Source organism: Streptomyces sp. NPDC127068, assembly GCF_042724695.1.
In the GTDB taxonomy this organism is placed as follows: Bacteria; Actinomycetota; Actinomycetes; order Streptomycetales; family Streptomycetaceae; genus Streptomyces.
On sequence record NZ_JBHXEN010000007.1, the window covers coordinates 1 to 113182 of the forward strand.

Below are 113182 nucleotides of genomic sequence, written 5' to 3' on the forward strand. Positions count from 1 at the left end.
CACGCTGTTGAGTTCTCAAGGAACGGACGCTTCCTTTGTACTCACTCCAGCCATTCGGCTGAGGCTTTCCTCCGGGCGCTTCCCTTCGGTGTTTCAAACTCTATCAGGTCTTTTTCTTCGCCCTGACCAGCTTCTCGCAGGCATGCGAAATTCTGATCTCAAGATGAGAGAAGAGGACTTGATGGAGACTGCCCGACTCCACAACACTCTCGCGTTGCTCGCGGGCAGGGTTACGACTGTACAGCGGGCTTGACAGCGGGGGCAAATCGAGGGTGCACCCCTGCCTCCGCCACCCGGCTCCGCCCGCACGGAACTCGGACTTTTTATGACTTACGCTGCTGAACAGTGCGCTGTGCCCGGGTAGACGGGTGACGGCGCCGTCGGACTCCGAGCCTTGGGAGGCTTGCCCATGACCCGTGTGACATCCCCTGTCTCCGGCCGTGCCATCGGACTGACCGCGGTGCCGGATCCCGTCTTCTCCGGTGCCATGGTGGGCCCCGGAACCGCGGTCGATCCCGAGCGGACGCCCGCGGAGGCGGTGGCTCCCGTCTCCGGAGTGATCGTCTCCCTCCATCCGCACGCGTTCGTGGTGGTCGACGACGAGGGGCACGGCGTGCTCACCCATCTGGGCATCGACACCGTGCAGCTCAACGGTCAGGGCTTCGAGCTGCTGGTGAACAAGGGGGACAACGTGCAGCGCGGTCAGGCCGTCGTGCGCTGGAACCCCGCCGAGGTCGAAGCGGCCGGCAAGTCTCCGGTGTGCCCGGTGGTGGCGTTGGAGGCCATGGTGGACTCCCTGTCGTCGGTGAACGAGAGCAGTGACGTGAAGGTGGGCGACACGCTCTTCGACTGGCAGTAACGGCGACAGGCAGACAACCATCGCGGCGGCGGGCCCGTCGCTTGTACGCGGAGACGGTGAGATGGAAACAACGCTGCGGGGCGTCGGCGTGAGCCACGGTGTGGCGATCGGCGAGGTACGGCACATGGGCACGGCGGTCCTCGAACCGCCCGCGAAGCAGATCCCCACCGAGGACGCCGAGCGGGAGCAGGGGCGCGCCCGCCAGGCGGTGGACGCCGTGGCGGCCGATCTGAACGCGCGGGGCAACCTCGCGGGTGGCGAGGCCCAAGCCGTGCTCGAAGCGCAGGCCCTCATGGCCCAGGACCCGGAGCTGATCGTCGACGTCGAGCGACGGATCGCGGTGGGCAGCACGGCCGAGCGCGCCGTGTACGACGCCTTCGCCTCGTACCGGGCGCTGCTGGCGGGGGCCGGCGAGTACCTCGCGGGGCGGGTGGCCGACCTCGATGACGTGCGCAACCGCATCGTCGCCCGGTTGCTGGGCGTGCCCATGCCGGGTGTGCCGGACAGTGACGAGCCGTACGTGCTGATCGCGCGGGACCTGGCGCCGGCCGACACGGCGCTGCTGGATCCGTCGTTGGTCCTGGGCTTCGTGACCGAGGAGGGCGGGCCGACGAGTCACAGCGCGATCCTGGCGCGGGCGCTCGGGGTGCCCGCCGTGGTGGCGCTGCCGGGCGCCGGGGAGCTGGCCGAAGGCGCGGTGGTCGCCGTGGACGGCAGTACCGGGGAGGTGTTCGTGGAGCCGAGCGCCGAGAAGCGGGCCGCGCTGGCGGCGATCGCGGAGGAACGCAAGGCGGCGCTGGCTTCCTCGACCGGTCCCGGCGCGACGTCCGACGGGCACAAGGTTCCGTTGCTGGCCAATGTGGGCGGGCCGGCGGACGTGCCGGCGGCGGTGGAGGCCGGTGCCGAGGGGGTCGGGCTGTTCCGCACCGAGTTCCTGTTCCTGGACGACAGCGCGAAGGCGCCGTCCGAGGAGAAGCAGGTGACCGCGTACCGGCAGGTGTTGGAGGCGTTCCCGGAGGGCCGGGTCGTCGTCCGGGTCCTGGACGCGGGAGCGGACAAGCCCTTGGACTTCCTCACCCCGGCGGACGAGCCGAATCCGGCGTTGGGGGTGCGGGGGTTGCGGTCCCTCTTGGACCACCCCGACGTGCTGCGCACCCAGCTGACCGCGCTGGCCAGGGCAGCCGAGGGACTTCCGGTGTATCTGGAGGTGATGGCGCCGATGGTGGCGGACCGGACGGATGCGAAGGCGTTCGCGGACGCCTGTCGTGCGGCGGGGTTGCGCGCGAAGTTCGGTGCCATGGTGGAGATCCCCTCGGCGGCGCTGCGGGCGCGTTCGATCCTCCAGGAGGTCGAGTTCCTGTCGCTGGGCACCAATGACCTCGCGCAGTACACGTTCGCCGCGGACCGGCAGGTGGGTGCGGTGTCGCGGTTGCAGGACCCGTGGCAGCCGGCGCTGCTGGACCTGGTGGCGCTGTCGGCGGAGGCGGCGAAGGCCGAGGGCAAGAGTTGCGGGGTGTGCGGTGAGGCTGCGGCCGATCCGCTGCTGGCGTGCGTGTTGACGGGGCTGGGCGTGACCTCCCTGTCGATGGGCTCGGCGTCGATCCCGTACGTACGGGCGGCGCTGGCCAAGTACACGCTGGCGCAGTGCGAGCGCGCGGCGGCGGCGGCCCGGGCCGCGGACACCGCCGAGGACGCGCGGAACGCGGCGCAGGCGGTGCTCTCCGGGGAGTAGTCGGTGCCGGGGCGCTCCGCCGTGCGGGCGCCCCGGTGACGGGGCCGGGTGTCAGTGGTGGGTGTGGCCGCTCGCGCCCGGGCCGATGCCGTCGATGTCGGGCGGTGCGCAGTAGTCCACGCCGGATTCCGGGGAGACGGGTTCGCCGGAGACGGCGTCGGTGCAGTAGGCGTCGAACACCTGCGCCGCGGTGAGGGGGGCGAGTCCGTCGTCGACGAGGCGCCAGCCCTGGACGCGGTCGTCGTGCCCCGGGGTGGTGGTGCGCATGACGAGGCCGCCGGGGCTCCGGGTCGCGAAGCCCGTGGCGAGCACGGTGGCGAGTTCGACCGCGGCGGCTTCGTCGGCTTCGGTGAGGCCCGTCGCGTCGCTGCGGGCCCGGAAGACGCCGAGGAGGTTTTCCGCGGGGGTGGTGACGCTGCCGACGAGGTGGTGCGCGCCGGGGCGGGCGGAGCGCAGGATGCGCAGCAGGAGGTCGGAGGCGCGGGCGAAGGCGGCCCGGCCGATGTCCTCGCCGCAGGTGGCGCACTCCCCCGCACGGGCGAGTAGGTGGGTGGCGTACTCCCAGGTGGCCTGGCGTGCGGTCTCGTCGAGGAGGTCGGGGAGCAGTTCGGCGAGGGGGCGGCCGTCGTAGGGGACGGTGGGGCCGGTGGCGGCGAGTTCGGCGGTGAAGCGGGTGCGGGAGGCGCGGGTGTCGGGGTCGATGCCGGTGCGGGCGCAGTAGGACGCGTAGTGCTCGGGGTCGAAGAGGGCGATGCTGGTGTGTTGGCCCCGGGCGTCGAGGGCGCGGAGGACGGCTTCGGTGTGGCGCAGGTAGGTGTGGTGGTCGTCGAAGGTGAAGCTGCGGTAGCGGCGCATGGCCGTGAAGTCCGCGGCGTCGGCGAGGAGGCCGAGGGTGCCGGCGATCTCGCGGCGGATCCGTTCGTTCGTGGTGGCGTGGTGGTCGGTCGGTGTCATGGTTCCCCCTGGGCACGGTCGATCGATGCTCACTCACCGTAACCGGAGGGACTGACATCGGTGCTCGGGTCGGGGTCAGGGGCGGCGGGCGGCGAGTTCCACGTAGAAGTCGAGGAGGTCGACGCGGTCGACGGAGCCGGGGTTGACGGCCCGGTCGAGTGGGGTGCCCTGGAGGAGGCGTTTGACCGGTACTTCGAGGCGTTTGCCGGTGAGGGTGTGGGGGACGGCGGGGATTTCGATGATCTCGTCGGGGACGTGGCGGGGGGAGAGGTTCTCGCGGATGGTCCGGGTGACGAGGGCGCGCAGTCGGTCGTCGAGGGCGGTGTCCGGGGCGAGGTGGACGAAGAGCGGCATCCAGTACCCGCCGTCGGCCCGTTCGACGCCGACGACGAGGGATTCCTTGATCTCGGGGAGGCGTTCGACGGCCTCGTAGATGTCGGCGGACCCCATGCGGACGCCCTGGCGGTTGAGGGTGGAGTCGGAGCGGCCGTGGATGACGACGGACCCGTGGGGGGTGAGGGTGATCCAGTCGCCGTGCCGCCAGACTCCGGGGTAGGTGTCGAAGTAGCTGTCGTGGTAGCGGTGGCCGTCGGGGTCGTTCCAGAAGTAGAGCGGCATGGACGGCATGGGCCGGGTGACGACGAGTTCGCCGACCTCGTCGAGGAGGGGTCGCCCCTGCGGGTCCCATGCCTGGAGGTCGGTGCCGAGGCCGGGTGCCTGGAGTTCGCCGATGTGGACGGGGAGGGTGGGCACCGCGCCGGCGAAGCAGGAGCAGACGTCGGTGCCGCCGCTGACGGAGGCGATCCACAGGCCGCCGTCGCGGTCGGCGAACTCGTCGTGCAGCCAGCGGAAGCCGTCGGGGGGCAGCGGGGAGCCGGTGGTGGCGACGCAGCGGACGCGGCTGAGGTCGTGGTCGCGGGCCGGGTGCACGTCGGCCTTGCGGCAGGCCATCACGTAGGCGGCGGAGGTGCCGAAGAAGGTGGCGGCGGTCTGTTCGGCGATGCGCCACTGGGCACCGGTGTCGGGGTGTCCGGGGCTGCCGTCGTACAGGACGATCGTGGTGCCGGTGAGGAGCCCGGAGACGAGGAAGTTCCACATCATCCAGCCGGTGGACGTGTACCAGAAGAAGCGGTCGTCGGGGCCGAGGTCGCAGTGGAGCCCGAGTTGTTTGTAGTGCTCCAGGAGGATGCCGCCCTGGGACTGGACGATCGCCTTGGGCAGTCCGGTGGTGCCGGAGGAGTACAGCACCCACAGGGGGTGGTCGAAGGGGACCGGGGCGAAGTCCGGTGCGGTGTCGTCGGCGGTGAGGTCCGCCCACTCCAGGGCGCCGTCGGGGGCGGGGGTGCCGAGCAGGGGGACGTGGACGACGGCGCGCAGGGTCGGCAGCTGGGCCCGGAGTTCGGCGACGGTGTCGGTGCGGTCGTGTTCCTTGCCCCCGTAGCGGTAGCCGTCGACGGTGAAGAGGACGACGGGTTCGACCTGTTGGAAGCGGTCGAGGACGCTGCGGGCGCCGAAGTCGGGGGCGCAGGAGGTCCACACGGCGCCCACGGTGGCGGTGGCGAGGAGGGCCACGACGGCCTGCGGGACGTTCGGGAGGTAGCCGCTGACCCGGTCGCCCGGGCGGACCCCGAGGTCGCGCAGCGCGGCGGACAGCGAGCCGACCTGGCGGCGTAGCTCGGCCCAGGTCACCGGGGCGGGGCCGTGGGTCTCGTCGACGTGGAGGAGGGCGGGTTCGGCGGGGCGGTCGGCGGCGGCTCGCAGGGCGTGTTCGGCGTAGTTGAGGGTGGCGCCCGGGAACCAGGTCGCGCCGGGCATCCGGCGGGTGCCGAGCACCTGGGTGGGGGGCGTGGTGAAGCGGACGTCGAACCATTCGGCGACGGCCTGCCAGAAGGTGTCGAGTGCGTCGACGGACCAGCGGTGCAGGGCCGGGTACCCGCCGTGGGCGGGGGCGCCGTGGTGGGCGGCGGCCCAGGTCTGGAAGCGGGTGATCCGGGCGGACTCCACGGTCCGCCGGTCGGGCTGCCAGAGCGGTGGGGTGTTCGCTGAGGACGAGGACATGGTCGGTGCTCCCCTGCCGTGTGCTGGGTGTGGGCGTCCTCGGCGCACGGTGGGTGGTGTGCGCCTCGGCGGCTGAGGGGGACGATGCCATGTGATCGACTCGGGCACCAGGGCGGGACGCGCCGGTGAGGAGTGGTGGTGTCCCGGGTGAACGGGGGCTGAACGCGCCACGTTGCCCGTGGGCGCGGTGGCAGGGTGATCGTCATGGATGGTCGTGGCCTGTTGCGGTCGGTGAAGGCACTTGGTGCGGGGGGACCGTCGCTGGGGCTGCGTGCGGTGCGCGCGGCGCTGCGCCGACGGCGGGTGGACGCGTCCGCCCTGGCGCCGCGGGGGGCGGAGCGGGCGCGGGTGCCGGGAGCGGTGACGGACGTGGCGTCGGGTCCGGGCGGGGGTGTCATCCGGTTCGCCCGTTCGGAACTGCGGCTGCTGGTCACGGTGACGGGGGCGGTGTTCTGGGGCTGGGACGGTGCCGGTCCCGAGCCGTCGTACGCCTTGTGCGGCGCGGCGCCGGAGGCCGATCCGCGCGTCATGTTGGAGCCGGACAAGGACGGTGGGTGGCGGGTGGTGTCGGAGCGGATCACGGTCGCGGTGTCGCGGTACGGGGGGATCGAGGTCCGTACGCCGGGCGGGGTGGTGCTGCGCCGGGTCGAGCCGCCGCGCTGGTGGGAGTCGGCCGGGGGCGGGGTGTCGCGGTGGGTGCAGCGGGCGGAGGTGGCGGCGGACGCGCGGTTCTTCGGGCTCGGGGGGCGGGCGGCGGGGCCGCGGCTGGTGGACGGGACGTACCGGTTGTGGAACACCGATCCGGGGGGTTCGTTCGGGCCGGGTGACGACCCGTTGTCGATCACGATGCCCGTGCAGTGGGTGGTGGCGGACGGCGGGACGCACCTGGTCTTCCACGACACGACGTGGGACGGGTCGGTCTCGCTCCAGGAGGGCGAGGAGGGGGACGGGTCGGGGCACGACCGGCCGGGGACGGTGGAGCTGCGCTGTGACGGGGGGCCGTTGCGGTGTTGGGTGGTGGTGGGCGCGCCGGCCCGGGTGCTGCACACCTGGGTGTCGTTGACGGGGGCGCCCGCGGTGCCGCCCGGGTGGGCGCTCGGGTACCAGCACGCGCGGTGGGGGTTCGGGAGTGCGGCCGAGGTGCGGCGGACGGTCGCCGGGTACCGGGAGCGGGGGTTGCCGTTGGACGCGGTGCACCTGGACATCGACCATCTGGACGGGCACCGGGTGTTCACGGTGGACCGGCGGCGGTTCCCGGAGTTGCCGGAGTTGGCGCGGGAGCTGGCGGCGGACGGGGTGCGGTTGGTGTCGATCGTCGATCCGGCGGTGAAGGCGGAGCCGGGGAACCCGGTGTTCGAGTCGGGGCGGGCCGTGGGGGCGTTCGTGCGGGACGCGACCGGGCGGGAGGTGGTCGGCACGGTCTGGGCGGGTGAGTCGGTGTACCCGGACTTCACGGATCCGGGGGTGCGTGCGTGGTGGGGTGACTGGTACGGGGAGCGGTTGGGTCAGGGGTTCGCGGGGTTCTGGCACGACATGAACGAACCGGTGTCGTTCGCGGCGTTCGGCGAGCGGACGTTGCCCCGGTCGGCGCGGCACGCGTTGGAGGGGCGGGGCGGGGACCACCGGGAGGCGCACAACGTGTACGCCCTGGGGATGGCGCGGGCTGCCTACGAGGGGGTCCGGCGGCTGCGTCCGGCGGAGCGGCCGTTCTTGTTCTCGCGGTCGGGCTGGGCGGGGATGCAGCGGTACGGGGGCACCTGGTCGGGGGACGTGGCGACGGGGTGGCCGGGGTTGCGCGCGTCGTTGGCGTTGGTGCTGGGGTTGGGGTTGTGCGGGGTGCCGTACTCCGGGCCGGACGTGGGGGGCTTCACGGGGAGTCCGTCTCCCGAGTTGTACCTGCGGTGGTTCCAGTTGGGTGCGCACCTCCCGTTGTTCCGTACCCATTCGGCGCTGCGGGCGGGGCGGCGGGAGCCGTGGGCGTTCGGCGAGGAGGTGGTGGAGCACGCGCGGGCGGTGCTGCTCGAACGGCGGCGGTTGGCCCCGTACTTGATGACGTTGGCGCAGTTGGCGGCGCGCACGGGGGCGCCCTACGTGCGTCCGTTGTGGTGGGGTGCTCCGGAGGACCGGGCGTTGCGGGACTGCGGGGACGCGTTCCTGTTGGGTGACGCCCTGTTGGTCGCGCCGGTGGTGGAGCCGGGGGTGGACCGGCGGGCGGTGCAGCTGCCGGCGGGCACCTGGTACGACGCGGTGAGTGGCGTGGCGTTCACGGGGCCGGGGCGGGTGCGGGTGGCGGCGCCGTTGTCGCGGGTGCCGGTCCTGGTGCGGGCGGGTGCGGTGGTGCCGGTGCGCGGGGCTGACGGCGGGGTGGAGTTGGAGGTGTGGCCTCCCATGCGTGGGGGTACGGGAGGCGGTCTGGTGGTGGCGGACGCCGGTGACGGGTGGGGGGCGTCCGAGGTGGAGCGTTTCACCACGCGGTGGCGGGGTGACCGGGTGGTCGTGGAGCGTGAGGGCGGTGGCCCGGTGGGGTATCCGGTCCGGCTGCGGGAGGTGTGAGCCGGACCGGCTCAGCCGTGGCGGCCCTCGAACCACGCCTTGGCGGCCAGGGTGTGGAGGGGGAAGGCGAGTTCCGTGGGGCGGCGCAGCAGGTGCCACCCTTCCGTCTCGTCCGTGGGCACGGAGGGGGGCAGTTCGGACGCGGGTCGTTCGGGGAGGGCTCCGAAGAGGACGAGGTACCCGTCGGGTGCGCTGAGCACGTGGGCAATGCGCACGTCCCTGGCCGCGGCGTCGATGCCGGTCTCTTCCTTGAGCTCCCGGACGAGGGCCTCGCGCCAGTCCTCGTGGTGGTCGATGAACCCGCCGGGCAGGGCTATGCCGCCGAGGGCGGGGGCCACCGTGCGGGTGATGACGACCAGGGCGGTGCCCTGATCGTCGTAGACGGGCTGGAGGGCCACCGCCACGGGCAGGGGGTTGCGGTACGTCGTGGTGCCGCAGGTGGCACACCCCCTGGGCCAGCCGGATGCCTCGGCGGCGAAGGGGGCGCCACAGCTCGAACAGTGGGAGTCCCGTACGGGGTTGGTGGTGTGGTGCTGGGAATCGGACACGCGCGGACTGTATCCGATCGCCCGGGGCGGACGGCGCGCCGTCCCGGGTGCGGGCGGTACGGCCGTCGGACCGTGCGGTGGGGTTGGCCGGAACCACCCCCGTCGGTCCCGGCCAACCCCACCGATAAGACCGGACGCAGTTCGGGGGTGTGCGGTTCTGCCGCCCGGGGCCGAATTTCGTCGTTCGTGCGTCGTTCGCCGACCGTCGTGTGGAGGTGCCCGACGGTCGGTGGCGCCCGGTCCCGTCAGGTGGTGGCGGTCTGGCGCGTCACCTCGCCGACGGTCAGGGCGTGTTCGACGACCTCGATGAGGACTTCCTTTGCGGAATCCCGGTGCCGGACGTCGCACAGGACGACGGGAACGGAGTCGTCGAGGTCGAGTGCTTGGCGCACCGAGTCGGCGGGGTAACGGTCGGCTCCGTCGAAGCAGTTGACGCCGACGATGAAGGGGATGCTGCGCCGTTCGAAGTAGTCGACGGCGGCGAAGCAGTCCTCCAGGCGGCGGGTGTCGGCGAGGACGACGGCGCCGAGCGCCCCGGTGGCCAGTTCGTCCCAGAGGAACCAGAAGCGGTCCTGTCCGGGGGTGCCGAAGAGGTAGAGCACCAGGTCCTGGCGGAGGGTGATGCGGCCGAAGTCCATCGCCACGGTGGTGGTGTTCTTGCCCTCGACGCCGTGGGTGTCGTCGACCGGGCGGCCGGCTTCGCTGAGGGTCTCCTCGGTGCGCAGTGGCTTGATCTCGCTCACCGCGCCGACCAGGGTGGTCTTGCCCACGCCGAAGCCGCCCGCCACCAGGATCTTGAGGGTGACGGGTTCTATGGGGGCCTTGCCCCGCTCAGTACGCCCCAGGACCATCGGATTCGTCTCCTGCCTCAGTGGTGTGGGGCGGCGGGGGACCGTATCCTCCGCCGCCAGGTGTTTCGATGACGAGTACGTCGCCGGGGCGGACGGCGACCGTGTCGCTGCCGTCCAGGTGCAGGACCGTACCGTCCGGGTGTTCGACCCGGTCGGTGCCGCAGGCGCCCGGGGCACCGCCGGCGAGACCGTAGGGCGGGACCCTGCGGTGTTGGGAGAGGGTGGAGACGGTCATGGGCTCCCGGAACGTGATGCGGCGCACGGCTCCGTCGCCGCCGTGCCAGCGACCGGCGCCGCCGCTGCCGTGCCGGACGGAGAACTCCTCCAGGAGGACGGGCAGGCGCCACTCCAGGACCTCCGGGTCGGTGAGCCGGGAGTTGGTCATGTGGGTCTGGACGACGGACGTTCCGTGGAAGCCGTCCCCGGCGCCGGAGCCGGAGGCGATCGTCTCGTAGTACTGGTGGCGGTCGTTGCCGAAGGTGACGTTGTTCATCGTGCCGGAGCCCTCCGCCTGGACGTTCAGGGCGGCGTACAGGGCGCCGGTGATGGCCTGTGAGGTCTCCACGTTGCCCGCGACGACGGCGGCCGGGGGGCGCGGGGCGAGCAGCGAGCCGGGTGGGACGACGATGCGCAGGGGGCGCAGGCTGCCGTCGTTGAGGGGGATGTCCTCGGCGACGAGGGTGCGGAACACGTAGAGCACGGCCGCGACGACCACGGCGGACGGGGCGTTGAAGTTGGTCGTCAGCTGGGGGGACGTGCCGGTGAAGTCGACGGTGGCCGCGCGGGCTGCGCGGTCGACGGTGACCCGTACCCGGATGACGGCGCCCGAGTCGGTCTCGTACGTGTGGGCGCCGTCCCGGAGGGTGTCGATCACCCGGCGGACGGATTCCTCGGCGTTGTCCTGGACGTGGCGCATGTACGCCTGGACGACGTCGAGGCCGAAGTCGTCGATGACGCGGCGGACCTCGTCCACGCCCTTGTGGTTCGCGGCGATCTGGGCGCGCAGGTCGGCGAGGTTGGTGTCGGGGTCGCGGGAGGGGTGGGTCGCCGTGGTGAGCAGGCGGAGGGTTTCCGCCTCGCGGAAGCGGCCGTCCTCGGTGAGCAGCCAGTCGTCGAAGAGGACGCCCTCCTCGGCGAGGGTGCGGCTGTCGGCGGGCATGGAGCCGGGGGCGGTGCCGCCGATCTCGGCGTGGTGTCCGCGCGAGGCCACGAAGAAGAGCGGGGCCCCGGGGGGCTGTGCTCCGGCGTCGGCGTCGGTGGGGCGGGCGAAGACGGGGGTGATGACGGTGACGTCGGGCAGGTGGGTGCCGCCGTGGTAGGGGTCGTTGACCGCGTAGGCGTCGCCGGGGCGCATGGTGCGGCCACGGCGGCGGATGACCTCCTTGACGCTGGTGCCCATCGATCCCAGGTGGACGGGGATGTGCGGGGCGTTGGCCACGAGGTCGCCCTCGGGGTCGAAGAGGGCGCAGGAGAAGTCGAGGCGTTCCTTGATGTTGACGGACTGCGCGGTGGACTCCAGCCGGGCGCCCATCTGTTCCGCGATGGACATGAAGAGGTTGTTGAAGACCTCCAGGAGCACCGGGTCGGCGGTGGTGCCGGCGCGGGAGTCCTCGGGTGCGGTGGTGCGTTCCAGGACCAGGTGGCCCGCCGGGTGCGGGGTGGCCCGCCATCCGTCGTCGACGACGGTGGTCGCGCCGTCCTCGGTGATCAGTGCGGGTCCGGTGACGACGAGGCCCGGTGACAGGCGGGCGCGGCGGTGCAGCGGGGCCCGTCGCCAGGCTCCGCCGGTGTGCAGGGTCGCCTCGGCGGGGGGCTCGGGGGCGGTGACGGGCGGGGCGAGACAGGACAGGTCGGGGGGATCGGTGGGGCCCACGGCCTCCACCGAGACGGACTCGATGACGATCGGGCGGTCCAGGGCGAAGGAGTACACGGCGCGGTGGCGGTCCTCGAAGGCCCGGGCCATCGCGTCCGGTTCCCCGAGGTCGACGGCGAGGGTGGTGTCCGTGCCGTCGTAGCGCAGGTGGGCGCGCCGGGTGACGCGAACGTCCGCGTCGGGGACGCCTTCGGCCAGCAGTTCGGCGCGGGCGGTCGCTTCCAGGGCGTCGGCGGTGTCGCGCACCCGGGGGGTGGTGGCCGGGGCCAGGGGTGCTTCGACGGACTGTTCGCGTAGGGCGGCGAGGTCGGCGAGGCCGATGCCGAGGGCGGACAGCACGCCCGCCAGGGGTGGTACGAGGACGGTGCGGATGCCGAGCGCGTCGGCGACCCGGCAGGCGTGCTGTCCCCCGGCGCCGCCGAAGGTGGTCAGGGCGTAGCGGGTGACGTCGTGGCCCTGTTGGACGGAGATGCGGGTGACGGCGTTGGCGATGTTGGCCACGGCGATGCGCAGGTATCCCTCGGCGACCTGTTCCGGGGTGCGGTCGTCGCCGGTGCGGCGGGTGATCTCGGCGGCGAGCGCGGCGAAGCGGTGGCGGACGAGTGCGCCGTCGAGTGGTTGGTCGCGGTGGGGCCCGAACACCTGGGGGAAGTGGTCGGGCTGGATGCGGCCGAGCATCAGGTTGGCGTCGGTGACGGTGAGCGGTCCCCCGGCGCGGTAGCAGGCGGGGCCGGGGTCGGCGCCGGCGGAGTCGGGGCCGACGCGGTAGCGGCTGCCGTCGAAGTGGAGGACGGAGCCGCCGCCGGCGGCGACGGTGTGGATGTCGAGCATGGGGGCCCGCAGTCGCACTCCGGCGACGGTGTGACTGAGGACGCGTGGGTAGGTGCCGGCGTAGTGGGAGACGTCGGTGGACGTGCCGCCCATGTCGAACCCGATGACGCGGTCGTGGCCGGCGAGTTCGGACATGCGGGCCATGCCGACGATGCCGCCCGCCGGTCCGGACAGGACGGCGTCCTTGCCGCGGAACCGGGTGGCGTCGGTGAGTCCCCCGTTGGACTGCATGAACAGCAGGCGTCCGCGGGGCACGTCCAGTGCCTCGCCCAGGCGCTGGACGTAGCGGCGCAGCACCGGCGAGAGGTAGGCGTCGGCGACGGTGGTGTCGCCGCGGGGGACCAGCTTCATCAGGGGGCTGACCTCGCTGGACAGGGAGATCTGGGGGAAGCCGATGCGGGCGGCGAGTTCACCGACGCGCTGTTCGTGTTCGGGGTACAGGTGGCTGTGGAGCAGGACGACGGCGACGGCGCGGACGCCGTCGGCGCGGGCGGCGCGCAGCGGTCCTTCGAGGGCGTCGAGGTCGGGCTGGCGCAGTACCTGGCCCTGGGCGGTGACGCGTTCGTCGACCTCGATGACGCGCTCGTGGAGCGGGGCCGGCAGGACGATCTCGCGGGCGAAGATGCGGGGCCGGTCCTGGTAGCCGATGCGCAGGGCGTCGCGGAACCCCCGGGTGATGACGAGGGCGGTGCGTTCCCCGGTGCGTTCGAGCAGGGCGTTGGTGGCGACGGTGGTGCCCATGCGCAGGGACGCGATCGTGGGCGCGGCCGGGGCGGGTCCGGGGTGCTGCGGACGCTCTGCGGGTTCCGGGTGCGCTGCTCGTTCCGGGTGCACTGCTGCTTCTGCGTGTGCGGCGAGGAGGAGCCGGATGCCCTCGACGGCGGCGTCGGTGTCGGGGGTCCCGGGGCCGGGGTCGCCGGGGGTCCCTCCGGGTCCCGCGGGGTCGCGGGGCCGTGCGGAGAGGACCTTGCGGGTGACGAGGCTCCCGTCGGGCCTGCGCGCGACGACATCGGTGAAGGTGCCACCGCGGTCGACCCAGAACTGCCAGCCCGTCACGTCGTTCTCCCCGCTGCCGTGCTGCTCAGAGGGCCCTCAGGCCGCTGATCACGTCGCGCAGGATACTCGCGTCCGGCAGCTCGGCGGGTGGCACGGGGCGTGTCACGTGCACGAGTTCGTCTTCGACGAGGTCACCGATCAGGACGCGGACCACGCCGATCGGAAGGTCCAGTTCCGCCGCGAGTTCGGCGACGGACTGCGGCGTGTCGCGGCACAGTTCGATGATGTCGACGTGTTCCGGGGAGAGTGACTGGTCGGCCTCCGGGTTGGCTACGTGGGACTCGGTGAGCACCACCGCGATCAGATCGAGGCGGTGTTGGTTGGCGCTGGTGGTGCGGCCCCGGGTCATCGCGTACGGACGTACCACGGGGCCGGCGTCGTCATCGAACCAGTGGGGGGTTCCCTGACCGTCTGCGCTCATGCAGTCCCACTACCCGCCAGGGGACGGTTCGGTGCGCGGAGCGGCCCCCAAGTGCGCGCCGACCCGCTTCACGAGCAGGGTCATCTCGTAGGCGACCTGACCCACGTCGGAGTCCGCGTCGGACAGGACGGCGAGGCAGCTGCCGTCTCCGGCGGCGGTGACGAAGAGGAACGCCTCGTCGAGTTCCACGACGGTCTGGCGGACGCCGCCCGCGTCGAAGTGGCGGCCCACGCCCTTGGCCAGGCTGTGGAAACCGGAGGCCACCGCTGCGAGGTGCTCGCTGTCCTCCCGGGTCAGTCCCTGCGACACACCGGTCGGCAGGCCGTCACCGGACAGGACGAGCGCCTTCCGGATGCTGGCGACCCGCTGGACGAGTTCGTCGAGCAGCCAGTTGAGGTCGGAGTTCTCCCCAGTCGCGATGTGGCCGTTGGCCTGTGGTGCGGTCATCGACCGTCCCCCTCAGATGTGGTTCCGTGTGCTGTGCCGCCCCGGGCGGTGTCGCCCTCGGCGTTCTCTTCGCGGCCGCGGGCCCACCCTCGTTGGAGCGAGGCCATGCGGCTGCGTACTTCGTCGGCGTCCCGCTCTTCGGGCGCCGGTCGGGTGCGATCGCTGCGCAGGTCCGGTCCCTGTCTGAGCTGGGGCGCGAGATTGGCCTGGCGGACCCGGCGCGGGAGGCCGCCGGTCGGGGGCTCCGCCGTGGGACCGTCCGGGGCGGGGCGCCGTCGGTCCGTGGGGGTGCGGTCCCGTCGGGGCAGGGTGGCTCCGCCGCGTGCGGTGGCGTCGCCGGCCGGGGGTTGGATGCTTCGTACGGCGTCACCGCCGGGCGCGGGGGTGCTCGTGGTGGCCTCCGGGAAGCGGCGTCTGCGCGGGAGGTCCGGCGGGGTGCCGGGGCCGGTGCGTGCGGTGGTCCGCTCCGCGCCGGGTTCGGGGGTGCGGGCTCCGGCTTCGACGACCGGGCGGCCGTGGGAGCTGACGAGCTTGGGGGCGCGGCGGCGCTGGAGGTCCGGTTCGGCTTCGCGGTACTCGTCCGGCGCGCGGTGCCGTCCGGGCGGGGGCGTGTGGTCGTCCGGGGCGCCGAGTCGGCCGGTGAAGACCTCGATGTCGTCGGCGGAGCCGATGGGGGCCGCCACTTCGGCGGGGCCGTCCAGGACGGAGGCGGGCAGTCCGGGGAGCGTTCCGGTGCCCTGGGCCGGGGTTGCGGCACGGCCGCCCGTCCTGGCCTCGGCGAGGACGCGTCCGGCGCGGACCCCGACGCCGTCGGTGTCGCCGTCCGGCGCCGCGTCGGTGAGCAGGACGTCGGGCAGGAACACGACGGCGGTCGTGCCGCCGTACGGCGACGGTTGGAGCGCGACGCGGACGTTCTGGCGCTGGGCGAGTCGGCTGATGACGAACAGACCCAGGCGGTCCGTGTCGGACAGTTCGAACTCCGGGGTCTCGGCGAGCCGGAGGTTGGCGTCGAGCAGCGCCTCGGAGGTCATGCCCAGTCCCCGGTCGTGGATCTCCAGGGTGAAGCCGTTGGCCACGTACTCGCCGTGCACCTGGACCGTGGTGTGCGGCGGGGAGAACACCGTGGCGTTCTCCAGGAGTTCGGCGACCAGGTGGGTGACGTCGGCGACGGCGGGGCCGGTGACGGCGATCCTGGGCAGTCGGCGGACGGCGATGCGCTCGTAGTCCTCGACTTCGGCGACGGAGGCGCGGACGACGTCCATCAGCTGCACGGGCTTGCGCCACTGGCGGGAGGGAGCGGCGCCGGAGAGGATCACCAGACCTTCCGCGTGGCGGCGCATGCGGGTGGTGAGGTGGTCGATGCGGAAGAGGTCGGCGAGTTCGTCGGTGTCCTCGGTGCGACGCTCCATGGCGTCCAGCAGCGTGAGCTGCTTGTGGAGCAGGACCTGGCTGCGGCGGGCGAGGTTGACGAAGACCTCGGAGACGCCGTGGCGCAGTTCGGCCTGTTTCACCGCGGCTTCGACGGCGGCCCGCTGGAGGATGTTCAGGGCGAGTCCGACCTGGCCGATCTCGTCCTTGCCGTACTCGAGGCGCGGGGCTTCGGTGTTGACGTCGATCTTCTCGCCCGAGGCGAGGCGCCGCATGACGCCCGGGAGCCGGACGCCGGACGCCTCGGTGGCCTCCAGTCGCAGCTGGCGCAGGTCGCGGATGAGTCCGCGGCCGATGCGCACGGAGAGGAACACCGAGAACAGCAGGGCGATCAGACCGAGGACGCCCGCGATGACGGCCCGGGCGATGACCCCGACGGCGATGGGGTGGACCCGGTCCTGGTAGCGGTCGTTGGCGGCGGCGTTGCGGTCGGCGAGGTTGTCGAGGACGCCCTCGGTGGCCTCGTTCCACTCGCCCGCGGAGACCATGGTGGGCACGCCGGGGGCGGCGGCGCCGACGGACTGTTCGGCGACCCGGAGCGCGGCGGTCTCGTCCTCGTGCCAGTAGTTGACGTAGCGCTCGCGTTCCGAGGCCGGGAGCAGCGTCAGGTTGACCTCGTACAGCAGTTCCCGCTGGGCGACCAGGTCGGAGATGGTGCGGATCTCGTGGCGGGTGAGGCTGCGGGCGACGAGCGCGGAGCCGAGGAGGGCGTCCTCCCGGGAGAGGAGTTCGCGGGCGCGGGCGATGCCGACGAGGGCGCGGCCCTGCTTGTCCATCTCCGGGTCGTCCAGGCCGTGCACGGTCATCACGAGCGCGTAGCTGGGGTCGATCAACAGGTTGTAGAGGTCGAGGGCGGTGGTCCGGCTGACCGTGCCCTCCTCGACGGCGTGCCGCACCGATTCGATGCCGTCGAGGGCTTCGAGGAGGGCGGTGAGGCGACCGCGGGACTCGGCGTCGAGGTCGTCGGCGACACCGGAGGCCCGGGTGTTCTTGCGGACCTTCGCGACGAGTTCGTCCGTACGTTCCCGGACGCGGTGCAGATCGGTCAGGGCGTCGCTGGAGCTGGCGTCCGCGAGGTAGACCATGGACTGGCGGCGCTCCTCCTGGATGGCCTGGACCATGTCCTCGATCGGATAACCGATCTTGTCGACCACCTCGGCGACCGTCAGCAGTTGGACCGCCTCACGGCTCGTGATCACGGTGGAGAAGCCCCACAGCGCGGTGAGCGAGACCAGCGGCACCAGCAACAATGCCACGATCTTCCGGCGGATCGATCTCCCGCGAAAGCGCATGGCCTCCCCCTACTTCGAACCCCCGTGCCGGGGGTAAACAGGCGCGTCAAGAAACGGCGTGAGCCTACTACTGACGTAGCCACTTCTCGAAGACGTGTCCGGATAATTGTTCCCGACGGGACCCGCGATACATCATCAGTTGTCCACCTATGATGGGAGATTGCCGCCCAGACCGGCGCACACGTCTCCGCCTCCGATCCCTCCGCTCAGCGAGATCAGTTGGCTGGAAACGTACGGTATGCGGGAATCTTCACGTGCACTCGTGCGTCTTCCTTACGGAGGCGGGGCGCGGGGTGACGCCTTCGAAGTGGCCGGTGCGAAGGGGAGCCGGCGTTCATGAGCGGGGTGCGAGCGGGCCGCCGGATCACCGTGTGGTCACAACGGCCCCGCGCCGCCGTCGGGCGGCATAAAACAGAGCAAGACGGGCACGACATGGTTGTCGACGGCTGCGGCACCGGCGGACGGACCCGTGGACGGTGGGGAGTGACGAGGTCATGAAGACGGCAGAGCGGCGGACGCCGACCGGGTGGAAGACCCCGGTGGAGCGTTCGGACGCGGACGGTGGAGTCGGGGCGACCGCCCGGGTCCATCGGGTGGACGACTCGGCGGGGGTCACATCGCCCCGCCCCAAACCCCTGTGGGTCGAGGAACCCGCGCACCGGTACCGGATGGCCGATCCGGTGCGCACGGCGGCCGTGCGGGCCGTACTGATCGTATCGGTCACCCTGATCCAGGCCATGGTGGCGTTCTTCTGCACGCTCGCCGAGTCGTGGCTGGCGTTCCCGATGGTGCTGAGCAGCATCCTGAGCACGGTGGTCGCCACCTGGAGCGTGCTCGACGTCTGGGTGACGCGCCAGGTGTGGAAGCAGCGCCACGGCGTGGTCTCCACGCCCAGCAGCACGGCGCGGGCCCTGCGGCGCGAGCGGCGCCGGGTGGGGAAGCAGGAGCGGCGGGCCGAGCGGGCCCGGGCGCGCCAGGAGCGGCGCGGGGGCCGGCCGGAGCAGCTGTCCCACTCGTAGCCCTGGTGAGGGCCCCGGTGCCCGCGCCGCCCTGCGCGGCGCGGGCACCGGGCGTCAGGCCGTGGGGGCCGGGCGCTTGTACATCCGGGTCGCGGTGATCTCCCCGTGCACGCCCTCGTCCGACGCACTGGCCCGGGGCAGTCCGGGACGCAGGTGCTCCTCGACGCTGATGTACTTCAACCCGGCCCGCAGGTCGGCGTCGTTGCGCAGCCTGATGACCAACGGGAACTCCGCGAGGGCCGTGGTGTCGAAGAGTCCCGTGGTGTACAGGAGCTGGACCCCGAGCGCGTCCGACACCGCGCGCTGGAGCTCCAGCAGATACGTGGCGTTGGCCCGGCCGATGGGGTTGTCGAGGAACAGGGTGCCGGCGTGGCGGTGCTTGTCGTGGCCCCGGTCGTTGGAGCGCAGCGCGGCCATCGTGCAGTAGAGGGCGATCGCCGCGGTCAACAGCTGGCCGCCGGAGAACACGTCGCCCATCTGTCCGACCGGCACCCGCTCCGCGCGCAGGACGGCGTCCGGCTTGAGGATCTCCACCGCGATCCCCCGGGGCTCCAGGGCGGCCCCCACCCCGCGCAGCAGCAGGGACATCCCGTCCCGCCGGAGGTCCGCGTTCTTGCGGACGGCGGCACGGGTCGCCTCGTCGATCACCTCGCCCAGCCGTTCGACCAGGGTGGCCTGGTCGGGCTCCTCGAAGCGGATGCGCAGGAACTCCTGCCCCGACCACTCGCCGAGCCCCTCGGGGAGGCGGGACAGGCGCTGCGCCGAGCGCAGGGTCGCCAGGGCCGACTCCACGAGCCCGCGTAGCCGGTCCACGATCGAGTCGCGGTTGCGCTCCAGTTGGGCCAGTTCGTCGGTGAGCACCCGCAACCGGGGCGCGAACGCGTCGGCCCACTTCTGGGCGTGCTCGGGCAGCGCGGCGGCGGGCAGTTCGCGGATCTGCTGGCGGGCCGGGGTGCGGACCTGCTCGTACCGGGTGGAGTTGGCGTGCCGCACGAGGACGTCGCTGGCCTCGCGCACGGCGCCGTCGGCCGCCGAGAGGTCGGTGGCGCAGCCGCGCAGCGAGCGGCGGGTCTCGGCGGCGGCGGTGCGGGCCTGGTCCAGGCTGCCCGGGTAGGGCTCGGCCTCCTCGGCGGCGGACTCGTCGTCGTGGTGGTCGCGCAGCAGGTCCCGCAGGAGTGCCGCGGTCTCGTCGAAGCCCCCGGCGGCGTCCTGGGCCGTGCGGTGGGCCCGGAGCAGTTCGCCGTGCGCGTCGCGGGCCCGGTGCAGTGCCTCCGTGCGGGCCGCGAGGTCGGCGGTCGCGGCGCGCAGCAGGATCTGGGCGTGGTCGACGCTGGTGGGGGTCTTGGCGTCGGGCAGCTCGGTGTGGGCCTCGGCGTCCTCGGGCGCGAGGCGTTCCGCGTCGCCCCGCAGCCGCCCGAGTTGCTCACTGGCCGCGGATACCCGGTTCTCCAGCAGCTGCACCAGTTCTTCGGCGCGGGCGGCGGCGGCCTGCCGGGAGGGGCCGTCGGCGCCGTCCGGGGACTGGAGGAGTTGTTCGGCCCGGGCGCGGACCTTGTTGGTGAGGCGGTCGAGTTCGGTGAGGGCGGCGCTCTCGTCGCTCTCGGCCCGGGCCTGTTCGGCCCGCAGGTCGGCGCCGACGCCGACCTTCTCGTACACCTGGGAAGCGGCGCGGTACGCCTCCCTGAGCGCGGGCAGCGATGCCTTCGGTGCGGCCGGGGCGCTGTCGTCCTGCTCCTGGGGGTCCTCGGGGGCGCCGGCGATGTCGGTGCGTTCGGCACGCAGGGCGCGGGCCGTGCGGCGGGCGTCGTCGGCGGCCCGCTGGGCGGCGCGGCGGTCCTCGTCGGCGGCGCGGGCGCGGTCGAGGCAGTGCTGGGCCCGGGCCTCCGACTCGACGGCCTCGTCGGAGAGCTCGCGCACCTTCACCTGCCAGGCGGCGCGTTCCCGCAGCCGGAAAGCAAGACCGGCGAGGGCGTCGGCCGCACGGCGGGCGCGCTGGGCCGTCTCCTGGCGCTCCTCGCGGACCCGGGCGGCCTCGGCGGCGGTCTCCTCGGCCTCCGCGCGCTCGGTGCGGGCCTCGGCCAGTTCGGCTTCGGCCTCCTCGGCGAAGGTCCGGGCCTGCTGGGCGGCGTCAGCGAGTTCGGTGAGGCGGCCGGCGGGGCAGCCGGTGCGCCAGGAGGCGAGGCGGGAGGCGAGTTCGCGGTCCTTGCCGAGGCGCGCGGCGAGGGCCCTGATCTCCTCGTCCCGCCGGGTGGCGCGCGTCCGTAGGGCCCGGCGTTCCTCGTCTGCGGCGTGCTCGTCGTGCATGGCCGGGTTCGGCGGGACCAGGAACACCGCGGTGTCGGCGGCGTCCTCGGCGGCGCCGGCCGGCGGGGTGGGGGCGAGCAGGGCCGCGGCGGTGCCCACGGCGACCGTGGAGCGCGGCAACAGGGCGGCGCCGGCGAGCGCCTCGCGGGCGCGGGCGTGGGTGTCGGGGTCGGTGATGACGACCCCGTCGACGAGTTCCGGGCGGGCGGCGAGCACCCGGGCGTGGTCGGCGGGGTCGACGGCCTGGGCGAGGTAGCGCCAGCCGGGGAGGGCGGGGATGCCCTGTTCGCCGAGGAACTCCACGGTGGCGAGGACGTCGGGGCCGGGCGGCAGCAGTCCGCCGTCGCCGAGGGCGCCGAGGATGCGGGAGTCGTCGGCGGCGGCGGTCCGCAGGTCGAAGAGGTGCCGCTCGGCCGCGGTCACGCCCTCGTCCAGGAGGCCGCGCAGATCGTCGGCGACGTGGTCGAGCTGCTCGACCGTGAGCGGGCCCGTCGTGCCGGAGGCGGCGTCCTCGTCCGGGTCCGGGGCGGCGGCACCGCCCGCGCGGCGGCGGGGAGCCTCGCTGCCGACCGGCGCTGAGGGCGCCCGGCGCGGCTGCGGGACGCCCGGGGCGTCCCCGGGGCGGGGCGGGGCGCCGGGCAGGCCGAGGAGTTCGGTGAGGCGTTCCTCGGCGGCGAGTGCCTCGACGGTCAGCTGCTCGGCCTCGTGGTCACGGCGGGCGGCGTGCGCGGCGTCGGCGGCGCGGGCGGCGGTGAGTTCGGCGCGGGACTCCGCGGCGGCGGCCTCGCGGGCGCGTTCGGCGGCCCGGCGGGCGGACTCCCGTGCGGTGTCCCAGGCGGCGACGGCGGACTTCTCCGCATCGCTGGCGGCGAGTGCGGCCCGCGCCGGGTCGGCGTCCGGGGCGGTGTCGTCCAGCCAGCCGGCGCGCACGGCTTCGGCGGTCTCCTGCTCCACCTCGGCGAGGCGCTGGCGCAGGTGGCCCACCTCGCTGCGGGCGCGCTGGGCTTCGGTGGCGGCGGCCGTGGCGTCCCGGTGGGCGGCCTCGCCCGCTTCCTGGAGGGCGGTGGAGCGTTCCTCGCCCTCGTTGGCCAGGGCCTCGGCCTCCTCGGCGGCGGTGTGCAGCACCCGGACGAGGTCGGCTGCGGCCCGGGCGCGGGCGGCCAGCGCGGGGGCGGCGTCGCGTTCGGCTTCGAGGATCGCGGCGGCGACCCTGGCGGAGCGGTCGGCGGCGGCGCGGTGCCGCAGCACGGCTTCCGCGCCCTGCCAGGCGGCGTGCAGGGTACGGGCGTCGGCGACCTCGCGCTTCTGCGCCGCCGTGGCCTTCTCCGCCCGGACCAGCGCCAGGGAGGCGTGCCGGAAGGCGAGTTCGGCGGCGATCAGATCGGTGCGGGCGCGCCCCTGTTCGGCTTCGCTGACGGTCTGCTCGGCTGCGGTGACCCGCTGGGCGAGGTCCGCGGTGCGCAGCCGTTCGGCGGCGGCGCGGGCCGAGAGGCCGCGGAGCAGGGTGCGGGTGCGTCGTTCGGCGGCGCCGTGGACGTCGCGGGCCCGGGCCCGGGTCTCCGCGGCGTCCACGATCCGGCCGAGGAGGTCGACGGAGCCCGCGGTGAAGTCGCGTTCGGCGATGAGTTCGGCACGGCGGCCGAGCTTGTTGCCGAAGCCGCTGACGAGGTCGGCGAGTCCGTCGGTGTCCCGGGTGTCGGTGACCGCGCGCAGCAGCAGGTCGGTGAAGTCGGAGTCCTTCTTGACGGCGAACAGTCCGGCGGCTTCGCCCTCGTCGGCGTTCATCTCGCGCTGGTAGCGGAAGAGTTCGGGGTCGAGGCCCAGTTCGCCGAGGTGTTCCGTCCAGCGTTCGTGGGTCTCCTCCCAGTGCACGTCGAGGTGCGGGTACGCCTTGCCCGCCTCGGTGAGGGCGTCGCGGAACCCCTTCATGGTGCGGCGGCGGCCCCGGGCTCCGGAGACTCCTTCGACGGGCGGGCGGACGGCGGTCGACTCGGCGACGGGCAGGTTGTCCAGGCTGAGGCCGGGGCCGGGGCGCAGGGAGTACCAGGCCTCGGCGAACTTGCGGGGGTCGTTGGAGACCTGCCGGCCGCGCCATTCGCTGACCTTGCCGACGACCACGCACTCGCCGGTCAGGGTGTGCTGCCACTCCAGGGCGACGTGCCCGCAGTCGTCGGCGAGCAGGAACTTGCGCAGCACTCCGGAGCTGGCTCCGCCGAGGGTGTTGCGGTGGCCCGGGAGCATCACCGAGAAGATCAGTTTGAGGAGGACGGACTTGCCGCCCCCGTTCTCCAGGAACAGCACGCCCGCGGGCGCGGGGCGGCGCGGCGGCCCGACCGGCTCCTCCTCGAAGAACTCCGCCTGGGTGGGGGCGGGGTCGGGCACGGGGGCGCCGACTCCGCGCAGGTCGAGCACGGTGTCGGCGTAGCGCGCACCGGCCGGCCCGATCGAGTAGAGGCGGACCCGGGACAGCTCGTACATGGCGGCGGACTCTCGTCGAGAACGTGGACGTGGGGGGCGATCGTGGCGGACCTGCCGCGGGGACGACGGGCTGCCGTCCGGTCAGGTCAGGTCAGGTCAGGTCAGGTCAGGAGTGGAACGGGAGGCCGGCGTCGGCGACGAGTTCCAGGTCGTCGGCCTGGTCGGCGGGCAGCAGGGTGGCGGTGCCGTCGGTGACGGGGACCACGCCGAGGTCGAGCAGTTCGGCCATCGCGGCGCCGCCCGCCAGGTCGCGGACCTGGAGCTGGTAGCGGGCGGTGGTGCGGAAGGTGCCGCCGGCGTCGTCCCCGGTGCGCTGGAGGAAGCCCGAGTCGGTGAGGAAGGCCACCGCCTTGGCGACGATCCCGGTGGTGGACCCGGCGAGTCTGCGGGCGTCCTTGGTGGCGCCGGTGGAGCTGCGGCGCGCCCAGGTCCGCCAAGCGGCCTCCAGGCCGGGCTCGCCGGACGCGGGGTCGGTGTTCTCGCCCTCCTCCGCCGCGCGCTCCTCCAGTCGTCGGCACGCCTGCCGGACGAAGGCGTCGACGCCGTTGACGGTGACCCTGCCGATGTATCCGTCGTCGACGAGGTCCTCGGGCCGGGGGAAGGCCAGTGCGGCGACGGCGAGGTGGGCGAGGCCGTGCAGGAAGCGGTCGGTGGAGTCGGCAGCGGTGCGGCGGGCGTAGTCGCCCATCCGGACCGCGAAGACGGAGTCCTCGGCGGCGGTGACGGCCATGCCCGCGCGGGGGGACACCTCCAGGACGACCAGGCCGAGGCCGGTGGCGACGGCGTCCGCGAGCCGGGCGAACGCGGGGTCCTCGCGGTAGCGGCGCAGCAGTTCGGCGTACTCCTGGTCGCGGGCGGGCTGGAGTTTGGGCTGGAGTCCGAAGGCGACGAGCCGGGCGGCGTCAGCGGTGTCCGCGGGGGTGACGGGGGCGGGGGCCGCGGCGTGCTGCCGGTCCTCCGGCTCGCTCCACGCGGCGGTGTCTGCGTGGTGGTCGCTCACGGCTGGTACTCCTCGATCGGGTGGTTCGTGGTGCCGGTGGGGCGGGTGGAACGGAGGGAGGCACGGTGCGTGCGGGGCCGGCCGGGGGTGCGGTCGCGGCCCGGTGCCCGGGGCGCGGGGGCGGGTCTCACACGGCCTCCGTCCGGTCGGCGGCCATGCCCAGGGCGTCCAGGAGGGCGGTGCCGACGATGAGGTCGGCGCCGCCGAACTCGGGGTCCGCCAGCTCGGTGCCGTCGTCGACGGCGAAGAGCAGTTTCTCCTCGCCCTGGCGGTAGGCGGTGCCCACGGCGGGGCTCGCCGCGTGCACGGCGAGCAGGGCGAGCAGGTAGGGCAGGTCGTGGTCGCCGCCGCGGCGGGCCTCGGCGAGCAGTCCGGACAGCCGCCGGGGAGCGTCGGGGGGCAGGTCGAGCAGCCGCATCGCCTGGGCGAGCTGTTCGTCGCTGAAGCGGCTGTCGTCGGGGGTGGCGATCAGATCGGGTTCGGGCATCTCCGCGCCGAGGTGCTCCCGTTCCAGGGGCGGGGTGAGCAGGATGTCGACCAGGTCGGCCACGCGCACCGACACGGGGGTGCGCAGGCCGGTGCCGTGGGCGAAGAACGCGTCGGTGACCCGGGTGGCGTGCGCGACGGGCAGCGGCAGGGTCGGGGCGACGAGTTGGCCGTACAGGTCGAGGCCCGCGCTCGCGGTGGGCGGGGCGAACGCCTGACGGTCCTGTTCGGCGCGGAACAGGGGGCCCGCTTCGAGCAGCCTGGCCTGGAGCTGGGTGTGACGGCGGATGCAGTCCTTGACGATGTCGACGAGTTCCGCGGCGCGGCGCTTCTGTTCGGGGTCCTCGGACTCGTCGCGGGCCTTGCGGATGTTGGTGAGGATCGCGTTCTCGTGGCGGTAGCGGTCGGCGACGTGGTCGAGCGCTTCGTCGATCATGTCGGGGACGCCGTGGAGCCAGTCGACGGCGCGCACGTTGCGCCGGGTGGCGTCGAGGGCGCGGCGCAGCGTCTCGGAGTACTGCACCGTGCGGTAGCGGGCCTGTTCGGCGGCGAGTTGCGCGTCGGCGAGGCGGCCCCGACGGATCAGGACCTCCAGTTTGACCTCGGCGGCGATCTGCGCGCTGGTGACATCGGTGTCGAGGGCGCCGACGAGGACGTTGACGGCTTCGTCGGTGGTCCGGAGGTAGACCCCGCCGCCGTAGCCGGAGACCTCCTCGATGAGTTTGAAGTCGTAGTCGCGCCGTACGTAGCTGCCGTCCGTCGCGAAGGTGCCGTACACGGCGCGGAAGCCGCGGTCGACGCTGCCGACGTTGATCAGGTTCTCCAGGACCCAGCGGGCGACCCGCTCGTGTTCCTCGGCGGGGCGCCGGGGCGCCTGTGCGGCGATGCGGGGCACGAGCCGGGCCACTATCTGGTCGTGGTCGGCGCCCGTGTCGAAGTCCATGTTCAGCGTGACGAGGTCGATCGCCGACAGCGCGACCTCGGCCATGCCGTAGACCGAGTACTCCCCCGCGAGGTTCGCCTTGCGGGCGTCGAGGTCGTGGAGCGGGGCGGTGCACGCGAGCGCGCGCAGGCGCCGCGCCAGGCCCTCGTCGGCGGCCGGGCCCGGGGCCGGGCGCGGCCCCGCGCTGAGCTGGGGCGGAACGGGTTCCGTCGAGACAGGCGAAGTCACGGGGCACAGCCTAGGTCCTCGATCTGACATCAACCGAAACGACGCAGATGCCCCCGGGCGCGGCGGTCTGCCGTGATGGTGGGCCGGGCCCGGGCACGGGGGCGCTCCGGGGCTCCGGCACGTCACCCGGGGCCGGGCTCGGTGGCCGTCCGCTCCCCGTACGCCTCGACCAGCCGGCGGCGGGAGTCGTCCAGGTAGGTGGCGAAGAGGTGTTCCAGGAGGCGCTCGTGGGTGAGCAGCCGGACGGACTCCCGCAGGGTGGTCCGGGAGATGCCGAGCGCGCCGCCGAGGGAGTCCGCGGAGAGGCGGGTGCCGGGCGGGAAGCACCCGTCGGCGATGCGTCCGCGGAGGACGTCCGCGACCCGTTCGGCGGTGCTGGTCCGGCCGAGGAGCACCCGGTCATCGACCGGGCCGGTCAGTTCTGCCATGCCGGGGATTCCCTCGCAGCCCCCGGAAATCGGGACAACCGCGGGACGACGATCCCCGACGAGAACGAGTCCACACGGGCATGGAGGGATCGTTGAACGATCCTCTACCTTGCTGAAGAGGATAGGGAGGGCACGTGGTCACCATCGACCTCAACGCCGATCTGGGCGAGGGCTTCGGCCGCTGGACGCTCACCGACGACGAACGGCTGCTGTCCGTCGTCACCAGCGCCAACGTGGCCTGCGGGTTCCACGCCGGGGACGCACTGACCATGCGGCGGGTGTGCGCACGGGCGGCGGAACTCGGCGTACGGATCGGGGCGCAGGTCTCGTACCGGGACCTGGCGGGCTTCGGACGGCGCGCCATGGACGTCCCGCCGCAGGAGTTGGCGGCCGAAGTGGCGTACCAGATAGGGGCGCTGGAGGTGTTCGCCCGGGCGGCGGGCGCGGCGGTGGCGTACGTGAAGCCCCACGGCGCGCTCTACAACCGGGTGGTCCACGACGGGGAACAGGCCGCCGCGGTGGTGGAGGGCGTGCTCCTCGCGGGCCGCGCCCTGCCCGTGCTGGGGCTGCCCGGCTCGCGGTTCCTGGCGGTCGCCGAGGCGGCCGGACTACCGGTCGTCACGGAGGCGTTCGGCGACCGCGCCTACACCGACGGGGGCACGCTCGTGCCGCGCGGCACGGACGGCGCGGTGGTCACCGACCCGGACGCCGTCGTGTCGCGTGCGGTGGGCCTCGCCCGTACCGGCTCGGTCCGCGCCCACGGCGGACGGGAGATCTCCGTGGCGGCGCGCTCGCTGTGCCTGCACGGGGACACCCCGGGGGCGGTGGAGCTCGCCCGTCGGGTGCGGGCGGAGTTGGAGCGGGCCGGGGTGCGGGTGGAGGCGTTCGCATGAGGCCGCTGGAGGTGGGGGAACGCGCCCTGCTGGTGGAGGTGGACAGCGGTGCGGCGGCGCAGGCGCTGCACGCGGAACTGGTGCGCCGCCGGGACGCCGGGACGCTGCGGGTGCGCGAGATCGTGCCCGCGGCGCGCACGGTCCTCCTCGACGGCCTGGACGACCCCCGGGGCCTCGCGGCACAGCTTCCGACCTGGACGGTGCCGCCGCCCCGGGCGAACCCGGCGGACACCGTCGAGATCCCGGTGCGCTACGACGGGCCGGACCTGGCGGAGGTCGCCGCGTGGTGGGGGGTGTCCGTCGACGAGGTGCCGGCGATCCACTCCGGTACCGCGTTCCGGGTCGACTTCTGCGGCTTCGCACCCGGCTTCGGCTATCTGACGGGTCTGCCGGACCACTACGACGTGCCGCGCCGGGCAACTCCGCGCACGACGGTGCCCGCGGGTTCGGTGGCGTTGGCCGGACCGTACACGGGGGTGTACCCGCGGGCGTCGCCCGGTGGCTGGCAGCTCATCGGCACGACCGAGGCGGCGCTGTGGGACCCCGGACGGGTGCCCGCCGCACTGCTCTCCCCCGGTGTCCGCGTCCGGTTCGTGACGGAGGAGGGCCGGTGAGCGGTTCGACGGCCCGGGTGGAGGGGTCCTGGTGACCGACCGCGCCGTCGTCCTCGTACGGCCGGGCGCGCTGACCACCGTGCAGGACCGGGGACGCCCCGGGTACGCCCACCTCGGGGTGGGGCGCTCGGGTGCCCTCGACCCGCCGGCCGCCGCGCTCGCCAACCGGCTGGTCGGCAACCCGGAGGGCGCCGCCGTGCTGGAGACCACCGTCACCGGCTGTGCGGTGCGGCCCCGGCACGGCGTCCTGGCGGCGGTGACCGGGGCCCCTTGCCGGGTCACCGTGGACGGGCGTCCGGGCGGGTGGGGCAGTGCCCTGTGGGTGCCGGCCGGGGCGGTCCTGGACCTCGGCCCGGCCACCGCGGGGGTGCGCAGTTACCTGGCGCTCGGCGGCGGCGTGGCCGTGGACCCGGTGTTGGGGAGCCGCTCGACGGACCTCCTGTCCGGGCTCGGGCCACCGCCGCTCGGCGCGGGGGACGTGCTCCCGCTGGGACCGGGACGCCCGCCCGTCGCCCGGGTGGACACCGCACCGCAGCCGGGTCCGCCCGGTGGGCGCCGGGAACTGGTGCTGGGGGTGCGGTTCGGGCCGCGCGCCGACTGGTTCACCGCCGCGGCGCTGCGCACGCTCACCACGCGTGCGTACCGGGTGTCCCCGGCGAGCAACCGGGTGGGGCTGCGCACCGAGGGGCCGGCGCTGCACCGGGCCGTCGGGGGCGAGCTGCCCAGTGAGGGCCTGGTGCTGGGCGCCGTGCAGGTGCCGCCGGACGGACGTCCGGTGGTGTTCCTCGCGGACCATCCGACGACGGGTGGCTATCCGGTGGTCGCCGTCGTCCGGGAGGCCGATCTGCCGGCCGCCGCACAGGCGGCGCCGGGCACGCCCGTGCGGTTCGTGGCGGCACCGGCGGGGCGCCGCCGCGGTCACGGCTGACCGACCGCGTCCGGTACCGCGCGCCGGCGGTGCGGTCGGTCCGGGAACGGGGTGCCCGCGCCCCGTTCCCGGAGGGGTTCAGACGGCCGGGGCGTCGGGGCCGATGCGGCTGCGGACGGCCGTTTGGACCTCGTCCTCCTCCGCCGGGTCCGCGGCGAGCCTGCGCAGCCGCTCCACGACCCGCGCGTCACCGGTCTCCGCGTGCCGCGCGGCGATCTCCCGGGTGCTCTCCTCGCAGTCCCACAGGCATTCGACGGCGAACCCGGCCGGGAAGGACCCGTCGGTCGCGGCGAGGGCGCGGGCCGCGCGCCCCCGCAGATGGGAGGAGGCGGTCTCGCGGTAGACGTGGCGCAGCACCGGGGCCGCGCAGACGATGGCGAGTCGACCCGCGCCGTCCACGAGGGTCCACAGGGTCGCGGCGTCCGGGCCTTCGGACCGCACCGCCTCCCGGAGCGCGCCGAGCACCAGGGTCGCGTCGCGGGCGCCGCCCCGGCAGGCGAGCACGCGTCCGGCGGCGGCCCCCAGGGCGTCGGGCCGTTGGACCCAGGCCCGGGCGCGGTCCACGGCGGCAACGCTGCGCATGCGTTCGAACGACTCGACGGCGGCCTCCACGACGGTCACCGAGGGGGAGGCGACGGCCGCTTCGATCAGGTCGAGGGCGAGGGGGTCGTGGGCGTCGGCGAGGTAGCGCAGGGCGGCCGAGCGGGCGCCGTCGGTGCCGCTCAGTGCGGCTTGCGTGATCTCGGGACGGTCCTGCGGGCCGGCGACGGCCGTGAGGCAGCGGGCGGCGGGCGCGTGCAGGGGGGTGCCGCGTTCGGCGCCCTGGTCGGCCCAGTCGAGGACCGCGCGCACGCTCCAGCCGGGGCGCGGCCCGGTGGAGTCGAGTTGGCGCTGCCAGCGGTCGAAGGAGCCCTGTTCGCCGGCGGCCCGGACCCGGCCGGCCACCGCCTCGCGGGGGTCGTCGGCCCACAGGCGCCAGGGTCGTGGTTCGTAGGCGTCGCGGACTGCGGCGGCGAGCGCGGCCTCGCCCTCGGTATCGCGGGCGAACCGGGCCAGGACGGGGACGGCGAGGGCGCGCAGCCCGGCGTCGTCGTCGCGCAGCGCCAGTTCGTCGAGGGCCCAGGCCCAGTTGGTGCCGTGCGTGGCGTACCGCCGCAGCAGGTCCAGGGCGTCTCGGCGCCCGTAGGAGGCGAGGTGGCCGAGGACAGCCAGTGCGAGCCCGGTCCGGGAGTCGCGGGTGTCGAGGACGTCCTCCGGGTGGAAGAGGTGCACCTCGACGGCGTCCAGTTCGCCGTGCAGGTCGAGGTAGAGCCGCGCGTAGTACAGGGAGCGGTTCTCGATCTGCCAGTCGTGGCGGGGGTCGTGGAGAACGCACTGGTTCAGTGCCGCGAGCGCGTCGGCCCGCGGAGCGGTGAGCGCGTGGAGCGTGCCGTCGCCACGGCCTCTCTGGAGGAGACCTAGCAACGTGCCACTGGGCGCTATACCCGAATCGAACATGGGAAACAGCCTCACATCAAGCGTCGACGCGACCGGAGATTCGCATTTACCAGGTCACGCGACAACACGTCGGGGCGCCCGTCGTCTCTTGCTTGCTGTAGACCATCTTCCTCTGCCTCTCGTCGGTGGCCCGTGCCGGGCCGTTCAGGGCCCGCGCGGTGCGGCAACACCTGCCCATCCGTCGCGTCCATGAATCACGTGGTCATGATGACCCAGGCGTTCACAATGCCGCGACCGATTTCCCGGACCGGCGTTCCGCCTGGTCAGGGGCGGGTGCTCTAGCCGGCGCCGAAGAGTTCCAGGAGCTGGGTCTTGCCGAACATCCGGGCGGTGTCCGTGGCGGACGGGCTGCCGGTGCCGGGGTCCGCGCCGCCCTCGAACAGGACCCTGACGACCTCGTCCTCGCCCTTGAAGACGGCTCCCGCGAGGGGGGTCTGTCCGCGGTCGTTGGGCCGGTTCGGGTCGGCGCCGCGCTCCAGGAGGGCCCGCACCACGTCGGCGTGCCCGTGGTAGGCGGCCAGCATGACGAGGGTGTGGCCGTGGTCGTTGGTGAGGTTCACCGGGACTCCGGCGTCGACGTAGGCGGCCAGCCGGTCGGCGTCCCCCGTGCGGGCCAGCTCGAAGAGCTTCGTCGCGAGTTCCACGACGTCGGCGTCGGGGGTGGCCCCGGGCTCGGGGGCTTCGCTCATCGGACGGTGCCTCTCTCTCGGTGTGTGCAGGTCCTACGGGTGCCGGTGGGCCCTCGGACGGTGTCGAAGAGACCGAAGGAACACAGAGGTCCCCCGGACGGGTGAATCGACAGGGTACTGCCCCTGCGGGTGCCTCAGCGGCGGCGCCCGGGGGTGACGGCGGCTCCCCGTTCGGCGGCCCCGCCGGCTCCGGGCGCCTGCCCGTTCGGGTCACGGGCGTGCCCGTTCGGGTCGCCGCCGGCCCGGTCCCGGTCGCCGGGCCCGTGGACCGTGGGCGGGGGAACCCCTGCCGGACGGGTGAACAGACGTACGCCACTCAGGCGAAACATCGAGCAATTCACCCCATTGCACCTTTTATCGTACGGATACCTGCTGTGAGCCTGGAACAGCTCATGGTGACTGTCCCCACCGACCAGGAGAAACCCCATGATCCTCTCCATCTCAGGCGTCGTGCTGCTCGGAATCATCGTGTTCCTGTTCTTCCGCAAGGACGGCCTCAAGGGCTCGCACGCCGTGGTGTGCGCCCTGTTCGGCTTCTACCTGGCGAGCACGGCGATCGCCCCCAGCATCAAGGCGGGCGGGGCGAGCCTCGCCAGCCTCCTCGGCGGAATCAAGTTCTGACGGTCCGCCGCACTTCCCCGCCCCCCCTCCGCACCCACCCCTCGCACGCACCCCAGGAGACCGACGTGGTCCGGCGCCCCCTCCCCCGTCTGCTGCGCGACGGCAGCGCACCGATCGCCCGGAGCCGGGAGCTGGCCCGGTCGGCGGCCGACAGCGCCACCGACGTCCTCCATCCGCTGATCACGATCGCGCGCGGACTGCGCCGGCTGGCCGCGGCCGGGCGGCGCAAGTGGGCCGCCACGCCCAAGGACGGGCGCGGCGGGCTGCTGTTCCTCGCCGCCTCCCTGGTCCTGGTGGTGGCACTGGTCCCGTACGGACCGGCCCTCGCCGTGGTCACCCTGATGGCGGCGGCGGCCTGGTCCGGCCGGGACCGGACCCCCGCGGCCCCCGCCGGCCCCGACGAGTCCCAGGTGCACCGCCTGACCTCGCTGTACGAGGCGCTGGTGCCGTACTTCTCCGTCCCCGAGGACCCCAGCCCGCTGTACGCGCACGGCGGCGACTGGGAGCAGGCGTTCGGCGCCTTCGAGTTCGACGACGGCCGCCTCTCGCGCCTCCTGGTGCGCTACCCGGCGTACTTCACGGACGGCGAGCCGGCCGCGCGCGCCCGTATCGAACAGGTGCTGCACGGCAAGTCGGGGCGCGGGCGCGAGTACCGCTTCGACTGGGACGAGGAGGGCAACGAGTTGACGGTCACCGCGCTGTCCCCGCTGCCCACCGACATCGTCGCGCAGCGGTTCGTCACGGCGCCCGGCGAACTCGTGCTCGGCCTCACCGACCCCACCGGTGTGCAGCGCACCCTCCCGGTCGTCCACGGCGACGGCGTCCGCGACGAACCGCCCGTCGTCTGGCGCACCGGCCACCGGTCCACCGAGCCGCATCTGCTCGCCGTCGGACGGCCGGGCAGCGGCACGACCAGCCTGTTGCGCTCCCTGGCCCTCCAGGCGCTCCCCCACGGCGACGTCCTGGTGGTGGACGGTGCCGGGACGGGCGAGTTCGCGTGCCTGATCGGCCGTACCGGCGTCCTCGCCGTCGAGACCGGACTCTCCGGCGCGCTCGCGGGGCTGGGGTGGGCGGCGCACGAGACGGAACGGCGGCTCACCGACGCCCACGAGGCCCGTCGCGCGGGCAGCCCGCCGCCCGAGGACGTCCGGCGCCCGCTGTACCTCCTGGTGGACCGGCCGTCGGTACTCGGACACCTGGCCGCGGCGGACGGCACCCGTGATCCGCAGGCCCTGCTCCAGACGGCGCTGCGGCACGGTCGGGCCGCGGGCGTGACGGTGGTGGTCGCGGAACAGTACGACGCGCTCGACGCACTCGCCGAGGCGGTCCTGCGGCACACCCGGGCGCGGGTCACCCTGGGGCCGGTGGTCGAGGGCACCGAAGCGGTCCTGGGCGCGGCACCGCACACCACGCCCGTCAAGGAGGTGCCGCCGGGCCGGGGGTACGCCCGCCTCGGCGACGGACCCGTGCTGCGGTTGCAGGTGCCCGCGACGCCCGATCCGTACGACGGGGCGACCAGCGAGGCGCACCGGCAGGCCGTGCTGGCACTGCTGCCGGAGCGGGCCGCGGCGACCCCTGCCCCGGCCGAGGCCACGTCACCGGGCGAGAACCCGGCCGAGGCAGTTGCGGCGGTCGAGGTCCTTCCGCCCGCCGGGGAGGGGGACGCGTCGGACGCACCCACCCGGGACGTGCCCTCGCGCCGGGCGACCGCGGCCTTGGAGAGCTGACCCGCCCCGGTCAGACCACCCGGGCGGCCCGGTCCGGTCCGGTCAGGCCACGAACGTGCGCGTGGGCTCGGCCCCGTTCGCCCCCGCCGCACCGCTGCGGACCAGTCGCGCCGCCGCCGCGAGCCGGGCCGCCGCCTCGTCGGCGACCGCGCCGCCGACCGTGAACGGCAGCCGGACGTACCCCTCGAACGCCCCGTCCACCCCGAACCGGGGTCCGGACGGGACCCGGATGCCGACCCGTTCCCCCACCTCCGCCAACCGGGAGCCGGAGAGCCCGCCGGTGCGCACCCACAGCGTCAGACCGCCGTCCGGCACCTCGAACTCCCAGTCGGGCAGCTCCCGTCGCACCGCCGCCACCAGGGCGTCCCGGTTCTCCCGGGCCTGGGCGCGGCGCAGCGCGACGGCCTCCTCCCAGCCGCCGCCGCGCAGCAGCCAGTTGACGGCGAGCTGTTCGAGGACGGGGGTGCCGAGGTCGGCGAAGGCACGGGCCGCGACGAGGCTGCGGATCACATCGGGGGAGGCCCGGACCCAGCCGATCCGCATGCCCGCCCAGAACGCCTTGCTGGCGGAGCCGACCGTGATCACCGTGGAGCCCGCGGGGTCGAACCCGCAGACCGGGCGGGGCATCGTCAGGTCCGGTTCCAGAGCCACTTCGCTCATCGTCTCGTCCACGATGAGCACCGTTCCCGCGGCGCGGGCGGCCTCCACCAGAGCGCGCCGCTGGTCCTCCCCGATGAGGGCCCCGGTCGGGTTGTGGAAGTCGGCGACGACGTACGCGAGCCGGGGCGCCGCGTCCCGGAGCACCTGACGCCAGCGGTCCAGGTCCCAACCGCCGAGGCGTTCGGCCATCGCGACCGGGACGAGCCGGGCGCCGGCCTCCCGCATGAGCTGGAGGATGTTGGCGTAGCTGGGCGACTCCACGGCGATCCGCTCGCCGCGCCCGGCGAAGAGGTGACAGATCGCGTCGGTGGCGCCCATCGCCCCGGTGGTGACCATGATCTGCTCCGGCATGGTGGGGATGCCGCGAGCGGTGTAGCGGGCGGCGATCATCTCCCGGAGCGCGGGCAGCCCGGCCGGGTAGTCGCCGTGGGTGTGGGCGTACGGCGGCAGTTCCTCCAGGGCGCCGTGCACCGCCCGGGTGAGCCAGGGCTCGGGGGCCGGCAGCGCGGCGCAGCCCAAGTCGATCATGGATCCCAGGGCCTCCGGGGGCAGCGGTTCGAGGCCGCGCGCGGGGAAGGGGTTCCCGGCCGGCACCGAGGTCCAGCTCCCGGCGCCCCGACGGGACTCCAGGAAGCCCTCGTTGCGCAGCTCCTCGTACGCGGCGGCCACCGTGGTGCGGCTCACGGACAGCGCGAGGGCGAGTTCGCGCTCGGCGGGGAGTCGGGCGCCCACCGGAACCCTGCCCTCCAGCACCAGCAGACGGACTCCGTCGGCGAGCGCCCGGTACGCGGGTGGTCGACGGCTGCCGGGGCCGGCCGGCCGGGTCTGCTGCGAGGTGAGCAGACGGGCGAGCTGGGCCGAGCCCACCGTTGAGGTCCACTGAGCCATGCTCTTCAGTCCACCTTCCTCGAATTGGCCATGGAACGAAGCGATGTCCCCGCCACAGAGTGACACGAGGCAGGCCACTACCACCACTCAGGGGCAGCGCGTGTTCGTGTCGACTTCACCTCCCTCTCCCCCGTCCGGGACGACCGGCGCCGAGCGGAACGTCCCCGCCCCCGAGGCGGCTCCCCCCGATCCGCTCCCTCGCCGACTGCTCCGCTTGTACGGCGGGCTCGCGCTGTACGGGGTGAGCTGCGCCCTGCTCGTGGAGGCCGGGCTCGGCCTCGAACCGTGGGGCGTGCTGCACCAGGGGCTCGCCGGGCTGACGGGCCTGACCATCGGCGCGGTCACGATCGTCGTGGGCGCGCTGGTGCTGCTGCTCTGGATACCCCTGCGCCAGCGTCCGGGGCTCGGCACCGTCTCGAACGTGGTCGTGATCGGCCTCGTGATGGACGCGACCCTGTTCCTGGTGCCGGACGCCCGGGCCCTGGCCGTCCGCATCCCGCTGATGGTCGCGGCGGTGGCGTTGAACGGCGTGGCCACCGGGCTCTACATCGCCGCGCGCTTCGGCCCCGGCCCGCGCGACGGCCTGATGACGGGGCTGCACCGGCGGACCGGGAGGTCGATCCGGCTGGTCCGCACCTGTCTGGAGGTCGCCGTCGTCACCACCGGGTTCCTGCTGGGCGGCACGGTCGGTGCGGGCACGGTCGTGTACGCGCTGGCGATCGGTCCGCTGGCCCAGTTCTTCCTGCGGCTCTTCACCGCCCCGGCGTCCCGGGTTCCCGTCGCCGCAGGAGGCCGGGCGATACTGCGCAAGTGACCCCTCAGCCCCACCACCCCTATCTGGACCACCCCGCTCCGCTCGCGTTCGCCCACCGCGGGGGCGCCGCGGACGGCCTGGAGAACACCGTGACCGCCTTCCGGCGGGCGGTGGAGCTGGGTTACCGCTATCTGGAGACCGACGTCCACGCCACCGCCGACGGCAAGCTCGTCGCCTTCCACGACGCGACCCTGGACCGGGTCACCGACGGTTCCGGGGCGATCACCGCACTGCCCTGGTCCGCCGTGAGCCGGGCACGGGTGGGCGGCACCGAGCCGGTCCCCCTCTTCGAGGAGCTGTTGGCCCGGTTCCCCGAGGCGCGCTGGAACGTCGACGCCAAGTCCGACTCCGCCCTGGTGCCGCTGCTGGACCTGATACGGCGCACCGGGGCCTGGGACCGGGTGTGCGTGAGCTCCTTCGCGGAGGCCCGGGTGGCGAGGGCGCGACGCCTGGGCGGCCCCCGGCTCGCCACCTCGCTGGGCGTGCGGGGCGTGCTGGGGCTGCGGCTGCGCTCGTACGGGGTGCCGGCTCCGGTGCGCGGTTCGGCGGTGTGCGTCCAGGTCCCCGAGGTGCAAGCGGGCGTACGGGTGGTGGACCGGCGCTTCGTCCGGGCCGCGCACGCCCGCGGACTCCCGGTGCACGTGTGGACGGTGAACGACCCCGCACGCATGCACGCGCTCCTGGACCTGGGCGTGGATGGCATCATGACCGATCACATCGACACCCTGCGGTCGGTCCTCGCGGACCGGGGCGCCTGGGTCTGAGCGCACCCCCGCACGGGCCTCCCGCGCCGGGGAGCACGACGGGGAAGCGAGGGGGCCGGTGGGGGCCGAGGCCGTGCGGACGGATCCCGATGACGGCGCCGGGCAGCGGCGGCGCGAACAGCACGGCTGGTACCTCTACGACTGGGCCTGCTCCGTGTACTCGACGACGGTCCTCACCGTCTTCCTCGGCCCGTACCTGACCGAGATCGCCAAGGCGGCGGCCGACGCCGACGGCTACGTGCACCCGCTCGGCGTCCCGGTGCGGGCGGGCTCCTTCTTCGCGTACTCGGTGTCCCTGTCGGTGATCGTCGCGATCCTCGTCATGCCGATCGCGGGAGCCGTCGCCGACCGCACCGGCCGCCGCAAGCCGCTGCTGGCCGCCGCGGCCTACACCGGAGCGTCGGCCACGACCGGCATGTTCCTGTTGGGCGGCGACCGCTATCTGCTCGGCGGCCTCCTGCTCGTCGTCGCCAATGCGTCCCTCGCGGTGTCGATGGTCCTGTACAACTCGTTCCTGCCGCTGATCGCCCGCCCCGAGGAGCGGGACGCGGTGTCCTCGCGCGGCTGGGCCTTCGGCTACACCTCGGGCGCGCTGGTGCTCGTCGCCAACCTCGTCCTGTTCCTGCGGCACGACGACTTCGGCGTCTCGGAGAGCACCGCGGTGCGGATCTGCCTGGCGTCGGCGGGCGTGTGGTGGGGCGCCTTCACGGTGATCCCGCTGCGCCGTCTGCGTGACCGCCGCACGGAGAAGACAGCGGGCGCCCGGGGCGCGGGGGGCGCCGCCGCCGGCTGGCGGCAGCTGGCGGCCACCTTCCGCGAGATGCGCCGGCAGCCGCTGACGCTCGCGTTCCTGCTCGCGTACCTCGTCTACAACGACGGGGTGCAGACCGTGATCTCCCAGGCCTCGCTGTACGGCTCCGAAGAACTGGGGCTCGACCAGTCGACCCTGATCGTGGCGGTCCTGCTGGTCCAGCTCCTCGCGATCGCGGGCGCCCTCGGCATGGGGCGGCTGGCCCGGACCTACGGGGCGCAGCGCACGATCCTCGCCTCGCTGGTCGCCTGGACGCTGATCCTCGGGGCGGGGTACTTCCTCCCGGCCGGGGCTCCCGTCTTCTTCTTCCTGCTGGCCGCCGGGATCGGTCTGGTGCTGGGCGGTACGCAGGCCCTGTCGCGCTCGCTGTTCTCCCACCTGGTGCCGCCGGGCAAGGAGGCGGAGTACTTCTCCGCGTACGAGATGAGCGATCGCGGGATGTCCTGGCTCGGTCCGCTGCTCTTCGGCCTGACGTACCAGGTGACCGGAAGCTATCGGGACGCGATCCTGTCCCTGGTCGCCTTCTTCGTGCTCGGGTTCTTCCTGCTCGCACGGGTTCCGGTACGCCGGGCGGTGCGCGACGCGGGCAATCCGGTGCCGGAACGGATTTAGCGCACGGGGGCAAAGGGCGGTAGTGTACGCCTTTGGCCTGCCAGGCGTACCGTTACTGCGCGCTAAACCAGCCGAAACGTTGGGTTACATCTCTCATCAGATGTGACAAACCGGGCGCGGGTGGGTACTGCATTGGTCAACAAGGCTGCGGCTACGACGGCGACGCAGGAACCCGGAACGGGAATCTTTACCGCCGACCGGACGTTGACCGGATGACGACGACAGCGACACCTGTCCTGTGGGCGACAAGCCCGGGAGGCACGATTCATGAGTGAGCGAGCTCTTCGCGGCACGCGCCTCGTGGTGACCAGCTACGAGACGGACCGCGGCATCGACCTGGCCCCGCGCCAGGCCGTGGAGTACGCATGCGAGAAGGGGCATCGATTCGAGATGCCCTTCTCTGTGGAGGCGGAGATCCCGCCGGAGTGGGAGTGCAAGGTCTGCGGGGCCCAAGCACTCCTCGTGGACGGCGAAGGCCCAGAGGAGAAGAAGGCGAAGCCCGCTCGAACGCATTGGGACATGCTGATGGAGCGGCGCACCCGCGAGGAACTCGAAGAGGTCCTTGAGGAGCGGCTTGCCGTACTCCGCAGCGGCGCGATGAACATCGCCGTTCATCCGCGGGACAGCCGCAAGTCCGCCTGACCCCGTCCGGGGTGCAGGTGGGAAAACAGAACAGCTCCATCGCCTCCGGGCGGGTGCCCCTTCAGGTAGGGCACCCGCCCGCGGCTTTTCCCGTCAGGGGGTGAGGGGCGGGCGCGGCCCGTCCTGCTCGGGAGCGGGTTCCCGGTCCCGGATCACCTCGCCCGGAACGACCTTCCCGTCCGGGCGACGCATCCGGGCCTGCTGGAAGGCATCGCCGAGGAAACCGTCGCCGCCACCCGCCGCGGCCATCCGGCGCTCCAGGGCGCGTTCCGTCCGCCGCCCGATGAGTCCCCGCACCGGTGGGAGCAACAGCAGCAGTCCGACCGCGTCGGAGATCATCCCGGGGACGATCAGGAACAGCCCCGCGAGCATCACGAGACCGCTGCCCTCCCCCGGCCGGGGGCTTTGCGGCAGCGCCCCGTCCTGGGCCTGCTGGACGGCCGCACTGAGGTTCTTGAAGGCGCGCCGACCGGCGGCCTTGATCACGACGCCGCCCAGCACCGCACCGGCGACGAGCAGCAACAGGACGGTGAACCCGCCGGCCGCGTCGGCGACCAGCGTGAGCAGCCAGATCTCCAGCACGAACCAGGCCACGAAGGCCAGCGGGATGATCCTCCGGAGCTTGCCGGGCCGGGAACGGGTGGGGCGTGGCGGGGTCGGTACACCGGTCGTCATGCATCCAGTGTGCCTGGCCGGACATGCGCCCGGCATAAAGCGGGACGGTCAACAATCCTGCGCGGGACCCGCTCAGGGTCCCGCGCGCCGCGGGTCAGCGGTTCTCGTTGCCCGGGGCCCCGGCGCCGCTGCGCTCCGCGGGGGTCGGCTCGACGCTCTTCGGCGTGGTCGCGGAGCCGTGCGACCTCAGCTTGCCGAGTCGTTCCGTGACGCCCCAGGAGGTCACCCGCCACAGCGCCTCGACCAGGATGTCCCGGCTCATCTTGGAATCGCCGTGCACCCGCTCCACGAAGGTGATGGGCACCTCGACGACGTGGAACCCGGCCTTGACGGCGCGCCGTGCCAGATCGACCTGGAAGCAGTAGCCCTGGGAGGCGACCTCGGTCAGACCGAGCCCTTCGAGGGTCTCCCGGCGGAAGGCGCGGTAGCCCCCGGTCACGTCGCGGATCGGTACGTCCAGGAGCAGCCGCGAGTACGTGCTGCCGCCGCGGGAGATGAACTCGCGGGACTTGGGCCAGTTCACGACCCGGCCGCCCGGGACCCAGCGGGATCCGAGGACGAGGTCGGCCCCCTTGAGCGCGGTGAGCAGTCGGGGCAGTTCCTCGGGCTGGTGGGAGCCGTCGGCGTCCATCTCGATGATGACGCCGTACCCCTCGGCGAGGCCCCACCGGAAGCCGGCGAGGTAGGCGGCGCCCAGCCCCTCCTTGCCCTTGCGGTGCAGCACGTGGACGTGCTCGTCCGCGGCGGCGAGCTCGTCGGCGAGCCCGCCCGTGCCGTCCGGGCTGTTGTCATCGGCGACGAGGACGTGCGCGTCGGGAACCGATTCCCTGACGCGACCGACGATCGACTTGATGTTCTCGGCCTCGTTGTAGGTCGGGATGATGACCAAGGCCGTACCCAGTGGGCCGAACCGCCGCTCTTCGGCATCGGCCGAGGAGATCGCGTCGCCGTCGTTCACAGGAGCCCCTTCGTGCATGTCGTACGCAGGTGTCCACCATAGTGGGCGCGACCCGTACACCTGTGCCGCAACCGGCACGGAGGGCCGGACTTCGCCCGGGTGTCGCGCCGTGGGAACGGCGCGGGGCACGGATCGGGCACGGATCGGGGCCCGGCAACCCTTCGGTCCGGCCCGGGACCCGCTGGCTGCGGATCGACCGGGTCCGTTGTCTACTGAGCGGCCGGGCCCCATCGGTCCCACGCGGCCCCGGGCTCCTCGGGGAGCCGGGGGGACCTCCGACCGGCGGAACGTTCCCCCGCCCCCGAGGCGCGGGAACTGGGCCTGGCTCCCAGCGGTGGGACACCGGGCACGGTGCCCCACCCCTGACCCAGCGGCGTTCGACGACTGCGCGGACGTTCGCCGGTCGGACGTCCAGTGGTGGACCCGGCCGAACCTACCCGGCCCCGGCGGCTCCCTGTCAATACCTCCGCGACCTGCATCGTTCCCGGGAACCCGCAGGTCAGCGCCGAGGACCCGCAGGTCGCGCGGTGCGGCACCGCGCCCCCGTCCGGATGCGCGCCACCCCGCCAATCACTCACCCGGCCGTACGTACACCGTCCGTCCGGCGACCACCGTGCGCAGGCACAGGGGCGGCTCGGACCCCGGAGACAGGTCGGGCAGACCGGGGGTGCCGGAGCGCGGGTCGGTGGACCAGCGGGCCACCCGGTCGTCGGGGGCCTGGACCAACAGCGCCCCGGTGCGCCACACGGCGTAGTCGGCCGGCGCTCCGGGCACCAGCACGCCTCCGTCGTCCCGTCCGGTGGCCCGCCAGCCGCCGCGGGTGTGGGCGGCGAAGGCGGCCCGCACGGACACCCGGTGCTCCGGGGTGCGGTGGTGGGCCGCCGCCCGGACGGTGTTCCAGGGGTCGAGCGGGGTGACGGGGCTGTCGGAGCCGAAGGCCAGGGCGACCCCGGCGCGCAGCAGCGCGGCGAAGGGGTTGAGGGAACGGGCGCGTTCGACACCGAGCCGTTCGACGTACATGCCCTCGTCCCCGCCCCACCGGGCGTCGAACGCGGGCTGGACGGAGGCGGTCAGCCCCAGTTCGGCGAAGGCCGCGATCGTTTCGGGGGTGAGCATCTCCGCGTGCTCCACCCGGTGGCGGGCGGCCCGGACACGGGCGAGCCCGACCTTTTCGGCCGCGGCGCGGAAGCCCTCCACGACGGCGCTGACCGCGGCGTCGCCGATCGCGTGGAACCCGGCCTGGAGGCCCGCCTCGGTGCAGGCGACGACGTGGGCGGTCACCTCGGCGGCGTCGAGGTAGGAAGCGCCGCGGTGCGGGGCGTCGGCGTACGGCTCGTGCAGGCAGGCGGTGTGGGAGCCGAGGGAACCGTCGACGAAGAGGTCGCCGGCGGCGCCCACCGCGCCGAGGGAGCGGATGCGTTCGGCGTCCGCGGCGCCCGTGACCCGCTCGCCCCAGTAGCCGACGACCCGGGGCCCGGGCTCCTCGCCGGCCAGCCGCAGCAGCCCGGTCAGGTCGTCCTCGCTGGAGATCTCGGGTCCGCCGCACTCGTGCACCGAGCCGATGCCGAGCGAGGCGGCGTGCCGCAGCGCCGCGCGCTGGGCCCCGGCGCGCTGGGCGGGGGTGACGGCCGCGAACGCGGCGGCGCGCACCGCGTGGTGGGCGTCCCGGGTGAGGGGCGCGTCGACGGCGTAGCCGTGCTTGCCGGTGATGCCGGGGACCAGGTCGAGGAGGGCGGTGCTGACCACGGCCGAGTGGACGTCGACGCGTGAGAGGTAGAGGGGGCGGCCCCCGGTGGCGGCGTCCAGCTCCTCGCGGGTCGGGGGGCGGGTGTCCGGCCAGCGCGCGGCGTCCCAGCCGTGGCCGAGGAGCACCCGGTCGTCGGGGCGGGCCCCGGCGTGGGCCCGGACGCGTTCCAGAGCGGCGTCGCGGGTGGCGGCCGTGGTCAGGTCCAGGCCGGTGAGGGCGAGGCCGGTGGAGGTGGTGTGGACGTGGGCGTCGGTGAAGGCGGGGGTGACGAGCGCGCCCTCCAGGTCGACGGTCGTGTCGGCGGTCGCGGCGAAGGCGTCGGCCGCTCCCTCGGACCCCACCCAGGCCACCTGCCCCCGGGACACCACCATCGCGGTGGCGAAGGGGTCGGCGGGCGAGTGGATCTCTCCCCCGCGTAGCAGGACGGTGCTCGGGTCGGGCGCCCGGTCCGGGGTGGTTGTGCGCTGGCTCATGCGACCAGTGTCCTGGCAGGCCCGCCGCGTCGCGGCGCCGGGTCCGTCGCGACCCGGTCCGGGCGCGCCGAGCGGTGGTCGGCTCAGATCTTGGGCGGCCTCGCCTCGTAGGGGGTCGACAAAACCACGGTCGTGCGGGTGGACACCCCGGCGAGGCCGCGCAGCCGACTCAACAGGTGTTCCAGCGCGCGCGGAGTCGCGACCCGCACCTTGAGGATGTAGTTCTCGTCCCCGGCCACGCTGTGGCACGCCTCGATCTCCGGTACGCCGGCCAGGCGTTCGGCGATGTCGTCGGGAGCACTGGGATCGAACGGTTTCACCGAGATGAACGCGGTGAGCGGCAGGCCGACGGCCTCCGGGTCGACGACCGCGGCGTACCCGCGGATCACCCCGCGCTGCTCCAGCCGCCGCACCCGTTGGTGCACCGCGGACGTGGACAGGCCGGTGGCCTTGCCGAGGTCGGTGTAGCTCATCCGCCCGTCCTTGACGAGCAACTCGACGATCTGACGATCCAGCTCCTCCATGGCGGAAACCTACAGCTCTGATGATCGCCAGGGATACCGTAAGGGCGTTCGGCTCCGTTCCGAGACCAATCGGTGACGCGACGGGCCGTTCGGCCGCCGCTCCACCCCCCGCTCCCCCGCTTGTGTGACGAACACCACAACCCGTTGGTGGTGTCCGGACATCCGACGCGATTATCGCCACGGCCGGACGGGAAATGCTTGCTGTGGCCGAAGCCGAGCGCCCGGCCCGCCCATCGAGGGGGAGAGTTCCCACATGCAGAGTCTGAAGCGCCCCGGTCGTCTGTCCCGGCTGAAGCAGCAGCCGGTCGTCGAGCCCGAGCCGGAGGGCGTCGAACCCGGCGACGACGAGTTCGACTTGTACGACACCATCGAGATCTTCCGGGTGATCTGCCCGGACTGCGCCCGGCCCATCGCCCTGTTGGACGACGAGGACGTCCTCCCGGAGCACGCGACGTGCCCCACCCCCTGGAACCCGTTCGGCCTCCAGGTCTGCGCCGGCACGGGCCGCCCCGCCACCGTGGCCCGGCCCGCGGGCGAGGAGGAGCCGACCCCGGAATCCGACGGCGACACCGCCGTGCTGCTGACGCTCCCCCAGGGACTCAACTGGCGCACCCAGCCGTTCTCCCACGTCGGCGGGCCGGGCTCGCGCCCCATCCGGGTCCCGCAGATGCGGCGCGACGCGGCCTGAGCGCCCCGCGCCCTCCGCGCGACGCACCCCCACCTCACCCACGCACCGTTCCTCCGGCGTCCCCTGTCCGGACGCCGGCCCGGGGGCGCCACGACCGTCTCCCGACGCCGCGGCTTCGCGGACCGCCGGGCCGGAACCGGGTCCCTGACCAGGACCCACCGAGCGGGGTCGCCCGACGCCCCGCGCCCCTGAGCGGTCGGCGGACGTGACGGCGAGTCCCCCGTCCGTGGACACCGTCGTACGCATGCACGACCGCCGTCGGGGGTGACCGCCGTGTTCGCCCGGGCGTTGGCCATGGCATGACCTCGACCCTTCCGAGTTCGGGCAGGATGCGCCGCGTTCTCGTCGCCCCACCTGAAGAATCGATTCCGCGGCCAGCGCTACCGGCCCGCCGCGCCGAGCGACCGCTCCCACGGCGACGCCCTGCGCCCCGGCCGCTGCCGGCGCGTCTCACGGCCGGTGCGCCGCCGGCGGCGCCGGACGCCGATCCGCCGATCTACCAGGCGCTGGTGGCCCGGTGGGCCGCGGGGGGCCGGGTGCTGCCCGGCTCCCCCGACCCGGAGTGGGAACGGCTCGCCGCGCCCCTGGTGCGCCCGGGACAGTTCGGCGGAACGGCCGCGGGGCCGCTCCGCTAGGTGCGCGGGGGCGGCCCGGGGTCAGGAGGACTCCGGGCCGGCCACGTGACGGGCGATGACCATGCGCTGGATCTGGTTGGTGCCCTCGACGATCTGGAGGACCTTGGCCTCCCGCAGGTAGCGCTCCACCGGGAAGTCCGCGGTGTAGCCGTACCCGCCCAGGACCTGCACCGCGTCGGTGGTGACCTTCATCGCCGCGTCGCTGCACAGGAGTTTGGCCATGGCCGCCTCCTTGCCGAACGGGCGGCCCGCGTCCCGCAGCCGGGCCGCCGCGAGGTACAGCGCACGTCCCGCGGCGACCTGGGTGGCCATGTCGGCCAGCAGGAAGCGCACCCCTTGGAAGTCGGCGACGGGACGGCCGAACTGGCGCCGCTCGACGGCGTACCCGACCGCGGCGTCCAGCGCGGCCTGGGCCACCCCGATCGCGCAGGCGGCGATGCCCAGCCGACCGGAGTCGAGCGCCGACAGGGCGATGGCGAAGCCCTGGCCCTCCGCGCCGATGCGCCGCGCGTCGGACACCCGGACCCCGTCGAAGTGGAGCGGGGCGGTGGGCGAGCCCTTCATGCCCATCTTCCGCTCGGGGGCGGCGGCACTCAGCCCGGGCGCGTCACCCGGCACCAGGTACGCCGTGATGCCGCGCGCGCCGGCGCCGCCCGAGCGGGCCAGGACGGTGTAGAAGTCGGCGATCCCCCCGTGGGTGATCCACGCCTTGGTCCCGGTGAGCACCCAGTCGTCGCCGTCCCGGACGGCCTTGGTCCGCAGCGAGGCGGCATCGGAGCCGGACGCGGGCTCGGACAGGCAGTACGCGCCCAGCAGCCCCTCGCCGAGCATCGCGGGCAGGTGTTCGGCCTGTTGCTCCTCCGTGCCGAAACCGGCGAGGGCGTGGCAGGCCAGGGTGTGCACGCTGACCCCGAGCCCGACGGTGAGCCGGGCCGCGGCGAGTTCCTCCAGCACCTGGAGGTACACCTCGTACGGCTGGTCGCCGCCGCCGTGGGCGGAGTCGTAGGGCAGGGCGAGCAGTCCGGACTCGGAGAGCAGGGTGAAGAGTTCGCGGGGGAAGCGACCCGCTTCCTCCTCCTCGGCGGCCGTCGGGGCGATCTCCCGCCGGGCCAGTTCCCGCACGAGCGAGAACAGGTCCCGGGCCTCGTCCGTGGGGGCGATCCGGTCCACGGGCGGTGGGACGTGGTCGGGCATGTGCGGTCCTCCCTGTCGGGCAGTTCGGGGGCGCCCGCCCGGGTGCGGCGAGCGTCTCCGGCAGATCCGCGGCACGGGTTCCACGCCGGTGGCGCAGCCCCGGTCCCCGGAGTTTCGGCACTGCCCCAGCCGAGGGTGGCGCTCCGGTTCGCGGAGCGAAGCCGACCGGTGGCTGTGGCGCGTCGAGTATGCCCGATCGGAGGCAGTTCGTCACTGGTTCTGATCTTCGAACAGCCTGGTGGAACTTGGTACGCACCATTGACCCGACTGGTCTAGTCCTCCTACTGTTCCCCCCGAACACCCCACGTGTTCGCGCCCAGCCGGTGCGTACCCGACGCCCCCCAGCGTCCAGGGACCGGCGCCCGTACGCCCGACTCGGTACGTCAGCAGCACTTCCCCCCACCCTTTCCTCTCCCCCACGAGGTGAGTCGATGTCACATTCGCACCGTCCCCGTGCCCGTTTCCGGGCGCTCCTGTCCGCCGCCTGTTGTGCCGTCCTCGGGGCGGGCCTGCTCGCCGGGGCCAGCACGGCGACCGCGGGCGAGGCCGCTTCGGACGCCCAGCCCCTGTCTCCGCGCACCTCCAAGGTCGTCGGGTACTTCTCCGAATGGGGCGTCTACGGCCGGAACTACCACATCAACAACATCCAGACCTCCGGCTCCGCCGCGAAGCTGACGCACATCAACTACGGCTTCGGCAACGTCCAGAACGGCCAGTGCGGCATGGGCGACTCGTACGCGGCCCTGGAGAAGACCTACCCGGCCGCCCAGTCCGTGGACGGCGTCGCCGACACCTGGGACCAGCCGCTGCGCGGCAACTTCAACCAGATCAAGGAACTCAAGGCGAAGAACCCGCACATCAAGGTGCTGTGGTCGTTCGGCGGGTGGACCTGGTCCAACGGCTTCGCCCAGGCCGCGAAGAACCCCACCGCCTTCGCCGAGTCCTGCTTCAAGCTGGTCAACGACCCGCGCTGGGCCGGGGTGTTCGACGGCATCGACATCGACTGGGAGTACCCGAACGCCTGTGGCGCCGGCTGCGACACCAGCGGTCGGACCGCGTACACCGACCTGATGCGTGCCGTGCGCGCCAAGTTCGGTTCCCAGCTGGTGACGTCCGCGATCCCGGCCGACGCCTCGCCGGGCGGCAAGATCGACGCCGCCGACTACGCGGGCGCCGCGCAGTACGTCGACTGGTACAACCCGATGACGTACGACTTCTTCGGCGCCTGGTCGCGGACCGGCCCCACCGCGCCGCACTCGCCGCTCACCAGCTACCCCGGCATTCCGAAGCCCCACTACTACTCGGACGCCACGATCACCAAGCTGAAGGGCCTCGGCATCCCGTCGTCCAAGCTGCTGCTCGGCGTCGGCTTCTACGGCCGCGGTTGGACCGGCGTCACCCAGTCGACGCCCGGCGGAAGCGCCACCGGCCCGGCCCAGGGCACCTACGAGCAGGGCATCGACGACTACAAGGTGCTCAAGGCCAAGTGCCCGACGACCGGCACGGTCGGTGGCACCGCCTACGCCAAGTGCGGTAACGAGTGGTGGAGTTACGACACCCCCGCCACGCTCGCCACGAAGATGACGTACAAGAACCAGCAGAACCTCGCCGGTACGTTCATCTGGGAGCTGAGCGGTGACACCGCCAACGGTGAGCTGATCAAGGCGCTCAACTAGCCGCCACGGCAACCGTGGAGGGGCGGGACCCGGTCGCGGGTCCCGCCCCTTCGTGGTGTCCGTCAGCCGGTCCGCGCCCCGGGGACGGGAGGCGCGGGTCCGTCCGTCACGGGGGGCGGCGGGGCCGGGCAGGAGGGTTCGAGTTCCTCGATGGTGCGCAGGGTGCTGCCGAGCAGCCGGACCAACAGTTCGCGGACCTCGTCCCGGGACGGGTCGGCGCGGTCGATCCAGTCGAGGGTGACGCCCTCGACGCTCCACTGCCAGCCGAGGAGCGCCAACCGGGCCACCCGCGGAATGTCGCGACGCCCGTACGCGCCCTCGGCGATGGTGTCGACGATCGCCTCCCGCACGCCGCCGAGCAGGGCGTGCACCTCGGAGTCGAACCCGACGCCGCCGCTGATGATCGTGCGGTAGGCGGCCTGGTTGTGCTCGGCGTAGCGCAGGTAGCCGTCGATGGTGCGTTCGAGCCTGGTGCGTCCCGGGAGGTCGGTGTCGCTGCCGGCACGGGCGACGAGACCGGCGACGGCGTCCTCGATGATCGCGAGGTAGTAGCCGCGCTTGGACTCGAAGTAGTAGTAGATCAGGCCCTTCGCGACGTGCGCCTGTCGGGCGATGTCGTCCATCGACAACGCGTCGTAGGACGTGTCGGCGAACAACTTCCGGCCGATGGCGATGAGTTCGGCCCGCCGGGTGAGGGAGCGGTCGGTGCCGCGGGTCCGGGGCCGTGCGGTGTCGGCGACGCGTGGACCGCCGGGTCGCTGCTGCTGGCTGGTATCCAAAGGCGGCCTGTGCCTCCCGGCTGGCGACGGAACACTCGGCAGTATGGCAGAACCGGTGTCCATACCTCGGGGCACCTCCGCGGGCTCCTCGTCGCCCCTCCGGAAGGGACGCGGGTCACCCCGCCACCAGGTGCGCGGCGCGGCGCCCGTCCTCAGAGGAGGCCGAGGCGGGTGACCAGCAGCGCGACCACGACGACCAGGGTCCAGCCGAGCACGTGTTCGAGGACGGCGGGGCCGTCGGTCCGGGGGCCGCCCGTGCGGGTGGCGGCGGTGCTGGCCGTGGCGGAGGTCGCGGTCATGGCGTCTCGCTGTCGTCGTGCGGCGTCGTGCGGTGGGGGCACCCCGACGGGTCCCCTTCACTGTGCCATCCACGACCGCCCGTGCGGTAGAGACGTCGGTCACGCCCTCGCGGTCGTCGGCCGTGCCCCCGCTGATCGTCGCTCGGGGGCGCGCGTGGTGCGCCGGAGGCGTACGAGGCGGATGACCGGAGTGCGCCGGTCGGCCGCGCTCCAACGTGCCGGCCCGCCGTGCAACGCCGTCGCCCCGGCACGTGTCTACCGTGCGAGCGGACCGCGCCGCCCGGCTGACCTCCGTGCGGCGCCGCTCGTCCGAGGCACCGACCGACGGAGGGTTCCCCGTGACACCGATCGCCGCACGGCACGCACACCGGACACGGCGCCGCCACGGGCGGACGACCGTCATCGCCGCCCTGACGGCCCTGACCGGCCTCGCGACCCTGACGGGCCCGACCTCCCTGGCCACGACGTCCGGTCCCGGGGCCCGGGCCGCCACCCCGGGGGCACCGGGGGCGGGCGACCCGCTGTTCCCGCTGGACGGCAACGGCGGCTACCGGGTGAGCCACTACCTCGTCGACCTGGACTGGAAGGCCCCGCGCACCGCGTTCCCGGCCACCGCGACGATCACCGCGCGCAGCACCCAGGACCTGTCCCGCTTCCACCTCGACTTCGCGGGCAACACCCTGCGGTCCGTCACCGTCGACGGGGCACCCGCCCGCGCCGAGCGGGACGGCGACGAACTCGTCGTCACCCCGTCGCGTCCGCTCGCCGAGGGCAGCGCCTTCACCGTCGTGGTCCGGTACACCGCCGATCCGACGCAGACCCGGCACCGCACCGACGCCATCGAGGACTACGGGTGGATCCCCACCCCGGACGGCACGGTCGTGTATCCACAGCCCAACGGCGCCCGGATGCTCTTCCCCGCGGACGACCATCCGAGCCGACGGGCCCGGCTCACCTTCCGGATCACCACCCCGCCCGGGGTCGAAGCCGCCGCGAACGGTCGGCTGACCGGGCGCACCGAGCAGGCCGACGGACGGGCCCGCTGGACGTACGACTCCCCGCAGCCGCTCGCCGTGCAGCTCGCCCAACTCGCCGTCGGCCAGTTCACGTTCGTCGAGGACGAGGGCCCGCGGGGGCTTCCGATCCGGGACGTCGTCCCGGACGCCCTGGTGGAGTCCACCGAGCGCTACCGCGCCTTGACCGCCGCCCATCTGGACTGGCTGGAGGAACGGCTCGGCCCCTACCCCTTCGAGCAGTACGGGGTCCTCGTCGGGGACACCGACCTCGGGGTGGCCCTGGAGACCCAGACGCTGTCGCTGGTGCCCAAGGCCGATCTGCTGGGCGATCGGGTCGCCGCCGAACGGACCCTGGTGCACGAGCTGGCCCACCAGTGGTTCGGCAACAGCAACGGCATCCGCACCTGGTCCGACCTCTGGCTCAGCGAGGGGCACGCGCGCTTCTACGAACGGCTGTACTCGCAGGACCACGGCGGCACCGCCCTGGAGGCCGCGATGAAGACGGCGTACGCACAACACGACCAGTGGCGCAGGGACTTCGGGGCGCCCGCCGAACCGACCGAGCCGAACCTGTTCAAGCGGATGCGCTACGACGGCTCCGCGCTGGTGCTGTACGCACTGCGCCAGCAGGTGGGCGACGCCGCGTTCCGGACGATCGAGCGGGAGTGGGCGCAGCGGTACCGGGGGGAGATCGCCGGAACCCGGGAGTTCATCGCGCTGGCCTCCGAGGTCACGGACGAGGACATGGGGGCGTTCCTGCGGCCGTGGTTGTACGGCGGTCGGACGCCGGCGATGCCGGGGCACCCGGACTGGGTGGTCACCCGCTGATCCGGCGCGGGCGCCGGGTCAGCGGATGCCCACCGCGGCCAGGGCCCGGCGCCGCTCCTCGTCGTCCGCCGGGACGAAGAGGTAGGCGACCCCGCCCGATCCGGTGAGCTCCTTGCCGGTGCTGCCGTACCGCCGGGTCCGCAGCCAGGCGTTCTCCCACTCGCGTCGCCGGTAGACCCGCCGGACCTCCGCGTTCGAGGGGGACGAGGGGTCGTGGGCGATCACCTCGCCGTCGGCGGTGAACCCCACGACGACCATCAGGTGCCCGGGGGTGCCGTAACCCGCGCCGGTCAGTTCCTCGGCCCGGAAGGACAGCGAGGTGATCACCGGAACGCCCGCGGCGATCAGGCCCTCCAGTTCGCCCAGCGAGGTGAGCCGGGCCACCACGGCCGTCATGTCCGGGTAGGAGGCCGCGTAGGCCGCGTTGAAGGACCAGTTCCCGCAGCCTCCGTACGCGTGGTCGTAGGTGGCGCGCGCCGCGTGGCAGATCTGCGGATCGTCGTAGGCCGGGTCGACCCAGGCGAGGTCGCGGGCCGTCGGGCGGCGCCCCCAGTACTCCAGCACCATCTGGGAGGCGGCGGGCGAACACCAGGCCTCGCCCCCGTTGTCGTACTCGGGAAAGCGGCCGGCGTGCACGGTCTGTGCGTAGCGGGGAAGGCGCAGCTCCCGGTGGACTCCGGGGAGGGCGGGTGGCGCCGGCGGCACGGTGAACCGGTCGGGCAGGTCGCTGACCGTCAGCCCGAGGCGCCGCACCAGCGGGCCCGGTCGGCTCCCCGGGGTGCGGTACAGGGTGAGCCTCGCCCGGCAGGCGACCAGCCGGGTGCCGGGGTCGGTGACGGCGAGGGTGTCGGTGTGCACCGCGGTGCGGCCGTCGCGCTGGCCGTTCTTCGAGGTGCGCGTGACGTCCCCGTCGCCGGCGGCCCAGTCGCCCATCAGGTACCACGGGGTCCGGGAGCCGTCGGCGTAGGTGCCGCGCAGTTCCACCCGGAGCCACGTCCCGGGCGGGGTGTGCGCGTTCCAGGAGGGGATCACCTCGCTCGCCGGTACGGCCAGGGCCTGCTCGGGGCCGGTCCACACCGCGTGCTCCCAGGTCGTGGACCGGCCGGTGCGGGGGTCGGTGCGCTCGGTGCGGCCGGTGGGAGCGTCGATCGCCAGATGGGGGTGGACGGCGTCCACGACGCGGGTGCCCCGGGCGGTGCCCTGCGCCCAGTCGGCGCACGAGGTCCAGCTGTGGTGGGCCACCGGCCGTGCGGGGGCCACGGCCCGGGGCGCCGGGTGGGGATCGGCAGCGGCCGTGGTCGCCGTGACGGCGGCGCAGGCGGCGGTCAGCACCGTACGGCGGGAGGTTCCTTCGGGTGCGGTCATGGAAGAGGGAACCCCCGGTCGGTGCCTGGTGCCGTCGGACACGGGCGGCCAGGTCCGCGCCGCCGTCCGACCACTATCGCCCGGGCCACCCGGTCCCGACCAGCGACGACGGGGCCGGCGGGGGCCACCGCGCCCGACCGGAGCAATGCGGCACCGTCGTACCCTGGAGGCGATGACCGTGCCCGTGCCTGCCCCCGGTGCCGCGTCGGCCGCGGTGCGCCGGCTCGCCGCGGACCTGACCCTGCTGCCGCCGTCCTGCGGCCCGGTCCGACTGATCGCGGTCGACGGGCACGCGGGATCGGGCAAGACGACCTTCGCCGCCGTGCTCGCCGAGGCCCTCGACGGCGCCCCCGTGCTGCACCTGGACGACTTCGCCACGCACACCGAACTCTTCGCCTGGACGGACCGGTTGCAGCGGCAGGTCATGACGCCGCTGGGACGGGGGGAGCCCGCCCGGTACGCGCCCTACGACTGGAACGCCCGCGCGTTCGGCACGCCCCGGAGCCTCGCGCCCGCGCCGGTGGTGCTGCTGGAGGGGGTGGGTGCCGGACGACGGGACCTCCGCCCGGAGCTGGCCCGCGTGGTGTGGATGGAGTACGAGCGCGGGGCCGCCTGGCAGCGCGGCCGACGACGGGACGGGCCCGCCCAGCACTCCTTCTGGGAGCGCTGGGTCGCCGCCGAGCAGGAGCACTTCGCGGTGGATCCGACGCTGCCCTTCGCCGATCTCGTGGTGCGCCAGGGAGCGCTGGGGTACGAGGTGAGTGCGGGGCCGGCATCAACTGGTGGGCCCACTGAGGCAGTCGGGACGTCAAGACCGCGTCAATCCGTCACTGAGCGTGAGGCTCAATAGGAGTGCTCGGGGATGCCCGGAAAGCGGTTTTCGTCAGAGCTTCCGCTGCGCTTGACCGGGGGCCGTGCAGGTCTTACGTTCTCTCTGTGCGGCCTTCGGGTCGCCCGTAGTCGCGAAGCCCCCGGTTGTTCCCCCGTGATCGGGGGCTTCGTTCTGCCCGGGAACACCCCCTTCGTTCACATGTTTCCGGGCGCGGACCGATGCCGGACGCTCACCGTCGGTCACCATCGCGTGCGCCCCTCGCACGCCCCCTGCACGGAACCGGCATTGCGGGCACCCTTAGATCCAGCCGCGCCGCGCAGGTACGATGCGTGCGGTGCGACCAACGGACGGCGGCTCACGCACCGGCTCAACTTCCGTCCACGGCACAGCGGTTCCACACGGGTCGACAGGGGAACTTGAACTGTCAATGGCCGGTACCGACCGGCACCGGCGAGAACCGGCACATCATCGGGGGCACGGCTTGTGGGGGACGTGATGGACTTCGGCACCCAGGGCGCTCCGGCCCCGGCGGAACTAGCGTGGCTACGCGGTGTGGACGCCTACACGATGGGGGCGTATCCACAGGCGGAAGAGGAATTCAGGACGGCCGTACGGATGGACCCGGGGTTGGCCGACGGATGGCTGGGTCTGCATGCGCTCCGGGTGGACACCACCACGGCACTGCTGCGCATGTACCAGCACCGCGAGCGCTTCGGCGAGCAGCGTTCCCGACACCGGCGCACCCTGAACTCCTGGTACTGGTTGGGCTGGTGGGTGCAACCGGTGCTCGAACGGCCCCGGGACCTGCTGCTCGCGCACGCCTCGCACTGGCTCGACGGGCGCCACGTGCCCGAGTTGGACCGGGCCCTCGCCGGACTACCGCCGGTCGACGCCGACCCGCAGGTGCGGTTCCTGCACGCCTGCCGCTCCTATCTGGTGAAGGACTGGGAGCGGCTGGTGCGCCACACCGACCCGCTCCTCGACGATCCGCTGCTCGGCATCGAGGCGGGACTGTTCGGCGGGATGGCCCGGGTGCGGCTGGAGATGTTCGGCCAGGCCGAGCCGCTGCTGTCGGCGGCGCTGATGCGGTGCCGCAGCGAGCAGCCGCAGCGCAAGGAGCTGCGGTACTGGCTGGCCAGGGCCCGGGAGGGCACCGGTCGCAGCGCGGCGGCGCTCCCGCTGTACCGGGCCGTGCACCGGGTGGACCCGGCGTTCATGGACACTTCGGCCCGGCTCGCGGCGATCGCCGAGGGGGAGGGCTTCGACGACGTCCTCGACCTCGCGCCCTTCTCGCTGCCGGTGCCCGCTCCGGAGAGCGCCGTGGGGCCCGACCCCCTGTTCGACGCCGAAGGCCGGGACGTGAAGGTGGGCGAACCGCCCTCGGACCCCGCCGTCGGTGGGGCGCCGGGGCTCGGGGACCCCGTCCGGGAGAAGGCCGCGGGGCCCTCCCCGCACCGCCCTTCGACCCCGGCGGCCGATCCCTCGCTCCTCGCGGACGCGCTCGCCGAACTGGAGCGCATGGTGGGCCTCGATCCGGTGAAGCGCCAGGTCAAAGCCCTGTCCGCGCAGCTGAACATGGCACGGCTACGGGCCGGCCAGGGTCTGCCGGTGCAGCCGCCGAAACGGCACTTCGTGTTCTCCGGCCCCTCCGGCACCGGCAAGACCACGGTCGCCCGAATACTGGGCCGCGTCTTCTACGCCCTCGGGCTGCTCGGCGGGGACCACCTGGTGGAGGCGCAGCGCGCCGACCTGGTCGGCGAGTACCTGGGACAGACGGCGGTGAAGGCGAACGAGCTGATCGACTCCGCGATCGGCGGGGTGCTCTTCCTGGACGAGGCGTACGCACTGTCCAACTCCGGGTACGGCAAGGGGGACGCGTACGGGGACGAGGCGCTCCAGGTCCTGCTCAAGCGGGCCGAGGACAACCGCGACCACCTGGTGGTGATCCTCGCGGGCTATCCGGAGGGCATGGACCGGCTGCTCGCCGCCAACCCGGGGCTGTCGTCACGTTTCACCACGCGGGTGGACTTCCCCTCGTACCGTCCCCTGGAACTCACCGCGATCGGTCAGGTGCTCGCGGCCGAGAACGGTGACGCCTGGGACGAGGAAGCGGTGGACGAACTGCGTTCCATCAGCGGCCATGTGGTGGACCAGGGCTGGATCGACGAGTTGGGCAACGGCCGCTTCCTGCGCACGCTGTACGAGAAGAGCTGCGCGTACCGGGACCTCAGATTGTCCGGCTACACGTGCACGCCGAGCCGGGACGATCTCGCGACCCTGCGGCTGCCCGATCTGATGCAGGCGTACGGGGAGGTCCTGTCGGGACGGGGGCCCGGCAAGCCCCTGGCCGGGGCCTGATCCGGGCCGGCGGAACGGCCGGACGGGTCCCCGTCCCGACGGATCAGGCGCGGTGGCCCGTTGCCCGGTCCTGGACGAGGGCCCGCAGGGTGCGGGCGTCGCCGATGGCGCGTTCGCGGGCCATGCCGGGCTGGATGCCCATGGCGGGGAGGCTGGTGCCGTCGCTGAGGTCGAGGAAGACCCAGGGGTCACCGGGGCGCAGGTTCACCTGGATGACCTGGGCCCACTCCAGCCGTCGCGACGAGGCGACGTTGACGACTGTCAGCCCCTGTTCGTCGGCGACGATCTTGGGGCGGCCGAGCAGCGCGAGCACGCCGAAGCAGAGGACACCGGTGAAGACGAAGCTGGTGCGCTCCCCCGGGCTGAGCTGCGGCAGGATGAACGCGATCACCGTGAGGACGGCGAGGATCGCGACGCCCGAGCCCAGCAGGATCACCCGGATCAGGGACGGGCGGAAGGTGACCGGGAGGGCCGGCAGGGCCGGGGCGGCGACCGCTGCGGCCGGGGGCCCGTCCTGGTTCGCCGGGGACGGGGTGCCGGGGGCCGGTGCGGGGGTGTCGGACATGGTCTCGGTCTTCTTCAGAGGCGGCAGGCGTGGATGGCGGTGGTGAGGATGGCCCGCGCACCGAGCTCGTACAGGTCGTCCATGATCCGCTGGGCTTCCTTGGCGGGCACCATGGCGCGGACGGCGACCCAGCCCTCGTTGTGCAGCGGGGAGACGGTCGGGGACTCCAGACCCGGAGTGAGGGCGACGGCCTCCTCCAGGTGCTCGGCGCGGCAGTCGTAGTCCATCATCACGTAGCTCCGGGCGACCAGGACGCCCTGGAGCCGGCGGAGGAACTGCTGTGCCTTGGGCTCTTCGGTGGTGGCGCCGGTGCGACGGATGACGACCGCCTCGGAGGTCATGATCGGCTCGCCGATCACTTCGAGGCCGGCGTTGCGCAGGGAGGTGCCGGTCTCCACGACGTCGGCGATGACCTGGGCCACCCCGAGCTCGATCGCGGTCTCCACGGCACCGTCGAGGTGCACCACCGAGGCGTCGATGCCGTTGTCCGCGAGGTGCTTGGCGACGATGCCCTCGTAGGAGGTGGCGACGGTCAGTCCGCCGAGGTCGGTGACGCCGGCGGCCGTGCCCGGGCGGGTCGCGAACCGGAAGGTGGAGCGGGCGAAGCCGAGCGGCAGGATCTCCTCGGCGTTGGCGCCGGAGTCCACCAGGAGGTCGCGACCGGTGATGCCGATGTCGAGACGACCGGAGGAGACGTAGATCGCGATGTCGCGGGGGCGCAGGTAGAAGAACTCGACCTCGTTGTCCGGGTCGACGATGACGAGTTCCTTGGACTCCCGTCGCTGCTGGTAGCCGGCCTCATGGAGCATCGCCGACGCAGGTCCGGACAGTGAACCCTTGTTGGGGACGGCGATGCGCAGCATGAGGCCAGTTCCTTTACGTGTGGCAGCGGTGGGGTGTGCGTCAGCGGTGCGGGGTGTGCGTCAGGCGCGAGGACGGCGACGGGCCGGAAGGGGTCCGTCGCCCGGGCGCGCGGGGCGGTGGCCGAGCGCGCGCCGGGCGGCGCGCGCTCTACAGATGGGCGTACACGTCGTCGAGGGAGATCCCGCGCGCGACCATCATCACCTGGACGTGGTAGAGCAGCTGCGAGATCTCCTCGGCAGCGGCTTCCTTGCCCTCGTACTCGGCGGCCATCCAGACCTCGGCGGCCTCCTCGACGACCTTCTTGCCGATCGCGTGGACACCCTTGTCGACGAGTTCGGCGGTGCGTGAGGTGGTCGGATCACCGTGGGCGGCCTTGTGTTGGAGCTCCGTGAACAGCTCCTCGAACGTCTTCTTGGACATGGTGCGGACCACTCTACGGGACCCGCCCGGGCTCCCCCTAACGGCCCGTGGACACCGGGGTCAGCGCCAGGGCTCGGCGACCGTGCGCAGGGTCGCCGCGGTCGCGACGGCGGCGGTGACGGCCTCGTGGCCCTTGTCCTCGCGGGAGCCCTCGATCCCCGCCCGGTCGAGTGCCTGTTCCTCCGTGTCGCAGGTCAGGACCCCGAACCCGATCGGGACACCGGAGTCCACCGCGACCTGGGTGAGGCCCTGGGTGACGCCCTGGCACACGTAGTCGAAGTGCGGGGTGCCACCACGGATGACCACCCCGAGGGCCACGATCGCGTCGTAACCGCGGCCGGCGAGCACCTTGGCGACCACGGGCAGTTCGAAGCTGCCCGGGACGCGCAGCAGGGTGGGCTCGTCGATGCCCAGTTCCCGAAGGGCCCGCAAGGCGCCCTCGACCAGTCCGTCCATCACCGTCTCGTGCCACTGGGCCGCGATGACGGCGACCCGCAGGTCGCCGCAGTTCTTCACGCTCAGTTCGGGTGCGCCTTTGCCGCTCACGCGCTGCTCCTGATTCTCGTGGGGCTCGTACTGCTCTGACGTCGTGCGGGTGCTGCGGGTCCTTCAGGGTGTCGGGGCGTGCCCCGGATGTCACTGGTTGGCGCAGGCCCGGGTGACGGGGGCGTCCAGCCAGGGGAGGTCGTGCCCCATGCGGTCCCGCTTGGTGCGCAGGTAGCGCAGATTGTGTTCACCGGCCTGCACGGGCACGGGTTCGCGTCCGTTGACGGCGAGACCGTGCCGCACCAGGGCGTCGGTCTTCTCGGGGTTGTTGGTGAGCAACCGCAGGCTGCGCACGCCGAGGTCCTTGAGGATGCGGGCGCCGGCGCCGTAGTCGCGGGCGTCGGCGGGCAGCCCCAGTTCGAGGTTGGCGTCGAGGGTGTCGTGGCCGCGCTCCTGGAGTTCGTAGGCGCGCAGCTTGGACATCAGGCCGATGCCGCGGCCCTCGTGCCCGCGCAGGTAGACGACGACGCCGCGGCCCTCGGCGGCGACCCGTTCCATCGACGCCTGGAACTGCGGTCCGCAGTCGCAGCGCAGGGACTGGAAGACGTCTCCGGTGAGGCACTCGGAGTGGACCCGTACGAGGACGTCCTCGCCGTCGCCGACCTCCCCGTACACCAGGGCGAGGTGCTCGACGCCGTCGGCGGTCGCGCGGTACCCGTAGGCCGTGAAGTCCCCGTGCGCGGTGGGCAGTCGTACCGCGGCCTCGCGGCGCACGGCGGGTGCTTCGGTGGTCCGGCGGTAGGCGATCAGGTCGGCGATGGAGATGATCGACAGGCCGTGCTTGCGGGCGAACGGGACGAGTTCGGGCAGCCGCAGCATCCGGCCGTCCTCGCCGGCGATCTCCACGATGGCCCCGGCGGGCCGCAGTCCGGCCAGCCGGGCCAGGTCGACGGCGGCCTCGGTGTGACCGTCCCGGGCGAGCACGCCGCCGGGGCGGGCGCGCAGCGGGAAGACGTGGCCGGGCCGGACGAACTCGCCGGGCGCGGAGGTCCCGTCGGCGAGGAGCCGCAGGGTGGTGGCGCGGTCGGCGGCGGAGATCCCGGTGGTGATGCCGTGCGCGGCGCCGGCGTCGACGGAGACGGTGAACGCGGTCCGCATGGACTCGGTGTTCTCGTCGACCATCTGCGGCAGTTGGAGGCGGTCCAGTTCGACGCCCTCCATCGGGGCGCAGATCAGGCCCCGGCACTCGCTCATCATGAAGGCGACGATCTCGGGGGTGGCCTTCTCGGCGGCCAGCACGAGGTCGCCCTCGTTCTCGCGGTCCTCGTCGTCCACCACCACCACGGGGCGGCCCGCGGCGATGTCCGCGATCGCCCGCTCCACCGGATCGAGGGTCAACCGCTCGTCGTCGGGGCCCAGCGCGGTGTCGCTCCCCCCGGTGGCGTCGGCGGGCCAGCCGGGCGGGAGGTGTCGTCCGGGGAGGGTGGTGCCGGATGCCGGGTGGCCGTTCATGCGGGGACTCCTTTCAGAGGGGGCTGCGCAGTCGCTCGGGACCGCAGCCACCAGTCGCGCATGCCCCACAGGGCGAGGGCGAAGTAGACGACGTAGACCAGGCCCGAGAAGGCGAGCCCGCTGGAGAAGGCGAGGGGGACGCCGACGACGTCGACGAGGATCCAGGCGAACCAGAACTCCACCAGGCCCCGGGCCTGGGCGACCATCGCGGCCAGGGTGCCGACGAAGATGTACGCGTCGGGCCACGGGTTCCACGACAGTTCGGGCACGGTGGTGAAGAGCAGGCCGACGGCGAGGGTGCCGAGCGCGGTGCCGCCCAGCAGCAGTCCCCGTTCCTTCCAGGTGGCGAAGCGGACGGCGAGGGAGCCGTCACCGGTCTGCTGCCTGCCGTGCGTCCACTGGCGCCAGCCCCACAGGGCGACCCCGATGACGAGGAGCTGTTTGCCGACGCCACCGGCGAGTTCGGCGTGGGCGTACGCGGCGACGAGGATGACGCCGGAGAGCAGCTGCACGGGCCAGGTCCACAGCGAACGGCGCCAGCCGAGCGCCAGGGCGACCAGTCCGACGGAGTTGCCGATCAGGTCCGACCAGATGACCCGCTGGTCGAAGGCGGTGAACGCGGTGGACTGGAGCCAGCCGAGGCCGCTCATCGTTGTTCTCCGCGGGCCCCGAGCAGCCGCTCGACGTACTTGGCGATCACGTCGACCTCCAGGTTGACCGGGTCGCCGGGGCGCTTGATGCCGAGCGTGGTCAGGTCGAGGGTGGTCGGGATGAGGCTGACGGTGAAGTGCTCGTCGCCCGCTTCCACGACGGTGAGGCTGACGCCGTCGACGGTGATGGAGCCCTTCTCCACGACGTAGCGGGCCAGCTCCCGGGGCAGCGAGATCCGGACGATCTCCCAGTGTTCGGAGGGCTCCCGCGCCAGGACCGTCCCGGTGCCGTCGACGTGGCCCTGCACGATGTGGCCGCCGAGTCGGGCGCCGACCGCGGTGGGCCGTTCCAGGTTGACCCGGGAGCCCACGGCGAGGGCGCCGAGGCTCGACCGCTTCAGGGTCTCGGCCATGACGTCGGCGGTGAACTCGTCACCGGTCAGCTCCACGACGGTCAGGCAGACGCCGTTGACCGCGATCGAGTCGCCGTGCCCCGCGTCCTGGGTGACGACGGCACCGCGCAGACGGAAGCGGGAGGCGTCGCCGAGCTCCTGGACTGCGGTGATCTCGCCGAGTTCTTCGATGATTCCGGTGAACACGGTCAGTGCTCCTTCGTGTGCGCGGGAGGAACGGCGGCTGGGGCGGGCCCGGAAGGGGCGGGGGAAGCGGGCGTCGCGGTGATCCGGAGGTCGGCTCCCACCGGGACGGTCTCGTTCATGTCGAGGCGCAACGCTTCGACGAGGGTGGTGATTCCTGCGCCGTTCAGGACGGCCGGCCCGGCTCCGAGCAGGACCGGGGCGAGATAGCCGATCACCCGGTCCACGGCGCCGGCGGCGACGAACGCTCCGGCGAGTCGCGACCCGCCCTCCAGCAGCACGGACCGCACGCCCCGGGCGTGCAGGTCGGCGAGCAGGGCGGGGACGGACAGGCCCCCTTCGGCGCGGGGGAGCCGGACGACCGCCGGCTGCGTGGCGCCCTCGTTGGTGAACGGCGTCGCGGTGACGTCCTCGGCCACGGCGATCAGGGTGGGCGCCGTGGGGTCCAGGACCCGGGCGCCGGGGCGCACCGCGGTGCCGGAGGTGTCGAGGACGACCCGCAGCGGCTGGCGGGCGCCCGCGATCCCGCGGACGGCGAGATGGGGGTCGTCGGCCCGGGCGGGGCCCGCGCCGACGACGACGGCATCGGACTCGGCACGCAACCGGTGCACGTCGGCCCGGGCCTGCGGCGAGCTGATCCACCGGCTGGTGCCGTCGGCGGCGGCGGTCCGGCCGTCGAGGGTGGCGGCGTACTTCCAGGTGACGTGGGGGCGTCCGTGCCGCACCGAGGTCAGCCAGGCGGCGTTCACCGTCTCGGCCTCGGCGGCGAGGAGCCCCCCTTCCACCTCGACGCCGGCTGCGCGCAGGGTGTCCGCGCCGCCGGTCGCATCGGGGGTGGGGTCGGCCACGGCGTAGACGACCCGGGTCACCCCGGCGGCCAGGAGGGCCCGGGAGCAGGGGCCGGTGCGGCCGGTGTGGTCGCAGGGTTCGAGGGTGACCACGGCGGTGGCGCCGCGGGCCCGGTCGCCGGCCGCGCGCAGGGCGTGCACCTCCGCGTGCGGGCCTCCGGCACGCTGGTGGTGGCCTTCGCCGACCGGTTCGCCGCGGGCGTCGATGAGGACGCACCCGACGACGGGGTTGGGGCTGGTGTGGCCGAGTCCGTGCGCGGCGAGCGCGACGGCGCGCCGCATGGCGGCTGCTTCGGCTGCGGTGGCCACCGGGTCCTCCTGCCTCTTCGGGCACGGACTCCGGGGCTGTCGAGGACGACAGAAGACGGACGTGACACACCGGGGGCACGGGGTCGTGACCGTCCGTGGAAAGGACGGCACCGGACCTCGGCGCACACCTGACGTGCTCGCCCGCGCGCACTGCCTCCCATCCGGACTTTCACCGTCGGTCCAGGAATTTCACCTGGTCAACCGGTCACTGGAGGTGACCGGGTCGCGGACTTTAACCGCCGGCTCGGACTTTCACCGACCCCGGAGTGCGCTGCTGCTGGTACGCAACCAGTCTGCCACGCTCGCCGGCGGGCCATGCGGGCGAGTGGTTGTGGACTGGCTCACAAGGGGGCGCCCGGGCGTTCGCGATGTCCGCCCCCGGCGGCAACTCAATTTCCGGACAGTCGACTTGGGCGATGCGCCCGGCTATTGACGGAGCTGTGGAGGGCTCCCTACTCTCTGCGTCACCCCCAAGGAGGAGCCCTGCCCTCGGACGCGGCCAGCGTTCGACGGAGCGCCCGGCGGCGGAGTCTACGGCCCTTGCCCGCCGCCGGGTCCATGGCGGTCCTGCCTCCGTCGAGCCGCGACGACCCCCGCACACGTCCCCGCTGCACCGTGCCGCCCCGCGCAGGTGCGTCCGCCGATCGGGGGGTGCGTCGGCGTGGATGTCACAGGTGCGGCCCCGGGTCCGTCGTGACTGGTGAGGGCGTTCCGTTCGGGACGTCGACGGCAGCGGAAGGCGGGTGCGCGATGACCACGACGGTGGTGACCGGCGGTACGGGAACGCTCGGCAGGCAGGTGGTGGACCGGCTGCGGGCGGCGGGGCACGAGGTGCGGGTGGTGAGCCGGCGCGCCCGGCCGTACGCGGTGGACCTGGTCAAGGGGACCGGTCCGCTGGACGAGGCGTTGCGCGGGGCGGACGTGGTCGTGCACTGCGCGAGCGGGCAGCGCGGGGACGAGGTCGCCGCCCGCCGCCTGGTCGAAGCCGTCCGGCGGGCGGGGGTGGGGCACCTCGTCTACATCTCGATCGTCGGGGTCGACCGGGTGCCGCTCGGGTACTACCGGACGAAGTGGGCCGTGGAACGGCTGGTCGAGGCGTCCGGTACCGGCTGGACGATCCTGCGGACGACGCAGTTCCACGATCTGGTGCTCACCCTGCTGACGGCCCTGGCCAAGCCGCCGGTGATGTTCGTCCCGGCCGGGGTGGCCGATCAGCCGATCGGGTCCGGCGAGGTCGCGGACCGGTTGGCCGAACTGGCGGACGGGGCACCGGCCGGCCGGGTGCCCGAGCTGGGCGGGCCGCAGGTGCGGGACCTCGGCGCGTTGGCCGAGGCGTACCTGGCGGCGAGCGGGCGGCGCCGGCGCATCGTGCGGGTGCCGCTGCCCGGGAAGGTGGCGCGGGCGCTACGCGCGGGTGGTCATCTGACCCCGGACCGGGCGGTGGGGCGGGAGACGTTCGAGGCGTTCCTGACCAGGGTCCTCGCACCGTCGAAGACGGGCTGAGGGGAGAACAACTCGTCCTGTGCGGCGTCCCGGGCGGTGAACAGGGCGCCGCGCAGGACCGCGGCGCCGCCCAGTTCACCGGGACGGACCTCGGTGCGCAGCGGGGTCAGCGCGGCGATGCGGGCGCCGACCCGGGCGGCCAGGTCCGCTCCCCCGGCGCGGCCCACCTCGCCGCCGAGCACGACGCAGCCGGGGTCGAGCACGGCGGTGACCGCCGCCGTGCCCACGGCGATCCGGGCGGCCAGCGCGTCGAGGAAGGCGTCGGCGCCGCCGGGCAGCGCGGCGGGTCCGGCCGGTGGCGCCCCGGCGACCGCCGCCCGGACCAGGGCGGCGGCGGGCGGCTCGTGGGCGACGGCGGCGGCCGTGATTCCGTACCGGGTCGCGAGGTCGACGACGGCGCCGGACCCGGCGAGGTCGTGGAAGCCGCCGCCGCAGGAGTGGACGGACGGCAGGCCGTCGGTGCCGGGCACGGGGAGGAACCCGATCTCGCCGGCACCGCCGGAGGCGCCCCGGCGCAGGGCTCCGTCCAGGACGATCGCGGCGCCGACCCCGTGGCTGAGCCAGAGCAGGACGAAGGTGTCGCGGTCCCGCGCGGCGCCCTCCCGCTGTTCGGCCAGGGCGGCGAGGTTGGTCTCGTTCTCGACGATCACCCGGGCCCGGAGGCGTTGTTGAAGGGCCGTCATCAGGCCGTGGTGCCAGGTGGGCAGGCCGCTGCCGTTGCGCAGTTCGCCGGTGGACGGGTCGACGAGGCCCGGCGCGCCGACCCCCACGCTGTGCAGCGCGGTGGCCCCGGCCTGCTCGGCGGTCCGCTCCACGAGGGCGACGGCCCGGGCGGCGGCCGTCCGGGGGTCGCCGGTGACGGGGGCCGACGCCTGGGCCACCACCTGGCCGACGAGGTCCGAGACGAGCACGGAGACGCTCTGCTTGCGGACGTCGAGCGCGGCCAGGTGCGCGTAGTCGGCGACGATCCCGTACAGCCGGGCGTTCGGGCCGCGCCGTTGGGCGCCGGACTCGCCGACGACGGTGACCAGGCCGCTGTGCTGGAGCCGCTCGACCAGGTCGGCGACGCTGGGCCGGGACAGGCCGGTGAGCTGCTTGAGCTGCCCGGCCGTCAGGGGGCCCTCGCTCTGGAGGAGGCTCAGCGCGAGCCGGTCGTTGATGGCGCGGGCCGTGCTCGGTGATGCGGGCATGCGGTCGATCCTTCCAGACGCCGGCCGGCGGGTCGCCGGCCGTCCTGTCCTGCCGTTCCGTCGCCGGCCCCGTAGCTGTAGACGACAGCCGCGGACGACACCATCTATTTATCAGGCAAGGTTCCTGATAGTTTACGCCCGGCCGCTCCGAACGGACGGCCACGACGGTCGACCGGCCGTCGACCATGGGGCCGGCCCGCGGGCCGGGCACAGCGGGAGGCAACACCGAATGGCGAGCAAGGGGGCCTCGACGGCCCAGGTCACGACGGCGGTTCGACGCGCCCGGTACGCGGTGGCCGCCGTGTTCTGCGTGCACGGCGCGGTCACCGGATCGTTCGCGACCCGGGTGCCGTGGATCCAGGACCACGCAGGGGTGAGCGCCGGCCAGTTGGGGCTCGCCCTCGCCTTCCCCGCGATCGGCGCGGCCCTCGCGATGCCCCTGGCCGGCCGGATCGGCCACCGGTTCGGCGCACGCGCCGCACTGCGCGGGCTGCTGGCCCTGTGGACGCTGTCGCTGGCCCTGCCCGCGCTCGCCCCGAACCTGGCGACCCTGTGCGTGGCGCTCTTCGTCTACGGGGCCACCTCCGGGATGTCGGACGTGACGATGAACGCGCTGGGCGTCGACCTGGAGACCCGGCTCGACCGGTCCATCCTGTCCGGGTTGCACGGGATGTGGAGCGTGGGCGCCCTGATCGGTTCGGTCGGCGGCACCCTCGCCGCGCACCTGGGCACCGACGCACGCGTGCACCACGTCCTGGCGGCGGCCGTCCTCACCCTGCTGGGCCTCGCCGCCTGCCGCGGGGTGCTGGACGTGCGGCCCACGGTGGACGAGGAGCCGCCGCCCCGGTTCGCGCTGCCGCCCCGGTCGGCCCTGCTCATCGGCACCGTCGGCTTCTGCGCGGTCTTCGTCGAGGGCGCGAGCCTCGACTGGTCGGCCGTCTACCTGCGGGACGTCCTGGACGCCTCGCCGGGGCTGGCCGCCGCTTGCACCACCGGTTTCACCCTGACCATGGCGGCGGCCCGGCTGGCGGGCGACCGGATCGTCGACCGCTTCGGCGCGGTGCGGACCGTGCGGGCGGGCGGCGCTCTCGCCACGGTCGGCGGACTGATGGTCGTGACCTCGCACCATCCGGCGGTGGCCATGAGCGGGTTCGCCCTGCTCGGGCTGGGGGTCGCCGTGGTCGTGCCGCTGGCGTTCGCCGCGGCCGGACGCAGCGGGCCGAACGCCAGCATGGCCATCGCGGGCGTCGCCACCGTCACCTACTCGTCGAGCCTGCTCGCACCGTCCGCCGTCGGGGCGCTCGCCGATCTGACGAGCCTGGTGGTGTCGTTCGGGCTGGTCACGGCGCTGGCCTTCGGGCTGATCGCCCTCGCGGGCGTGCTCCGGACGGCCGACCGCACCACCCGCCCCCGGGTCGACTCGCCGAGCGCAGCGACCCCGGCCCCGAAGCCCTGACCGAGGGGCCGCACCCGCGCCCTCCTGCTCCCGCGCCGCTGGTCGGGAGCAGGAGGGCGCCCGGATGCCGGGCAGCCGGGTGCGGGGACCGCGCCGGCGCCATGCCGCCGGGACCGGGCGATCCCGGGACCTTTAGCATGTCCCCGATCATCCCGGCGTACGGACAGAAAGTGACCTCTCCATGGACCTCGGTGTGCGCTGGAAGCTGCACGGCGACGGGCGGACCCCCGCCCCGGGCGCCGTCGTCCGACCGGACGAACGGCTCTCCTGGCCACGGACCTTCGGCCTGGGTGCGCAGCACGTGGTGGCCATGTTCGGCGCCTCGTTCGTAGCGCCAGTTTTGATGGGTCTTGACCCGAATTTGGCGATCATGATGTCCGGGGTGGCGACGGCCATCTTCCTGCTGGCGACCAAGGGCCGGGTGCCCAGCTACCTGGGCTGCTCGCTGTCCTTCGTCGGGGTGGCGGCCGTGATCCGGGCGCAGGGCGGCACCAGCGCGACGGTGACCGGGGCGGTGTTCGTGGTCGGCGTGGCGCTGTTCCTGGTGGGCATCGCGGTGCAGCGGTTCGGTGCGCGGATCATCCATGCGGCGATGCCCCCGATCGTCACGGGCGCCGTGGTGATGCTGATCGGTTTCAACCTGGCACCGGTCACCGCCACCACCTACTGGCCGCAGGACCAGTGGACCGCGTTGCTGGTGATGCTGTTCACCGGCGCCGCGGTGGTGTGCCTGCGGGGTTTCTGGTCCCGTATCGCGATCTTCCTGGGGCTGCTCTTCGGGTACGGGATCTCCTGGCTGTTCGACCGGGTCTTCGGCATGATCCACTCGAACGACGGCTCGGGGAAGGTCGTCGACCACTGGCGGCTCGACCTGTCGGCGGTGGGCGGGGCGGACTGGATCGGACTGCCGTCGTTCCACGGGCCGTCGTTCGAGTGGTCGGCGGTGCTGGTGGCGCTGCCGGTGGTCATCGCGCTCGTCGCCGAGAACGCGGGCCATGTGAAGGCGGTCGGCGAGATGACCGGTGATCCGCTGGACGACAAGTTGGGCACCGCGATCTCCGCCGACGGCGCCGCGTCGATGTTATCCACCGTCGTGGGCGGCCCGCCCAACACCACGTACTCGGAGAACATCGGCGTCATGGCCGCGACCCGGGTCTACTCGACGGCCGCCTACTGGGCGGCGGCGGCCTTCGCGCTGCTGTTCGGGCTGTGCCCCAAGTTCGGTGCGGTGGTGGCGGCGATCCCCGGCGGGGTGCTCGGCGGGATCACCGTCATCCTGTACGGGATGATCGGGCTGCTCGGTGCGCAGATCTGGATCAACGCGGGGGTGGACCTGCGCAATCCGCTGAACCTGGTGCCGGCCGCCGCGGGCATCATCATCGGCGTCGGCAACGTCTCGCTGGAGTTCTCCGACACGTTCTCCCTCAGCGGCATCGCCCTGGGCACCATCGTCGTCATCACCGGTTACCACGCGCTGCGCGCCCTGGCCCCGGCCCACCTCAAGGCGCAGGAGCCGCTGTTGGACTCCGGGACGTCGACGTACGACGAGGCTCCTCGCCGGTCGGACGGCGCGGACGGCGACACCCCGCGCCGGGGGTAGCCGCACGACGGTGTCCGCAGCGCGCCCGTCCGGTCGGTCAGGCCCCCCGTCGGCTGCTGCGCCGCCGCAGGAAGCGGTCCCACGACCACAGGAGCAGGGGCAGGGCGATCCCCCCGATCACCAGGTTGCGGGCGCCCTCCCAGTGCCGCTGCTCCTGTCCCAGCGACAGCAGCAGACCCGCTCCGACGCCCGCTCCCAGCGGAGTGGTGAAGACGAGCGGCGCCAGCAGGTCACGGTCCAACTGCTCGCCTTCGAGGAACCGCAGGACGGTGTGGGCGATCGCCGCGAGCCAACACAGCCCGACCACGGCGGCGAAGGTGTACCAGCCCTTCCCGGGCCCGTCGGCGATGTTCACGCCCCGTCCCCGTGCGCTGTGCTCCGCGCCCAGGTGGTAGAAGCCCGCGATGCCCACGGCCATGGCTGCCGCCGCCACCAGGGCGGCGGCCCACAGCGGGAAGTTCACCCCCGGTGTCGTCGGCTCGTTCGCCCGTCCGTCGTCCGCCATGTCCCCGCGCCCCCGTGGTGCGTGCTGTCAAGTGTGGAGCCCACAGTAGGCCCGGCCCGCGTGCGGTCCGCGCGCGGGGAAACCCTATCCCCGGCCGTGCGTGTTGCGCGGGTGGTGGCGGGCGGTCCGTTCGTTGCCGCGCCGGTAGTTGCCCGTCCAGCGGGCCATGACCCGTTGGTGGTCACCGGCCGCCGCCTCCTGGAGGAACCGCGCGGCCCGGGCACCCCGGAGGACGGTCGCCGACCGCCCGTGGTGCCGTATCTCCACGGAGCCGTCGCCGCGTTCCTCGAACGCGAACCCGTGTGCCGCTGCCATGTGCCCCGCCTCCCGGAGGTCTCCCGTGCGCAGGCCCATGGTGCTCGGCCGCGGGGCGTCGCGCGAGCCGATATCGACGGTGCTGGCGTCCCGCGCCCTTTCGCGTGCGGGGGGGGCTTCGACCTCTCGGTAGCCTGACGTCACTGACGTCGGGGGGAGTTGACCGTGGGGAACGTGCTGTCCGTGGCCATCGGGGCCGCCATCGGCCTCGTGGGCGTCCTGCTCGGTTCGTGGTTCACCGCGCGCCGACAGGACCGCATGTGGCTCCGCGAGCAGAAGCTCAAGGCCGGAATCGGCTTCAACACGGCAGTGGTCCAACTCCTGGACCACCTGAAGGAGACCCGGCTCAGCGACGACGGCCCCGGGGCCAACGAGTTGGCGGACCGGATGCAGGAAGCGCGCTCGGCCCTCTACCTGCTCTGCGCCGACGACACCGTCGACCTCGCCGACGCCCTTGCGCGTCGGGTCTGGAGCACCCGGCCCACCGACGGCAGCGACGACCGTAGGGCCGAGTTCCAGGAGACGTTGGACCTCCTGCGTCGCTTCACCCACCGGCTCAAGAAGGAGATCGCCAGCACGTAGCACCGGTGCAACGGCCTAGCCTCCGGTGGCGAGTTCGTAGGCGTACGCCGGGGTGAACGTCCCCGGTCGGCCCCGACAGCCGTCCGACTCGCCGGGCAGCTTGACCCACAGGTACGCGTCGACGCGGGGCTCCCCCGTGTTCAGGGTCGGCGGACGGCCCAGCGCACGGCCAGCCGGATCGCACCAGGCGCCGTCGGTGGGGGCGCCGTTGCCGTTGCGGCTGGTGTCGACCACGGCACCGAGACCGGGGGCCCCGTCGAGGGCGTCCAGCACGGCCCGGGCGAACGCGTTCTCGTCGGCGGTGCGGTGGAAGTTGGAGACGTTGGTGAAGATCCCGTCCGAGGAGTCCGCCGATCCGGCCCCCGCCTCGCGCAGTCGGGCCGCGATGGTTTCGGGGGCGTGCCAGCCGGAGTGACCGGCGTCGAAGTAGACCCGGGCCCGTGGATTGGCCTCCTTCAGGACCCGACCGGCCCGGGCCAGGGACCGGTAGCGCCGTTCGCGGGCGTCGTCCGACAGGCAGTCGGCCAGGGCGACCGCGTCGGGTTCGAGGACGACGATGACCTCGTCGTCGCCGAGCCCGGCGGCGAACCGGTCGATCCAGTCGTCGTAGGCGGCGGTGTCGGGGGCGCCGCCCTGGGAGGCTCCGCCGCAGTCGCGGTCGGGGATCGTGTACGGGACCAGCACCGGGACCCGTCCGCTGTCCGATCCGCCCGAGGTCACGGCCCGCACCCGGACGGTGATGTTGGTGGGCGTGTAGTCCGCGAACCAGACGGCGGCGGGACGCTCCGCGATCCGGGACCGGATGGCCGCGACCCGGGGGTCACCGGGGTTGGCCCGTACCCAGTCCAGCACCTGGGACTCGGGGTGACGGTAGAGCCCGGTGGACGCGGGTGCCTTCCGGGTGGCGGGCGCACGGGTCGCGGGGCGCGCGGGGGCGGACCCGGTCGGTGCCGACGGGCGCGGGGTGCGGCTCGCGGTGGCCGACGGGGTGGTGGTGGGGTCCGGGGCCGCGGTCTCGTCCGGTGGGGCGGAGCGCCGGGGCGAGGGGGACGGCGGCGGTTCGACCGGGGGTGGCGGGACGATCGGGGTGGAGGTGATCCGGGGCCGCGCCTCATGCGCCGGACCGCCGCGCTCCCGCAGCGCGTCGAGCGTGCCGGCGACCGTACCGAGCAGGGCGACGGCCGAGGCGGCAAGCACCATCGCGGTCCGGTGCCGTCCGTGCCGTCGACGCGGACGGCGGGTCGCACCCGCCCGTCCGCCGGGTCGCCTCGCGTGCGCACCGGGCACGGCGCCTCCCCTCCCCCGGTGCCGTACGACCGTTCCCCCGTTCCGGGGAAGCCCCGGCCCATCGGCACCCGGGACAGCCTAGAGCTGGGACGCTGCCGCCATGACACGGTTGACGGAGTTCCCCGCACCGAAGCACGGGGTGGACGCGGTGGTCCGGGCCATGCGCGCGCTCGGTGCGCAGTGGCCGCCGGGAGACGGGGTGTCGGTCTTCAACGGCGTCTACCTGACCGTCACCGAGCGGGTCGGCCGGGACATCCACGGCGGTGGTTTCCCCGACCGGCGGGCCGCGACCACCCTGGCCGTCCTCTTCGCCCGGCGGTACCTGGTGGCGGTGCGGGCGGTGGAGGAGGGGGAGCGTCCGCCGGCCTGTTGGCAGCCGCTGTTCCAGTTCCGCCGGCATCCCGGGGTACGTCCGGTTCAGTTCGCGCTGGCGGGCGTCAATGCGCACATCGGGCACGATCTGGCGCTGGCCGTGGTGGACACCTGCCGTACGCTCGCTTGCGAACCCGCCGACCTGGAGGACGAGTTCGACCGGGTCGGCGAGCTGCTCGTGGCCCTGGAGGAGCAGGTGCGCGAGGAGTTGATGCCGGGCCCCGACCTGCTGGAGCTAGCGGATCCGCTCACCCACCTGGCGGGGGCGTGGAGCCTGGAGCGGGCGCGGGACGCCGCCTGGTCCTCGGCCCGCTGCCTGTGGGCGCTGCGCCGGCTGCCGGAGCTCGGTGACGAGACCGCCGCCCGGCTGGACGCGGCGGTCGGCCTCGTGTCCCGCTGTCTGCTGACCCCGTCCCGCTGAGGCCGGCCGGGGGACGACCCGGGGTTACGCGTTGGTCCCGGCGTCCACGGTGATCGCCGCTCCGGTGATGTGCCGGCCGCCCGGCCCCGCCAGGTGGGCGACCGTGTCGGCCACGTCGTCGGGGGCCAGGAAGCGTCCCAGCGCCGACAACGCCCGCTGGTCGTCGGCGTCCTGGCCGTCCCCGGGGTTCATGTCGGTGTCGGTGGACCCCGGGTGCACCACGTTCACGGTGATGTCCCGCGGGCCGAACTCCCGGGCCAGCGCCCGGGTCAGCCCGCCGAGGGCCGCCTTGGTCATGGAGTACAGCGCGACACCGCCGAACGGCACCCGCTCGGCGAGGTTGCTGCCGATGCTGATGATCCGTCCGCCCGCCGGCAGGTGCGGCGAGGCGGCCTGTACGGCGAGGAACGCCGCCCGGGCGTGCACCGCGAGCGCCCGGTCGAGCTCTTCGAGCGTCACCTCCTCCACCGGCCCGAAGGGGAAGATGCCCGCATTGTTGACCAGGACGTCGAGTCGCCCCAGTTCGTCCGCCGTTCGCCGGACGGCCTCGACGACGGCCGCCGGATCGGCGGAGTCCGCCTTGATCATCAGCGCTCTGCCGCCCAGCGCTTCGACCTCGGCCACCACCGCCCCGGCGCGCTGCTCGCCGAGGTCGCTGACGTAGGTGAACGCCACGGCCGCCCCGTCCCGGGCGAGTCTGCGTACGACGGCCGCCCCGATGCCCCGGCTGCCCCCCGTCACCAACGCGACCTTGCCGGTCAATGTGCTCATCCCCGCGCCCCTCCCATTTCTGTGTCGATCGATACAGAATCTTTCACCCCTGTACCCCGGCACGTCAAGGCATATATTTGTCGCTCGTTACAGAATTGCTCGACCGGAGGGAGACCGCCATGACCCCGCCCCGTGGACGCCCCCGCGCGTTCGACCGGGACACCGCCCTGGCCCGCGCCATGGAGACCTTCTGGCAGTACGGCTACGAGGCCACCTCGGTGACCGATCTGACCGCGGCGATGGGCATCAGCTCACCGAGCCTGTACGCGGCCTTCGGCTCCAAGGAGCAGCTGTTCCGGGAGGCCGTCGCCCTCTACGACGCCACCGAGGGCGAACCGGCGACCCGGGCCCTGGTCGAGGAGCCGACCGCCTACGCCGCGGTGGCCGCCGTCCTGCGCATGAACGCCCGCGCCTACGCCCATGACGGCCGTCCCGCGGGCTGCATGATCGTGCTGTCGGCGATGAACTGCTCCCCGTCCGGCTCCGGAGTGCGCGACCACCTCGCCGAGCGCCGGCGAGAGGGTGTGGACGCCCTGCGCGCCCGGCTCGACCAGGGGGTGCGCGCGGGCGAGTTGACGTCCGGCACCGACACCGCGACGGTCGCCGCGTTCTACACGGCGGTCCTCCAGGGCATGTCGGTACAGGCCCGGGACGGCGCCGGGCACCCGGAGCTGGAGCGGATCGCGGACCGCGCGCTGGCCGCCTGGGACGCGGTGACGGCGCCCACCGGCTGAGCCGGGGACGCCGTCAGGGGGACCGCGGGGGATACGGTGCGGCCGGATCAGTCCTCCGGCAGCTCCACCGGGGCGATCTCGTCGTACACGTCGCCCGGGCCGGGGTTCGTGGCGTCGGTCTCCCCGCCGAGCTGGCGCATCACGCCCCACACGGCGTTGAGCGCGGTCTGCACGGCGCCCTCGGCCCAACCGGCGGTCCAGGAGATGTCGTCACCTGCGAGGAAGATGCCCCGCTTGCCCTCGGGCAGCCGGTCCTGCATGAAGTGCGTGAACAGCCGTCGCTGGTACCGGTAGTGACCCGGCAGGTTGGCCTTGAAGGCCCCCATGAAGTACGGCTCGTTCTCCCAGGACACCGTCACCGGGTTCCCGATGATGTGCCGTCGGACGTCGACGTCCGGGTAGATCTCGCCGAGCGACTTGAGCATGACCTCCATGCGCTCGTGCGCGGAGAGCGGAAGCCACTTGAGGCTGTCGTCGCACCAGGTGTACGAGAGGCAGATGACGGCGGGCTTGTCCGGGCCGTCGTCCAGCAGGTAGGTGCCCCGCGTCATCCGGTCGGTGAGGGTCATCGACATGACGTCCCGGCCGGTCGCCTCGTCCTTGTCCAGCCAGAACGGCCGGTCGACGGGAACGAACAGCTTGCTCGACTCCATGTAGTGGGTGCGTTCGATGGCCGTCCAGTGATCGATGGGGAACAGCTCGTCGTCGCAGTCGATCTTCGACAGCAGCATCCAGGACTGGGCGGTGAACACGACCGCGGGATAGGTGCGGATGTCGCCCGTGGCGTCGGTGACCGTGATCCGGTTGCCCGCCGTGCGGTGCAGTCGGGTCACCGCGGGACGCGGGGCTCCGTCGTGCAACGAGGACAGCGAGGTGCCCGGCGCCCAGTGGACGATCTTGCCGGGCGCCCGGTCCCACAGCCGCAGCGGGAGCTGCTGGCTGCCGCCGACGATGCCGCGGTGGTGGTCGTCGGCCTCGGTGTAGACGACCCGGAGGATCTCCAGGATCGAGTTGGGGAAGTCCGTGTCCCATCCACCGGTGCCGAACCCGACCTGGCCGAAGATCTCCCGGTGCCGGAAGGACCGGAACGCCTCCGAGTCGCAGAGGAAGCCGTAGAAGGTCTGGTTGTCCAGCTTCTCGACCAGGCGCGCCCAGATCTCCCGGATGCGGGGGACGTCGCGCTCGCGCATGGCCCGGTTCATGTCGGAGAAGTCGGCGCCCTCCTCCAGGCAGGCGTTCCACGCCTCGGCGACCTGGCGGTACACGTCGGGCAGGTCGTCCAGGGTGCGGGCGTAGTGGGACTCGCCCTTGAGGTCGACCACGGTCGACGGCGTCGTCTCGGCGAGCGGGTTGGGGAAGGGCCGGGTTTCCAAGCCCACCAGGTCGATGTAGTGCTGGAGCGCGGTCGACGAGGGCGGGAACCGCATGGCGCCCATCTCTGCGGTGAGCGAGGGGTCGCAGCCGTCGAAGCCGACGGTGCGCAGCCGTCCGCCGATCTGGTCGGCCTCGTACACCACCGGCTTGAGGCCCATCTTCATCAGCTCGTACGCGGCCACGATCCCGGACAGCCCGCCGCCGACCACGGCGACCTCGGTGCCGTGCGCCGTCGCGGGGACCTGCCCGAGCCCGGCCGGGTGGCCGAGGAAGTCGTCGTACGCGTAGGGGAAGTCCGGACCGAACATGGTGATCGGCGGCTGCGCGTCGGTGTGCTGGACGGCTGTGGGCACCGTGGACGTCATGGGGTGGGGACTCCTTGCACGGGGGACTACGGCCGCAGCAGCGGCGGGACCTCGGGGGTGGCGGGGACTCGGGGGGAGGCGCAGGGCCGTCCTCGACGGTACGTTTCGGCGTTCCGCCGGGACAAGACGCGTCCGTTGCGCGTGACCTGGCGATTCGTTGCGTTCTGCGAACCCTTCACGGCGATTCGTTGCGCTCCGGGGCGGGTCGGGATGCGGTCAGGGCGCCCGTCCGTGCAGGACGGGCCGATGGGACCGTGCAGGGCGAGATGACTTGTTCGAACAAGTTGCCCCGTACACGCGCGACGCGACCCCGCATTGGATGAAGGCTCAACGAACGGCTCGTCCTCGCTGCCTGGATACTCACCGCCCCTCCCGGAGCGCACGGAACCTCGTCTAGGGTGGGGACCGCCGCACATGCTGCGCACACGCACCGGCCCCACGCCCCCTGCTGACGGGGCCGGCCGAACGGACGAGCACGGGGAGGACGGGGAAGATGGCGCCCCGGCACGAGGAGATCGCCGAGGAGCTGCGCCGGGCGATCGACACCGAGGAGTACGCGGTGGGCGGGCTGCTGCCGCCGGAAACCGAACTCGCCGCCCGCTACGGCGTCTCCCGGGGCACCGTCCGGCAGGCCGTCACCGCACTGACCGCCGAGGGGCTCATAGGGTCCCGACAGGGCGCCCGCCGCGTGGTGCTCGCCGGCCGCCGCGGCCAGAGCTTCGCCGAACTGCGCAGCTTCGCCCGGTGGGCCCGGTCGATGGGACGCGAGGCCAGCGGCCAGGTCATCGGTTCGGAGTACCGCCCGGCCGGAGCACAGCAAGCCTTACGGCTCCAACTCCAGCCGGGCGCACGCGTCCTGCACGTCCTGCGGCTGCGCGGACTGGACGGCGAACCGATCCTGCTGGAGCGGACCGTGTACGCGGGCTGGATCGCCCCCGCGGTGGAACGCGTCCCGGCCGACGCCCCCTCCGTCACCCAGGCCCTGTTCGAGGACATCGGTCTGGTCCTCGCCCACGGGGAGCACCTCATCGACGCGGTGGCGGCCGGCGCCCGGGACGCCGAACTCCTCGACGTGCGACGCACCAGCCCGCTGCTGCGGGTACGACGGACCACGACGACCCGGGAGGGCCGACCGGTGGAGTGCTCCGAGGACCGCTACCGCTCAGACGCGGTCGGCTTCAGCGTCCACACCTCGCTCCACCACAACACCCTGGCCCGCCGTACGGGCCCGGGCCTCGACTGACCGCCCGCCGCCCGGCCGGTCGCGGGATCAGCCCGGCGTACCCGACGAGAAGCGGCGCAGCAGCGGGGACAGCACCAGCACCGACTTGGTGCGCTCCACGAAGGGCTCCGCCGCGATGCGTTCCAGGACGCGCTCGAAGTGCCGCATGTCGGTGGCGAAGACCTGCACCACCGCGTCGGCGGCCCCGGTCACGGTGGAGGCCGCCACGACCTCCGCATACGGTTCGAGCCCCCGGTGGATCTCGTCCACCGACGTGTTGCTGCGGCAGTACAGCTCGATGAAGCCCTCCGTCTCCCAGCCCATGGCTGCCGGGTCGACCCGGACGGTGAACCCGGTGATCGCGCCGGTCGCGCGCAGCCGGTCCACCCTGCGTTTGACGGCCGGCGCGGACAGGCCCACCTGTTGGCCGATGTCGGCGTAGGAACGGCGGGCGTCCTGGGCGAGGGCGTGGACGATGGCTTCGTCGAGGTCGTTCAGTCGCACGGCGGGTCGTTCGCTTCTCTCACTGGCCCCGGCTGCTGCGGGGACGGCGGTGGGCCGTCCCCGCAGTAGAACACGGCCGTGACCGGGCCCGCCCGGAGGCGGGCGCGACACGGAGGCGGCCGGCCCGGGGGGCGGTGCGGACCACCGCGCCTGGTACCGGCCGGCCCGTCAGTTCCAGCTCGCGTGCAGCGGCTTGCCCTCCGCGTAGCCGGCGGCGCTCTGCACCCCGACGATCGCCCGCTCGGCGAACTCCTCCAGCGATCCGGCACCCGCGTAGGTGCAGGAGGAGCGCACGCCCGCGATGATCGAGTCGATCAGGTCCTCCACGCCGGGCCGCTCCGGGTCGAGGTACATGCGCGAAGTGGAGATGCCCTCCTCGAACAGCGCCTTGCGGGCCCGGTCGTACGCGGACTCCTCGCTGGTGCGGTTGCGGACGGCCCGGGCGGACGCCATCCCGAACGACTCCTTGTACAGCCGGCCCTCGGCGGACTGCTGGAGGTCGCCCGGCGACTCGTACGTCCCGGCGAACCAGGAGCCGACCATCACGTTCGACGCGCCGGCGGCGAGCGCCATCGCGACGTCGCGGGGGTGGCGCACCCCGCCGTCGGCCCAGACGTGCTTGCCGTACTTGCGGGCCTCCGCGGCGCACTCCAGCACGGCGGAGAACTGCGGGCGGCCCACGCCGGTCATCATGCGGGTGGTGCACATCGCGCCCGGTCCGACGCCGACCTTGATGATGTCGGCGCCCGCCTCGACGAGGTCGCGGACGCCTTCGGCGGCGACGACGTTGCCCGCCACGATCGGCACCTCGGGACCCAGCGCGCGGACGGCCCGCACCGCGGCGATCATCGACTCCTGGTGGCCGTGGGCCGTGTCCACCACCAGGGTGTCCACGCCCGCGTCGAGGAGCTGCTTCGCCTTGCCCGCGACGTCCCCGTTGATGCCCACGGCCGCGGCGATCCGCAGTCGGCCGTGCGCGTCGGTGGCCGGGGTGTACAGGGTGGCGCGCAGGGCGCCGCGGCGGGTGAGGATGCCCACGAGCCGCCCGTCGGCGTCCACGGCGGGGGCGTACCGACGGTTCGCCCCGTCGAGCTGGTTGAACGCCTCGCGGGGGTCGATGTCCGCGTCCAGGATCAGCAGGTCGCGCGACATGACCTCGTTGAGCTGGGTGAACCGGTCGACCCCGGTGAGGTCCTGGTCGGTGACCACGCCGATCGGCCGGTGGTGCTCGTCGACCACGACGCCGGCGTGGTGGGCCCGCTTGGGCAGCAGGGCCAGCGCGTCCGCGACGGTCTGGTGGGCGACCAGCACGATGGGGGTGTCCAGCACGAGGTGGCGGCTCTTGACCCAGCCGACCACGTCGGCGACGACCTCGATCGGGATGTCCTGGGGAATCACCACGATCCCGCCGCGGCGGGCCACGGTCTCGGCCATCCGCCGGCCGGCTATCGCGGTCATGTTGGCGACGACGAGCGGAATGGTGGTGCCCGAACCGTCCGGGGACGAGAGGTCCACGCCCTGCCGGGAGCCGACGGCCGAACGGCGCGGGACCATGAAGACGTCGTCGTAGGTCAGGTCGTACGGGGGCTTGAGGTCATTCAGGAAACGCACGTGCTGCTCATCCCAGTCGATCAGAGGTGGCCCCCGAACAGGTCAGTCGGGGGAAAAGCACGTACTTCAGTGTCCCATGAGACGGCTCTGCACCGACCTGGGACGATCATCCAGCGCGCGGAACGGGGCGTTCGTCCTTTCCTCCAAGACCCTGCCCCGCCCTGTTCTCCTCCCACCCTGCCCCGCCCAGGGGCCGCCGACTCCTCCCCGCTCGGCGGTGCGTACCCCGTTTTCGCCCCGGGAGGCGGAATCGTGTCCCCCGCGGCGCATCCGGCGTCGCGTCCGATCCGGAAGGGGTCGGTGGACGGGCGGGCCCGCCGTCCCGTCCCGACCCGGTGGAAGGAGGGTGACGGGTGTCCGGCACCGACGTGGTGATCGTGGGCGCCGGCGCGGCCGGGCTGTCGCTGGCCCACTGGCTGAGCGAGCAGGCGCCGAGCACACCCCCCTCCGTGCCGCTGTCCGTGACGCTGATCGACGCCCCGGCGGGCCCGCTGCGCCCGCCCGACCGCACCTGGTGCTTCTGGGAGGAGCCCGGCGGCCCCTACGACGCCTTGCTGACGGCGGCCTGGGACCGGCTGCGGGTGCACGGCCCGGACGGTGCGGCGACGACCGGACGGACGACGCCGCTGCGGTACAAGATGCTCCGTTCCACCGGGTTCAGCGCCGCCGTGGGCGCCCGGATCGCCGCGGCGGGGGTGCGGCGGCTGACGGCCGTCGTCCACGGGATCGTGGACGACCCGGTCGGCCGGGAGGGCGCCGAGGTGCACGGCACCCACGCCGACGGTTCCCCGCTGCGGCTGCGGGCCCGCTGGGTCTTCGACTCCCGGCCGCCGCGGGCGGCTCCCCGGGCCCGCACCGTGCTGCTCCAACACTTCCGGGGGTGGTTCGTCCGGACGCCACGGCCCTCGTTCCGCCCGGACACCGCCGATCTGATGGACTTCCGCACCCCGCAGCCGGCGCGCGGCCTGTCGTTCGGGTACGTCCTGCCGACCGGCCCGTGCACCGCCCTGGTCGAGTACACCGAGTTCTCCCGGACCGTCCTCACCGGCGAGGGCTACGACCGGGCGCTGCGGCACTACCTGGACCGGGTCCTCGGCATCGACGGGTACGAGGTCACCGCCGTCGAACAGGGAGTGATCCCCATGGCGGACACCCGCCCCACGGTACGGGCGGGGGCCTCGGTGTTCCGGATCGGCGCCGCGGGCGGGGCGACCCGTCCCTCCACCGGATACACCTTCGCCGGGGTGCAGCGGCAGACCCGGGCCGTCGCCGCCCTGCTGCACGCCGGACGCGTCCCCGTGCCGCCGCCGGCCCACGGCCCCCGGGCCCGCGCCATGGACGCCGTCCTGCTGCGGGCGCTGGACACCGGTCGGGTCGCCGGCGCCCCCTTCTTCACCCGGCTGTTCCGCACCGTGCCGCTGCCGGCGCTGCTGCGCTTCCTCGACGGGGACACCCGACCGTCCGAGGACTTCGCGATCGGGCTGCGCACCCCCGTGCGGCCGATGCTGCGCACCGCCCTGGAACTGCCCTTCGTCCCCCGCCGCACCACCAACGGAAGGCCCCCGCGATGACCCTGCTGCGCGACGACGCCCTGTCGGCCGCGTTCGACCACGCGTCCCGCTCGTACGACCGGTTGACCGCCGTCAACCCCGGCTACCACCGCCAGCTGCGCCGCTCCGCGCACCGGCTCGGCCTGCCGCACGACGGGACCGGGCTGCGCGTCCTGGACCTGGGGTGCGGCACCGGGGCGTCCACCGCCGCACTGCTGGACGCCGCGCCCCGGGCCCGGATCACCGCGGTCGACGCCTCGGGCGGCATGCTGGCGCGGGCCCGCGCCAAGTCCTGGCCGTCGAACGTGCGGTTCGTCCGGGCTCCCGCCGAGGCACTGGCCGAACACGGGGTGGCGGGGCCCTTCGACGCGGTGTTCGCGGCGTACCTGTTCCGCAACCTCAGCGACCCCGATCCGGTGCTCGGCGCGGTGCGCGAACTCCTGGTGCCGGGTGGGCGGTTCGCGGTCCACGAGTACGCGCTGAGCGGCCGGGGCGCGCACCGCGCCGTGTGGTACGCGGTGTGCGCCGGGATCGTGCTCCCCGCGGGCGCGCTGACCGGGGACCGGGCGCTGTACCGGCACCTGCTCGGCAGCGTGACCGCCTTCGACACGGCGCCCGCCTTCGGCGAACGGGTGCGACGGGCCGGGTTCACCCGGGTGCGGGTGCTGCCGGTGTCCGGCTGGCAGACCGGTGTGGTGCACACCGTCGTCGCGGCGGCCCCGGGGGCGGTGGCGTGAGCGCCCGGTACGGACGCGACCGCCGGTCCGTCCTGCTCCCCGCCCCGGCGGGACGTCCCCGGGTCGCGGACCCGGCCCCTTCGGTGGCGGTCGTCGGCGGGGGCATCGCCGGACTGACCGCGGCGACCGCACTCGCCGAACGCGGCGTACGGGTCACCCTCCACGAACGGGAGCCGGTGCTCGGCGGGCGGCTCGCGGGCTGGCCGGTGCAGTTGGCGGACGGCTCGGCGGTGACCATGAGCCGCGGCTTCCACGCCTTCTTCCGCCAGTACTACAACCTGCGGGCCCTGCTGCGCCGCACCGACCCCGGACTCGCACGGCTGCGGGGGCTGCCCGACTACCCGCTGGTGCACCGCGACGGACTGACCGACGGCTTCGCCCGGGTGCCGCGGACCCCGCCGTTCAGCGCCCTCGGCTTCGTCGCGCTCAGCCCGTCGTTCGGTTGGCGGGACCTGCTCCGGATGGACCCGCGGGCCGCCCTGCCGCTGCTGGACGTGCGGGTGCCCGAGGTGTACCGGCGGCTGGACGGGATCAGCGCCCGGGACTACCTGGAGGAGATCCGGTTCCCGGCGGCGGCCCGACACCTGGCGTTCGAGGTGTTCTCCCGTAGCTTCTTCGCCGACCCGCGGCAGTTGTCGGCCGCGGAGCTGGCCCTGATGTTCCACATCTACTTCCTCGGCTCCAGCGAGGGGCTGCTCTTCGACGTGCCGACCGAGCCGTTCCCCACCGCACTGTGGGATCCGCTCGCCGCCCGGCTGGACCGGCTCGGCACCGAGGTGCGCACCGAGTGCGGCGTCGAGGAGGTGGACCCGGGCACCGCCGACGGGCCGTCCGTCACCGCCGGCGGTCGGAGCACCCGGTACGACGCGGTGGTGTTGGCGCTCGACACCGGAGGGCTGCGGCGGCTCGTCGCGGCCTCGCCCCGGCTGGGGGACGAGCCGTGGCGGGCCCGGGTCCTCGCCGCGCGGGAGGCCCCGCCGTTCCTGGTCTCCCGCCTCTGGCTCGACCGGCCCGTCGCACCGGAGCGGGCCGGGTTCCTGGGCACCAGCGGCTTCGGGTCGCTGGACAACATCAGCGTCCTGGACCGCTGGGAGGGGGAGGCCGCGCGCTGGGCGGCCCGCCACGGGGGCGGCGTGGTGGAACTGCACGCGTACGCCCTGGCTCCGGACGCCGACCGGGCAGCCGAGCAGGCGCGGCTGCTCCAGCAGCTCCACCGGGTGTACCCGGAGACGGCCCGTGCCCGGGTGGTCGACCAGCGCCACGAGTGGCGGGCGGACTGCCCGCTGTTCCCGGTCGGCGGCTATGCGCAACGCCCCCCGGTCACCACGGCGCACCCCACGGTGGTCCTGGCCGGCGACCACGTCCGCAGCGGGCTCCCGGTGGCCCTGATGGAACGTGCGGCCACCACCGGGTTCCAGGCGGCCAACGCCCTCCTCACCCGCTGGGGCGTGCGCGGCCACCCGCTGCGCACGGTCCCCCGGCGGGGCCGCGTCGCCGTGCTGCGGGCGCTGGCCCGCGGGAAGTGAGCCGCGGGGACGGCTCCCCGGTGGTCAGCCGGGGAACCGGCCCGCGGCCCGCAGCTCCCAGCGCCGTTCGGCGTACGCGAGGTCGTCCCGCCACAGCCGCTCGGCGGCCCGGCGCATCACGGGCCGCACCAGGGGCGCCAGCCCCCGGGCCACCGCGAAGCCGCCCCGGTCGGAAGCCGCGAGCACCGCCTCCACGACGGCGGTCCGCGGCCCCCGCCCCGCGCCGCCGGGGGCCGTCACCGGCGTGGCGTGGGTCTCCACCACCGACCCCGCCCCCTCCCCGGTCACGATGCGCATCACCACGGTCCGCGGTCCGGGCGCGGTGAACTCGGCCCGCACGGGCACCACGACCCGCCCGGCGACCTTGAAGGACACGTCCACCACGAACGCGTCGTCGTCCCCCGCGGCGTCCCCGGGGGCGCTGACCACGCTCAGGTCGACGAACGAGTACGGGTGGAACCACGCCCCGTGCCAGGGGTCGAGGCGATTGGCGACGACGTCCTCCGGTTCGCAGCGCCCCACCGCCAGGCACACCGCGTCCACCGCCCGCGTCGCCTCCGGTCGCGGGGGCACCGGGGGGAGCTCGGTGGGCTCCTCGCCCCCGGCGCGGTCGAGCCGCACCCAGACGAGGACTCCGTCGTCGTGGGCCGGGTACGGCGCCCACCCGGCGAACGGCCGGCCGTCCAGGGCGAGTCCGTGCCAGTGGCACACCAGCGTCCCGCACCGCACCGGGCTCTGCCGCAGCGGGGCTCCGAGGTGCGGGCAGGCCCCGGGCCCGGCCACCACTGCGCCGGCCGCGTCCCGCCACAGCACCAGTTCGACCCCGGCCACGGTCCGCCCGAGCGGCCGGTCCGCGGTCAGCTCACGGCTCGCCCCGACGACGTACCAGTTCCCGGTGGGGCGCTCCTGGGCGCGGGCGAGGGCACAGGCGATGACCGCCGGCTTCGCCTCCGACCAGGTGGGTCGCTGTCGTTCCCAGGGCACCGGGGCGCGCCGCAGTCGTAGCGGTACGTACGGTCGGCGGGGGGTCATCGGGTCGTGCCGGTGGTGGCGGAGGGACGGGACCGGTGCGGCGGGGGCGGTGGGGGGCCGCAGGCGTTGCGGTGCGCGAGGCGGGCGAGGACCGCGGTGGTCAGCCCCCGTGCGGCGACCGCCGCCCGCCGGCCGCGGCCCACCACGGCCCGCCGGTGCAGCACCGCGTACCCGTCGTCGGCGACGGCGTCGAGGATCGCCCCGTAGAGCACGAAGGCGGTGCGCACACAGGGCCGGGAGACGGGTTCGAGGAGGTCGATGCCGGGGGCGGCCCGGGCGTAGACCTCACGGGTGAGGCGGGCCGCGGCGACCAGGGCGGCGGTGATCGCGGCGTCGCGGCGTCCGGTGCGGCGGCTCCACTCCAGCCGGTCCCGGTCGACGCCGTGCGCGGCGAGGAGGTCCGCCGGCAGGTAGACCCGGCCCCGGTCCAGGTCCTCGCCGACGTCGCGCAGGAAGTTGGTGAGCTGGAAGGCGACCCCGAGGTCAGCCGCGTACGGGGCGGCTTCGGCGCGGGGCACGACGGTGCCGAGGACGGGCAGCATCTGGAGGCCGATGACGGCGGCGGAACCGTGCATGTAGCGGCGCAGTTCGGCGTAGCCGGGGTAGTCGGTGACGGTGAGGTCGTCGCGCATGGCGGCCATGAAGTCGGTGAAGAGGGCGTGGTCGACGGCGTACCGGGCGGCGGTGTCGGCGAGGGCCCGCACCACCGGCTCCGCGGTGGGTTCGCCGCGGAGTTGGGCGGTGAGCCGCCGGTGCAGTGCGTCGAGCGCGGCGGCCCGGTCCTCGGGGCCGGCGTCCGCGCCGAGGTCGTCGACGATGTCGTCGGCGTGCCGGGCGAATCCGTAGAGGGCGTGCACCGCGGGCCGTCGGGCGGCGGGCAGCAGCCGGGTGGCGAGGAAGTAGGTGCGGCCGTGCCGGGCGTTGAGCCGACGGCAGTGCGCGTAGTCGGCGCGCAGGGCGGGGTCGCTGATCCCGGCCGCGTCGAGTTCACGGTCCGTCATGGGCGCCGACCCTCCTGGGGCGGGAGCGGACGGTGCGGCGGCCGGTGATGCGGGCGGCGGCGAGCTTGCCGGAGATGAGGACCGTCGGCACGCCCACGCCGGGGGTGGTGCCGCAGCCGGCGAGCACGGCGTTGGTGGTGCCCGACACCAGGTTGCGGGGGCGGAACGGGCCGGTCTGCGCGAAGGTGTGCGCCACCGCGAACGGTCCGCCGGCCGCGTGCCCGGCCGCCGTCCAGTCGAGTGGGGTGACCAGGCACTCCTCCTCGATCGCGGCGGCGAGTCCGGGCAGGTGGCGGCGTTCCAGCACCCGGAGCAGGGCGTCCCGGTAGCGGGGTCCGAGCGTGCGCCACTCCTGCGCCCCGGGCCCCAGGTCGGTGTTGGGGCAGGGCGCGAGCACGTAGTGCAGATGGCGGCCGGGCGGGGCGAGGGAGGGGTCGGTGGCGGTGGGCCGGGTGATGAGCAGCGACGGGTCGGTCATCAGCCGCCCGGTGGTGAGTTCGCGGAAGGTCTCCCGCCAGGCGGCGCCGAAGGAGATCGTGTGGTGGGCGAGGTCCGGCCAGGTGCGGTCCGTCCCGGTGTGCAGGACGACGGCGGACGGCGCGTGGCGCAGCCGCTGGGGGCGGCGCGGGGCGCGGCCCAGCAGGCGGTAGGCGACGGGCAGGTCGGGGGTGAGGACGACCGCGTCGCAGGCGATGCGCTCGTCCTCGGTGTGCACGGCGGTGATCCGTTCGCCGCGGCGCTCCAGCCGGGTCACCGCGCTGCCGTAGCGCAGGGTGGCGCCCGCGTCGGCCGCCGCGTCGGCCATCGCCCGGGGCAGTGCGTGGACCCCGCCGCGCGGGAAGTACACCCCGGCGACGGTGTCCATGTAGGCGATGACGGCGTAGGCGGCGAGCGCCCGGGCGGGCGGCACACCGGCGTACAGCGACTGGAAGGAGAAGACCCGCCGCAGCCGTTCGTCGGAGAGGAACCGGCCGATGCGGGCGTCCAGCCGGCCGAAGCCGCCGAGGGCGGCGAGCCGGGCGAGGTCGGGGTGCAGCAGGCCGAACGGGGAGTCGAAGTCGGTGTCGATGAACCGCCGCATCTGCACCTGGTACAGCTCGGTGAGCCAGGCCCGCAGCCGCCGGTACCCGAGGGCTTCGCGGGCGCCCGCGAAGCGGTGGACCTCGGCTTCCATGGCATCGGCCCGGGTGTGCACGTCGAGGCTGGAGCCGTCGGCGAACCGGGCGCGGTAGGCGGGGTGCAGCGGGACCAGGTCGAGCCGGTCGGTCAGCTCCTCGCCGACGGCGGCGAAGGGTTCCGCCATCAGTTCGGGCATGGTGAGCACGGTCGGACCGGTGTCGATCCGGTAGCCGGACCGGTGCAACAGCCCCGCTCGACCGCCCGGTCCGGTGTCCCGCTCCACGAGGGTGACCCGGCGGCCCGCGCCGAGCAGGTGCAGTGCGGCGGAGAGTCCGGCGAGCCCGGCCCCGACCACCACCACGTGGTCGGTGGGCCCTGCAAGGGTTCTCATCGGGGGGCTCCTTCGCTGGGGTGGGTGGAGGGCCGTTCACCGCGGGCGACGGCGGTCAGCAGCCTGCCCAGGTGCGCGAGCGCCCCGGGGGAACCGGCGGGTTCCGCGGTCGCCAGGTGGCGGCCGGACAGTTCGGCGAGGTGGTCGATGCGCGCTTCGACGACGTCACGCGCGCCGGTCATGACGAGGGTCGTCCGGACCCGTTGCAGGTCGGCGGCGCTCAGGTCGGGGGCGCCGAGCGCGGCGTCGAGCACCGACACCGCGGCCCGGTCCCCGCAGGCTTCGGCACGGGCCAGGCCGACGGCCGTCAAATACGTCAGCTTGCCCTCGCGGATGTCCTCGCCGGAGGGCTTGCCGGTGTCGGCGGGGTCGCCGAAGGTGCCGAGCAGGTCGTCACGGAGCTGGAAGGCGATGCCGGCGCAGCGGCCCGCCGCGCACAGGGCCCGGGTGACCTCGTCGCCGGCCCCGGCGAGGGCGGCCCCGAGGGCGAGCGGCCGTTCCACCGTGTACAGGGCGCTCTTCAACCGGGCCACCCGCAGGGCCTGGGCGCGGGAACGGGCGCCGGTGACCTGTCCGTGCAGGTCGAGGTACTGGCCGGCCACCATCTCGGTGCGCAGCGCACGCCACTGGGCACGGACCGGGCCGCGGACGGCGGGCGGCAGGTCGGTCTCGGCGACGACGTCGTCGGCCCAGGCCAGCGCGAGGTCGCCGACGAGGACGGCCGCGGAGGTCCCGAAGTCGGCGCCGGCGTGCCGCGCCCCGGGTCCGTAGCGGTCGCGCAGCGCGGTGTGGACGGCGGGGCGGCCCCGGCGCAGCGGGGAACCGTCCATCAGGTCGTCGTGGACGAGGGCGCAGGTCTGGAGGAGTTCGAGTCCGGCGGCGAGCCGGAGCGCGGGGTCGACGGCGTCGGCGGGTGCGCCGCAGGACCGCAGGGCCCACCACAGGAACTGTGACCGCAGCCGTTTGCCGCCGTCCAGGGTGAAGCGGACGGTGCGCGCGGCGACGTCCCGGGCGAAGACGGCGTCGATCAGCGCGGATTCCCGTTGCCGCTGCGCGAGCAGGTCCGCGAGGACCCGACCGACCTCGGCGGGCACGTCCGCGTCGGTGCGCCGGGCGCGGTCGGACGGGGACGGCGGGCGGCGGCGCACGACCGGTTCGCGCGGCGGGGGTTCGCGCAGCGGGGCCCGGCCCGCTGGCGGCCTTGCGCCGGGGTGGTCCTGGGCGGCGGTGCGGCGCATCGCGCCTCCTCTCGTCGCGTGGTTCGGCTGACTCCCGGAACCGGTTCGCGACGGGGCACGCTTTTGGATGCGGGGCGCCCCGCTCGATGCGGCCGGGGCGGGTATCCCGGCCTACCAGCCGGGCCGCCGGCACGGCCGGGACACCACCGGACGTCCGCCCGCTTCCACACCACCGGACCAGCGCGCCGCCGACCGCTATCCGGGCGGCGGGTCGTACAGTCCGTCGAGCAGTCGCAGCGCTTCGGCGAGGCTGGTGGGGCGGACCGCGCCGGGCAGCGGGGGACCCGCCCAACCGGGGCCCGCCGCGAGGACCGTGGCGCCGTGCCGGGCGCCCCGGACGCCCCAGGTCGTCGTGCCGAGGTGGCGCACGAGCGCGCGGTCGGCGGTGGTGCGGGACTGGGACCACAGGACGACGGCCGCGGGTCCCGCGCGGCGCACGGCCTCGTCGAGGGCGTCGGCGGGCACCGCGCCGCCGAACATCCGCACCGGCACGCCGCGTTCGGTGAGGCCCGCCGTGAGCGCCTCCAGGGGCAGCGTGTGCAGCTCGCCCGGGGCGCACGCGACGATCACCGGGGGCCCGGGGCGTTCGCTGCCGGGCGGGGCGGCGGGGGCCCGGCGGAGCGCCGAGGAGATGTGCCAGGACAGCAGGTGTTCGACCTCCACGTACCGTTCGCCGGAGGATTCCCACTTGCGTCCGACGGCCCGCAGCGCGGGCATCATGACCTCGTTCCAGGCGGTGACCAGCCCGTGTTCGGCGAGGACGGAGCGGAGCAGGGCGTCGACGGCGGTGGAGTCGAGGCGGACGGCGGCCCGGGCGAGGCCCCGGCACTCGGCCCGGACCCGGCCGAGCGGCAGTGCGCCGTGGTTGCCCGGGCGCGGGGGCCGTGCGCCGGGGCGCGCCCCGGTGGGACGGTCGGGTACGGGGTCCGGGGCGGCGGAGGCGGCTCGGGCCGCCTCGGCGGGCGGGACGCCCGAGGCGGTGAGACGGCACATGGTCTCCAGCACGGCGATGTCCGCGGGGGACCAGCGGCGGTGCCGACCGCCCTGGTGGTGCGCCGGTCCGATGCCGTAGCGGCGGTCCCAGGAGCGCAGGGTGGTCGGCGCCACGCCGAGTCTGCGGGCCACGGCACCGGTGGTGAGGGCGGCTTCGACCGGCACGGACTCCGGTACGGGCGTCAGGACCGGGCGCTGGTGGGGGATCGGGGACGACGGCGGCATCTGCCCAGCCTAGGAGACCGACGCACAAACGATGCGTGTTGCGCCCTCAGGGCGCCGGACCGGAAGGTCGGTTCAGGCGGTTCGTCCGTTCCGGGGCGGTCCGTGGGTCGTTCCGTACCGCCGGTCTTGCGTACCGCCGTCCCCCTCCCCCGCGAGCCCGAGGAGTCACACCGTGGTGACCACCGTTGCACCGCCCGCGCCCGGACTGAGCGCTCCCACCCAGGAGACCCGGTGGGAGGAGGAGGTGTCGGCGGCACTGCTCGGCGGCGATCCGGACGCCCTGGCCGCCGCCTACCGGCGGTGGGGTCCGCTGGTGCACACCCTCGCCAACCGCTCGCTCGGCGACGCCCGGGAGGCCGAGGACGTCACCCAGCAGGTGTTCCTGGCGGTGTGGCGGGGCCGGGCGGGCTACCGGCCCGCGCGCGGACCGCTGGCCGCGTGGATCGTGGGCATCACCCGTCGCAAGATCGCCGACGCCCTGTCCGCGCGGACCCGTCGGGGTGTCCTGGTGGCCGCGGCGGCGACCGTGGCGAGCGAGCGGCCCGCGCCGTGCGCCGACCCGGAGGCCGTGCTCGACCGGGTCCTGGTGGCCCAGGCCCTGCGCGGACTGACCCCGGTGCAGCGGAACCTGCTGTGCCTGGCCTTCTACGAGGACCTGACGCAGTCCCAGATCGCCCGGCGCACCGGATTGCCGCTCGGCACGGTCAAGAGCCATGTGCGCCGGGGCCTGCACCGGTTGCGCGGCTGTCTGGGGGACGCCGCCCCGGGCGTGGTCCCACCGCCGGAGCGTGCGGCGTGAGGCGGCGCCGGCCCGGCCGCGCCCCCGATGGCCCACGGACCGCCCCGGAGGTGAGCGGTGACCCGGCATCCGCACTGCGCCGAACTGGTGGAACTGGCCCTGCGGTACGCACCCGCCCCGGACTCCCCCGAGGAACCGGCAGGCCGCCGGGCCGACCTCCACGCCCATCTGCTGCGCTGCGCCCCGTGCCGCGTCGAACTCGCCGCCCTGCGGCGGGTGGTGGCGGCGCTGGGCACGGGTGATCCGCTCGATCCGGAGCTGACGCCCGCGCCGCCCGGGGTGTGGCGGCGGATCGCCGACGAGGTCGACCGCGAGGAGTGAGCCAGCGGCCCCCGGGGCGGGGTCAGGGGTCGGCCCGGGCGTCCCGGAACCGGGTCAGCCCCTCGGACAGTTCCACGATCGGCTCCGGGTAGTCGTAGCGGGCCCGCTCGGCGGCCGTCAGCTTCCACGGCTCGTGCACCTTCGGGCCGGCGAGCTGGGCGAGTTCGGGCACCCAGCGCCGTACGTAGCTGCCGTCGGGGTCGAGACGCCGGCCCTGACGCACCGGGTTCAGCACCCGGCCGGGACGGGTGTCGGTGCCGGTTCCGGCGGCCCACTGCCAGTTGAGCTGGTTGTTGGCGAGGTCCCCGTCGACCAGCAGGTCCAGGAAGTGCCGGGCGCCGACCCGCCAGTCGACGTAGAGGGTCTTGGTGAGGAAGCTGGCCGCGAGCAGCCGTCCCCGGTTGTGCATCCAGCCCTCGTGCCGGAGCTGACGCATCGCCGCGTCGACGACCGGGTAGCCGGTGCGGCCCGCCCGCCAGGCCGCGGTGTCCCGCTCGGCGTCCGGGCCGGTCCGCCAGCGGTCGTGCCGGTCGCGGTAGTCGGTGGTCGAGGTGTGCGGGCGGGCCGCGAGCACCTGGTGGTGGAAGTCCCGCCAGCACAGTTGTCGTACGAAGGCGTCCGCACCGGGCCCGCCGGCCGCCCGGGCCCGGTGGACCAGTTCGATGGCGGACAGCGTCCCGAAGTGCAGGTGCGGGGAGAGCCGTGAGGTCAGGTCGCCCGCCAGGTCGTCGTGCCCCTCCTCGTAGCCGGCGAGCCGCCGCCCGAGCCAGCGGGTGGCCCGTTCCCGTCCGGTGCGCTCCCCGCCCCGGGCGAGCCCGGGGGACACGTCCTCGACGTCCGCCCGCTCGGGCAGGGCCTCGGAACCGACCTCCTCGGGCACCCGGATCTTGCGGGGCGCACCGAGCGGTTGCCGCAACTGCTCGGCGGCCCAACGGCGGTGGTACGGGGTGAAGACCGCGAAGTGGTCCGAGCCCTGGGGGGTGACGGCGCCCGGCGGGAGCGCGGTGATGACCGCGTCGTGCGCCGTCAGCCGCCCGCCCGCCTCCCGTACCGCCGTGGCGAGCCGGTGCTCCCGACGGGCGGCGTATCCACTGACGCCCGCCGCGAGGTGGACCTCGCGGGCGCCCGTCTCGGTCATCACCGCGCGCACGACGGCCACCGGATCACCGGTGCGCACGATCAGCCGTCCGCCCCGGTGGCGCAGCGCGGCGTCGAGGTCCGTCAGGCAGTCGGCGAGGAACGCCCGCCGGTTGGGCGCCGCGAAGCAGGCCTCGGTCACCCCCGGGTCCCGTACGAAGAGCGGCACGACCTGGTCGGCCGCGTCGAGCGCGGCCCGCAGCGGGGGGTGGTCGTGCACCCGCAGGTCGGAGGTGAACAGGACGACGGACACGGTCATGGCGCCGCTCCTCGGTCGGGGCTGGTCGGACACGCCCGGTTCGGTGCGCGGGCGGGCGTCGGATGCACCCGCGGTCCCCTTCGGGTGCGGTCCCGTGCGGGTGCGTTGTTCGGCCGGCGTGCGCTGGTGCGTTGCGCAGTTCCCCGCGCCCCTGATCCGACCCGCTGCGGCTCCCCCGCCCTCCGACCGCCGGCACGGGTCGCCCCCAAGAGGCTCCAGCCGCAGGACCCGTCAGGGGCGCGGGGAACTGCGCGAGCAACCACCCGCGACCCGCAGGGAGGATCCGACCGGAGGGCCCCGTACAGGCCGCGGCGCAACGGGGCCGCCCTACCCCTCGGCACCCGCACGCAGCTGACCGCGCTCCGCGGTCCGAGCGATGTTGCGGACCATCCCGCCGAAGACCAGGGCGTGGAACGGCGACACACTCCACCAGTACAGGTGCCCGAGGAGCCCGTGCGGGTGGAACAGCGCGCGTTGCCGGTAGCGGGTGCGCCCGTCCTCGGTGCGGTCGACGGTCATCTCCAACCAGGCGAGCCCGGGCAACCGCATCTCGGCGCGCAGCCGGAGCAGCCGGCCCGGTTCGATCGCTTCCACCCGCCAGAAGTCGAGGGAGTCCCCGGCGCGCAGCCGGGCCGCGTCCCGGCGGCCCCGGCTGAGTCCGACGCCGCCGACCAACCGGTCCAGCCAGCCGCGCACCGCCCAGGCCAAGGGGAAGGAGTACCAGCCGTTGTCCCCGCCGATGCCCTCGACGACCCGCCACAGCTCGGCGGGCGAGGCGTCGACCGTTGTCTCGCGCCGGTCCGTGTAGAGGCTGCCGCCGGCCCAGTCGGGGTCGGTGGGCAGCGGGTCGCTGGGCACGCCTGGCGTCGCGGCGGACGACCAGCGGGTCACCACGTCGGCCTCGCGGACCCGGCGCAGCGCCAGGGTGAGCGCGGTGTCGAAGGGCAGCGGGTGCCCCGGGGGGTCGGTCACGTACCGGGTGATGTCGTGGTCCTGGCGGACGACCTCGTGGCGCAGCGACTCGGCGAGCGGGCGGGCGATGGTCCGGGGGACGGGGGTGACCAGCCCGATCCAGTGGCTGGACAGTCCCGGCGACAACATGGGCACCGGCAGGATCAGCCGGTGCGGGAGTCCGGCGACGGCCGCGTACCGGGTCATCATCTCGCGGTACGTCATGATGTCCGGCCCGCCGAGGTCGAAGGCGCGGTTGACGTCGTCGGGCATCTCGGCGCTGCCCACGAGGTACCGCAGGACGTCCCGGACGGCGATGGGCTGGACCCGGGTGCTGACCCAGCTGGGGGTGACCATGACCGGGAGGCGCTCGGTCAGGTAGCGCAGCATCTCGAAGGAGGCGGAGCCGGAGCCGATGATGACGGCGGCCCGGAGCACCGTCGTGGGGACGCCGGAGTCCAGCAGGATGCGGCCGACCTCGGCGCGGGAGCGCAGGTGCGGCGAGAGTTCGCGGTCCGGGACCCCCGCGGGGGTGAGGCCGCCGAGGTAGACGATGCGGCGGACGCCGGCCGCGCGGGCGTGTTCGCCGAAGGCGTGGGCCGCCGCGCGGTCGGTGCGTTCGAACCGGGAGCCGCTGCCCATGGTGTGGACCAGGTAGTAGGCGATGTCGACGTCGCGCAGGGCGGCGGTCAGGGTGTCGGGGTCGGTGACGTCCGCCCGGACCGGTTCCACCCGGTCCGCCCAGGGGTGGTCGCGCAGCACGGCGGGGTCGCGGGCCATGCAGCGCACCCGGTGCCCGGCGTCGAGCAGCTCGGGGACGAGTCGTCCCCCGATGTATCCGCTGGCCCCGGTGACCAGACTGCGCACTGCCACAGCGACCTCCCGACCTCACCCCGGCTTCGCCCCGGGCACCCCTCGTGGATGCACCGGCCGCGGGTGCGGTGCGACCAGCCCACCACGCCGCGCGGCGGGTCACCCACCGGAGCGCCCCCGAAAGGGGCGCGGGCCCTCGTCGGCTGCGTGTGCGACGGGCGCCCGTGCCCCGGGGCTACTCGCTGTCGGGGTCCCTGCGGTCCAGTGCCGGCGACGGCGGGCCGCCCGCCGCCATCAGCAGGTCGGCGGCAGCGGTGTCGGTCACCAGGCTGGTGACCAGTCCGGAACGCAGGACGGCGTCGATCGCGGCGGCCTTCCGCCGTCCGCCGGCGATCGCTATGACCTCGGGGATCCGTCGGAGGCGGTCCGCCTCGACGGTGATGCACCGCTCCCCCAGGTCGCGGCCGACCCGCCGCCCGTCCGAGTCGAACAGGTGGGCGGACATCTCCGCGGCGACGCCGAGCGAGGCGTAGTGTCCGCGCTCCTCGTCGGTGAGCATGTCGTGCACGGTGGAGATGCCGGGCTCCCAGGAGCCGATGGAGACGCAGGCGACGGTCACCTTGTCGAAGTACTCGAAGGCGCGCGCGATCCCGGTCTGGTTCCGCAGCGCGGTGGCGGTGGCCGCGTCGGGCAGCAGCATCGGTGCGTAGATCGGGTGGGCGTCGCCGCCGGAGACCTGCGCGGCCCGGCGAACCGCCTCGACGGAGCCGCGCTCCGCCGTCCCCGCGTCGTAGACACCGGTCAGCTGGACGACCGTGCACTGCGGCAGCCGGTCGAGGGCGGCGGCCATGTGGATGGTCGAGCGCCCCCAGGCGAGTCCGAGGACGTCCCCCTCCGCCACCAGTTCGCCGAGGAGGTCCGCGGCGACCTCGCCGAGGTTCTCCGGGTCGGGCGACTCCTCCGCCTCGTCGGGCGACTCGACGACCACGGCGTGCCGCAGGCCGTAGCGGGCGCGCAGCGCGTCGGAGCGCTCCGCGTCCAGTTCGGCGGGCACCCGGATCTCGATCCGGACGAGATCCCGTTCGAGGGCGGTCTCCAGGACCCGTGCCACTTTGAAGCGGCTGACGCCGAACTCCTCAGCGATCTGGATCTTGGACTTGCCCTCCAGGTAGAAACGGCGCGCCATGGCGGCGGCCTGCACCAGCTCAGCGGGTCCCATCCGCATGGCCGATCGGCCCGCCGAGAAGCCAGTCAAGGCGATCTCCTCACTGCTGTTCACTTCTGCTCACGACCTGGGTTTCGCGGTTCATCCTCGCAGATGCGGCCCGACCGATCAGCTCGGATGAAACGCCCTTCACGTACCGGTGGCTCAGTGGTCGCACGACCGGGCGCCGCCGGCGATGGCCGACTCCGCCAGGGTGCGCAGTCCGCGTACGGCGTCCGCGGGGTCATCGGCGCCGTAGACGGCGGAGCCCGCGACGAAGACGTCCGCTCCGGCCTCGGCGCAGCGCTCGATGGTGGTGGCCGAGACTCCGCCGTCGATCTGGAGCCACAGCTCAAGCCCGTGCTTGGCGATCAGCTGCCGGGTGCGCCGGATCTTGGGCAGCATGATGTCGAGGAACGACTGCCCTCCGAAGCCGGGTTCGACGGTCATGATCAGCAGCATGTCGAGTTCCGGGAGGAGGTCCTCGTAGGGCTCGACGGGGGTGGCCGGTTTGAGTGCCATGGACGCGCGGGCGCCCTTGGCTCGGATCTCACGGGCCAGCCGCACGGGCGCCGCCGCGGCCTCCGCGTGGAAGGTGACGGACCCCGCGCCCGCCTCCACGTACTGCGGGGCCCAGCGGTCGGGGTCCTCGATCATGAGGTGGCAGTCGAGCGGGATGTCCGTGGCCCGTGCCAGGGACTCCACGACGGGAACGCCCAAGGTGAGGTTGGGGACGAAGTGGTTGTCCATCACGTCGACGTGGAGCCAGTCGGCGCCGTCCACCGCACGGGCCTCGTCGGCGAGGCGGGCGAAGTCTGCGGAGAGAATACTGGGATTGATCTGCACGGCCATGGTCCAAGACTGCCATGCCGGGCGGCGGTTGTTCGCCCCGGTCCGTTCCGGGACGGCCCGCCCGGCGCCGGACCCGGCCGTCGGGCCGTCCGACCCGACGGCCCACGACCCCGGACCGAGGGAGCGAACGGGATGACGAACGCGCAGGAACACGCCGGGTACCGCGAGCACGGCGGGCAGGACGGGCGGGACGCGCCCGGGGAGGTCGCCGGGGTGCGCGTTCCGGACACCCCGGTCGCGGCGGCGGCGACGGAATTGGTCCGGGACACCACCGACGACCTCATCTACCACCACTCGCGCCGGGTGTACTTCTTCGGTGCGCTCCAGGCGGCCCGCCGCGGGCTGGGCTTCGATCCGGAGCTGCTCTACGTCGCGGCGATGTTCCACGACATCGGCTTGGGCGAGGCGTACCGCTCCAGCGGCCGTCGTTTCGAGGTGGACGGCGCCGACGCGGCCCGTGACTTCCTGCGCGGTCACGGGCTCCCCGAGGACAGTGTGCGGCGCGTCTGGACGGCGATCGCGCTGCACACCACCCCCGGCATCCCGGAGCACCTGGAGCCCGAGGTCGCCCTGGTGACGGCGGGGGTCGAGTACGACGTCCTGGGCCTCGGCTACCACGACCTGACGGACGCGGTCCGGGAGGCGGTGACCGCCGCCCACCCGCGGCCCGGCTTCAAGCAGGAGATCCTCCGCGCGTTCACCGAGGGCATCGCCCCGAAGCCGGAGACGACCTTCGGCAACGTCAAGGCGGACGTGCTGCGCCACTTCGTGCCCGATTTCACGCCCGGCGACTTCGTGCAGGTCATCCAGGGTTCGCCCTGGCCCGAGTGACCGCGCCGGGGCGCGCGCCTCACCGGTCGGTGTGCTCCAGGATCGCCGCGGCGAGGGGAGCGTGCACCGGGCGCGGGAGGGCGTGTCCCATGCCAGGGACCTCCACCACGCGCGCCCCCCTGATCACCTGACCCAGGTGGTGGGCGTGCGGCGGCGGGTAGACCGGTTCGGCCGGGGCGGCGACGGCGAGGGTGGGCACGGTGGTCCGCGCGAGCTGCTCGGTGCGGACCATGCCGGCGTAGTCGGCCCGGGCGTGGGCGGTGCTGGGGGCGTGGTGCCCGGTGTGGGCGATGACCCTCCGTTCCAGGTCGCGGGTGTACTCCGGGTCGAACGGAAGGAGGTCGCCGCCCAGGAGCCGCCAGTGTGCGACGCGGTGGTCCAGCTCCGCCTCCAGGTCCCGGCGCTCCGCCGGGCGGGACCACACCTCCAGCACCTCGGGGGCGATGGCGGGAAGCTCCTCCGGGGGCGTCCGGGTGCCGTCGGGGTGCGTGTAGGGCAGTTCGCTGAGGGCGCCGGTGCCGATCAGGGTGGCACTCAGCAGCCGGTCGGGGTGGTCGGCGAGGAGCAACTGGGTGAGCATGCCGCCCAACGACATGCCGACGACGTGCGCACGGGCGACCCCGAGGGCGTCGAGGACGCGAACGGCGTCCTCGGCCAGCGCGGTGAGGGGGTAGGGGTCCTCGTCGAACGACCAGGTGGAGCGACCGGTGTCGCGGTGGTCGTAGCGGATCACCCGGTGTCGGGCCGCCAGCAGGTCCACCAGCTCGTCCGGCCAGCCCAGCCCGGACGCCCCCGCGCCCATGACCAGCAACAGCACGGGGGCGTCGACGGGCCCCCGCTGCTGCGTCCACAGCCGCACCCCGGGCGCCACGTCGACGAAGCGTTCACTCATCGTTCCTCCACTGTGCCGAGCACCATCCCTGCAAGACGAGACGTATCGTATCGCATGGACACCGCGCGATGCCCCCTTCCCGTGCGGTGTGCTCGGGAAGGGGGCGTCGTGGGGTCAGCCGGTGCGGCGGATCAGCGCCAGGTACATCGCGTCGGTGCCGTGCAGGTGCGGCCACAACTGGACGTCGGGCCCCTCACCGATGCTCGGCACGCCGGGCACCAGCGGGCGCGCGTCGATGAGTTCGGCGTCCGCGCCGGCACCGCGCAGCACATCGTCCACCACCGCACGGGTCTCCGCGAGGTGCGGCGAACAGGTCGCGTACCCGACGACCCCGCCGACCCGGACCGACTCCAACGCCCGCTCCAGCAGCGCGCGTTGCAGGGGCGCGAACCCGGCCAGGTCCTCCGGGCGGCGACGCCACCGGGCCTCCGGACGGCGGCGCAGCGCGCCGAGCCCGGTGCAGGGCACGTCCACGAGGACCCGGTCGAAGCTGCCCGGTCGCCACGGCGGCCGGGTGCCGTCGGCGGTGATCACCTGGTAGGGACCGGGATTCCCGGCGAGCGAGCGGGCCACCAGACCGGCCCGGTGCGGCTGCTTCTCGGCGGCGACGAGCACGGCGCCCCGCTCGGCCGCGAGCCCGGCGAGCAGCGCCGCCTTGCCGCCCGGTCCTGCGCACGCGTCGAGCCACTTCTCGTCCCGGCCGTCGACCGGTGCGTCGGCCAGGGCGAGCGCGACGAGTTGGCTGCCCTCGTCCTGCACTCCGGCCCGGCCCTCCCGGACGGCCTCCAGCGCGCCGGGCTCCCCGCCCTCGGTGAGCCGTACCGCGTACGGCGACCAGCGGCCCGCCACGGCCCCCTCGGCGGCCAGCCCGGAGCGCAGGTCCTCGACGTCGATCCGGCCGGGCCGGGCGACGAGGGTGACCTCGGGGCGTTCGTTGTCGGCTTCCAGCAGGTCCTCGATGCCGGCCCGGCCCCCGCCCAGGGAGTCCCAGAGCGCCGACACCACCCAGCGCGGGTGGGAGTGGACGACGGCGAGGTGGTCCTCGGGGTCCTCGTCGTACGGCGGCGCGACCCGCTCCAGCCAGCCGTCCAGATCGTGCTGGGCGGCCTTGCGCAGCACCGCGTTGACGAACTTCGCCCGGCCGTCACCCAGGACGACCCGGGCCAGCTCCACCGAGGCCGACACCGCGGCGTGCGTGGGGATGCGGGTACCGAGGAGTTGGTGCGCGCCCAGGCTCAGGACGTCCAGCACGGGCGGGTCGACCTCGCGCAGGGGCCGGTCGACGCACTGGGCCAGCACGGCGTCGTAGGTGCCCTGGCGGCGCAGCGTGCCGTACACCAGCTCGGTGGCGAGGGCCGCGTCCCGGTGGTCGAAGTCGCCCTGCTCCCGGGCCTTGCGCAGCAAGGGGGGCAGCACCAGGTTGGCGTAGGCGTCCCGCTCGTCGACGGCGCGCAGCGCGTCGAAGGCGAGGACGCGCACGGGGTCCTTCTGCGGTCGCCGGTAGGGCCGGCCCGAGCGCTGGGAGGGGGACTGCGTCGGCCTGCGCCGCTGATCGTTCACGAAAAGGTGCTCCGGAGAAGGGGACGAACAGGAGGGGACGAACAGGTGGGGCGACCGGGGAAAGCGCACGTCGACGGGGTCGCCCCGTCCAGCCTACGTCGCGCGCCGGGCCCGCACCGCCGGGGTGACGGCCCGGGTGGGGACGGGTCAGGCGTCGAGCCGCTCGCCCGCCGCGATCCGGGCGCCCCGGGCCCAGTCGGCGGCCCGCATCGGCTTCTTGCCCTGGGCCTGGACCCACAGCAGTTGCACGGCGTGCGAGCCGCTGCCGACGTGCACGCTGTTCTTGCCGACGGCGAGGTCCCGGGGGGCGAGGTCGGTCCGGTCGGGCGCGAGGGCGACCTGGATGAGCTTGAGGCGTTCGCCCCGGAAGACGGTCCAGGCGCCGGGGGCGGGGGTGCAGCCGCGGACCACCCGGTCCACCCGCAGGGCGGGGGCCGACCAGTCGACCCGGGCGTCCTCGACGGTGATCTTCGGCGCGAGACTGACCCCGTCGGCGGGCTGCGGCACGGCCTGGAGGGCGCCGTCGGCGATGCCGTCCATGGTCGCGGCGAGCAGTCCGCCGCCCGCGAAGGCGAGTCGGGTGAGGAGGTCACCGCTGGTGTCGGTGGGCCGCACCCGCTCGGTGACCGTGCCGTAGACGGGTCCCGAGTCGAGCCCCTCCTCGATCAGGAAGGTCGAGGCACCGGTGATCTCGTCGCCCGCCATGACCGCGTGCTGGACGGGGGCCGCGCCGCGCCAGGCGGGCAGCAGCGAGAAGTGCAGGTTGACCCAGCCGCGGGCGGGGACGTCCAGGGCCACCCGGGGCAGCAGGGCGCCGTAGGCGACGACGGGGCAGCAGTCGGGGGCGATCTCCCGTAGCCGGGCGAGGAAGTCCTCGTCCCGGGGCCTGACCGGCTTCAACACCTCGATCCCGGCCTCCTCGGCGCGCTCGGCGACGGGGCTCGCGACCAGTCGGCGACCCCGTCCGGCGGGGGCGTCGGGGCGGGTGACGACGGCGGCCACCTCGTGCCGGTCGGAGGCGATCAGGGCGTCAAGGGCGGGGACGGCGACCTCGGGGGTGCCTGCGAAGACGAGCTTCATCGGTGGCGTTCGGCCTCTCGGGCGGGGTTCTCTGCGTGCACGGCGCGTGCTCGGGGAGCAACGCACCAGTGTAGGGGCGGCCGGGCAGGGGCACGCCGGGGGCGTACGTCGAGCCGTGCGCCCCATCTCACATATCGCACGCCCCAGCACCGTGACCACTCCAGGCGTGGCGCGTTGGTCAAGACAGCGTTGACCGCCGGGCCACCCACACGGGCCCGGTCACCCCCTTCACACCGCCGGTTCGAGAGGCTTGTCTGATGGCCGACCACGCAACCCACGACGCACAGGCACGGGCCAGCCTGCACCTGCTGGTGCGGGACATCGAGCGGGTCCGCCGACAGGTGGACGCCCTGCGTACGCTCACCGCCCAACTGGGCAACGTCTACCGCCCGCGCCGCTCGGGCCCCTCCACGGGCTTCGTCGTCTACGGGCGTGCTCCCGCGCCCACCGTCCGTCTCGCGCAGGAGTTGCGGGACAGCGTCGAGACCCTGGTCACCGCCGCGGTGGACTTCGACCGGTCGCTCGGCTTCTCCTGGGACGCGGTGGGCTCGGCGCTGGGCGTGACCAAGCAGGCGGTGCACCGGCGCTACGGTGCGCGGCGGGCCGCCGCGCAGGCCGCCGCCGAGGCCGAACGGGGTCAGGAGTCAGCGGGTGCCCGGCCCGTGCACGTGGCCGGCCCGCTGCCCACCGTGCCGGCGGCCCGTGCGCTGCCGACCCAGCCGATCGGGGGGAGCCCGGCGCTGCGGGACGACCCCCGGCCGCCGGCCTTCCCCGGTCCCCGCAGCGGCTGACCCGCAACGGCTGGCCCGGCCCGACTGACCCGGCCCGACTGCCCCGGACGGCTCCCGAACGACGAACCACGAGAACTCCCACGACGGACGCAGCACGCACATCGGCTGGGGCGGGCCCGGGCGGACGGGCCCGCCTCAGCCGATGTCCGGCGGGTCCATCCGCACCTGCACCCGGGGCCCGCCCGCGCCGCCCCGCGCCATCCGCGCGGCCTGAGCGGACTTCAACGCCGCGGCGAGCGCCGCGCCGCTGCCCGGCGGCACCCGCAGCAGGGCCCGCTCCCACGGCTCCCCCGTCGGCGGTTCAGCCCCCGGACGCCCGGGCGCACCGCCCGGAGCGGGCACCGGCACCGGGCCGAGCACCACGGCTTCGGCGGGCAGCTCCAGGGCCGCGAGGAAACCGGCGACGGCTTCCCCCGGACCGGCCACGGACGCCATCCGCGACACCGGGGGGAACTCCAGCTCGGCCCGCTCCCCCAGCTCCCGTACCGCGTGGCCGACCGGGTCCCACCGCACCAGTGCCTGCACCGGCCGCAGCGTCGGCTCGGCGACCACCACGACCGTTCCGCCCGCGTCCTGTGCGCGGACCAGGGCGCTCGCACCGAGCCAGCGCCGCAGCGCCTGCTCACCGGCCCGCAGATCGGGTCGGGAGAGCATCGCCCAGCCGTCGAGGAGCAGCGCCGCCGCGTACCCGCCCTCGGCGACCGGTTCGGCCCCGGGGGTGCTGACGACCAGTGCCGGAACGTCCGGCACGGTGTCGAGCACCTGCTCCCGTCCGGAGGTCCGCACCGGAACGGCGGGGAACGCCCGTCCCAGTTCCTCGGCGGTCCGACGGGCCCCCACGATCTGTGCCCGCAGCCGGAAGGAACCGCACGCGGGACAGTGCCAGCGGGACTCCTCACGTCCGCACCAGGCGCAGCCGAGCGCCCCGCGCTCCCGCGCCTCCAACGGCCCCGCGCAGTGGCGACAGCGGGCGGGTTCCCGGCACCGTTCGCAGGCGAGCCGGGGCACGTACCCGCGGCGCGGCACCTGGACCAGGACCGGCCCCCGGGTCAGCCCCTCCCGGGCCACCTGCCAGGCCACCGAGGGCAGCCGGGCGGCCCGGGCGGCCTCGTCGCGGGCGAGGTCGGCGTCCCCCACCGTGCGCACCAGCGGCGCGGCGGCCCGCACCCGGGCCCGGTCGGCCGACAGGGGGCGGGCCCAGCCGGTCGCGACGAGTTGTGCGGCCTCGACCGTGCAGCCGACGTCCCCGAGGAGGAACCCGCACCCCGCGCTGGCGGCCCGCAGCAGCAGCACCTCGCGGGCGTGCGGCTGGGGGGCGTGCTGTTCGCTGTGGCTGGAGTCGCCGTCGTCCCAGAGCACGACCAGCCCGAGGTCACGTACCGGCGCGAACATCGCCGCCCGGGTCCCGACGACGGCCCGCACCGCGCCGCGCCGGACGGCGAGCCACTGGGCGTACCGCTTCTCGGGCCCCGCCTCGGCGGTGAGCACCGCATGCCGTCCGGGACCGAGCAGGGCCGTCAGCGCCGCGTCCACCCGGGCGACGACCCGTCCATCGGGGACGACGACCAGGGCGCCGCGGCCCGAGGCCAGGGCGGCGGCGACGGCCCGGGCGACCTCTTCGGCCCAGCCGGGTCCGGGCAGTGCGGTCCAGACCGCCCGGGGGGCGCCGCCGTCCGCGAGGGCGCGCAGGAAGGCGGGGCCCTGGGCGTACCGCTCCCAGGAACCCGGGGAGGGTACGGGGGGCGGGGGCAGCGGCTCGGGCGAGGGGCGCTTCTCGGCGCGGGCGTTGCGCGGGGGGACGGCCAGTTGCAGGACGTCGGCGAGGCTGCCCGCGTAGCGGTCGGCGACGGCCCGGCAGAGGGCCAGCAACTCCGGCCCGAGGACCGGTTCGGGGGACACCACCTGGGCGAGTGCGGCGAGCGGGCCGGCGTAGTCGGAGGCGGCGAGCCGGGCGATGAGGAAACCGTCGATCAGGCCGCCGCCCTCCCGCCGGCCGCCTTGGACCTGGCCGCGGCCGGCACCGAACCGGACCCGGACCCGGACGCCGGGCTGGGCCTGGGCGTCGAGTTCCTCGGGGACGGCGTAGTCGAAGTAGCGGTCCAGGTGGAGGACGCCCTTGTCGACCAGGACGCGGGCCACCGGGAGGTCCCCGGCCAGGGCGGCGCCCCGCCAGGTGCGCGGCTTGGCCCGGGGGACCTTCGCCTTGCGGACCGTGTCGCGGATCAGGGCGAGTTGCTCCGGCGGGGCGGGGGTCGTCTCCCCCGTGCCGTCACCGGGCTCGGTCCCGCCGTGGTTTCCGCTGCTCACACCCGCATTCCTACCAGACGCCACCGACAGCGGGCGGGCCGTCGGGGTGCCCCGACCGGGCGGGCGGGACGTGCGACGAGGGCCGGCCGCCGGGGTACGGCGACCGGCCCTCGTCGGACGGTCAGAGCGGTCGGAGCGGGCGGACCGGGATCACAGCCCGGCGGCGGCGCGCAGGGCGTCGACCCGGTCGGTGCGCTCCCAGGTGAAGTCCGGCAGCTCACGGCCGAAGTGCCCGTACGCCGCGGTCTGGGCGTAGATCGGGCGCAGCAGGTCCAGATCGCGGATGATCGCGGCCGGGCGCAGGTCGAAGACCTGGCTGATCGCGTTCTCGATGCGGTCCGTGTCGACCTTGTTGGTGCCGAAGGTCTCGATGAAGAGTCCGACGGGCTCGGCCTTGCCGATGGCGTAGGCGACCTGGACCTCGCAGCGGGCGGCGAGCCCGGCCGCGACGACGTTCTTGGCGACCCAGCGCATCGCGTACGCGGCGGAGCGGTCGACCTTGGACGGGTCCTTGCCCGAGAAGGCGCCGCCGCCGTGCCGGGCGTACCCGCCGTAGGTGTCGATGATGATCTTGCGGCCGGTGAGGCCGGCGTCGCCCATGGGGCCGCCGATCTCGAAGCGCCCGGTCGGGTTGACCAACAGGCGGTAGCCCTCGGTCTCCAGCTTGATGCCGTCGTCCAGGAGCGCCTTCAGCTCGGGCTCCACCACGAACTCGCGGATGTCGGGCGCGAGCAGCGACTCCAGGTCGATGTCGGAGGCGTGCTGCGAGGAGACGACGACCGTGTCGAGGCGGACGGCCTTGTCGCCGTCGTACTCGATGGTGACCTGGGTCTTGCCGTCGGGCCGCAGGTACGGGATGGTCCCGTTCTTGCGGACCTCGGACAGGCGCCGTGACAGGCGGTGCGCCAGGTGGATGGGCAGCGGCATCAGCTCGGGGGTCTCGTCGCAGGCGTACCCGAACATGAGGCCCTGGTCGCCGGCGCCCTGCTGGTCCAGCGCGTCGAGTTCCTTGCCGTCGGCACCGGCCTCGACCCGCGACTCGTACGCCGTGTCGACGCCCTGCGCGATGTCGGGCGACTGCGCGCCGATGGAGACCGAGACGCCGCAGGACGCGCCGTCGAAGCCCTTCTTCGAGGAGTCGTAACCGATGCCCAGGATCGTGTCACGGACGAGCTGCGCGATGGGCGCGTACGCCTTGGTCGTGACCTCGCCGGCCACATGGACCAGGCCGGTGGTGATCAGCGTTTCCACGGCGACCCGGGATGTCGGGTCCTCCCGCAGAAGCGCGTCGAGAATGGTGTCGCTGATCTGGTCGGCGATCTTGTCGGGGTGACCCTCGGTCACGGACTCCGAGGTGAAGAGACGGCGGGACACATCGCTCCCTGTGGTTGCAGCGGCTGCTGGCTGTTCATGGTCGGACCCCCTCCGGAGGCTGCACCCGGGGGCGGTCCGTCATCAGTTTATCGGTCGTGCTCGCCGATCGGGTCACGTGTCTCGCCACATGGAAGCCCTGTGACCTGCGGCACCGGCATTCTGGTGCACGGCCGTCCCTCTCCACCAGAGCGCCTCCCTCCGGATGAGCGGGTTCCGGGCGCCCGGACGGCGAGCTCGGACGATTGTCGCGCAGGATGCCCGGGTCACTGGTGGGGCGCGCCGGGGAACCGGGCCACCACCAGATCCCACACGGTGTCGGCCAGGGCTTCCTTCGGCCCGAAGGGCACGGGTGTCTCGCTGCCGTCGGCGCCCAGCACCACGGCTTCGCTCTCGTCCGCCCCGAAGGTCTTGCGCTCGCCGACCTCGTTGACGACGAGCAGGTCACAGCCCTTGCGGCGGAGCTTGGCGCGCCCGTTGTCGAGGACGTCCTCGGTCTCGGCGGCGAAGCCGACGACCACCTGGCCGGGGCGGGCCCGCTGCTGGGAAATGCCCGCGAGAATGTCTGGATTCCGTACCAGGGCGATGGGGTCGGGCTCCTGGCCGTCCCGCTTCTTGATCTTGCCGGGGGCGTAGGCGGCGGGCCGGAAGTCGGCCACCGCGGCGGCCATGACCACGGCGTCGGCGGTGGCGGCGGCCTTGAGGACGGCCTCGTGGAGCTGGGCGGCGCTGCCCACCCGCACCAGGTCGACGCCCGCCGGATCGGGCAGGGCCGCGTGGGCGGCGACCAGGGTGACCCGGGCGCCCCGGGCGGCGGCGGCCCGGGCGAGTGCGTAGCCCTGCTTGCCGGAGGAACGGTTGCCGAGGAAGCGCACCGGGTCCAGGGGCTCCCGGGTCCCCCCGGCGCTGACGACGACGTGCCGTCCGGTGAGGTCGGGCTCGCGCACGCCCCGGGCGAGGACCCGACGACAGACCTCGTAGATCTCGCCCGGGTCGGGCAGCCGCCCCTTGCCCGTGTCGACGCCGGTGAGCCGTCCGACGGCGGGCTCGATGACGAGCGCTCCGCGCCGGCGCAGGGTGGCCACGTTCTCCTGGGTGGCGGGGTGCTCCCACATCTCGGTGTGCATGGCGGGCGCGAAGACCACCGGGCAGCGCGCGGTGAGCAGGGTGTTGGTGAGCAGGTCGTCGGCGAGGCCGTGGGCGGCCTTGGCGAGCAGGTCGGTGGTGGCGGGGGCCACCACGACGAGGTCGGCGCCCTGTCCGATGCGGACGTGCGGCACCTCGTGGACGTCGTCCCACACCTCGGTGGCGACGGGCTGCCCGGACAGCGCGGACCAGGTGGCGGCCCCGACGAAGTGGAGTGCGGCCTCGGTGGGGACCACCCGCACCTCGTGCCCGGATTCGGTGAGCCGGCGCAGCAGCTCGCACGCCTTGTACGCCGCGATGCCGCCGCTGACCCCCAGCACGACCCTGGGCCTGGCCGCCTTGTTCATGTGTCTCCCCGACTCGGCTCGCGCACGGCCGGTGCCGCCGTGCGCTCCTGGTGGTGGTGCGCTTACGCCTCCATGAGACACCACGGGCCCGGCAGCGTCGCTGCCGGGCCCGTGACGGGTGAAGCGGTGGGTGGCTACTGCGCGGGGCCTTCGATGGCCTCGGAGGTCAGCAGGCCCGCGTTGATCTCGCGCAGGGCGATCGAGAGCGGCTTCTCGTGGACGTGGGTGTCGACGAGCGGACCGACGTACTCCAGCAGGCCCTCGCCGAGCTGGGAGTAGTACGCGTTGATCTGGCGGGCACGCTTGGCCGCGTAGATCACCAGGCTGTACTTGGAGTCGGTGGCCTCAAGCAACTCGTCGATCGGCGGGTTGATGATGCCCTCGGGCGCGGTGATGGAAGAGGACACGCTCTACCTTCCGATGGGGGGCTTCCGCGTCTTCCTCGGTGACGGGGCGTACGGGAAGCCTGAGGGAAAAGACGGTACGGGATCAGTGAAGATCACACGACGTTCATCAAGGCTAGCAGCTCACTGGCCACGTCCTTGACGGAGGTGTTGACCAGGGTGGTGTCGAACTCCGACTCGGCGGCCAGTTCGACCCGGGCGGCTTCGAGCCGGCGCTCGATGACCTCGGGGGGCTCCGTGCCGCGGCCGGTGAGGCGGCGGACCAGTTCCTCCCACGACGGGGGCGCGAGGAACACCAGCTGGGCGTCCGGCATGGACTCCCGCACCAGTCGGGCCCCCTGGAGGTCGATCTCCAGGAGCACCGGTTCCCCGGCGGCCAGTCGTTCCTGGACGGCTCCGCGGGGGGTGCCGTAGCGGTTGCCCGCGAACTCGGCCCACTCCAGCAGTTCCCCGTTGGCGATCAGCTTGTCGAACTCCTCGTCGGTGACGAAGAAGTACTGCACACCGTGCTGCTCGCCCGGCCGGGGGCCCCGCGTGGTGGCCGAGACCGAGAGCCAGACGTCGGGGTGTTCCTTGCGCATATGAGCGACGACCGTGCTCTTGCCGACCCCGGAGGGGCCGGAGAGCACGGTCAGCCGCGGACGTACGTCCGGGGGTACGGGGGACGTCCCCCGGGATGTTGCAGCCATGGAGCAATTATCCAGGTTCTCGGGGGTGCCCGAGCACCTCAGGCGGGACCGCCGCCGAACTCGCGCTCCAGCGACGCGATCTGGTTGGAGCCGAGCCCCCGGACGCGCCGGCTCTCGGAGATGCCGAGCCGCTCCATGATCTGCTTGGCACGGACCTTCCCGACGCCCGGCAGGGATTCGAGGAGGGCGGAGACCTTCATCTTGCCGATGACGTCGTTCTCCTGGCCCTGCTTGATGACCTCGTGGAGGGAGGCTCCGGAGTGCTTGAGTCGATTCTTGACCTCGGCCCGCTCCCGGCGAGCCGCGGCGGCCTTTTCGAGCGCAGCTGCGCGCTGTTCAGGGGTAAGGGGCGGAAGAGCCACGCCTACGTCACCTCGGATGTCGAACTGTCGGATGTCTGTCAGGTACAGCAGTCCGGTGAGGAACCTAGTCGCCCCACACCTGGGGAGCAACGAGCAACGCGCTTGCCCGTCCGCTCTCGACGGAGACTAGCGGCCAGGACCCCGAGAGTCAGCGAGAACAGCGGAAAACTCCTGGTCAGCCTTGATCGAGCCTGACATTTCGGGGCAAACAAACCCCATTTCTGAGAACTCTTTCAGAAGGACACCCCACCTCGGCGGGTCGCGAAGGGCGCGCACGAAGCCGAAATCCGAAGACTGCCCACCCCCCGCCGCACCGAAACCGGCCCTCTACAACCACCCGCCCGGCTCCCGATCCGCCCCCGGGAGCCGCCCCGGCCGGCGAACCCCGAACCGGGCGAAGCGGGAGGGATCACCAGCCGGACGGCGCGCCCCGCGGACCGGGTGCGCCACCCGGCCGCGGGGCCCGGTCCTGCGCACCGCGTCGCCCGCACGGATCACCCGGACGAGTGGCCGGGCGAGGCGGACCGGACGCTCAGCCTGCCGTGTGGACGGCCCGGCGCACCTCGTCGGCGAAGCGCTCCGCCGACGCGCGCAGGGCCACCGGGTCCGGACCGTGCCGCAGGACGCCGCGGCTCACGTTCGGGACCACCTGGCGCACGGCCGCCCCGAAGACCCGCGGCAGGTCCGCGGGCGTCGCGCCCTGCGCCCCGATCCCCGGTGCCAGCAGCGGGCCGCCGATCGCGAGGTCGTAGGAGGACAGGTCGCCGAGGGTCGCGCCGACCACCGCGCCGAAGGACCCAAGCCCCGTGCCGCCGGCCGCCGCCACCTCGGGGGCGTTCTCCTCGGCGAGCCGGGCGAGCATCGTGGCGCCCACGGTGCGCCCGTCGCCGCGCACCGCGTGCTGGACCTCGGCGCCCTCCGGGTTGGAGGTGAGGGCGAGCACGAACAGGCCGGTGCCGTTCGTCCGCGCCAGCTCCACCGCCGGCGCCAGCGAGCCGTAGCCCAGGAAGGGCGAGACCGTCAGGGCGTCCGAGAAGAGCGGCGCACCGGGCCGCAGGAAGGTGTCGGCGTACGCGGCCATCGTCGAACCGATGTCGCCGCGCTTGGCGTCCATCAGGACGAGCGCCCCGGCCTCCCGCGCTTCGGCCACGCAGGTCTCCAACACGGCGACGCCGCGGGAGCCGAACCGCTCGAAGAAGGCGCTCTGCGGCTTCAGCACGGCGACCCGGTCCGCCAGCGCCTCGACCACGGTCCGGCTGAAGCGCTCCAGCCCCGCGAGGTCGTCTCCGAGGCCCCAGGAGGTCAGTAGGGAGGCGTGCGGGTCGATCCCCACGCACAGCGGACCGCGCTCGTCCATGGCGCGGCGCAACCGGGCGCCGAAGGGTACGGGGGCGGAGGCGGCGTTGCCGGTCATGCGGGCTTCCTCGTGTCGGCGCCGACGGCCTCGGCGAGGGTCGGGTGCTCGGAGGCGGCGAGCCGGGCGGCGAGCCCCCGGTGGATGCCGCGGGCCCAGGCGGGCCCCTGGTAGATGAAGGCGCTGTAGCCCTGGACGAGGGTCGCTCCGGCCAGGACGCGCTGCCAGACGTCCTCGGCGTCCTCCACGCCGCCCACCCCGATGAGGGTGACCCGGTCGCCCACGCGCGCGTACAGCCGGCGCAGCACCTCCAGGGAGCGTTCCTTGAGGGGCGCGCCGGACAGTCCGCCCGCCTCGGCGAGCAGCGCGGGGTCGCTCCGCAGGCCGAGGCCCTCGCGGGCGATGGTGGTGTTGGTCGCGATGATGCCGTCGAGACCGAGTTCCACGGCCAGGTCGGCCACGGCGTCGATGTCGTCGTCGGCGAGGTCGGGGGCGATCTTCACCAGGAGGGGCACCCGGCGGCCGGTCACCGAGCGGTCGGCGGCCTCGCGCACGGCGGTGAGCAGGGGGCGCAGGTGGTCGACGGCCTGGAGGTCGCGCAGTCCCGGGGTGTTCGGCGACGACACGTTGACCACCAGGTAGTCGGCGTGGCGGGCGAGCCGTTCGGTGGACTTCACGTAGTCGGCGACGGCTTCCGCCTCGGGCACGACCTTGGTCTTGCCGATGTTGACGCCCACGGTGGTCCGGAAGACCTCGCGCCGGGCGGCCAGGCGTTCGGCGACGGCCGCGGAGCCCTCGTTGTTGAAGCCCATGCGGTTGATCAGGGCCCGGTCGGCGGTCAGCCGGAACAGCCGGGTGCGGGGGTTGCCGGACTGCGGTTCACCGGTGACGGTGCCGATCTCGACGTGGTCGAAGCCGAGCATCGCCAGGCCGTCGACGGCGACGGCGTTCTTGTCGAAGCCGGCGGCGAGCCCGAAGGGGCTGTGCAGCCGCAGGCCGAGCGCCTCGGTGCGCAGTTCCCGGTGGCGCGGGGCGAGGACGGCGGCGACGAGGGTCCGCAGGACGGGGACCCTGGCGGCGCAGCGGATCCAGCCGACGGCCAGGTGGTGGGCCTGTTCGGGGTCCATGCGGCGGAACAGGAGCTGGAAGAGAATCTTGTACATGGGTGGTGGTGTCCTCGGGCCGGGGGCGGTTCAGGGGGCTCGGGCCTGGAAACGGGGGCACCGTCAGCGGTGCCCCCGTGGGGTGGGTGCGGGGGCGACCCGTCGGGCGGGGAAGGGGCCGGCCCCCGCTTGCCGCAGGGGCCGGCCCGTGTTCCGCCGGGTCAGTCCCGGGCCGCGATCAGCCGCTCGGCGTGCTCCTGGAGCGAGCGCACCCCGACGTCCCCGCGGTTGAGGGCGTCGATGCCCTGCACGGCGGCGGCGAGCGCCTGGACCGTGGTCAGACAGGGCACGGACCGCGCCACGGCGGCGGTGCGGATGTCGTAGCCGTCGAGGCGGCCCCCGGTGCCGTACGGGGTGTTGACGATGAGGTCGACCTCGCCGTCGTGGATGAGCTGGACGATGGTCCGCTCCCCGTTCGGGCCCTCCCCCTCGGACTGCTTGCGCACCGCGGTGGCGTTGATGCCGTTGCGCTGGAGGACCTCGGCGGTGCCGGAGGTGGCGAGGAGTTCGAAGCCGTGGGCGACGAGTTCCCGCGCCGGGAAGATCATCGAGCGCTTGTCGCGGTTGGCGACGGAGATGAAGGCGCGGCCCTTGGTGGGCAGCGGCCCGTACGCCCCGGCCTGCGACTTGGCGTACGCGGTGCCGAAGACGGAGTCGATGCCCATGACCTCGCCGGTGGAGCGCATCTCCGGGCCGAGGATGGTGTCGACGCCGCGTCCGTGGATGTCGCGGAACCGCGACCACGGCATCACGGCCTCCTTGACGGAGATCGGCGCGTCGGGCGACAGGGTGCCCCCGTCGCCGCGGGCCGGCAGCAGCCCCTCGGCCCGCAGCTGCGCGATGCTGGCGCCCAGCGAGATCCGGGCGGCGGCCTTGGCGAGCGGTACGGCGGTGGCCTTCGAGGTGAAGGGGACCGTACGGGAGGCGCGCGGGTTGGCTTCGAGGACGTAGAGGATGTCCCCGGCCATGGCGAACTGGATGTTGATCAGTCCGCGCACGCCGACGCCCCGGGCGATCGCCTCGGTGGAGGCGCGCAGCCGCTTGATGTCGAAGCCGCCGAGGGTGATCGGGGGCAGTGCGCACGCCGAGTCGCCGGAGTGGATGCCGGCCTCCTCGATGTGCTCCATCACGCCGCCGAGGTACAGCTCCTCGCCGTCGTAGAGCGCGTCGACGTCGATCTCGATGGCGTCGTCGAGGAAGCGGTCGACGAGGACCGGCCGGGACGGGCTGATCTCGGTGGACTCGGCGATGTACGAGGACAGCCGGGTCTCGTCGTAGACGATCTCCATGCCGCGTCCGCCGAGCACGTAGGAGGGTCGGACGAGGACGGGGTAGCCGATCTCGTCGGCGATGGCCTTGGCCTCGGTGAAGGTGGTGGCGGTGCCGTGCTTGGGGGCGGGCAGGCCGGCCTCGGCGAGGACCCGGCCGAAGGCGCCGCGGTCCTCGGCGGCGTGGATGGCCTCCGGCGGGGTGCCCACGATCGGCACGCCGTTGTCCTTGAGCGCCTGGGCGAGGCCCAGCGGGGTCTGGCCGCCGAGCTGGACGACCACGCCCGCGATCGGGCCGGCCAGGGACTCCGCGTGGACGATCTCCAGGACGTCCTCCAGGGTGAGCGGCTCGAAGTAGAGCCGGTCGGAGGTGTCGTAGTCGGTGGAGACCGTCTCCGGGTTGCAGTTGACCATCACGGTCTCGTACCCGGCGTCGCTGAGCGCGAAGGAGGCGTGGACGCACGAGTAGTCGAACTCGATGCCCTGGCCGATGCGGTTGGGGCCCGAGCCGAGGATGATCACGGCGGGCTTGTCGCGCGGGGCGACCTCGCTCTCCTCGTCGTAGGACGAGTAGAAGTACGGCGTCCTGGCGGCGAACTCGGCGGCGCAGGTGTCGACGGTCTTGTAGACCGGGCGCACTCCGAGGGCGTGTCGGACCTCGCGGACCACGTCCTCGCGCAGACCGCGGATCTCGGCGATCTGGGCGTCGGAGAAGCCGTGCCGCTTGGCATCGGCGAGGAGCTGGGGCTCCAGCCGGTCGGCGGCGGCGAGTTCGTCGGCGAGTTCCTTGATCAGGAAGAGCTGGTCGACGAACCAGGGGTCGATCTTCGTGGCGTCGAAGACCTCCTCGGGGCTGGCCCCGGCGCGGATGGCCTGCATGACGGCGTTGATCCGGCCGTCGGTGGGCCGGACGGCCTCGCGCAGCAGTTCGGCCTTGTCGCCGGGGTCGCCGACGAAGGTGAACTGGCTGCCCTTCTTCTCCAGCGAGCGCAGCGCCTTCTGGAGGGCCTCGGTGAAGTTGCGGCCGATGGCCATGGCCTCGCCCACCGACTTCATGGTGGTGGTGAGGGTGGAGTCGGCGGAGGGGAACTTCTCGAAGGCGAACCGGGGGGCCTTGACGACGACGTAGTCGAGGGTCGGCTCGAAGGAGGCCGGGGTCTGCTCGGTGATGTCGTTGGGGATCTCGTCCAGCGTGTAGCCGACGGCGAGCTTCGCCGCGATCTTGGCGATCGGGAAGCCGGTCGCCTTGGAGGCCAGCGCGGAGGAGCGGGAGACCCGGGGGTTCATCTCGATGACGATGACCCGGCCGTCCTCGGGGTTCACCGCGAACTGGATGTTGCAGCCGCCGGTGTCCACGCCGACCTCGCGGATCACGGCGATGCCGATGTCGCGCAGGACCTGGTACTCGCGGTCGGTGAGGGTCATCGAGGGGGCCACGGTGATCGAGTCGCCGGTGTGCACGCCCATGGGGTCGAAGTTCTCGATGGAGCACACGACCACGACGTTGTCGTGCTTGTCGCGCATCAGCTCCAGCTCGTACTCCTTCCAGCCGAGGATGGACTCCTCCAGGAGCACCTCGGTGGTCGGCGAGAGGGTGAGGCCCTGTCCGGCGATGCGGCGCAGTTCCTCCTCGTCGTGGGCGAAGCCCGAGCCGGCGCCGCCCATGGTGAACGAGGGCCGGACGACGACGGGGTAGCCGCCCAGCTGCTCGACGCCGGCGAGGACGTCGTCCATGGTGTGGCAGATCACCGAGCGGGCGGACTCGCCGTGCCCGATCTTGGCGCGGACGGCCTCCACGACCTGCTTGAACAGCTCGCGGTCCTCGCCCTTGTTGATGGCCTCGACATTGGCGCCGATCAGCTCGACGCCGTACTTGTCCAGGGTGCCCGCCTCGTGCAGCGAGATGGCCGTGTTCAGGGCCGTCTGACCGCCGAGGGTGGGGAGCAGCGTGTCGGGGCGCTCCTTGGCGATGATCTTCTCGACGAACTCCGGGGTGATCGGCTCGACGTAGGTGGCGTCGGCGACCTCCGGGTCGGTCATGATCGTCGCCGGGTTGGAGTTGACCAGGATGACCCGCAGGCCCTCGGCCTTGAGGACCCGGCACGCCTGGGTGCCGGAGTAGTCGAACTCGGCGGCCTGGCCGATGACGATCGGGCCGGAGCCGATGACCAGGACGGACTGGATATCGGTGCGCTTAGGCACGCTGGCCCTCCATCAGGGTGACGAAGCGGTCGAACAGGTACGCGGCGTCGTGCGGACCGGCGGCGGCTTCGGGGTGGTACTGGACACTGAACGCGGGCTTGTCGAGGAGCCGCAGCCCCTCGACGACCTGGTCGTTCAGACAGACGTGGGAGACCTCGGCGCGGCCGTACGGGGTGTCACTGACCCGGTCGAGGGGGGCGTCGACGGCGAAGCCGTGGTTGTGCGCGGTGACCTCAACCTTGCCGGTCGTGCGGTCCTGCACGGGCTGGTTGATGCCCCGGTGGCCGTACTTCAGCTTGTAGGTGCCGAAGCCGAGGGCGCGGCCGAGGATCTGGTTGCCGAAGCAGATGCCGAACAGCGGGGTGCCGCGGTCCAGGACGGCGCGCATCACGGCGACGGGGTGGTCGGCGGTGGCGGGGTCGCCGGGGCCGTTGGAGAAGAACACCCCGTCGGGGTCGACCGCGGCCACGTCCTCGATGGTCGCGGTCGCGGGCAGGACGTGCACCTCGATGCCGCGCTCGGCCATCCGGTGCGGGGTCATGCCCTTGATGCCGAGGTCGATCGCGGCGACGGTGAAGCGCTTCTCGCCGACCGCGGGGACGACGTACGGCTCCCGGGTGGCGACCTCGGCGGAGAGGTCGGCGCCCTTCATCTCGGGGGCCTGGCGGACCTCGGCCAGCATGGTGCCCTCGTCGGGGAGCGCGTTGCCGGAGAAGATCCCGACCCGCATGGCGCCGCGTTCGCGCAGGTGGCGGGTGAGGGCGCGGGTGTCGACGCCGGAGATCCCGACGACGCCCTGGGCGGCCAGTTCCTCGTCGAGGGAGCGGCGCGAGCGCCAGTTGGAGGGCACCCGGGCGGGGTCGCGGACGACGTAGCCGGAGACCCAGATGCGGCGGGACTCGGGGTCCTCGTCGTTGACTCCGGTGTTGCCGATGTGCGGGGCCGTCATCACGACGACCTGCCGGTGGTACGAGGGGTCGGTGAGGGTCTCCTGGTAGCCGGTCATCCCGGTGGAGAACACCGCCTCGCCGAAGGTCTGGCCGACGGCTCCGTACGCGCGGCCCCGGAAGACGCGACCGTCCTCCAGGACGAGTACGGCGGGAACCCGGGTTCCCCTGGTGGAGGTCGGCTGCGCTGTCTGCGCGCTCATCGGTCCGCGCCTTCCGTGATGGTGGTGTGCAGGGGGGTGTCCGCCGGGGCGGCGAGCGCCTCGACCCAGGCGGTGTGCTCGGCGGCGTGGTCGGAGCGGAAGCCCGAGTCGATCAGCCGCTCGCCGTGGGCCCAGGTGATGACGAGCAGCCCGCCCTCGGCGAGGACCTTCCCGGCGATGCCCTTGTCGAGGCGGGCGCCGCGGATGCGGTCGGCGGGGACGAAGAAGTCGTTCGCTCCGGGACGGACCACGTCGAGGCCCCGGGCGGTGAGGGTCAGCTCGACCCTCGACCGGGCACCGAGGCCGTGCGCCACGATCCGGTCGAGCCACTGCCCGGCCGTGGTGGAGCCGTGGTAGCGGCCGTGCAGGGTGAGCTGCGGGGCGCCGGGGTCGGCGGGGGCGGTGGGCAGCGCGGGCAGGTCGCTCTGGAGGGTGCCGCGCCACTTCCAGCCCTCGCGCATCAACCAGTACACGAGGGCGACGAAGAGGACGAGGCCGACGAGCCAGCCGATCCGGGCGGCCCAGTCGGTGACTTCCGCCGATTTCCGCTCGGTGGCGAGCACGGAGAGGACTTCGGCACTGCGCAGGGGGTGAGGCATCACACGAGCTTCCCGTCGACGACCGTGGCACGGCCCCGCAGCCAGGTGTGGGTGACGCGTCCCGGCAGCTCGCGCCCCTGGTAGGGGGTGTTGCGGCTGCGGGAGGCGAAGCCCGCGGGGTCCACGGTTCCACGGTAAGCGGGATCGACGAGGGTCAGGTTGGCGGGCTCGCCCACCGAGACGGGGCGGCCGTGTCCGGCGAGGCGTCCGATCTGCGCGGGGCGCACCGACATCCGGTCGGCGACCTGCGCCCAGTCGAGGAGTCCGGAGTCGACCATGGTGTGCTGGACGACGGACAGCGCGGTCTCCAGGCCCACCATGCCCATGGCGGCGGCGGCCCACTCGCAGTCCTTGTCCTCGTGCGGGTGCGGGGCGTGGTCGGTGGCCACGCAGTCGATGGTGCCGTCGGCGAGGGCCTCGCGCAGGGCCATGACGTCGGCCTCGGTGCGCAGCGGCGGGTTCACCTTGTAGACGGGGTCGTAGCTGCGGACCAGTTCGTCGGTGAGCAGGAGGTGGTGCGGGGTGACCTCGGCGGTGACGTCCCAGCCCTTGGACTTCGCCCAGCGGACGATCTCCACCGAGCCGGCGGTCGACAGGTGACAGATGTGGACGCGGGAGCCGACGTGCGCGGCGAGCAGGACGTCCCGGGCGATGATCGACTCCTCGGCGACGGCGGGCCAGCCGCCGAGTCCGAGTTCGGCGGAGACGACGCCCTCGTTCATCTGGGCGCCCTCGGTGAGCCGGGGCTCCTGCGCGTGCTGGGCGACGACCCCGCCGAACGCCTTCACGTACTCCAGGGCCCGCCGCATGATCACCGCGTCGTCGACGCACTTGCCGTCGTCGGAGAAGACCATGACGCCGGCGGCGGAGTCGTGCATGGCGCCGAGTTCGGCGAGCTGCTTGCCCTCCAGGCCGACGGTGACGGCGCCGACGGGCTGCACGTCGCAGTAGCCGTGTTCGCGGCCGAGGCGGTAGACCTGCTCGACGACGCCCGCGGTGTCGGCGACCGGGAAGGTGTTGGCCATGGCGTGCACGGCGGTGAAGCCGCCGACGGCGGCGGCGCGGGTGCCGGTGAGGACGGTCTCGGAGTCCTCGCGGCCGGGCTCGCGCAGATGGGTGTGCAGGTCGACCAGGCCGGGCAGCAGGACGCGGTCCTCGGCCTCCACCACGGTGGCGCCCTCGGCGCTCAGTCCGGTGCCGAGGGCGGCGATGGTCTCGCCGTCCACGAGGACGTCCTGCGGTTCGCCGCCGAGCACCCGGGCACCGCGGATCAGGATCTTGCTCATGTCGGTTACTTCTCCTCGGTACGGGTGTGGGTGACGGCGGGCTCGTTGCCACCGAGCAGCAGGTACAGGACGGCCATCCGGATGGAGACGCCGTTGGTGACCTGTTCGATGGCGGTGCAGCGGGCGGAGTCGGCGACCTCGGCGGTGATCTCCATGCCGCGCACCATCGGGCCG

The 113182-nt window shown here is 73.8% G+C and carries 96 protein-coding genes, 1 pseudogene and 1 riboswitch (1 of these 98 cut by a window edge); of the genes and pseudogenes, 33 read left to right on the forward strand and 64 right to left on the reverse strand.

What is annotated here, in order from left to right:
- Nucleotides 1–409 precede the first annotated feature (409 nt).
- The gene (locus tag ACFWIA_RS05840) at nucleotides 410–859 is read left to right on the forward strand and encodes a PTS glucose transporter subunit IIA (protein WP_387000780.1); all 450 of its coding nucleotides are present in this window, start codon (nucleotides 410–412) and stop codon (nucleotides 857–859) included.
- Between the two features lie 61 nt (nucleotides 860–920).
- A complete protein-coding gene (gene ptsP, locus ACFWIA_RS05845; RefSeq protein ID WP_387000782.1) occupies nucleotides 921–2591 on the forward strand; it encodes a phosphoenolpyruvate--protein phosphotransferase in 1671 nt (556 codons plus the stop codon).
- 51 nt (nucleotides 2592–2642) lie between these two features.
- Here the strand turns inward: ptsP and ACFWIA_RS05850 are convergent, their stop codons facing one another.
- Nucleotides 2643–3545, reverse strand: coding sequence for a hypothetical protein (locus ACFWIA_RS05850; RefSeq protein ID WP_387000784.1), 903 nt, complete (start codon nucleotides 3543–3545; stop codon nucleotides 2643–2645).
- Between the two features lie 75 nt (nucleotides 3546–3620).
- Nucleotides 3621–5603: an acetoacetate--CoA ligase gene (locus ACFWIA_RS05855; protein WP_387000786.1), complete on the reverse strand. Its 1983-nt coding sequence runs from the start codon at nucleotides 5601–5603 to the stop codon at nucleotides 3621–3623.
- 204 nt (nucleotides 5604–5807) lie between these two features.
- On the opposite strand from ACFWIA_RS05855, the gene ACFWIA_RS05860 reads away from it, so the two are divergent.
- Complete coding sequence (locus ACFWIA_RS05860) at nucleotides 5808–8156, forward strand: TIM-barrel domain-containing protein (RefSeq protein WP_387000788.1); 2349 nt, start codon at nucleotides 5808–5810, stop codon at nucleotides 8154–8156.
- Between the two features lie 11 nt (nucleotides 8157–8167).
- Here ACFWIA_RS05860 and ACFWIA_RS05865 read toward each other — a convergent pair whose 3' ends face one another.
- The 6 genes from ACFWIA_RS05865 to ACFWIA_RS05890 form a co-directional block, all read right to left on the reverse strand.
- Nucleotides 8168–8704, reverse strand: a complete 537-nt coding sequence (locus ACFWIA_RS05865; RefSeq protein WP_387000789.1) for an NUDIX domain-containing protein — start codon at nucleotides 8702–8704, stop codon at nucleotides 8168–8170.
- 245 nt (nucleotides 8705–8949) lie between these two features.
- Nucleotides 8950–9555, reverse strand: coding sequence for an ATP/GTP-binding protein (locus ACFWIA_RS05870; protein WP_387000791.1), 606 nt, complete (start codon nucleotides 9553–9555; stop codon nucleotides 8950–8952).
- Nucleotides 9536–13315 carry a hydantoinase B/oxoprolinase family protein gene (locus ACFWIA_RS05875; protein ID WP_387000793.1) on the reverse strand — a complete coding sequence of 1260 codons (3780 nt, stop codon included), beginning with the start codon at nucleotides 13313–13315 and terminating at the stop codon, nucleotides 9536–9538. The genes ACFWIA_RS05870 and ACFWIA_RS05875 overlap by 20 nt, the downstream gene beginning before the upstream one ends.
- A gap of 25 nt (nucleotides 13316–13340) precedes the next feature.
- Nucleotides 13341–13736, reverse strand: coding sequence for a DUF742 domain-containing protein (locus ACFWIA_RS05880; RefSeq protein WP_385494087.1), 396 nt, complete (start codon nucleotides 13734–13736; stop codon nucleotides 13341–13343).
- A 9-nt stretch (nucleotides 13737–13745) separates the two neighbouring features.
- Entirely contained in the window at nucleotides 13746–14183 is a 438-nt protein-coding gene (locus ACFWIA_RS05885; RefSeq protein WP_385494088.1) for a roadblock/LC7 domain-containing protein, read from the reverse strand.
- Complete coding sequence (locus ACFWIA_RS05890; RefSeq protein WP_387000795.1) at nucleotides 14180–16903, reverse strand: nitrate- and nitrite sensing domain-containing protein; 2724 nt, start codon at nucleotides 16901–16903, stop codon at nucleotides 14180–14182. Before ACFWIA_RS05890 ends, ACFWIA_RS05885 begins: the two co-directional genes overlap by 4 nt.
- Before the next feature lie 494 nt (nucleotides 16904–17397).
- On the opposite strand from ACFWIA_RS05890, the gene ACFWIA_RS05895 reads away from it, so the two are divergent.
- Entirely contained in the window at nucleotides 17398–17922 is a 525-nt protein-coding gene (locus ACFWIA_RS05895; protein ID WP_387000797.1) for a hypothetical protein, read from the forward strand.
- A gap of 54 nt (nucleotides 17923–17976) precedes the next feature.
- Here ACFWIA_RS05895 and ACFWIA_RS05900 read toward each other — a convergent pair whose 3' ends face one another.
- From ACFWIA_RS05900 to ACFWIA_RS05915, 4 genes and pseudogenes are all read right to left on the reverse strand, one after another.
- Nucleotides 17977–22704 carry a hypothetical protein gene (locus ACFWIA_RS05900; protein ID WP_387000799.1) on the reverse strand — a complete coding sequence of 1576 codons (4728 nt, stop codon included), beginning with the start codon at nucleotides 22702–22704 and terminating at the stop codon, nucleotides 17977–17979.
- Nucleotides 22705–22810: 106 nt separating this feature from the next.
- Entirely contained in the window at nucleotides 22811–23704 is an 894-nt protein-coding gene (locus ACFWIA_RS05905) for a hypothetical protein (protein WP_387000800.1), read from the reverse strand.
- Between the two features lie 127 nt (nucleotides 23705–23831).
- Nucleotides 23832–25361, reverse strand: coding sequence for a hypothetical protein (locus tag ACFWIA_RS05910; RefSeq protein ID WP_387000803.1), 1530 nt, complete (start codon nucleotides 25359–25361; stop codon nucleotides 23832–23834).
- A 209-nt stretch (nucleotides 25362–25570) separates the two neighbouring features.
- A pseudogene (locus tag ACFWIA_RS05915) lies at nucleotides 25571–25789 on the reverse strand (GntR family transcriptional regulator); the annotation flags it as partial.
- A 134-nt stretch (nucleotides 25790–25923) separates the two neighbouring features.
- On the opposite strand from ACFWIA_RS05915, the gene ACFWIA_RS05920 reads away from it, so the two are divergent.
- The 3 genes from ACFWIA_RS05920 to ACFWIA_RS05930 are packed head-to-tail and all read left to right on the forward strand — an operon-like array spanning nucleotide 25924 to nucleotide 28224.
- A complete protein-coding gene (locus ACFWIA_RS05920) occupies nucleotides 25924–26682 on the forward strand; it encodes a LamB/YcsF family protein (protein WP_387000805.1) in 759 nt (252 codons plus the stop codon).
- Nucleotides 26679–27296, forward strand: a complete 618-nt coding sequence (locus ACFWIA_RS05925) for an allophanate hydrolase subunit 1 (protein WP_387000807.1) — start codon at nucleotides 26679–26681, stop codon at nucleotides 27294–27296. The genes ACFWIA_RS05920 and ACFWIA_RS05925 overlap by 4 nt, the downstream gene beginning before the upstream one ends.
- A 31-nt stretch (nucleotides 27297–27327) precedes the next feature.
- Nucleotides 27328–28224 (forward strand): biotin-dependent carboxyltransferase family protein, encoded by an 897-nt coding sequence (locus ACFWIA_RS05930; protein WP_387000810.1) that lies wholly within the window; start codon nucleotides 27328–27330, stop codon nucleotides 28222–28224.
- A 78-nt stretch (nucleotides 28225–28302) separates the two neighbouring features.
- Here the strand turns inward: ACFWIA_RS05930 and ACFWIA_RS05935 are convergent, their stop codons facing one another.
- Nucleotides 28303–29721 carry a HEAT repeat domain-containing protein gene (locus ACFWIA_RS05935; protein WP_387000811.1) on the reverse strand — a complete coding sequence of 473 codons (1419 nt, stop codon included), beginning with the start codon at nucleotides 29719–29721 and terminating at the stop codon, nucleotides 28303–28305.
- Between the two features lie 278 nt (nucleotides 29722–29999).
- Nucleotides 30000–30410 (reverse strand): ankyrin repeat domain-containing protein, encoded by a 411-nt coding sequence (locus tag ACFWIA_RS05940; RefSeq protein ID WP_387000813.1) that lies wholly within the window; start codon nucleotides 30408–30410, stop codon nucleotides 30000–30002.
- Nucleotides 30411–30836: 426 nt separating this feature from the next.
- On the opposite strand from ACFWIA_RS05940, the gene ACFWIA_RS05945 reads away from it, so the two are divergent.
- Together ACFWIA_RS05945 and ACFWIA_RS05950 are read left to right on the forward strand one after the other, a co-directional pair.
- On the forward strand, nucleotides 30837–31031 hold the full coding sequence (locus tag ACFWIA_RS05945) for a hypothetical protein (RefSeq protein ID WP_073791794.1): 195 nt from the start codon (nucleotides 30837–30839) through the stop codon (nucleotides 31029–31031).
- A gap of 65 nt (nucleotides 31032–31096) precedes the next feature.
- Nucleotides 31097–32758, forward strand: a complete 1662-nt coding sequence (locus ACFWIA_RS05950) for a hypothetical protein (protein WP_387000815.1) — start codon at nucleotides 31097–31099, stop codon at nucleotides 32756–32758.
- Between the two features lie 42 nt (nucleotides 32759–32800).
- On the opposite strand, the gene ACFWIA_RS05955 is transcribed toward ACFWIA_RS05950, so the two are convergent.
- Entirely contained in the window at nucleotides 32801–34306 is a 1506-nt protein-coding gene (locus tag ACFWIA_RS05955; protein ID WP_387000816.1) for a PLP-dependent aminotransferase family protein, read from the reverse strand.
- A 106-nt stretch (nucleotides 34307–34412) separates the two neighbouring features.
- On the opposite strand from ACFWIA_RS05955, the gene ACFWIA_RS05960 reads away from it, so the two are divergent.
- From ACFWIA_RS05960 to ACFWIA_RS05975, 4 genes are all read left to right on the forward strand, one after another.
- Entirely contained in the window at nucleotides 34413–35120 is a 708-nt protein-coding gene (locus ACFWIA_RS05960; RefSeq protein WP_387000818.1) for a YitT family protein, read from the forward strand.
- On the forward strand, nucleotides 35117–35884 hold the full coding sequence (locus ACFWIA_RS05965) for a glycerophosphodiester phosphodiesterase (protein ID WP_387000820.1): 768 nt from the start codon (nucleotides 35117–35119) through the stop codon (nucleotides 35882–35884). Before ACFWIA_RS05960 ends, ACFWIA_RS05965 begins: the two co-directional genes overlap by 4 nt.
- Nucleotides 35885–35942: 58 nt before the next feature.
- The gene (locus tag ACFWIA_RS05970) at nucleotides 35943–37307 is read left to right on the forward strand and encodes an MFS transporter (RefSeq protein ID WP_387000822.1); all 1365 of its coding nucleotides are present in this window, start codon (nucleotides 35943–35945) and stop codon (nucleotides 37305–37307) included.
- 267 nt (nucleotides 37308–37574) lie between these two features.
- Nucleotides 37575–37949 carry an RNA polymerase-binding protein RbpA gene (locus ACFWIA_RS05975; protein WP_099500427.1) on the forward strand — a complete coding sequence of 125 codons (375 nt, stop codon included), beginning with the start codon at nucleotides 37575–37577 and terminating at the stop codon, nucleotides 37947–37949.
- A 93-nt stretch (nucleotides 37950–38042) separates the two neighbouring features.
- On the opposite strand, the gene fxsA is transcribed toward ACFWIA_RS05975, so the two are convergent.
- The 4 genes from fxsA to ACFWIA_RS05995 form a co-directional block, all read right to left on the reverse strand.
- Complete coding sequence (gene fxsA / locus ACFWIA_RS05980; protein ID WP_387000824.1) at nucleotides 38043–38624, reverse strand: FxsA family membrane protein; 582 nt, start codon at nucleotides 38622–38624, stop codon at nucleotides 38043–38045.
- A 94-nt stretch (nucleotides 38625–38718) separates the two neighbouring features.
- Nucleotides 38719–39582: a polyprenol monophosphomannose synthase gene (locus ACFWIA_RS05985; protein WP_387000826.1), complete on the reverse strand. Its 864-nt coding sequence runs from the start codon at nucleotides 39580–39582 to the stop codon at nucleotides 38719–38721.
- Between the two features lie 570 nt (nucleotides 39583–40152).
- Nucleotides 40153–41802 carry an amidohydrolase gene (locus ACFWIA_RS05990; protein WP_387000828.1) on the reverse strand — a complete coding sequence of 550 codons (1650 nt, stop codon included), beginning with the start codon at nucleotides 41800–41802 and terminating at the stop codon, nucleotides 40153–40155.
- Nucleotides 41803–41885: 83 nt separating this feature from the next.
- The gene (locus ACFWIA_RS05995; protein ID WP_387000831.1) at nucleotides 41886–42326 is read right to left on the reverse strand and encodes an Lrp/AsnC family transcriptional regulator; all 441 of its coding nucleotides are present in this window, start codon (nucleotides 42324–42326) and stop codon (nucleotides 41886–41888) included.
- A 253-nt stretch (nucleotides 42327–42579) separates the two neighbouring features.
- Between ACFWIA_RS05995 and ACFWIA_RS06000 the strand changes: the two genes are divergently transcribed.
- Together ACFWIA_RS06000 and ACFWIA_RS06005 are read left to right on the forward strand one after the other, a co-directional pair.
- The gene (locus ACFWIA_RS06000) at nucleotides 42580–43014 is read left to right on the forward strand and encodes a hypothetical protein (protein WP_387000832.1); all 435 of its coding nucleotides are present in this window, start codon (nucleotides 42580–42582) and stop codon (nucleotides 43012–43014) included.
- A gap of 509 nt (nucleotides 43015–43523) precedes the next feature.
- Nucleotides 43524–43649, forward strand: coding sequence for a hypothetical protein (locus ACFWIA_RS06005; protein ID WP_387000834.1), 126 nt, complete (start codon nucleotides 43524–43526; stop codon nucleotides 43647–43649).
- Nucleotides 43650–43670: 21 nt separating this feature from the next.
- Here the strand turns inward: ACFWIA_RS06005 and ACFWIA_RS06010 are convergent, their stop codons facing one another.
- The gene (locus ACFWIA_RS06010) at nucleotides 43671–44843 is read right to left on the reverse strand and encodes an acyl-CoA dehydrogenase family protein (RefSeq protein ID WP_387000836.1); all 1173 of its coding nucleotides are present in this window, start codon (nucleotides 44841–44843) and stop codon (nucleotides 43671–43673) included.
- Between the two features lie 431 nt (nucleotides 44844–45274).
- Here ACFWIA_RS06010 and ACFWIA_RS06015 point away from each other — a divergent pair, with 431 nt between their 5' ends.
- Entirely contained in the window at nucleotides 45275–46519 is a 1245-nt protein-coding gene (locus tag ACFWIA_RS06015; RefSeq protein WP_387000838.1) for a glycoside hydrolase family 18 protein, read from the forward strand.
- Nucleotides 46520–46581: 62 nt separating this feature from the next.
- Here ACFWIA_RS06015 and ACFWIA_RS06020 read toward each other — a convergent pair whose 3' ends face one another.
- Both ACFWIA_RS06020 and ACFWIA_RS06025 read right to left on the reverse strand, forming a co-directional pair.
- Nucleotides 46582–47298, reverse strand: a complete 717-nt coding sequence (locus tag ACFWIA_RS06020; protein WP_387000839.1) for a TetR/AcrR family transcriptional regulator — start codon at nucleotides 47296–47298, stop codon at nucleotides 46582–46584.
- Between the two features lie 152 nt (nucleotides 47299–47450).
- On the reverse strand, nucleotides 47451–47597 hold the full coding sequence (locus ACFWIA_RS06025) for an SCO1431 family membrane protein (RefSeq protein WP_387000841.1): 147 nt from the start codon (nucleotides 47595–47597) through the stop codon (nucleotides 47451–47453).
- 338 nt (nucleotides 47598–47935) lie between these two features.
- On the opposite strand from ACFWIA_RS06025, the gene ACFWIA_RS06030 reads away from it, so the two are divergent.
- Complete coding sequence (locus ACFWIA_RS06030; protein ID WP_387000843.1) at nucleotides 47936–49441, forward strand: M1 family metallopeptidase; 1506 nt, start codon at nucleotides 47936–47938, stop codon at nucleotides 49439–49441.
- A gap of 18 nt (nucleotides 49442–49459) precedes the next feature.
- Here the strand turns inward: ACFWIA_RS06030 and ACFWIA_RS06035 are convergent, their stop codons facing one another.
- Nucleotides 49460–50806 carry a C39 family peptidase gene (locus tag ACFWIA_RS06035; RefSeq protein WP_387000845.1) on the reverse strand — a complete coding sequence of 449 codons (1347 nt, stop codon included), beginning with the start codon at nucleotides 50804–50806 and terminating at the stop codon, nucleotides 49460–49462.
- A 172-nt stretch (nucleotides 50807–50978) separates the two neighbouring features.
- Here ACFWIA_RS06035 and ACFWIA_RS06040 point away from each other — a divergent pair, with 172 nt between their 5' ends.
- Nucleotides 50979–51656, forward strand: coding sequence for a uridine kinase (locus ACFWIA_RS06040; protein WP_387000846.1), 678 nt, complete (start codon nucleotides 50979–50981; stop codon nucleotides 51654–51656).
- Nucleotides 51657–52133: 477 nt separating this feature from the next.
- Nucleotides 52134–53996: an AAA family ATPase gene (locus tag ACFWIA_RS06045; protein ID WP_387000848.1), complete on the forward strand. Its 1863-nt coding sequence runs from the start codon at nucleotides 52134–52136 to the stop codon at nucleotides 53994–53996.
- Nucleotides 53997–54039: 43 nt separating this feature from the next.
- Here the strand turns inward: ACFWIA_RS06045 and ACFWIA_RS06050 are convergent, their stop codons facing one another.
- The 8 genes from ACFWIA_RS06050 to ribD all read right to left on the reverse strand — a co-directional run bounded on the left by ACFWIA_RS06050 (nucleotide 54040) and on the right by ribD (nucleotide 60246).
- Nucleotides 54040–54561, reverse strand: coding sequence for a PH domain-containing protein (locus ACFWIA_RS06050; RefSeq protein WP_387000850.1), 522 nt, complete (start codon nucleotides 54559–54561; stop codon nucleotides 54040–54042).
- Nucleotides 54562–54575: 14 nt separating this feature from the next.
- On the reverse strand, nucleotides 54576–55424 hold the full coding sequence (hisG, locus tag ACFWIA_RS06055) for an ATP phosphoribosyltransferase (RefSeq protein ID WP_387000852.1): 849 nt from the start codon (nucleotides 55422–55424) through the stop codon (nucleotides 54576–54578).
- 148 nt (nucleotides 55425–55572) lie between these two features.
- Nucleotides 55573–55845, reverse strand: a complete 273-nt coding sequence (locus ACFWIA_RS06060) for a phosphoribosyl-ATP diphosphatase (protein WP_033275136.1) — start codon at nucleotides 55843–55845, stop codon at nucleotides 55573–55575.
- 60 nt (nucleotides 55846–55905) lie between these two features.
- Entirely contained in the window at nucleotides 55906–56391 is a 486-nt protein-coding gene (ribH, locus tag ACFWIA_RS06065; protein ID WP_387000855.1) for a 6,7-dimethyl-8-ribityllumazine synthase, read from the reverse strand.
- A gap of 90 nt (nucleotides 56392–56481) precedes the next feature.
- A complete protein-coding gene (locus tag ACFWIA_RS06070) occupies nucleotides 56482–57843 on the reverse strand; it encodes a bifunctional 3,4-dihydroxy-2-butanone-4-phosphate synthase/GTP cyclohydrolase II (protein WP_387000857.1) in 1362 nt (453 codons plus the stop codon).
- Nucleotides 57840–58493 (reverse strand): nicotinamide riboside transporter PnuC, encoded by a 654-nt coding sequence (locus ACFWIA_RS06075; protein ID WP_387000859.1) that lies wholly within the window; start codon nucleotides 58491–58493, stop codon nucleotides 57840–57842. Before ACFWIA_RS06075 ends, ACFWIA_RS06070 begins: the two co-directional genes overlap by 4 nt.
- Nucleotides 58490–59092 carry a riboflavin synthase gene (locus ACFWIA_RS06080; protein WP_387000861.1) on the reverse strand — a complete coding sequence of 201 codons (603 nt, stop codon included), beginning with the start codon at nucleotides 59090–59092 and terminating at the stop codon, nucleotides 58490–58492. The genes ACFWIA_RS06075 and ACFWIA_RS06080 overlap by 4 nt, the downstream gene beginning before the upstream one ends.
- Nucleotides 59093–59094: 2 nt before the next feature.
- Nucleotides 59095–60246, reverse strand: coding sequence for a bifunctional diaminohydroxyphosphoribosylaminopyrimidine deaminase/5-amino-6-(5-phosphoribosylamino)uracil reductase RibD (ribD, locus tag ACFWIA_RS06085; protein ID WP_387000863.1), 1152 nt, complete (start codon nucleotides 60244–60246; stop codon nucleotides 59095–59097).
- 143 nt (nucleotides 60247–60389) lie between these two features.
- A riboswitch (FMN riboswitch) is annotated at nucleotides 60390–60520 on the reverse strand.
- Between the two features lie 476 nt (nucleotides 60521–60996).
- Here ribD and ACFWIA_RS06090 point away from each other — a divergent pair.
- Entirely contained in the window at nucleotides 60997–61749 is a 753-nt protein-coding gene (locus ACFWIA_RS06090; protein WP_387000865.1) for an SDR family oxidoreductase, read from the forward strand.
- Here ACFWIA_RS06090 and ACFWIA_RS06095 read toward each other — a convergent pair.
- Complete coding sequence (locus ACFWIA_RS06095) at nucleotides 61665–62939, reverse strand: ROK family transcriptional regulator (protein ID WP_387000866.1); 1275 nt, start codon at nucleotides 62937–62939, stop codon at nucleotides 61665–61667. The two genes, ACFWIA_RS06090 and ACFWIA_RS06095, sit on opposite strands and share 85 nt — an antisense overlap.
- Before the next feature lie 229 nt (nucleotides 62940–63168).
- Here ACFWIA_RS06095 and ACFWIA_RS06100 point away from each other — a divergent pair, with 229 nt between their 5' ends.
- Together ACFWIA_RS06100 and ACFWIA_RS06105 are read left to right on the forward strand one after the other, a co-directional pair.
- The gene (locus tag ACFWIA_RS06100; RefSeq protein WP_387000868.1) at nucleotides 63169–64395 is read left to right on the forward strand and encodes an MFS transporter; all 1227 of its coding nucleotides are present in this window, start codon (nucleotides 63169–63171) and stop codon (nucleotides 64393–64395) included.
- A gap of 181 nt (nucleotides 64396–64576) precedes the next feature.
- Complete coding sequence (locus ACFWIA_RS06105) at nucleotides 64577–65995, forward strand: uracil-xanthine permease family protein (RefSeq protein ID WP_387000870.1); 1419 nt, start codon at nucleotides 64577–64579, stop codon at nucleotides 65993–65995.
- A gap of 37 nt (nucleotides 65996–66032) precedes the next feature.
- Here the strand turns inward: ACFWIA_RS06105 and ACFWIA_RS06110 are convergent, their stop codons facing one another.
- Nucleotides 66033–66500 carry a hypothetical protein gene (locus ACFWIA_RS06110; protein WP_387000871.1) on the reverse strand — a complete coding sequence of 156 codons (468 nt, stop codon included), beginning with the start codon at nucleotides 66498–66500 and terminating at the stop codon, nucleotides 66033–66035.
- A gap of 84 nt (nucleotides 66501–66584) precedes the next feature.
- Complete coding sequence (locus ACFWIA_RS06115; protein WP_387000873.1) at nucleotides 66585–66815, reverse strand: hypothetical protein; 231 nt, start codon at nucleotides 66813–66815, stop codon at nucleotides 66585–66587.
- A 165-nt stretch (nucleotides 66816–66980) separates the two neighbouring features.
- Between ACFWIA_RS06115 and ACFWIA_RS06120 the strand changes: the two genes are divergently transcribed.
- Nucleotides 66981–67397 (forward strand): hypothetical protein, encoded by a 417-nt coding sequence (locus tag ACFWIA_RS06120; RefSeq protein WP_387000875.1) that lies wholly within the window; start codon nucleotides 66981–66983, stop codon nucleotides 67395–67397.
- Between the two features lie 15 nt (nucleotides 67398–67412).
- Here ACFWIA_RS06120 and ACFWIA_RS06125 read toward each other — a convergent pair whose 3' ends face one another.
- Nucleotides 67413–68597, reverse strand: a complete 1185-nt coding sequence (locus ACFWIA_RS06125) for a glycoside hydrolase family 6 protein (protein ID WP_387000877.1) — start codon at nucleotides 68595–68597, stop codon at nucleotides 67413–67415.
- A 187-nt stretch (nucleotides 68598–68784) separates the two neighbouring features.
- Here ACFWIA_RS06125 and ACFWIA_RS06130 point away from each other — a divergent pair, with 187 nt between their 5' ends.
- The gene (locus tag ACFWIA_RS06130; protein WP_387000878.1) at nucleotides 68785–69477 is read left to right on the forward strand and encodes a DUF5995 family protein; all 693 of its coding nucleotides are present in this window, start codon (nucleotides 68785–68787) and stop codon (nucleotides 69475–69477) included.
- Nucleotides 69478–69501: 24 nt separating this feature from the next.
- On the opposite strand, the gene ACFWIA_RS06135 is transcribed toward ACFWIA_RS06130, so the two are convergent.
- A complete protein-coding gene (locus ACFWIA_RS06135) occupies nucleotides 69502–70248 on the reverse strand; it encodes an SDR family NAD(P)-dependent oxidoreductase (protein ID WP_387000880.1) in 747 nt (248 codons plus the stop codon).
- 119 nt (nucleotides 70249–70367) lie between these two features.
- On the opposite strand from ACFWIA_RS06135, the gene ACFWIA_RS06140 reads away from it, so the two are divergent.
- On the forward strand, nucleotides 70368–70982 hold the full coding sequence (locus tag ACFWIA_RS06140) for a TetR/AcrR family transcriptional regulator (protein ID WP_387000882.1): 615 nt from the start codon (nucleotides 70368–70370) through the stop codon (nucleotides 70980–70982).
- A gap of 47 nt (nucleotides 70983–71029) precedes the next feature.
- Here the strand turns inward: ACFWIA_RS06140 and ACFWIA_RS06145 are convergent, their stop codons facing one another.
- Complete coding sequence (locus tag ACFWIA_RS06145; protein WP_387000884.1) at nucleotides 71030–72721, reverse strand: flavin monoamine oxidase family protein; 1692 nt, start codon at nucleotides 72719–72721, stop codon at nucleotides 71030–71032.
- A 493-nt stretch (nucleotides 72722–73214) separates the two neighbouring features.
- Here ACFWIA_RS06145 and ACFWIA_RS06150 point away from each other — a divergent pair, with 493 nt between their 5' ends.
- On the forward strand, nucleotides 73215–73964 hold the full coding sequence (locus tag ACFWIA_RS06150; protein ID WP_387000886.1) for a GntR family transcriptional regulator: 750 nt from the start codon (nucleotides 73215–73217) through the stop codon (nucleotides 73962–73964).
- A gap of 27 nt (nucleotides 73965–73991) precedes the next feature.
- Here the strand turns inward: ACFWIA_RS06150 and ACFWIA_RS06155 are convergent, their stop codons facing one another.
- Together ACFWIA_RS06155 and ACFWIA_RS06160 are read right to left on the reverse strand one after the other, a co-directional pair.
- The gene (locus tag ACFWIA_RS06155; RefSeq protein ID WP_387000888.1) at nucleotides 73992–74447 is read right to left on the reverse strand and encodes an Lrp/AsnC family transcriptional regulator; all 456 of its coding nucleotides are present in this window, start codon (nucleotides 74445–74447) and stop codon (nucleotides 73992–73994) included.
- A gap of 168 nt (nucleotides 74448–74615) precedes the next feature.
- The gene (locus tag ACFWIA_RS06160; RefSeq protein ID WP_387000889.1) at nucleotides 74616–76058 is read right to left on the reverse strand and encodes a GuaB1 family IMP dehydrogenase-related protein; all 1443 of its coding nucleotides are present in this window, start codon (nucleotides 76056–76058) and stop codon (nucleotides 74616–74618) included.
- A gap of 353 nt (nucleotides 76059–76411) precedes the next feature.
- Here ACFWIA_RS06160 and ACFWIA_RS06165 point away from each other — a divergent pair, with 353 nt between their 5' ends.
- Genes ACFWIA_RS06165 through ACFWIA_RS06175 form a run of 3 tightly spaced genes read left to right on the forward strand, consistent with a single transcriptional unit; the run spans nucleotide 76412 to nucleotide 79871 of the window.
- Nucleotides 76412–77629 carry a lycopene cyclase family protein gene (locus tag ACFWIA_RS06165; RefSeq protein WP_387000892.1) on the forward strand — a complete coding sequence of 406 codons (1218 nt, stop codon included), beginning with the start codon at nucleotides 76412–76414 and terminating at the stop codon, nucleotides 77627–77629.
- Entirely contained in the window at nucleotides 77626–78345 is a 720-nt protein-coding gene (locus ACFWIA_RS06170) for a class I SAM-dependent methyltransferase (protein WP_387000894.1), read from the forward strand. Before ACFWIA_RS06165 ends, ACFWIA_RS06170 begins: the two co-directional genes overlap by 4 nt.
- The gene (locus tag ACFWIA_RS06175) at nucleotides 78342–79871 is read left to right on the forward strand and encodes an FAD-dependent oxidoreductase (RefSeq protein ID WP_387000895.1); all 1530 of its coding nucleotides are present in this window, start codon (nucleotides 78342–78344) and stop codon (nucleotides 79869–79871) included. Before ACFWIA_RS06170 ends, ACFWIA_RS06175 begins: the two co-directional genes overlap by 4 nt.
- 24 nt (nucleotides 79872–79895) lie before the next feature.
- Here ACFWIA_RS06175 and ACFWIA_RS06180 read toward each other — a convergent pair whose 3' ends face one another.
- The 5 genes from ACFWIA_RS06180 to ACFWIA_RS06200 form a co-directional block, all read right to left on the reverse strand.
- Nucleotides 79896–80903: a DUF5914 domain-containing protein gene (locus tag ACFWIA_RS06180; protein ID WP_387000898.1), complete on the reverse strand. Its 1008-nt coding sequence runs from the start codon at nucleotides 80901–80903 to the stop codon at nucleotides 79896–79898.
- Nucleotides 80900–81904, reverse strand: coding sequence for a phytoene/squalene synthase family protein (locus tag ACFWIA_RS06185; RefSeq protein WP_387000899.1), 1005 nt, complete (start codon nucleotides 81902–81904; stop codon nucleotides 80900–80902). Before ACFWIA_RS06185 ends, ACFWIA_RS06180 begins: the two co-directional genes overlap by 4 nt.
- Entirely contained in the window at nucleotides 81891–83414 is a 1524-nt protein-coding gene (locus ACFWIA_RS06190) for a phytoene desaturase (RefSeq protein WP_387000900.1), read from the reverse strand. Before ACFWIA_RS06190 ends, ACFWIA_RS06185 begins: the two co-directional genes overlap by 14 nt.
- On the reverse strand, nucleotides 83411–84652 hold the full coding sequence (locus tag ACFWIA_RS06195) for a polyprenyl synthetase family protein (RefSeq protein ID WP_387000903.1): 1242 nt from the start codon (nucleotides 84650–84652) through the stop codon (nucleotides 83411–83413). The genes ACFWIA_RS06190 and ACFWIA_RS06195 overlap by 4 nt, the downstream gene beginning before the upstream one ends.
- Nucleotides 84653–84847: 195 nt before the next feature.
- A complete protein-coding gene (locus ACFWIA_RS06200) occupies nucleotides 84848–85870 on the reverse strand; it encodes a MerR family transcriptional regulator (RefSeq protein ID WP_387000906.1) in 1023 nt (340 codons plus the stop codon).
- A gap of 175 nt (nucleotides 85871–86045) precedes the next feature.
- On the opposite strand from ACFWIA_RS06200, the gene ACFWIA_RS06205 reads away from it, so the two are divergent.
- Both ACFWIA_RS06205 and ACFWIA_RS06210 read left to right on the forward strand, forming a co-directional pair.
- Nucleotides 86046–86669: a sigma-70 family RNA polymerase sigma factor gene (locus ACFWIA_RS06205; protein ID WP_387001038.1), complete on the forward strand. Its 624-nt coding sequence runs from the start codon at nucleotides 86046–86048 to the stop codon at nucleotides 86667–86669.
- 57 nt (nucleotides 86670–86726) lie between these two features.
- Entirely contained in the window at nucleotides 86727–86990 is a 264-nt protein-coding gene (locus tag ACFWIA_RS06210) for a hypothetical protein (protein ID WP_387000909.1), read from the forward strand.
- 22 nt (nucleotides 86991–87012) lie between these two features.
- On the opposite strand, the gene ACFWIA_RS06215 is transcribed toward ACFWIA_RS06210, so the two are convergent.
- The 4 genes from ACFWIA_RS06215 to rpe all read right to left on the reverse strand — a co-directional run bounded on the left by ACFWIA_RS06215 (nucleotide 87013) and on the right by rpe (nucleotide 92206).
- Nucleotides 87013–88386 (reverse strand): cryptochrome/photolyase family protein, encoded by a 1374-nt coding sequence (locus tag ACFWIA_RS06215; protein ID WP_387000912.1) that lies wholly within the window; start codon nucleotides 88384–88386, stop codon nucleotides 87013–87015.
- 327 nt (nucleotides 88387–88713) lie between these two features.
- Complete coding sequence (locus ACFWIA_RS06220) at nucleotides 88714–90210, reverse strand: SDR family oxidoreductase (protein WP_387000914.1); 1497 nt, start codon at nucleotides 90208–90210, stop codon at nucleotides 88714–88716.
- 175 nt (nucleotides 90211–90385) lie between these two features.
- Nucleotides 90386–91429, reverse strand: a complete 1044-nt coding sequence (locus ACFWIA_RS06225; protein WP_387000915.1) for a sugar-binding transcriptional regulator — start codon at nucleotides 91427–91429, stop codon at nucleotides 90386–90388.
- Between the two features lie 90 nt (nucleotides 91430–91519).
- Complete coding sequence (rpe, locus tag ACFWIA_RS06230) at nucleotides 91520–92206, reverse strand: ribulose-phosphate 3-epimerase (RefSeq protein ID WP_387000916.1); 687 nt, start codon at nucleotides 92204–92206, stop codon at nucleotides 91520–91522.
- A 132-nt stretch (nucleotides 92207–92338) separates the two neighbouring features.
- Here rpe and ACFWIA_RS06235 point away from each other — a divergent pair, with 132 nt between their 5' ends.
- Complete coding sequence (locus ACFWIA_RS06235; protein WP_387000918.1) at nucleotides 92339–93037, forward strand: HD domain-containing protein; 699 nt, start codon at nucleotides 92339–92341, stop codon at nucleotides 93035–93037.
- Nucleotides 93038–93056: 19 nt separating this feature from the next.
- On the opposite strand, the gene ACFWIA_RS06240 is transcribed toward ACFWIA_RS06235, so the two are convergent.
- From ACFWIA_RS06240 to fmt, 3 genes are all read right to left on the reverse strand, one after another.
- On the reverse strand, nucleotides 93057–93929 hold the full coding sequence (locus tag ACFWIA_RS06240; RefSeq protein ID WP_387000920.1) for an alpha/beta fold hydrolase: 873 nt from the start codon (nucleotides 93927–93929) through the stop codon (nucleotides 93057–93059).
- Between the two features lie 114 nt (nucleotides 93930–94043).
- Nucleotides 94044–95489 (reverse strand): RsmB/NOP family class I SAM-dependent RNA methyltransferase, encoded by a 1446-nt coding sequence (locus ACFWIA_RS06245; RefSeq protein WP_387000922.1) that lies wholly within the window; start codon nucleotides 95487–95489, stop codon nucleotides 94044–94046.
- Between the two features lie 147 nt (nucleotides 95490–95636).
- Entirely contained in the window at nucleotides 95637–96569 is a 933-nt protein-coding gene (fmt, locus tag ACFWIA_RS06250) for a methionyl-tRNA formyltransferase (protein ID WP_387000925.1), read from the reverse strand.
- 257 nt (nucleotides 96570–96826) lie between these two features.
- Between fmt and ACFWIA_RS06255 the strand changes: the two genes are divergently transcribed.
- Complete coding sequence (locus ACFWIA_RS06255; protein ID WP_387000927.1) at nucleotides 96827–97360, forward strand: hypothetical protein; 534 nt, start codon at nucleotides 96827–96829, stop codon at nucleotides 97358–97360.
- A 135-nt stretch (nucleotides 97361–97495) separates the two neighbouring features.
- Here the strand turns inward: ACFWIA_RS06255 and ACFWIA_RS06260 are convergent, their stop codons facing one another.
- The 13 genes from ACFWIA_RS06260 to ACFWIA_RS06320 form a co-directional block, all read right to left on the reverse strand.
- Nucleotides 97496–99667 (reverse strand): primosomal protein N', encoded by a 2172-nt coding sequence (locus tag ACFWIA_RS06260; RefSeq protein ID WP_387000929.1) that lies wholly within the window; start codon nucleotides 99665–99667, stop codon nucleotides 97496–97498.
- Nucleotides 99668–99817: 150 nt separating this feature from the next.
- Nucleotides 99818–101041 carry a methionine adenosyltransferase gene (gene metK / locus ACFWIA_RS06265; RefSeq protein WP_387000930.1) on the reverse strand — a complete coding sequence of 408 codons (1224 nt, stop codon included), beginning with the start codon at nucleotides 101039–101041 and terminating at the stop codon, nucleotides 99818–99820.
- A gap of 263 nt (nucleotides 101042–101304) precedes the next feature.
- Nucleotides 101305–102531, reverse strand: coding sequence for a bifunctional phosphopantothenoylcysteine decarboxylase/phosphopantothenate--cysteine ligase CoaBC (coaBC, locus tag ACFWIA_RS06270; RefSeq protein WP_387000932.1), 1227 nt, complete (start codon nucleotides 102529–102531; stop codon nucleotides 101305–101307).
- 134 nt (nucleotides 102532–102665) lie between these two features.
- Nucleotides 102666–102938: a DNA-directed RNA polymerase subunit omega gene (gene rpoZ, locus ACFWIA_RS06275; RefSeq protein WP_005319902.1), complete on the reverse strand. Its 273-nt coding sequence runs from the start codon at nucleotides 102936–102938 to the stop codon at nucleotides 102666–102668.
- A 92-nt stretch (nucleotides 102939–103030) separates the two neighbouring features.
- Entirely contained in the window at nucleotides 103031–103624 is a 594-nt protein-coding gene (gmk, locus tag ACFWIA_RS06280) for a guanylate kinase (RefSeq protein WP_387000934.1), read from the reverse strand.
- Nucleotides 103625–103662: 38 nt separating this feature from the next.
- Nucleotides 103663–103986 (reverse strand): integration host factor, encoded by a 324-nt coding sequence (locus tag ACFWIA_RS06285; protein WP_003956414.1) that lies wholly within the window; start codon nucleotides 103984–103986, stop codon nucleotides 103663–103665.
- 532 nt (nucleotides 103987–104518) lie between these two features.
- Nucleotides 104519–105400 (reverse strand): orotidine-5'-phosphate decarboxylase, encoded by an 882-nt coding sequence (pyrF, locus tag ACFWIA_RS06290; protein ID WP_387000937.1) that lies wholly within the window; start codon nucleotides 105398–105400, stop codon nucleotides 104519–104521.
- Nucleotides 105397–106503 (reverse strand): quinone-dependent dihydroorotate dehydrogenase, encoded by a 1107-nt coding sequence (locus ACFWIA_RS06295; RefSeq protein WP_387000939.1) that lies wholly within the window; start codon nucleotides 106501–106503, stop codon nucleotides 105397–105399. Before ACFWIA_RS06295 ends, pyrF begins: the two co-directional genes overlap by 4 nt.
- 161 nt (nucleotides 106504–106664) lie before the next feature.
- On the reverse strand, nucleotides 106665–109973 hold the full coding sequence (gene carB / locus ACFWIA_RS06300; RefSeq protein WP_387000941.1) for a carbamoyl-phosphate synthase large subunit: 3309 nt from the start codon (nucleotides 109971–109973) through the stop codon (nucleotides 106665–106667).
- Nucleotides 109966–111123: a glutamine-hydrolyzing carbamoyl-phosphate synthase small subunit gene (carA, locus tag ACFWIA_RS06305; RefSeq protein WP_387000942.1), complete on the reverse strand. Its 1158-nt coding sequence runs from the start codon at nucleotides 111121–111123 to the stop codon at nucleotides 109966–109968. The genes carB and carA overlap by 8 nt, the downstream gene beginning before the upstream one ends.
- Nucleotides 111120–111722, reverse strand: a complete 603-nt coding sequence (locus ACFWIA_RS06310; protein WP_387000944.1) for a hypothetical protein — start codon at nucleotides 111720–111722, stop codon at nucleotides 111120–111122. Before ACFWIA_RS06310 ends, carA begins: the two co-directional genes overlap by 4 nt.
- Nucleotides 111722–113008, reverse strand: a complete 1287-nt coding sequence (locus tag ACFWIA_RS06315; RefSeq protein ID WP_387000946.1) for a dihydroorotase — start codon at nucleotides 113006–113008, stop codon at nucleotides 111722–111724. Before ACFWIA_RS06315 ends, ACFWIA_RS06310 begins: the two co-directional genes overlap by 1 nt.
- A 5-nt stretch (nucleotides 113009–113013) precedes the next feature.
- Nucleotides 113014–113182, reverse strand: partial view of an aspartate carbamoyltransferase catalytic subunit gene (locus ACFWIA_RS06320; RefSeq protein ID WP_385494178.1) — the end only. Its footprint extends 809 nt past the window's final position; only the last 169 of its 978 coding nucleotides appear in the window; the start codon falls outside the window, past its right edge; it ends in the stop codon at nucleotides 113014–113016.

What these genes read in the sequence shown, in the direction of transcription:
- ACFWIA_RS05840 (WP_387000780.1), top strand. Translation starts at nt 410, where the DNA reads ATGACCCGTGTGACATCCCCTGTCTCCGGCCGTGCCATCGGACTGACC.
- ptsP (WP_387000782.1), top strand. Translation starts at nt 921, where the DNA reads ATGGAAACAACGCTGCGGGGCGTCGGCGTGAGCCACGGTGTGGCGATC.
- ACFWIA_RS05850 (WP_387000784.1), bottom strand. Translation starts at nt 3,545, where the DNA reads ATGACACCGACCGACCACCACGCCACCACGAACGAACGGATCCGCCGC.
- ACFWIA_RS05855 (WP_387000786.1), bottom strand. Translation starts at nt 5,603, where the DNA reads ATGTCCTCGTCCTCAGCGAACACCCCACCGCTCTGGCAGCCCGACCGG.
- ACFWIA_RS05860 (WP_387000788.1), top strand. Translation starts at nt 5,808, where the DNA reads ATGGATGGTCGTGGCCTGTTGCGGTCGGTGAAGGCACTTGGTGCGGGG.
- ACFWIA_RS05870 (WP_387000791.1), bottom strand. Translation starts at nt 9,555, where the DNA reads ATGGTCCTGGGGCGTACTGAGCGGGGCAAGGCCCCCATAGAACCCGTC.
- ACFWIA_RS05880 (WP_385494087.1), bottom strand. Translation starts at nt 13,736, where the DNA reads ATGAGCGCAGACGGTCAGGGAACCCCCCACTGGTTCGATGACGACGCC.
- ACFWIA_RS05885 (WP_385494088.1), bottom strand. Translation starts at nt 14,183, where the DNA reads ATGACCGCACCACAGGCCAACGGCCACATCGCGACTGGGGAGAACTCC.
- ACFWIA_RS05890 (WP_387000795.1), bottom strand. Translation starts at nt 16,903, where the DNA reads ATGCGCTTTCGCGGGAGATCGATCCGCCGGAAGATCGTGGCATTGTTG.
- ACFWIA_RS05895 (WP_387000797.1), top strand. Translation starts at nt 17,398, where the DNA reads ATGAAGACGGCAGAGCGGCGGACGCCGACCGGGTGGAAGACCCCGGTG.
- ACFWIA_RS05900 (WP_387000799.1), bottom strand. Translation starts at nt 22,704, where the DNA reads ATGTACGAGCTGTCCCGGGTCCGCCTCTACTCGATCGGGCCGGCCGGT.
- ACFWIA_RS05925 (WP_387000807.1), top strand. Translation starts at nt 26,679, where the DNA reads ATGAGGCCGCTGGAGGTGGGGGAACGCGCCCTGCTGGTGGAGGTGGAC.
- ACFWIA_RS05935 (WP_387000811.1), bottom strand. Translation starts at nt 29,721, where the DNA reads ATGTTCGATTCGGGTATAGCGCCCAGTGGCACGTTGCTAGGTCTCCTC.
- ACFWIA_RS05940 (WP_387000813.1), bottom strand. Translation starts at nt 30,410, where the DNA reads ATGAGCGAAGCCCCCGAGCCCGGGGCCACCCCCGACGCCGACGTCGTG.
- ACFWIA_RS05945 (WP_073791794.1), top strand. Translation starts at nt 30,837, where the DNA reads ATGATCCTCTCCATCTCAGGCGTCGTGCTGCTCGGAATCATCGTGTTC.
- ACFWIA_RS05955 (WP_387000816.1), bottom strand. Translation starts at nt 34,306, where the DNA reads ATGGCTCAGTGGACCTCAACGGTGGGCTCGGCCCAGCTCGCCCGTCTG.
- ACFWIA_RS05975 (WP_099500427.1), top strand. Translation starts at nt 37,575, where the DNA reads ATGAGTGAGCGAGCTCTTCGCGGCACGCGCCTCGTGGTGACCAGCTAC.
- fxsA (WP_387000824.1), bottom strand. Translation starts at nt 38,624, where the DNA reads ATGACGACCGGTGTACCGACCCCGCCACGCCCCACCCGTTCCCGGCCC.
- ACFWIA_RS05990 (WP_387000828.1), bottom strand. Translation starts at nt 41,802, where the DNA reads ATGAGCCAGCGCACAACCACCCCGGACCGGGCGCCCGACCCGAGCACC.
- ACFWIA_RS05995 (WP_387000831.1), bottom strand. Translation starts at nt 42,326, where the DNA reads ATGGAGGAGCTGGATCGTCAGATCGTCGAGTTGCTCGTCAAGGACGGG.
- ACFWIA_RS06000 (WP_387000832.1), top strand. Translation starts at nt 42,580, where the DNA reads ATGCAGAGTCTGAAGCGCCCCGGTCGTCTGTCCCGGCTGAAGCAGCAG.
- ACFWIA_RS06010 (WP_387000836.1), bottom strand. Translation starts at nt 44,843, where the DNA reads ATGCCCGACCACGTCCCACCGCCCGTGGACCGGATCGCCCCCACGGAC.
- ACFWIA_RS06015 (WP_387000838.1), top strand. Translation starts at nt 45,275, where the DNA reads ATGTCACATTCGCACCGTCCCCGTGCCCGTTTCCGGGCGCTCCTGTCC.
- ACFWIA_RS06025 (WP_387000841.1), bottom strand. Translation starts at nt 47,597, where the DNA reads ATGACCGCGACCTCCGCCACGGCCAGCACCGCCGCCACCCGCACGGGC.
- ACFWIA_RS06035 (WP_387000845.1), bottom strand. Translation starts at nt 50,806, where the DNA reads ATGACCGCACCCGAAGGAACCTCCCGCCGTACGGTGCTGACCGCCGCC.
- ACFWIA_RS06040 (WP_387000846.1), top strand. Translation starts at nt 50,979, where the DNA reads ATGACCGTGCCCGTGCCTGCCCCCGGTGCCGCGTCGGCCGCGGTGCGC.
- ACFWIA_RS06045 (WP_387000848.1), top strand. Translation starts at nt 52,134, where the DNA reads ATGGACTTCGGCACCCAGGGCGCTCCGGCCCCGGCGGAACTAGCGTGG.
- ACFWIA_RS06050 (WP_387000850.1), bottom strand. Translation starts at nt 54,561, where the DNA reads ATGTCCGACACCCCCGCACCGGCCCCCGGCACCCCGTCCCCGGCGAAC.
- hisG (WP_387000852.1), bottom strand. Translation starts at nt 55,424, where the DNA reads ATGCTGCGCATCGCCGTCCCCAACAAGGGTTCACTGTCCGGACCTGCG.
- ACFWIA_RS06060 (WP_033275136.1), bottom strand. Translation starts at nt 55,845, where the DNA reads ATGTCCAAGAAGACGTTCGAGGAGCTGTTCACGGAGCTCCAACACAAG.
- ACFWIA_RS06070 (WP_387000857.1), bottom strand. Translation starts at nt 57,843, where the DNA reads ATGAACGGCCACCCGGCATCCGGCACCACCCTCCCCGGACGACACCTC.
- ACFWIA_RS06075 (WP_387000859.1), bottom strand. Translation starts at nt 58,493, where the DNA reads ATGAGCGGCCTCGGCTGGCTCCAGTCCACCGCGTTCACCGCCTTCGAC.
- ACFWIA_RS06090 (WP_387000865.1), top strand. Translation starts at nt 60,997, where the DNA reads ATGACCACGACGGTGGTGACCGGCGGTACGGGAACGCTCGGCAGGCAG.
- ACFWIA_RS06095 (WP_387000866.1), bottom strand. Translation starts at nt 62,939, where the DNA reads ATGCCCGCATCACCGAGCACGGCCCGCGCCATCAACGACCGGCTCGCG.
- ACFWIA_RS06100 (WP_387000868.1), top strand. Translation starts at nt 63,169, where the DNA reads ATGGCGAGCAAGGGGGCCTCGACGGCCCAGGTCACGACGGCGGTTCGA.
- ACFWIA_RS06105 (WP_387000870.1), top strand. Translation starts at nt 64,577, where the DNA reads ATGGACCTCGGTGTGCGCTGGAAGCTGCACGGCGACGGGCGGACCCCC.
- ACFWIA_RS06110 (WP_387000871.1), bottom strand. Translation starts at nt 66,500, where the DNA reads ATGGCGGACGACGGACGGGCGAACGAGCCGACGACACCGGGGGTGAAC.
- ACFWIA_RS06115 (WP_387000873.1), bottom strand. Translation starts at nt 66,815, where the DNA reads ATGGCAGCGGCACACGGGTTCGCGTTCGAGGAACGCGGCGACGGCTCC.
- ACFWIA_RS06125 (WP_387000877.1), bottom strand. Translation starts at nt 68,597, where the DNA reads ATGGTGCTTGCCGCCTCGGCCGTCGCCCTGCTCGGTACGGTCGCCGGC.
- ACFWIA_RS06130 (WP_387000878.1), top strand. Translation starts at nt 68,785, where the DNA reads ATGACACGGTTGACGGAGTTCCCCGCACCGAAGCACGGGGTGGACGCG.
- ACFWIA_RS06135 (WP_387000880.1), bottom strand. Translation starts at nt 70,248, where the DNA reads ATGAGCACATTGACCGGCAAGGTCGCGTTGGTGACGGGGGGCAGCCGG.
- ACFWIA_RS06140 (WP_387000882.1), top strand. Translation starts at nt 70,368, where the DNA reads ATGACCCCGCCCCGTGGACGCCCCCGCGCGTTCGACCGGGACACCGCC.
- ACFWIA_RS06145 (WP_387000884.1), bottom strand. Translation starts at nt 72,721, where the DNA reads ATGACGTCCACGGTGCCCACAGCCGTCCAGCACACCGACGCGCAGCCG.
- ACFWIA_RS06150 (WP_387000886.1), top strand. Translation starts at nt 73,215, where the DNA reads ATGGCGCCCCGGCACGAGGAGATCGCCGAGGAGCTGCGCCGGGCGATC.
- ACFWIA_RS06170 (WP_387000894.1), top strand. Translation starts at nt 77,626, where the DNA reads ATGACCCTGCTGCGCGACGACGCCCTGTCGGCCGCGTTCGACCACGCG.
- ACFWIA_RS06180 (WP_387000898.1), bottom strand. Translation starts at nt 80,903, where the DNA reads ATGACCCCCCGCCGACCGTACGTACCGCTACGACTGCGGCGCGCCCCG.
- ACFWIA_RS06185 (WP_387000899.1), bottom strand. Translation starts at nt 81,904, where the DNA reads ATGACGGACCGTGAACTCGACGCGGCCGGGATCAGCGACCCCGCCCTG.
- ACFWIA_RS06190 (WP_387000900.1), bottom strand. Translation starts at nt 83,414, where the DNA reads ATGAGAACCCTTGCAGGGCCCACCGACCACGTGGTGGTGGTCGGGGCC.
- ACFWIA_RS06195 (WP_387000903.1), bottom strand. Translation starts at nt 84,652, where the DNA reads ATGCGCCGCACCGCCGCCCAGGACCACCCCGGCGCAAGGCCGCCAGCG.
- ACFWIA_RS06200 (WP_387000906.1), bottom strand. Translation starts at nt 85,870, where the DNA reads ATGCCGCCGTCGTCCCCGATCCCCCACCAGCGCCCGGTCCTGACGCCC.
- ACFWIA_RS06215 (WP_387000912.1), bottom strand. Translation starts at nt 88,386, where the DNA reads ATGACCGTGTCCGTCGTCCTGTTCACCTCCGACCTGCGGGTGCACGAC.
- rpe (WP_387000916.1), bottom strand. Translation starts at nt 92,206, where the DNA reads ATGGCCGTGCAGATCAATCCCAGTATTCTCTCCGCAGACTTCGCCCGC.
- ACFWIA_RS06235 (WP_387000918.1), top strand. Translation starts at nt 92,339, where the DNA reads ATGACGAACGCGCAGGAACACGCCGGGTACCGCGAGCACGGCGGGCAG.
- ACFWIA_RS06240 (WP_387000920.1), bottom strand. Translation starts at nt 93,929, where the DNA reads ATGAGTGAACGCTTCGTCGACGTGGCGCCCGGGGTGCGGCTGTGGACG.
- fmt (WP_387000925.1), bottom strand. Translation starts at nt 96,569, where the DNA reads ATGAAGCTCGTCTTCGCAGGCACCCCCGAGGTCGCCGTCCCCGCCCTT.
- ACFWIA_RS06255 (WP_387000927.1), top strand. Translation starts at nt 96,827, where the DNA reads ATGGCCGACCACGCAACCCACGACGCACAGGCACGGGCCAGCCTGCAC.
- coaBC (WP_387000932.1), bottom strand. Translation starts at nt 102,531, where the DNA reads ATGAACAAGGCGGCCAGGCCCAGGGTCGTGCTGGGGGTCAGCGGCGGC.
- gmk (WP_387000934.1), bottom strand. Translation starts at nt 103,624, where the DNA reads ATGGCTGCAACATCCCGGGGGACGTCCCCCGTACCCCCGGACGTACGT.
- pyrF (WP_387000937.1), bottom strand. Translation starts at nt 105,400, where the DNA reads ATGACCGGCAACGCCGCCTCCGCCCCCGTACCCTTCGGCGCCCGGTTG.
- ACFWIA_RS06295 (WP_387000939.1), bottom strand. Translation starts at nt 106,503, where the DNA reads ATGTACAAGATTCTCTTCCAGCTCCTGTTCCGCCGCATGGACCCCGAA.
- carA (WP_387000942.1), bottom strand. Translation starts at nt 111,123, where the DNA reads ATGAGCGCGCAGACAGCGCAGCCGACCTCCACCAGGGGAACCCGGGTT.
- ACFWIA_RS06310 (WP_387000944.1), bottom strand. Translation starts at nt 111,722, where the DNA reads ATGCCTCACCCCCTGCGCAGTGCCGAAGTCCTCTCCGTGCTCGCCACC.
- ACFWIA_RS06315 (WP_387000946.1), bottom strand. Translation starts at nt 113,008, where the DNA reads ATGAGCAAGATCCTGATCCGCGGTGCCCGGGTGCTCGGCGGCGAACCG.